The organism is Pseudomonas sp. Pseusp21 (genome assembly GCF_059492145.1).
Genome location: NZ_CP168520.1, coordinates 4,334,887 through 4,450,229, shown reverse-complemented (window position 1 = coordinate 4,450,229; position 115,343 = coordinate 4,334,887). Strand labels below are relative to the sequence as shown.

Genomic DNA, 115,343 nt, shown 5'->3' with positions numbered 1-115,343 from the left:
GTCTGCCGCTCGGCGCGCTGGCCATCGACGCCGGCCCGGCCTCGGCCCAGCAGCAGGAAACCGAAGGCTGGCTGTTGCTGCAAAGCCGCAACAAGGCCGCGTCCCCCGATCCGCAGGCGGCCACGGCCACCGAGCGTGAGCTGGCGATGCAGCGCTGGTTGAAGAAGTACAAATATGAAATCCCCGATTTCTACGACCCGGATGCCGGGGGCAAGATCGAGACAAATAACTGATTCGAGGAGACACCATGGCGTCTGTCCCGGTCGGCCCAAGGGCCGCCGGGGACAACAATCAGTGCGCCGTAACCCGCTGCCGCAAGGCCGCCGAACTCGGAGACAAGGCCAGCGCCAACTGCGTGCGGTTATGCATGTGGGTCAGGCGCAACACCTGCGAAACGTAAAGCTTCACCGTGTTTTCGGTGATGCCCAGCTCACAGGCAATCTGATAATTGGTCTGTCCCTTGCCCACCAGGCGCGCCACGTCCAGTTGCCGTGGCGACAGCTGATTGAAGATCGCCGGGACCTCCAGTTCACCGGCCTCACGGGGCGCATCGTCACTGACGGGCGCCGGCGCGCGACGCACCTTGTCCAGATCCTGATAAAGATCATCGATGGACGACGACAGGTCCTGAAGTTTTTGATTCAGATGGCCCAGTTGCAGGGTTTTCTGCCGCTCCTGCAGCACCGCTTCCTGGCGTTGCAGGCCTTCGAGCAATTCATCCAGATTGACCGGTTTCTGGTAGTAGTCGGCAATCCCGGCGCGCAAGGCCTTGATCACGTCCTGCTTGTCGGCGCGGCCGGTGAGCATGATGGCTTCGAACGCCCGGTGTTTGCCGGCCAGCCGTTGCAGTTCCTGCACCAGTTGAATGCCGTCCATGTCCGGCATATGCAGATCGCACAGCACCAGACCGATAGCAGTGTCGCCCGTAAAACGCTCGATCGCCTCTTTGCTGGACTCGCACGGCACACAGCGGTAGCCGCTGCTCTCGAGAAATTCACAGAGTTCTTCGACGATCAGAGGCTGATCATCGACAACGATGACTTTTACCGCAGATGTAAGCTTGTTCACGTGCCACTCCATGCCCGGGCCAAAAACTGACCATTCCTGTACTGTCAGCCGCTGGCTGTATAACTCGTTATTTTGAAGGTAGACCCACTTTCCGACTATGTACATAAGACTAGTGGCGCTTGGCGACTAATGGATCCAAGGTAGTGCAAGCACAAATCCGATCAGCACAAACGGCGCAAATGGCAGCTTTTTTGACACGGATGGCGCCATATACCGAAGTCGGTGCCTAAGCCCTTGACTCATATGCAGCCAGACTCTTGGCGCAAGCAGAATCCAGATCAGGCTCGCCGCACCGGCGCCGATAAAAATCCCGAGCAGCGAGACGCCGTCCGTCGCAAGACCAAGAGCTGTCATTAGTTTCACATCACCGGCGCCCATTCGGCCCATGAAATACCCAGGCAACGTGAATGCCAGGGCCACGACACAGGCCCAGCCTCCCTGCCCGGCTTCGGCGCCCATCCAGGTGGTACCGAAAGACAGCAGATAGACCAGCGCGAGAGTCCCGACGCCCAGCGTCAAAACGTTGGCAATTCGTCGTTGCCGGGCATCCTGAGCCGCGCACGCGGTCAACCAGATCAGAAGGACAAGGCTTTGCATCCGGTAAAAACCGTCCGTTTTTGCTGAATGATTCTATGCTGATACTACGCAGTGACTGTCAGGGTAGACGCACGGATGAAAACCGGCTCTCGGAAGGCGCAAAAAGGCGCGGTGGCGATTGAATTCGCCTTGGTGTTCGTGATCTTTTTCGCGGTGTTTTATGGCCTCGTCAGCTACAGCTTGCCGTTCGTGCTGATGCAGACGTTCAACCAGGTCACCGCCGAAGCCATCCGCCGCGCCGTGGCGGTCGATCCCGCGGTTCCCAACTATGCAAGCGTGCTGGTCAGCACTGCGAATGCCGCGTTGACCCAGCAATTGTCGGTGCTGCCGTCGTCGCTGAACGTGGTGGTCGGCACGGACACGTCAACGGTCTACGACCCGGCCCAGGGCACGCTCACCGTCAGCGTCAATTACCCGGTGAGCAAGCTCAATCAGGTCATCCCCTTTCTGGTGTTGCCGGGCGTCGGCGCTGTCCCCAGCCTGCCCGCCAACCTGACCGCCATTTCGAGCCTGAAATTTTGACTCCGGGTGACAACCTGCTCGGCCGCCTGCTCAAGCGAAGTATGGTCGCCAGCGATATTCCGGACGTACTCGGGACCCCGTTGACGGGCCTGCACATCCACCTCGACAGCGACGGCGGCGTGTTGCAAATGGCCGGCCCGCTGCGCCTGCTGCTGGCGCAACAGACGCCCCGCGACAAACCGTTGCCGTTGCACGACTATCTGCTGGCGCACAGCACGCTGGCGATCGAGGGCCGCCCGCAAGACTGGCAAGGCCAACTGCTGGATCTGGATTTCCCCGGCCTTGGCGACCAGACCTTGCACCTGCGCGGCTGGGTCCAGCCGCTGGGCGATGGCTGGCTGCTGCAACTGATCGACATTGCCGACCTGTTGTCCGAACGCCAGCAAGCGCATCAGCGCGAGGCGTGCCACATGCTCGCCGAGCAGATCAGCAAACAGGTGCGCAGCTGCAGCCTGGGACGGTTGCCGATGCTCGTCAGCGAACAATTGCAGGTGATCGCCCAGCGCTGGCAGATCCCGTGCCTGGCACTCGCCCTGCTCGATGAGCAGGAACAGGGCTGGCAGATCCATCAGCAGTTCCACGCCCATGACGCCCCGGCGCTGTGGCATGACGGCCAGCGTCTGGGCACGCCACTCGACAGCCTCAATGGCACCGGCCCGCAGCGCCTGGGTGCGCACTACGGCCAGTACGAACACTCAAGGGTCCAGGGCCTGTTCGGCAATGCCGAAGGTTTTGCCGTGCCCTACAGCGATGATCGGGGCGTGATGGCGTGGCTGCTCTGCGGTTTTTACGCGGTGGACAAGACCGCGCCGTATCTGGCCGATCGCGACTGGCTGATGCTGGCGGGCGCCCTGGCCGGGCCCCTGCTCGGTCGTTTACGCGAGCAGCAGCATCAACTGCAACTGGAACGGCTGGAGTCGTTGCAGACAATGCTTGGCACAGGCTGGTGGGAAATCAGCCATAGCGAGCAGATTCAACTGGCCCCGACGCTGGCCGCCATCCTGCAACAGGACAGCTCGACGCTGACGCTCGAGGCTTGGCTGAGCCTGATCCATCCCGCCGATCGCGAAGAAGTCCGCAGCCGGCTGCAAGCCCTGCAGATGCAAGGGGAAATCCTCGACCTGTGCGTGCGCCTGCAGCCTCGCGATGCCAGCCAGACGCCAGCGTGGTATCGCCTTCAGGGTCAGGTCACCGGCACCGGCGAGCACCGGCGGCTGGTGGGTTTCATGCTCGACATCAGCGACATCAAGAACCAGCAGCAACTGGCCGCTGCGGCCCATGCGCGGCTGGACAACCTGATCGCCAGTTCGCCGGCGGTGATTTATGTCCAGCACTACGCCGAAGGCGCCTTGCTGCCAGCGTTTTTCAGCGCCAGCCTGCAACCGTTGCTGGGCTGGAGCCTGGAGGACTGTGACGCCAGTGCGCTGGCAGAGCGGATTCATCCGGAAGACCGCGCCCTGTATTTCGAGCGAACCCGGCAACTGCTGCGCGAAGGCTCGGCGCGCGCCCGCTATCGCATGCGCGACAGTCATGGTGATTACCATTGGCTGCTCGACGAAGCCCGGCTGTTGCGCAACGACCTCGGCCTGCCGGTGGAAGCTGTCGGCTTGTGGCTGGACGTCACCGAAGCGACGCTGGCCGCCGAGCAGGTCAGACAGAGTGAGGAACGCTACCGGATTCTGGTGGAGGACTCGCCGGCGATGATCTGCCGCTACCGCCCGGATCTGATCCTGACGTTCGGCAACCGGCCGCTGGCGACCTATCTGGAATGCGCCCCCGAAGCCCTGGCCGGGGTCGATCTGGGCAGCTGGATGTCCGACGTTCAGCGCGCGGCCTTCGTTGAGCGCCTGGCGCAGCTGACTCCGCAATCCCCCGTCAGCACCGCCGAAATCAACCTGCAATTACCGGGGCGCGAACATGCGTGGTGGGTGTGGTCGGATCGCGGCGTGTTCGATGAGCACGGAAAATTGATCGAAGTACAAGCCGTTGGCCGTGACAACACCGAAGTGCGCCGCTCTCAACAGCAGCTCACGCAAAGCGCAAAAATGGCCACCCTTGGCGAAATGGCCACTGGCCTGGCCCACGAAATCAATCAGCCGCTGAACGTCATGCGCATGGCCATCGTCAACGTACGGAAGCGCCTGAGCAACGGCGATGCGCAGATCGATTACCTGACCGACAAACTCAATCGCATCGACGCCCAGGTGCAGCGCGCCGCGAAAGTGGTGGACCACATGCGGGTGTTCGGTCGCCGCTCCGAGATCGAGCAGCAGCTGTTCAACCCGGCCAGCGCCATCGAAGGCACGCTGTCGCTGCTGGCCGAAGGCATGCGCGGCAAAGGCGTGGATCTGCGCATCAGTGAAACCGCATTCGAGGTTCAGGTGCGCGGGTACGTCGATCAGCTTGAACAGGTGTTGATCAACCTGATGGTCAACGCCCGGGATGCGCTGCTGGGCAAACGCGAGTCCGATTCAGCATTCAAGCCGTGGATTTCGATCTACGCCGAACGCGACGAGCAGCACGTGCGACTGTGGGTCGAAGACAACGGCGGCGGTATCGACCCGCGTCTGCTGGAGCGGATTTTCGAACCGTTCTTCACCACCAAACCGGTGGGCGTCGGCACCGGCCTGGGGTTGTCGGTGAGTTACGGGATCATCGAGAACATGGGCGGCCACCTCAGTGTGCGCAACTCGGCGGACGGTGCACGGTTCTGCATCGAACTGCCGATCGCCCCTGACGACTAGATCACCAGATAGGCCTTGCCGGTCTGGCCACAGGTCATGTTGGCGCCGACATCCACATCCATCAGGTTGATCCCCAGCCCCTTAAGCAAATTGTTCAGCAGCGGATCCAGCAGCGGACTCACCAGATTGGTGATCACCGGTTGCAGGATCGTCGTGACATCACTGATCAGGCTGGCGACGCCGGTGACAATCGCCCCCAGCGGGTTGCTGCCTTGGGGTTTGTAGACGATCAGATTGATCCCGGCGAGGGTGCTTGCCAGGCTGTTGACTATGTTGGTTGAGGGCGCGGCAGCAATCACGCTTGGCGGCAGTTTCAGGTTGGGCGGTGTGGCGAACGGATTACCGCTGGAAAACACCAGGTTCTGGGTGTTCTGCGCCACGCTGGTGTTGACCATGATCGCAATGCCGCCGGCGCCATATGGCACATGAGTACTCGGGTCACAGCTGCCGATCCCCAGAATCTTGTGGCAGGTCACCGTACCCAGATCCACCAGCGGCAAGGGTGTAACGGTGGGTTGGGCGGCAGAAGAGAAGGCGTTGGTCGGGTCGATCCTGCCCAGTTTGAGATCGGCAATCGAGGTCATGGTGCGGGCCGTCAGGCTTTTGGTGCCGGCGTTGCCGGTCGGACAACTGTAATCGGTGACATAACTGACGGCACCACCGGCGTCCAGGCTGATGTCGATCTGCGGCGAGGGCAACAGCTTCGGGTCCAGTTGCTCACAACCGGCACCGAGCAGGCAGCCGGCAGAATTCAGTGTGGCGACCAGATTGAGGCTCAACAGTGCATTGAGGGTCGGTGTCAGCGTGCCAACCAGTCCGAGTACCGCATTGGCCAACCCGGTCACCCCGGACAACACCGGCAGATTTACCGAAAGCAGCGTGCGAATCTGCGCGGTGCGCACATAAATCCGGTTCGGCCCGGTGGGATTGGCCCTGGCCAGTGCCGGATCGCCAATGGCGGAAAACTGCGGCGGCTCGATGACTTTGACCCGCACCGTGACATTCGCCAGCCCCAGCACGCTGATCGGCAGGGTCGCGGCCACCGCACTTTTGCTGTTGGCCAGTTGAATCACGCCCTGGACCAGTTGCAGCAACTGCAGATTGGCATCCAGCCCGGCGGCCGTGGTGCCGGTCTGCAATTGCAGGATGTCGCCGAGCTTGACCGGCGCGGCATTGATCGCCGCCACTTGCAGTTGGCCCAGCGCGGTAATCACTTCAGCGGTGGCGCCGTTGAGCTGGACCGCCGTAATCGCGGCCTGGATCAGTTGCGTCACCGTGGCCTGGGTATTGAGCAACTGGCTGTAATTGCCGGCAGCCACGTTGAGGTTGATCGCCAGTTGATTCAGGTAGCCAAGCAGGTTGATGTCAGTGTTGAGCAGGCTTTCCCAGCCCAAGGCTGTCAGGTTGACGTTACCGCCAAGCAGCCCGGAAAACAGTGGATTGAGGATGTTCGATTGCGCGGTGCTGATGCTGGTCAGGTTACTGCGGATGTTCAACTGAGCGACGGTCGGCTTGGGTTTGGCCGCCACCGCCGAAGCGTAAAGCACGGTGTTGAGACTGACGGGTGTGCCACTGAACAACGCCTGCACACCGCCGGCGAAACTGGTGGTGACGGTACGGTTGGCCGCGACCTTGACCGCCTCTGATTGCGTGGCGTCCACCGTAAAAGTGCGCAGACCGGTGGCGGCTGTCGCCAACTTTCCGCAATCGATTACGAGCACGTTGTTGGCATTGGCGACAAACCCGTTGCGTGTCGCGCTTTGCCCGGCGTAACTGGCGGCGGTGAGCCCCGGCAGGCAATTGCCGCCACGGCTGACGGCTTCGAGGGCGGCGGTGTCCACCAGGCGCTGCAGTTTGCGTTGTTCCATGTACAAGCGGCCGCTGTCCACGACCAGCAGCATCAGGACCAGCGCCAGGCTGAGGGTGGCGGCCGCCATCAGGCCGATGGCTCCCCGCTGCCGGGCTGGCCCCCTGCACTGCGAATGACGCGACATGGCGCACTCCTTTGCCGGCGCACGGCCGGGCGCAACCTCCATGGATGGGTATGAGTGTAGACAGGCGCAGGCAACACTGCTGGCAACGCGCCATTTTCACCCGCCCATAAAAAACGGGAGCCATTTGGCTCCCGTACTTTTTCAACAGACTCAACGCGGTGGATAGTTGGACAGAATCCGCGCCACGGTTTCACGGATGGCATTGCTGCGATCCGCCGGGTTCGGCGTGCGGCTGAGTATTTGCTCGTCGCTGCCGCGCCACACCAGTTTGCCGTCCTTGCCGTCGAGCAGATCGACCTGAATGGTCGCCACCTTGTAGGTGATGTTGCGGGTTTCGTTGTACATCGGCGCGCCCCAGTAACCGTTCCACGGGCCACCCCAACCGCCGCCGTAGTTGGTGGTCACCTGTTGCTGGCGGTCCTCGACGATCAGGTAGGTCTGCACATTCAAATCACCTCGGGCGCCCGAGGCGGCAGGGCGCAGGCCCCGCTGATCCAGTTGGTCGGCGACGGCCTGGCGGATGCGTTGTTCGGTCAGATCACTCTTGATCCGTGGATCGTCGGGGCGGTATTGCAGGGCGGGATCTTTCCAGCTCCAGCTGCGGTAAGCGGCAAAGTCGCGGCTGGCGTCGAAATCATGATTGACCTGGTTCGAGGCGCAGGCACTGAGCAGTGCGGCCACGGCCAGTAAAACAAGACGGCGGAACATGGTTTTTCTCCGGTGGAAGACATGAACCTGAGGGCGCCTTCATTTGCAGAAGGCTAACCGGGAGGATACGCCGACATGGCCTTTTCGACAGCCTCCCGAATCGCATCGGTGCGATCACTTTGCGTGCCCTGGGTGCCGGTTTCGGCGCTGGCGCTCCAGACCGGCTGACCACTGCCGGCGTCGAACAGATCGACCCGCACCACCACGACCTGTTCCTGATAGGACCGAACGATCGGCACCGTGTTGTACATCCCGTAACCGCGGCCGTAACGGTCATAACCGCCGTATCCGCCGCCGTAGTAACCGTAATCGTCCTGCACCTGACGCAGGCGGGTTTCCAGGCTCAGGTTGGCACTGACCAGCAGATCGGCCGGGCGGTTGTCATGCAGCGGGCGCAGACCGCGCTGGTCCAGCGCACTGCTGACGGCTTCGGCCACTTGCGCCGAATCCGCCCAGGCCGTGCCCGGTGGGAGTTGACCGTTGAGCCATGCCCAGCTGCGATAGCGCCCGTAATCCCGTGGCGGCGCAGGATAAGCGCTGCGGTCGAAGGTGGTCGCCGCTTGCGGTGGGGCCGGCGGCAACGGTCGCGACTGCGCCACATAAGGGTTGCTGCCCTGGCAGGCGGCCAACCCCAGACAGATCAGCAGTAACCCTGAATGACCTTTCATATCTCGCTCCGATCAGATCGGCCGGCAGATCCAGTGCAAGTAGCGCCCAAGCCCGGCGAAGCTTGGGTGACGACGGTGGGCGAGCTCCATCTCGAGCAAATCAATCAACTCGGCGCGGGCCTGGAATTCCATCGGCATGTAATCGTGGAAAACCCGCACCCCGCTCTGGGTTTCGACCTGCCACAACCCGGCGAGTTGCGTCGCCAGTTCCCGTGGATCGAGTGGCTGCTGCGGGGTCAGGCTCTGCTTTTCGCCGGCCAGGTCGTTCCTGCGCATTTTCTTGAAATGGCCTTTGAGCAGGTTCCGGTAAATCAGCGCATCGCGATTGTAGAACGCCAGCGACAGCCAGCCGCCAGGCTTGGTCAACTGATGCAGCACCGGCAGAATCGCGTGGGGCTCGGCCAGCCATTCCAGCACCGCATGGCACAGCACCAGATCGTAGGGTTCAGTGAGCTGGCCGAGCAGTTCCTGCCAGGGCGCCTGAATGAACGTCGCGCTTTGCCCGGCTTCGGCAAAGCGCTGGCGGGCGCCTTCGAGCATCGGTTCGGCCGGCTCGGTGAAGGTCACCTGGTGCCCGCGCTCGGCCAGCCACAGCGACATGTGGCCCAGGCCGCCACCGATATCCAGCACCCGCAACGGACGATCCGGTAAGGCTTCGGCGAGGTCGGCCTGCAACACGGCGAGGCGGATCGCGCCTTTGGCGCCACCGTAGATTTTTTCGGCGAAACGGGTCGCCAGCTGATCGAAATGACGGTCGCTCATCAGCTGAACCGCCGTTCGCTGTCGGCGAGTTTGCTGCGCACCACTTCATTCATGTCCAGCCCCAGTTCGCTGCACAGCAGCAACAGATAAAGGACGATGTCACCGACTTCCTGCCCGGCGTGGGCGAGTTTGTCCGCCGGCAATTGGCGGGACTGGTCTTCGGTCAGCCACTGGAAGATTTCCACCAGCTCGGACATTTCCACGCTGGCGGCCATGGCCAGGTTTTTCGGGCTGTGAAATTGCCGCCAGTCATTGCGGTCGCGAATGGCGTGCAGGCGTTCGGTCAGTTCAACAAGGTTCATCGGGCTCTCCTGAAGGCGTATAGCTTCGGGGGGATGCGGAGCGAAGGCAAGCGCCAGTCGCCCGTTAAAACCCTCTATGCTTGCAGGGAACTCGACCGCACCGGCTGCGGCCCAAGGCTCAGCTCTTTCATCAGGAAACAGACATGCAGGTAGAAAGCTTTTTCGAATGGCTGGGCCAGGCGCTCGGCTCGATCATCCGCTTCATCGTCGATGGCCTCAGCGGCCTGTTCAATCTGCTGGGCAACGCCGGGGGCAACTTTGTCGACGGGCTGTCGAAGGCGCTGGGCATGGACACGTCGATCATCAGCATCATCGCGCTGATCGTCGGCCTGATGCTGTTGTGGTCGGCGATCCGCGCATTCATGAATGCCTCGATCATCGCCGGGATCATCTGGTTGCTGCTGGGATTGTGGCTGCTGAGCTGGATCATTCACTGACGCCTCCCGTTACAATGCCGCTCCCCAAGGAGCCCGCATGTCCAACCTGATCGCCGACTGGCGCGACCGCCCGACCCATCACCGGGTCTGGGCCCTCGCCGCCCCCATGATCCTCTCCAACATTTCCGTGCCGCTGGTGGCGCTGGTCGACAGCACCGTCATAGGTCACCTGCCCCACGCTCATCAACTGGGCGCTGTGGCGGTTGGCGCCAGCCTGTACACCTTTCTGGCCTGGGCCATGGGTTTTCTGCGCATGGGCACCACCGGTTTCGCCGCCCAGGCCGCCGGGCGCAGCGACGGCGCGGCCTTGCGGCAGATATTGCTTCAAGGCCTGCTGCTGGCGATGGGGCTGGCGCTGCTGCTCGGAGCGCTGGGCGTACCACTGAGCGGGGTCGCGCTGCACTTCATGCAACCGTCGGCGGAGCTGGATCAGCTGACCCGTGACTTCTTCCACACCCGCCTGTTCGGGCTGCCGGCGGCGCTGGCCAGTTATGCGCTGGTCGGCTGGTTCCTCGGCACCCAGAACGCCCGGGCGCCGCTGGCGATTCTGCTGAGCACCAACCTGATCAACATCGTGCTCAACCTGTGGTTCGTCATCGGCCTGGACTGGGGCGTGGTCGGTTCGGCCCGCGCATCGGTAATCGCCGAATGGAGCGGCGCCCTGCTCGGCCTGTGGATGACTCGCAGAGCCTTGCGCGCCTATCCCGGTCACATCGCCTGGGCTGCTCTGAAAGTCTGGCAGAGCTGGCGTCCGCTGCTGGCGGTCAACCGCGACATTTTCATCCGCAGCCTGGCTCTGCAATCGGTGTTTTTCCTGATCACCGTGCAGGGCGCGCGACTCGGCGATGCCACGGTCGCGGCCAATGCGCTGCTGCTCAACGGCCTGCTGCTGACCGCCCACGCACTGGACGGACTGGCCCACGCCGTCGAAGCCCTGTGCGGCCACGCCATCGGCGCCCGTGATCGTCTGGCCCTGCGCCGTTCGCTGGTGGTTGCCGGCGGCTGGTCGTTGCTGGCGAGCCTGGGCTTTGCCGCGCTGTTTCTGTTGGCCGGCCACCTGTTCATCGAAATGCAGACCGACATCCAGAGCGTGCGCGAAACCGCGTTCATTTACCTGCCCTACCTGGCCGTGCTGCCGTTGATCGCGGTCTGGAGCTACTTGCTCGACGGCCTGTTCATCGGCGCCACCCGCGCCCGGGAAATGCGCAACGGCATGCTGGCGACCGTGATCCTGCTGCTGCCTGTCGCTTGGGCGCTGCAAGGTCTGGGCAATCACGGCCTGTGGATTTCGTTCCTGTTGTTCATGGTGCTGCGCAGCCTGACTCTCGGGGGACTGGCGTGGTGGCTGCGACGCACCGATGGCTGGTTCAACGGTGCCGCTCACTGAAGCGATGCTTCATGACGGATCGTTCAGCCAGCGCCGACGCAACAGTTCGAGTCGTTCTCGCGGAGTCAAACCTTGCGGCAGCGGCATCAGCTCGGCACGCGGATGCAGCAAACGCAGCCACAACCAGTCGTCCAGCAGCGTCTGCTCGCTGAAGCCCAGCGCCAGACCTTGTTCCTGAAAGGCTGATATCAGCCGAAAGTTGTTTCCCGTCGCCTGACTCCAGCGCCAGACATGCTGATCCAGCAGGCAACGATGCAATCGTTCTCGCTGTTGACGGGTCAGGCTTTGCTCGATGCGCAGGGGCTCCACGGCCAGTCCCGGATTGCGTAGTTGCTGCCAGCCCTGACTGCCAGCAGCCAGATCGGCCCACGTGCCGCCGAACCAGCGCAGCCATCCGATCGGCCCGAGCCAGCAGCTCAGTTGCCGGGCATCGCAGGCATCGAAAAAGTAACTGGCGGTCTGCCGATTGTAGAAATTGAGCAGCGCCCGGTGATTGAGGCCGATGGACACGGTCAGCATCCGCTGCAAGTGTTCGCGCAGTGTCTGCGCCGAGACCTCGCTGCCCAGCAGCAGCCCTTGCCAGGTCATGGGATCGGTGTGGCAGAGCGCCGATAGCGCCGGGCAATCACGCAGGTCGATCAGCCATGGGCCTTGCTCACTGACCGGTTGAAACTCGGTACCGTCAAACAGCTGCAGGCTGTGCACACTGGAGAATCCCTGGCGTAACACCTTCACTGCCTGGGGTGCCTGTGCGATGTCCAGCAACAACCACTGCGCATGTTGCCCGGGGGCCGCGACGCTCATCTTCCGTCGCTCGTTTTGAGCCCGGCGACCAATCGACAGCTGCACAGTGACGCCGCGCAATGGCGATAACTGCCGCCCCCCGGTATCAGGCACAGCAACAACAAAGGCTCGGCCGCTTTCAACCATTGAGGCAGGCCCGCGCTTTCCAGACGCTCGGGCAGTGCTGACGGTGGATCATCCTCGATGGCTTCGGTGAGTGCCGGAACCTGCAGGACGCCACTGATCACGGGTTGCTCTGGGTCACCTTCCAGAAAGCTCACCACCACCTCCACCCCGTCCTTGAATGATGCCATCGGCGTATCGGCCAACGCCGGAGCCAGCGGCAACCAGCAGTGGCTGGGGCGGGCACCTTCGCCCTGATAAAGCCAGTCGAACTGAACGGCCACCGGCCGCACGGCATCAGGTTGCTCTTCCTCGACCGACACTACCCACGCACGCTGCGGGCTGCACATGCGCGCCCCCTGGTAGTCAATGGATGACTTGGGCACCGACAACTGGTCAGCGGCAAAAATCCTGTTGCTGTAGGGCGGCTCGAGTGACTGATCGGCCCGATGCTCGATTCGGCTCACCAGCCAGTGCGCATTGACGTCTGCCAGGGGCTGGCCGGAAATCGTCAACCAGTGACCACTGCGCAGGGTTGGCGAATCGGAATGCCCCTGCGCCGTACGTGTGCGCCGCGAGCATTCTGCGTTCAGCCGCACATGTTCGCCCAGTTGCCAGCGGCTCACTGTCGGCGACGGCTCTCCATCCTCGCTCTCGCATCGCAGGTTTCCGGCGCGTGGCAGTAGGGCCGGGTCATCCCCGAACACCAGGCAATGCCCCCGGCTCCCATGTTCGAAGTGATAGTGAATGCGTGCCTGCCCACACAACCGTTGCACCAGTTGCAGATCCGACTCGCCGTACTGGGTGCAGAATGTCCGGGGCGGATACACACCTTGCAGATCGAACCGGCGCCAGTTGCCACTGATGCCGTGCTCTCTGAGTACCTGATCAAGAATCTGCGGTACCGAGCGGTCACTGAAGATGCGTTGGCTGTAGCGCAGGCCCAGACAGCTCAACCGCGGCCCCAGCCGCGCCCGGCACAACCGGGCGCCGCGTCCTTGCTCATGCTGGACAAGGCTGTGCAACTGTCCGTGAACACCATTGCCACAAGGCCCGAAACACAGGTGCGCCGATCGATACATCAGTCCGGCCAGGTCCAGGTGCGGATCATCGACCAGCACATCGACTTCGAACGCAAAAGGCTCGCTGATGGCTTCGCAACCCGTAAATGCCAAGACTTCAAGCGAGTCGGACAGGCCCGCTACATCGAGACGAAACGACGGCTCGTCGGCTGGATCGAACATGGGGGGATTCTCTACAGGGGGGCGGGCGGGGATTCTCGCCGAGACCCATGGCCGAGTAGAGAGCCGAACTACAAATTCGGAAATGACCTACGCGAAAAGCAGACGACGTCACTTTGCTGGCCTGGAAGCAGGCCGTTTCGCGAAGAGAAAAAGAAGCGTCTCACCCGGTTATCTGAAACGTCCACGGTGGGCGGAACAATTTCAGACAACCAGATGAAAGCGGAACCTGGCCTCAGGAAGACAGGTAGGAAGAGCGGGTCAGACCCAGGCGCAACGCATCGAGGAACTGAGTGCGCTCGCTGGCGCTGATGCGGGCACTGGCGCACTTGTCGCGGTAGTGGGTCATCAGCTCTTCCGGCGACAGGTGCACGTAACGCAGCATGTCTTCGATGGTGTCGTGGGTTTCAATGCCGGCGTGATACACGCTGCCATCGGCGTTCTGATAGATGTTCACCGAGTCGGTGTCACCGAACAGGTTGTGCATGTCGCCGAGAATTTCCTGATAGGCGCCGACCAGGAACACCCCCAGCAGGTAATCTTCACCTTCGTTCAGCGCATGCACCGGCAGGCTGGTCTCGATGCTCTGCTCGTCGACATACTGGTTGATCTTGCCGTCGGAGTCGCAGGTCAGGTCTTGCAGAACGGCACGACGCAGCGGCTCCTCATCGAGACGGTGCAGCGGGATGATCGGCAGCACCTGATCGATCGCCCAGGTGTCCGGAAGGCTCTGGAACACCGAGAAGTTGCAGATGTACTTGTCGGCCAGCTTGTCGTTGAGTTCGTCCAGCACCTGACGGTGCGAACGCTGACGCGCTTTCAGCGAGTTGTGCAGGCGACGGCACACCGCGAAGTAGCACTGTTCAGCCAGGGCTTTCTCGGCCAGGGTCAGTTTGCCGTCGGCGTACTGGGCGGCCACGTCGCTCATATAGTGGGTGGCGCGCCAGTAGGTTTCGGTGACCATTTCGATGTCGGTCGGGCCGAGCAGGTCAACCAGCCACTGCACGGTTTCCGGCAGGGCTTCCTTGTTCTCGATCAGCGGGATTTCGTCGTTGTGTTTCTCGACGTCGGTGACCTGCACCACCAGCATCGCGTGGTGCGCGGTCAGCGAACGACCGCTTTCGGAGAAGATGTGCGGATGCGGCAGGGCCTGCGCATCGCAGAACTCCTTGAGCATGCCGACCACGACACCGGCGTAGTCGTCCATGTCGTAGTTGATCGAACTGGCGTTGCGCGAGTGGGTACCGTCGTAGTCCACACCCAGACCGCCGCCGACGTCGATGTGATCGACCGGCAGACCGAGGTTGCGCAGCTCGCCGTAGTAACGGATCGCTTCCTTGAAACCGTGCTGGTAGTCGGCCAGGTTGGCGATCTGCGAACCCATGTGGAAGTGCAGCAGACGGATGCCCTGATCCAGGCCCGCCGCGCGGAAACGCTCGACCACCGATAGCAGTTGCGCCGCCGACAGACCGAACTTGGACTTCTCGCCACCGGTGTCCGCCCACTTCGACGACGCCAGCGACGACAGACGCACGCGCAGGCCAACCTGTGGCTTGACCTTGAGCGAGGCGGCTTCTTCGATCACCAGACCGACTTCGGATTCTTTCTCGATCACGATGAATACATTGTGGCCGAGCTTCTGACCCATCAGCGCCAGACGGATGAACTCGCGGTCCTTGTAACCGTTGCAGACGATGGTGCCGCCCTTCGGCGCCAGTGCCAGCACCGCCAGCAGCTCAGGCTTGGAGCCGGCTTCCAGACCGATGGAAACGTTCTGGGTGGCGATGATGTTCTCGATCACCGCTTCCTGCTGGTTGACCTTGATCGGGTACAGCGCGGTGTATTTGCTCTGGTATTCCAGACGCTCGATGTTCGCATCGAAAGCGCCGGTCAGCTGACGGACGCGGTCTTGCAGGATGTCGGGAAAACGCACCAGCAGCGGCAGGGACAAGCCACTCTTGCGCAGTTGGTCGACTTGTTCGAACAGATCGATAGGCGAGCTGCTCGGGCCGTTCGGACGAACTTCGACGCGACCGGCGTCATTGATCGCGAAATACCCGGCCCCCCAATGGCGAATCCCGTAAACACTGCGGCTGTCCGCAACTGTCCATTGGCTGCCATCGTCTTTGCGTGTGCGTCGTACGGACATCGAAGTCCCCTATAAAGAAGTCATAGTGCGTCGCCTGATCGCAGGCCGGCGCAGTCTAAAGAATGAAAATGACGGTTCGTCAGCGCGGCGGTAGACCGCGCTGACAGCGTTGAGTTTAGAAACCGGTCATGAACAGGCTCTGTGAAAACCATGGAAACGACGTCAGGCCCAGGGACTCTGGAGCTGAATCAAGCCGCCGGTGGGTTTCACAGAGGCTGCTAGCCGCCGGACTTCTTCGCTTTGAAGCCGTGCTTGACCAACTCGGCCAGGAGCAGCTCGACATGGTCGCCCTGGATCTCGATGATCCCGTCTTTCAACGCACCGCCGGTGCCGCAACGCTTCTTCAACGTTGTCGCCAGCTCCTTGAGTGCGTCTTCGGCCAGAGGCACGCCGGTGATAGTGGTCACCGTTTTGCCGCCACGCCCCTTGCTCTCGCGGCGCACACGGGCAATGCCGTCGCCGGCGGGGATCACGGTTTGCTTGCAGATACAGGCGTCCACCGGCTTGCTGCATTCCGGGCAATGACGACCTGCGTCGGTGGAAAATACCAGGCCGCCCAGGGCGGCGAAGGATGCGGCTTTTTTGGCCACCGGCAATCCTCTCGGGAGGACAAAGACTGATCGCAGCCTTGGGCAAGGCTATCGACCGCGAAGCCCCACTCAGGCAGGGGCAGCGCTACTGCACCGGTTCTTCAATAAAAGCAGGCCGGTGCAGCTTGAAAAGGTCGCGCAGTGTAACGGCAAAAACGCCGATTGCTAAGTGCCAATCGGCGCCAATTTATGTGTTCTTTGCGACGTTGCTTTGCTGAGCCTTCAGATAACGTTTCAAGGCTGCCAGAGAGTCCGGGCAATAAGGCTTTTGCCGGATTTCCTGCATGACCTGTTCGACCGGAATGAAACGCGCTTCGAGCACCTCTTCCGGCTGCAGGATCAACGGGCCATCCCACACTGCCGAAAACGCCGAACACCACAGGCGATTGCCGGTGTCTTCGAAGTAGAAATGGTCGTGGGCCGTCAGCTCTACGCCACTCACGCCCAGCTCTTCTTCCAGCTCACGGGCCGCCGACTCGGCGTAGGTCTCGTCTGCCTGCACCATGCCGCCCGCCGCCACGTCCCAGTAACCGGGATAAATGGCTTTGCTCAACGTGCGCCGATGCACGCAGAGTTCACCGGCGGAGTTGAACAGCATGATGTAGGTACCACGGCCGATCAGTCCGCGTTCTCGCAGGTCAGAACGCACCAGGGCGCCGAGCAGGTTGTCCTGCTCGTCCACCCAGGCGATCTGTTCGGCATCCGAGGCGGCGCGGTGGGCCGCCTCTCTGGCGCTCTCGTCCATGACTCAGCCCTGATTGAGCAGTTGACGCAAATCGATCACGGCGGCGTTGGCCCGGGAAATGTAGTTGGCCATGACCAGCGAGTGGTTGGCCAGCACACCGAAACCGCTGCCATTGAGGATCATCGGGCTCCAGATCGGCTCCTGGGAGGCTTCCAGTTCGCGGATGATCTGACGCACGCTGACGGTCGCGTTCTTCTTCGCCAGCACGTCGGCGAAATCGACTTCGATCGCGCGCAGCAAGTGCGACAGCGCCCAGGCCTGGCCACGGGCTTCGTAGAACACGTTGTCGATCTGCATCCATGGGGTCTCGACGACTTCCTCATCGACCTGCGGCACTTCACCCACCGCCGGCACTTCGGTTTTCAGCGCGGTGTTGAGCTTGACCCGGCCAACGCTGGCCGACAAGCGTTGCGACAGCGACCCGAGACGGGTGCCGACATCACCCAGCCAGTTGTTCAGGTTGTCGGCGCGGGCGTAGAACAGCGCGTTTTTCTGGGTCGGGTCGGACAGGCGCGCCTGATAACGGCTCAGGGAGTTGATGCCTTCCTGATATTCCGACTCGCTGGACGGCAGGATCCAACTCTTGTTGTCGAAGTTGAAGCGCGGCTCGGCCTTGGCCAGGTCGGCGTCTTCAGCCGATTGCGACTGCGAGCGGGCGAAGTCCTTGCGCAGGGCGCGGGTCAGGTCGCGGACCTGCACCAGCACGCCGTATTCCCAGCTCGGCATGTTGTCCATCCACAGGCCAGGCGGGAAACGGTCGTTGGAAATGTAGCCACCTGGCTTGTCGAGCAAAGTGCCGGCAACGGTTTTCAGGGTTTCGACGGTGGTGTAGCCGACCACCATCTGCTTGCCCTCTTTCTCGGCGGCAACCTGAGCATTCTGCGCCACGGGAAACAATGCCGGCTCCTGGCTCCAGTACCAACCCAGGCCAATGGTCACCAACAGGTAAATGGCAACCAGCGTGGCCAGCGCCCGGCTGAACAACAGCCCGCCGACATAGCTGCGGGCGGCCGACTTGGGCTCGGCGGCACGTTCAGGCGCGCTGCCCGCGCGGTTCTTCCAGTCCAGCATGGCGATATCCTTTCAATCTTGGGTTCAACGGTTCGACCACAACCATACAACAACGTGCCTCGACCGGGCACCCGTCAATATTGACAGGCGCTGCCTCGCCACCCGACACAAGGCCGGGACAGACCGCCCTAAGGGATTCCCCGATAGCGAATTCATCGCCATTGCGCCGCCGATACCCGCAACGGGACAGCACAAAGACCCTGCCATCCCTTCCCCGCTCTCCAGTAAATTCATGGTTGCGCAGATTGGCAAATGCCCGGTAGATGGGGACTTCCCGGACGATCAGGTTCAAATTGAAACCCGGCAGTCAGAAACTGAATGATGTTGTACCGCAGATTATTGACGTACGACACTCATGTAAGGGAAAAGAGGTGCTAGCATAGAGCCACCAGTCGATCTCAGCATGCACCCTAACTAGTAGTCAGGATATGACCGAGCCAGAAGACCCCAGCCGTGAGCGCCTCAAGCACCACTTTGCCCAGCGGGTAATTCATCAGGCACGTCAGATTCTTGAGATATGGCAGCGCCTGCAACGCAGTGAGTGGTCCACTGCCGATCTCGCCGAACTGAGCGAGGCCAATCTGCGCCTGCTGCGTTTTGCCGAGCGTTTCGAACAGCCCGAACACACGCAGCTGGCCCGCCACATCAGCCAGTCGCTGGAAGCGGTGGACGCCAATCGCGGACGCCTGAGCAGCGGCCTGATCACCGATCTCAACCGTTTGATGCAGCGTCTGTCGCGCACCGGGCTGCGCCATGGCGATCAGCTCGATCAGACCTTCCTGCCGCCCTTGCGCAAACCGATCTACGTGATGCTGCAGGATCACGACCGCGCCGAGCGGCTGGCCAAGCAGCTGGAGTTTTTCGGTCTGAGCGCTCAGGCGCTGGACAGTGTGTCGGCGTTTCGCTCCTCGATGGTCGAGCGCCTGCCGGCCGCGATTGTCATGGACGTGGATTTCAGCGGTGCCGGCGTCGGTCTGAAGCTTGCCGCCGAAGCCCAGCAAGGTCTGGAAGAACCGCTGCCGCTGCTGTTCTTCAGCCTGCACGAAACCGACACCCCGACCCGCCTCGCGGCGGTGCGCGCCGGTGGCCAGGAATTCCTCACCGGCACCCTCGAAGCGTCGAGCCTGCTGGAGAAAATCGAAGTCCTGACCTGCGTCGCCCAGTACGAACCCTATAAAGTGCTGATCATCGACGACTCCCGCGCCCAGGCCCTGCACACCGAACGCCTGCTCAACAGCGCCGGGATCGTCACCCGCACCCTGATCGAACCGATTCAGGCGATGGCCGAGCTGGCGGACTTCCAGCCGGACCTGATCATCCTCGACATGTACATGCCGGCCTGCACCGGCACCGAGCTGGCCAAGGTCATCCGCCACAACGACCGTTATGTGAGCGTGCCGATCATTTATCTGTCGGCCGAGGACGATCTGGACAAACAGCTCGACGCCATGAGCGAAGGTGGCGACGACTTCCTGACCAAGCCGATCAAGCCGCGCCATCTGATCACCACCGTGCGCAACCGCGCCGCCCGCGCGCGCAACCTGAAGGCACGGATGGTCCGCGACAGCCTCACCGGCCTGTACAACCACACGCACATTCTGCAATTGCTCGAAGACTGCTCGTTCCGCGCCCGCCGCGAGAACAAGCCGCTGAGCTTTGCGATGCTCGACATCGACCACTTCAAACGGGTCAACGACAGCCACGGCCACCCCATGGGCGACCGGGTGATCAAGAGCCTGGCGCTGTTCCTCAAGCAGCGTCTGCGCAAGACCGACTTCATCGGCCGTTACGGCGGCGAAGAATTCGCCATCGTCATGCCCGACACCGATATCGAAGCCGCGCACAGAGTGCTCGACGAAATCCGCCAGCGCTTTGCCGAGATTCACTACCCGGCCCAGCCGCAGGATCTGTGGTGCACCTTCAGCGCCGGGGTGGTGGAGATGCGCGACGACTCCGACAGCCTGATGATGGCCAGCCAGGCCGACGAGGCGCTGTACCGCGCCAAGGGCGAAGGGCGCAATCGGGTGCAGACCGCTCGCGACTCAAAGCAAAGTGCCACTTTTTCATCGGAATCGCCCCAATCGGTCATAACCCTGTAACAGAACCGCAATAAATTCAGGCGCTTACCATTCTGCCGTTGGTAGCCGTCATGCGCCTGAAGTTGCTCACCAATCTCAATACTCTGTTGCTGGTCGCCGTCTGCGTGGCCCTCGGCGCCACGCTGTGGTGGTCGCAAAAAGCCCTGGAACGCCCGTATCTGTTGATGGAGCGTTACCTGGGGCTGTCGCAGCAATTTCAGAATGACGTGGCACGCAACGTCGGGGATTACCTCGCCAGCGGCGACGCCCTGCGCCTGAGCAGCGCCAGCCAGGCCATCGATCAGTTGCAGAAAGAACTCGACGAGCTGCCGCCCGCGCTGGCCGACACCTTGCGCCCGAGCCTCACCGGCCTCGATGAATTCAGCAAGACCGACCTGCTGGCCGCCGGCAAACTGGCCGGCGATCCGCAGGCCCTGCTGTTGCAGGCCGAACGCGAATTGAGCGCCAGCCTAGATCAGCTCAGCACCTACGCCGGCGGCAACGCGACCTACCTGACGCCCCTGCTCGTTGCCTCTCAACATCTGGGCAAACTGTCGCTGGCCCGGGACAAACTGGTCAGCAGCGGACGCAGTGAACTGGCCGCCGATGTCGAGCGCGAAGTCAGCAACATCCGCGCCCAGGCCCAGACGATCGATGCCCTGCCCTTGCTCGGCGTGGTCGCCAGCAGTGAGTCCGGCAGCGATGACTTCGCCGCGCTGATGGGCATCGAAAGCACCGAAAAAGCCGCCGCCGAAGACGCCGGCGTCGGTCTCAAACGCGAACTCAACAGTTTGCTCGGCCGTTACCCGGCGGAGCTCGCACGCACCCGCGAGCAGATCCAGAAACGCACCGACCTGAGCACCGCAACCCACCAGAAAATCGCCGCCGTGCAACAAGCCATCGCCGGCCTCGAACCGGTGGTACGCGCCCAGCACGGGCAGATCCAGGGCGAAGTACGGCTGATGCAAGGCGTGATGATCGGTCTGATTCTGCTGATCGCACTGCTGATCGATACTCTGCAGCGGCGCCTGGCCCGCACTTTGACCAACCTTGCCCCGGCGCTGTCGACCTGGGCCGAAGGCGACTTTAGTCGCGACATTCATCTGGGCAAGACCAACCGCGAATTGCACGACATCGAAGCCTCGCTCAATCGCCTGCGCGCCTATCTGGTGGATCTGGTCGGGACCATTCGCGGCAATGCCGAGCAAGTGGCCGGCAGCAGCCGCACCCTCGCCGAGCTGAGCAATGACTTGCACAGCGGTGCCGAACATCAGGCCGGCGATACGGCGCTGATCCGTGATTCCCTCGGCGAACTGGAAGCGACCATCCAGCAAGTGGCCGGCGATGCGCGCCAGGCCGCCGACGCCAGCCGTCATGCCGGACTGGCCGTCGAACACGGACAACAAGTGATTGGCCAAAGCCTCACCGGCCTGCACGCGCTGGTTGGCGAAGTGCAGGGCAATGCGCAAATGATCGAACACCTGGCCGAAGAGTCGGCGACCATCGGCGGCGTGCTGACGGTGATCCGCTCGATTGCCGACCAGACCAACCTGCTGGCGCTCAACGCGGCGATCGAAGCCGCCCGCGCCGGGGAAATGGGCCGTGGGTTTGCCGTGGTGGCCGAGGAAGTGCGCTCGCTGGCGCAACGCACCGCCGGCGCCACCGCCGAAATCCAGACCCTGATCGCCGGCCTGCAAACTGCAGCGAGACAATCGGTCGAGGGCATGCGCGCCCAGGTAGAACATGCCGAGGCCACCGCCAATCAGGCGCAATCGGCGGATGGTGCGCTGGACAGGATTGTCGGCGCGATCCAGACCATCTCCGACACTGCGATCCGCATTGCCGAGATCACCGCGCAACAGAGCGGCGCGGTCAGCGAGATCCGCGATCACAGCGAGCGGATTCACCAATTGGGCGGGGACAATCTGCTGCGTATTGGCCAGGGTCGCGAGCAAGGCGAGAACCTGCTGTTGCTGGGCGGCCAGTTGCACACCGCTGTGCAGGCGTTCCGCGTGTGACACACAGCGCAGGGCCAAGTCCGCTATCATTCCCGCACCTTTGATTCGCGAGATTGTCATGCGCCGTCTGCTCTGCCTGCTGTTTTTCGTCTTCGCCCTGCCGGCCGGCGCCGCCGGTCTGTTCGACAGCAAACCCAGCGCCACGCTGGGCTCAGTCAACAACAGCGCGGATTTCCTGCCGGTGCGCGAAGCCTTTCAACTGAGCCTGGTCGAGAGCACACCGCAATCGGTCAAATTGCGCTTCGTCGCCTCCGAAGGCTATTACCTCTACCGGCATCGCTTCCAGTTTCGTGCCGAGCCTGCAGAGGTGAAACTCGGCGCCGCACAACTGCCGCAAGGCGAACAGAAACACGACGAGTATTTCGGCGACGTCGAGGTCTACCACGGCATTCTCGATGTAGAACTGCCGCGCAATGATTCCCGAGCGTTCACGCTGGCCGTCACCTATCAGGGCTGTGCCGACAAGGGCTTGTGCTATCCACCGGAAACCGAACGCCTGAGCATCGAGGGCAACGCAGCGCCAAGTGGTGCGTCCGCGCCGGTAGCAGGCTGGGACTGGCGTGATCTGGCGCTGTTTTTCCTGGCGGGCCTGGGCCTGACCTTCACGCCTTGTGTATTGCCGATGCTGCCGATCCTGTCCGGTGTGGTGTTGCGCGGGCAGGTCGGCGGTTTGCGTGGCTTCAATCTGTCCCTGGCTTATGTGCTGCCGATGGCCGCGTGCTTCGCGCTGCTGGGGGCCTTGATGGGGCTGTTCGGCGCGCAACTGAATCTGCAGGCACGGCTGCAATCGGCGTGGGTGCTGGTGCCGTTCGCGATGTTCTTTGCTGTGTTCGCGCTGGCGATGTTCGGCGTATTCGAGCTGAAACTGCCGCACTTCATCAGCAGCCGCCTCGACCGGATCGCCGGGCGCACTGAAGGCGGCTCGCTGTGGGGCGCGGCGGTGTTGGGTGTGGTGTCGAGTTTGCTGGTATCGCCGTGCGTTTCCGCCCCGCTGGCCGGCGCGCTGCTTTATATAAGCGCCAGTGGCGATGCACTGGGCGGCGGCCTGAAGCTGTTCATGCTCGGCCTGGGCATGGGCGCGCCGCTGCTGTTGGTGGCTACCGGTGGCGCGGCGTGGCTGCCGAAAAGCGGGCCGTGGATGATGTACGTGAAGAACGGCATCGGCGTGTTGCTGCTCGGGCTGGCCATCGGTTTGCTCAGCCGGGTGTTGCCGGGGCAAATCACGTTGCTGCTGATCGGCTTGCTGGCCGGCGGCGTCGGTCTGTTCCTCGGCGCTCTGGAATTCGTCTACAAACCGCCGCGCAAACGCCTCGGCCAGTTGCTGGGCCTGTTCCTGCTGTTTTATGCGCTGGCCTGCTGGTACGGCGCGTTCAGCGGGCAGACCGACCCGCTGAATCCAATAGCCCCGGCACGCCTCGCCGACAGCGGCTCGACCGCGCAAAACAGCGGTTCGTGGCAGACCGTCAGCACCCCGGCGGAACTGGATCGGGTACTGCTCGAAGCGAAAACCGCCGGCACCCCGCTGCTGCTCGACTGGTACGCCGACTGGTGCATCAGCTGCAAAGTCATCGAACACGAAGTACTCAATGACGCCACAGTCGTGGATCGGCTCAAGGGCTATCGGCTGATCCGCTTCGACATCACCGCCAGCAACGCCGAACAGCGCACCCTGCTCGACCGCTACAGCCTGTTCGGCCCACCGGCGCTGATGTTCTTCGGCAAGGACGGGGCAGAACGTCGCGATGTGCGGGTGATCGGTGAGATCAACGCCGGCGACTTCGCCGAACGTGTCGCTAAAGTGAATGACCGGATTTAATCAGTCAGTCACATATTTTGCGCAAACATCGGACATCGTGCTGGCTATTGCAGAGAACTGGACAGTCACAAAGTCTTTGCGGCATAGTCGCCGGGTTCTGACGAAGGCTCACCCATAACAAGGAACACGCAGATGGCAACGCTACTGGTGCTGCACGGCCCCAACCTGAACCTGCTCGGCACCCGGGAACCCGGGACCTACGGGTCGACCACCCTGGCGCAGATCAATCAGGATCTGGAACGCCGCGCCCGTGAAGCCGGCCATCATCTGCTGTATCTGCAAAGCAATGCCGAGTACGAATTGATCGATCGCATCCACGCCGCACGCGGCGAGGGCGTGGACTTCATTCTGATCAACCCGGCAGCATTTACACACACAAGTGTCGCATTACGTGACGCGCTGCTGGGAGTGAGCATCCCATTCATCGAAGTGCATTTGTCCAACGTGCACAAACGCGAACCTTTCCGCCATCACTCTTACTTCTCCGATGTAGCGGTAGGAGTGATCTGCGGCCTTGGCGCCAGCGGTTATCGACTGGCCCTGGAGGCTGCACTAGAGCAGCTTGAACACCAAGCTATACGCCCCTGACCGACCCTTGGGAGTTGATGATTCATGGATATCCGTAAAGTTAAGAAACTGATCGAATTGCTGGAAGAGTCCGGCATCGACGAGCTCGAGATCAAGGAAGGCGAAGAGTCCGTACGCATCAGCCGTCACAGCAAGACCCCGGCGCAGCAGTATTACGCACCGGCTCCGATGCAGGCTCCGGCCGCTGCACCTGCCGCCGCTGCCGCTCCGGTTGCTGCTGCCGCAGCTCCAGCTGCCGCTGCTGCTCCAGCGCTGAACGGCACCGTTGCCCGTTCGCCGATGGTCGGCACCTTCTATCGCAAATCTTCGCCAACCTCGCCGTCCTTCGTTGAAGTCGGCCAGACCGTGAAGAAAGGCGACACCCTGTGCATCGTCGAAGCCATGAAGATGATGAACCACATCGAAGCTGAAACCAGCGGTGTGATCGAGTCCATCCTCGTCGAAGACGGCCAGCCGGTTGAGTACGACCAACCGCTGTTCACCATCGTTTGAACTGCGGAGAGCCTTTGATGACTGCGAAGTTGGAAAAAGTTCTGATCGCTAACCGCGGTGAGATCGCCCTGCGGATTCTGCGTGCCTGCAAAGAGATGGGCATCAAGACCGTCGCCGTTTACTCCAAGGCCGACAAAGAGCTGATGCACCTGGGTCTGGCAGACGAATCCGTCTGCATCGGCCCGGCTTCTGCCGCGCACTCCTACCTGCACATCCCGGCAATCATTGCGGCCGCTGAAGTGACTGGCGCTACCGCCATTCACCCAGGCTACGGTTTCCTCGCGGAAAACGCCGACTTTGCCGAGCAGGTCGAGAACTCCGGCTTCGCCTTCATCGGTCCGAAAGCCGAAACCATTCGCCTGATGGGCGACAAGGTATCGGCCAAGCACGCGATGATCGAAGCGGGCGTGCCAACCGTTCCAGGTTCCGACGGCCCGCTGCCGGAAGACGAGGAAACGGCGCTGCGCATCGGTCGTGAAGTCGGCTATCCGGTGATCATCAAGGCCGCCGGCGGCGGTGGTGGTCGCGGCATGCGCGTGGTGCACAAGGAAGAAGACCTGATCGCCTCGGCGAAACTGACCCGCTCCGAAGCTGGCGCGGCGTTCGGCAACCCGATGGTCTATCTGGAAAAATTCCTGACCAACCCGCGTCACGTCGAAGTGCAGGTTCTGTCCGACGGCCAAGGCAACGCCATCCATCTGGGCGACCGCGATTGCTCGCTGCAACGCCGTCACCAGAAGGTTCTCGAGGAAGCGCCTGCACCGGGCATCGACGAGAACGCGCGCAAGGAAGTCCTGGCTCGCTGCGTCAAGGCGTGCATCGACATCGGCTACCGTGGCGCCGGCACCTTCGAGTTCCTGTACGAGAACGGTCGTTTCTACTTCATCGAAATGAACACCCGTGTTCAGGTGGAGCACCCGGTTTCGGAAATGGTCACCGGTATCGACATCGTCAAGGAGATGCTCAGCATCGCCGCTGGCAACAAGCTGTCGTATACCCAGGATGATGTGGTGATCCGCGGTCACTCGCTGGAATGTAGGATCAACGCCGAAGACCCGAAAACCTTCATGCCGAGCCCGGGTACGGTCAAGCATTTCCACGCACCAGGCGGCAACGGCGTTCGCGTCGATTCGCACCTGTACAGCGGTTATGCCGTTCCGCCGAACTACGACTCGCTGATCGGCAAGCTGATCACTTACGGCGCGACCCGCGACGAAGCCATGGCCCGCATGCGCAATGCCCTGGACGAAATCGTGGTCGACGGGATCAAGACCAACATCCCGCTGCACCGTGATCTGACCCGCGACGAAGGCTTCTGCAAAGGGGGCGTGAACATTCACTACCTCGAGCACAAGCTGGCTGGCGAGAAGCACTAAGCTTCAGCCCGCACCAGACAAGGCCGCCTTCGGGCGGCTTTGTTGTTTCCGAAGGTTTCATCTGCTCACACATTCCCCGCTCCCACAAAACCGTCGCGCTCGCGTAAACTTGCGCGCTTCTCGCAGGCCGCTAGGCTGCAATCAATCTTTTTCACAGGTGCCCGCCATGCCTTGGCTGCAAGTAAGACTCGCCATCAGCCCGGAACAAGCCGAAACCTACGAAGACGCTTTCCTTGAAGTGGGCGCCGTTTCGGTGACCTTCATGGACGCCGAAGATCAGCCGATCTTCGAACCGGAACTCAATACCACCCCGCTGTGGGCGCACACCCACCTGCTGGCCCTGTTCGAGGGCGGCACCGAAGCCGCCCCGGTACTGGCCCACCTGGAACTGCTGACCGGCAGCCCGCTGCCCGAGCACCACAGCGAAGTGATCGAAGACCAGGACTGGGAACGCAGCTGGATGGATGGTTTCCAGCCGATGCGCTTCGGCCAGCGCCTGTGGATCGTGCCGAGCTGGCACGCCGCACCGGAGCCGGACGCGGTCAACCTGCTGCTGGACCCGGGCCTGGCGTTCGGTACCGGTACCCACCCGACCACCGCCCTGTGCCTGGAATGGCTGGACGGCCAGGACCTGAAAGACTGCAACGTGCTGGATTTCGGCTGCGGCTCGGGGATTCTGGCGATTGCCGCCCTGCTGCTCGGCGCGAAAGAAGCGGTCGGCACCGACATTGACGTGCAGGCACTCGAAGCCTCCCGCGACAACGCCGGGCGCAACAACATCGCGGACGAACTGTTCCCGCTGTACCTGCCGGAAGACCTGCCGCAGGTCAAAGCCGACGTACTGGTGGCCAACATTCTGGCCGGTCCGCTGGTTTCCCTGGCGCCGCAACTGTCCGGTCTGGTCAAATCCGGCGGGCGCCTGGCACTGTCCGGGATCCTCGCCGAACAAGGTGACGAAGTCGCTGCCGCCTACGCGCAGGACTTCGATCTCGACCCGATCGCCAATCGCGATGGCTGGGTGCGCATCACCGGCCGTCGGCGCTAGAATGACCGCCTGCTCAATCCGGACCGCCGCATGACCGACAGCTTCGTCACCCAGTGCCCGCATTGCCAAACCAGTTTCCGCGTCAGCCATGCTCAGCTGAGCGTGGCCCGCGGGGTGGTTCGTTGCGGCTCCTGCCTGCAAGTGTTCAATGCCGCCAAGCAACTGCTGGAGCAACACGCAGGCAAGGAAGCGGTCACGCCGGTGGCGCCGTTAATCAGCGAGCCGGCGCCCGTCGACGCACCGGCCATCGTCGAAACGCCCGAGCCGCGTGCCATCAGCCAGAAGCAATGGAGCGCCGCCGAGCTGGATCTGGACAGCCTGGATCTGGACGAAGAACTGGCCCGCCTCGAGCAACGGGAAATCCAGCCGACCACCGAGCTTGGCCGCCCACGCGAGGACGCCCTGAGCGCCCGCCGCGACAGCCACGAACCGGAAGATACGTCGTGGCCGGACAGCCTGTTCAGCGAACCGGCAGATGAGCGCTCCCCCGAAGTCGAAGATGAACCCGACGCCGTCGAGCCTGAACCCGTCCGACCGGAACGCACCGAACCCTCGCTGTCGCTGGAGCCGGTGGATCTCGACGACGAACCGCCGATCCCGCAACTGCGCCTGCACGATCCGATCGACCCGAATGCCCGCCGCGAACGTCTGTCAGCCAGCGATGACGTCGACGACGAACTGCCACTGATCGAACCTGCGCGCAAAAAACGCGAACGTGTCGAGTCCAGTGCTCGCGCCGAAGCCTTGCAGGATCTGACCGATGATCCGCTGCAACTGGACTGGCAAAAACGCCGCTCGCCCTGGGGCCGTCGCCTGCTCTGGCTGTTGCTCATCGTGCTGGCCGCCGCCGGCCTGGGCGGACAATACATCGCCTATCACTTCGACGAACTGGCGCGCCAGGATCAATACCGGCCGTGGTTCCAGCAACTCTGCCCGCAAGTCGGCTGCACGGTGCCGTCCAAGGTCGATATCGCCAAGATCAAGAGCAGCAACCTGGTGGTGCGCAGCCACCCGGAATTCAGCGGTGCGCTGGTGGTGGACGCGATCATTTATAACCGCGCGCCGTTCTCGCAGCCGTTTCCGCTGCTGGAGCTGCGCTTCGCTGACCTCAACGGTCACCTGATCGCCAGTCGTCGCTTCAAACCCGGCGAATACCTCAACGGCGACCTCGAAGGCATGGCGGAAATGCCGCCGCAGACCCCGATCCATATCGCTCTGGACATCCTTGACCCAGGCCCGAAAGCGGTGAACTACAGCCTGAGTTTCCACTCACCCGAGTGAAGCGCTTCACCGCTCCCGGATTGACGGCAATTTTCTGACTGCACACCGCACAACCAAACCGGCGGTAATAACAGAATAACTGTTCAGATTTTGTTCAATTCAGCCTTTATCCAGTCATCGAGAGCGGGTATCATGCCAACCCTTTTTCGAACTCTCATGATCCGGCCCCACTTCAGGGAAGTCCTATGTCGGCGGTACGCATCGGCCCATATACATTGCAGAACGGCTTGATCCTCGCCCCGATGGCGGGTGTCACCGACCAGCCCTTTCGTCAGCTGTGCAAGCGTCTGGGCGCAGGGCTTGTAGTCTCGGAAATGGTCACCAGTGACATGAGCCTGTGGAACACCCGCAAGTCGCGCATGCGCATGATCCACGAAGGTGATCCCGAGCCACGCTCGGTGCAGATCGCCGGTGGCGATGCGCAGATGCTGGCGGATGCGGCCCGGGCCAACGTCGAGCTGGGCGCACAGATTATTGATATCAACATGGGTTGCCCGGCGAAGAAGGTCTGCAACAAGGCCGCCGGCTCCGCGCTGTTGAAGGATGAGGCACTGGTTACCGAGATCCTGCATGCCGTCGTGGCGGCGGTTGATGTGCCGGTGACCCTGAAGATCCGCACTGGATGGGATCGCGACAACAAGAACGGCCTGACCGTGGCGAAGATCGCCGAACAGGCCGGGATCACGGCGCTGGCGGTGCATGGCCGCACCCGCGCCGACCTGTACACCGGCGAAGCCGAGTACGACACCATTGCCGCGATCAAGCAGGCGGTGTCGATTCCGGTCTTTGCCAACGGCGACATCGTATCGCCGGAAAAGGCCCGCTACGTGCTCGACGCGACCGGTGCCGATGGCCTGTTGATCGGCCGGGCTGCCCAGGGGCGGCCATGGATTTTTCGCGAGATCGAACACTTCCTGCGTACCGGCGAAAAACTGCCGGCGCCGGAGCTGATCGAGGTGGAACGCATTCTGCTTGAGCATCTGGCCGCCCTTCACGCCTTCTATGGGGACGTGATGGGTGTGCGAATTGCCCGCAAGCATGTGGGCTGGTATCTCGCAACCTTGCCGGGCGCCAGGGAATTTCGCGCCCACTTCAATCGTTTGGATGGTACGGAAACACAATGCGCCAACGTTCGGGAGTTCTTCGCCGAACGTTACAAGAGCCTGACAGGGGACGGAGAAGGGGTGGCCGCATGACGATGATGACCGAGACTTTAGTGAGTGGAACAACACCCGTGAGCGACAACGTGAATTTGAAACAGCACCTCAATACCCCGAGCGAAGAAGGCCAGACCCTTCGCGGGAGTGTCGAGAAGGCGCTGCACAATTATTTCGCCCACCTTGAGGGCGCGTCCGTCACGGACGTGTACAACCTGGTGCTCTCCGAAGTCGAGGCTCCCCTGCTCGAAAGCGTGATGAACTACGTCAAGGGCAACCAGACCAAGGCCAGCGAGCTGCTCGGACTGAACCGCGGCACGCTGCGCAAGAAACTCAAGCAGTACGATCTGCTGTAAGCATTCAATCAAACCAGAAAGGCGCCCGCGTAAAACCGGTCGCCTTTTTTGCTGACTTCCCTTGCTTTTGATGGAAATTGAGATGACCGACCAGACTACCCGCCTGCCGATCCGCCGCGCCTTGATCAGTGTTTCCGACAAGACCGGGATCCTCGAATTCGCCAGGGAGCTGGAAGCCCTGGGCGTGGAAATCCTTTCCACCGGCGGGACCTTCAAACTGCTGCAGGACAACGGCGTGGCCGCAGTGGAAGTCGCGGATTACACCGGTTTCGCAGAGATGATGGACGGTCGGGTGAAAACCCTGCACCCGAAAATCCACGGCGGGATCCTCGGTCGTCGCGGTATCGACGACGCGATCATGAACGAGCACGGCATCAAGCCGATCGATCTGGTGGCGGTCAACCTGTACCCGTTCGAAGCCACCATCAGCAAGCCGGGCTGCGACCTGCCGACCGCCATCGAGAACATCGACATCGGCGGCCCGACCATGGTCCGTTCGGCGGCGAAAAACCACAAAGACGTGGCCATCGTGGTGAATGCCAGCGACTACGCCAACGTCCTGGAAAACCTCAAGGCCGGTGGCCTGACCTACGCTCAGCGTTTCGACCTGATGCTCAAGGCGTTCGAACACACCGCCGCCTACGACGGCATGATCGCCAACTACATGGGCACCGTGAACCAGGCTGCCGAAACCCTGAGCACTGAAGGTCGCAGCGAATTCCCGCGCACCTTCAACAGCCAGTTCATCAAGGCTCAGGAAATGCGTTACGGCGAGAACCCGCACCAGAGCGCGGCGTTCTACGTTGAAGCCAAGCCTGCCGAAGTCGGCATCGCCACCGCCACCCAGTTGCAAGGCAAGGAACTGTCGTACAACAACGTGGCCGACACCGACGCCGCGCTGGAATGCGTGAAGAGCTTCGTCAAACCGGCCTGCGTGATCGTCAAGCACGCCAACCCGTGCGGCGTGGCCGTGAGCCCGGACGCCGAAGGCGGCATCCGTCAGGCCTACGAACTGGCCTACGCCACTGACACCGAATCGGCGTTCGGCGGCATCATCGCCTTCAACCGTGAACTGGATGCCGAGACCGCCAAGGCGATCGTCGAGCGTCAGTTCGTTGAAGTGATCATCGCACCAAGCGTCAGCGAAGAAGCCCGCGCCATCGTTGCTGCCAAAGCCAACGTACGCCTGCTGGCCTGCGGCGAGTGGTCGGCCGATCGCGTTCCGGCCTGGGACTACAAGCGCGTCAACGGCGGGCTGCTGGTACAGAGCCGCGACATCGGCATGATCGGCGCCGACGACCTGAAAGTGGTGACCAAGCGCGCCCCGACCGAACAGGAAGTCCACGACCTGATCTTCGCCTGGAAAGTGGCCAAGTTCGTCAAATCCAACGCCATCGTCTACGCCAAGAACCGTCAGACCATCGGTGTCGGCGCCGGCCAGATGAGCCGCGTGAATTCGGCGCGTATCGCCGCGATCAAGGCTGAGCACGCCGGTCTGCAAGTGGCTGGTTCGGTGATGGCGTCGGACGCGTTCTTCCCGTTCCGCGACGGTCTGGACAATGCGGCCAAGGTCGGTATCACGGCGGTGATCCAGCCAGGTGGCTCGATGCGTGATGCTGAAGTGATTGCTGCTGCTGACGAAGCCGGCATCGCGATGGTGTTCACGGGAATGCGTCATTTCCGTCACTGATACACGGCAGCTACAAGCCTCAAGCTGCAAGCTGCAAGAAAGAGCAGTCAGGTATCGCTCCTTCTTGCAGTTGCAGCCTCATTAATTCAGAGCCATAAGCTGTAATCGAGAGTCACACACTCGCTCTTGCTTGCAGCTTGTAGCTTGCAGCTTTCTCCGAAGGAGTCTCTCTTTGAACGTTTTGATCATTGGCAGCGGTGGCCGCGAACACGCCCTGGCCTGGAAAGTGGCTCAGGATCCGCGAGTGCAGAAGGTTTTCGTCGCACCGGGCAACGCCGGCACCGCGATTGAAGCCAAGTGCGAGAACGTCGCCATCGATGTGCTGGCCCTCGAGCAGCTCGCTGACTTCGCCGAGAAAAACGTTTCCCTGACTATCGTCGGTCCGGAAGTGCCATTGGTGGCCGGCGTCGTCGACCTGTTCCGCTCCCGTGGCCTGGACTGCTTCGGTCCGACCGCCGGCGCCGCGCAGCTGGAAGGCTCGAAAGCCTTCACCAAGGATTTCCTGGCACGCCACAAGATCCCGACCGCCGACTACCAGAACTTCACCGAGATCGAGCCGGCCCTGGCTTATCTGCGTGAAAAAGGCGCACCGATCGTGATCAAGGCCGACGGCCTGGCCGCCGGTAAAGGCGTGATTGTTGCCATGACCCTGGCCGAAGCCGAAGACGCCGTGCGCGACATGCTCGCCGGCAATTCCTTTGGCGACGCCGGTTCACGCGTTGTCATCGAAGAATTCCTCGACGGCGAAGAAGCCAGCTTCATCGTCATGGTCGACGGCAAGAACGTTCTACCGATGGCCACCAGCCAGGACCACAAACGCGTCGGCGACGGCGACAGCGGTCCGAACACCGGCGGCATGGGTGCTTACTCCCCTGCACCGGTGGTCACCGCCGACGTGCACCAGCGTGTGATGGACCAGGTGATCTGGCCGACCGTGCGCGGCATGGCCGACGAAGGCAACGTCTACACCGGTTTCCTGTACGCCGGTCTGATGATCGACAAGGCCGGCAATCCGAAGGTCATCGAGTTCAACTGCCGCTTCGGCGACCCGGAAACCCAACCGGTGATGCTGCGTCTGCAATCGAGCCTGGTATTGTTGGTCGAAGCCGCCCTGGCTCAGGCGCTGGACAAGGTTGAAGCGCAGTGGGATCCACGTCCGAGCGTCGGCATCGTGCTGGCCGCCGGCGGTTACCCGGGCGACTACGCCAAGGGCGCGCCGATCAACGGTCTGGACGCCGCCGCCGCACTGGAAGGCAAGGTCTTCCACGCCGGTACTGCGCTCAAGGACGGCAACGTCGTGACGGCCGGCGGTCGGGTGCTGTGCGCCACCGCCATGGGTGCCAGCGTCGGCGCCGCCCAGGAGCAGGCCTACAAACTGGCCAAGGCCATCGACTGGGAAGGCTGCTTCTACCGCACCGACATTGGCTACCGCGCCATTGCCCGTGAACGCGGTGAGTCTCAGTAATAAGCTACGCTGTGTTTCCGGCAGGGGCTCATCGCCCTTGCCGGACTGTTCCGACGCTGCGCATCGTTATATTCTGGCATCAACCTACGAAGGGATTTCGCCGTGCGCTGGCTCAGGATTGCCATAGGTTTCACCGTCACGCTGTTGACCTTGCTCTGCATGCTCCCGGCCCAGGCCGCGCAAGGCAGTGGCTGGTCGGTATTGCTTGACGATCAGGGCAACCTCCAGCTGAGCGACATCCGCTCCGCCCGCTACACCAATCAATTCAGCCCTATCGAGCTTGACCGCCTCACCGCGGCCGAACCCGATGGCGCCTTGTGGCTGCGCTTCAGGCTGGCGCCCGGCAAGCACGAACAAGTGCTGCGGATCTTCGCCCCCGACCTGTCGCACCTCAATCTGTATGTCCTCGACGGCGATCGCCTGATCGAGCAGCGCGACACCGGCACCACCCAGCCCCAGGTGGAACGACCGCTGCCCAGCAGCGATTTCATGCTGCCGCTGCCGCAAAGCGACAAACCCCTCGACGTCTACCTGCGACTGGTCTCCGATCACCAGTTGCGCCCGTACATCACCCTGCAATCGGCAGTGATGGCCGCGGCCAATCACAACCAGACGCTGATCTACGGCCTGCTGTTCGGCTGCCTTGCAATGCTGATCCTGCACAACCTGATCCGCTACGCCTACACCCGCTCGCGCAGCAGCCTGTGGCTGGCCATCTGTGAAGTGCTGCTGGGCCTGAGCCTGTTGCTGCTGCTCAACCTCGCCGGTCCGTGGCTGCCGAACTGGCACGCGATCCAGACCCCCGGCGCCTACCTGGCCCTGCTGCTGACCGCACCGGCCGGCCTGATGTTCGCCTACCGCTTTTTCGCCCCGCTCGGCCCGCATCCGCTGAACAAGCTGCTGATCGGCGACATTCTGTTCATCGTGATCTGCAGCCTGTTGCTGTTGTTCGTCAACACCCTGCCGCTGAACATCATTACCTATGCACTCGTCGCCCTGGCCGGCCTGAGCATGTTGCTGGTGGGTTCCTATCACTGGCAGAAAGGCTACCGCCCTGCCCGGCTGTTCGTCGCGGCGATGGTGGTGTTCAACATCGGCACGCTGATCATCCTCCCGGCCTTGCTGGGGCTGACCCTGGTGGCGCCGCAAGGCCTGATCATGACCCTGATGGGTTTCATCTGCATCAGTGGCCTGCTGATGAGCATCGCCCTCGGCGAACGTCAGCGCAGCATTACCGAAAGCCGTTTCAGCATCAGCCGTGACCTCGCCGCGAGCAACGCCGAGATCAATGCCAAGGCCGAATTCCTGGCCAAGATCAGCCACGAAATCCGCACGCCGATGAACGGCGTACTGGGCATGACCGAACTGCTGCTCGGCACGCCGCTGTCGGTCAAGCAACGCGACTACGTGCAGACCATCCACAGCGCCGGCAACGAATTGCTGACCCTGATCAACGAGATCCTCGACATCTCGCGGCTCGAGTCCGGGCAGATCGAACTGGACGATGTGCAGTTCGACCTCAACGCGCTGATCGACGATTGCCTGAGCATCTACCGCGCCAAGGCCGAACAGCAGAACGTCGAGCTGATCAGTTTCATCCAGCCGCAAGTGCCACGGGTCATCAGTGGTGATCCGACGCGCCTGCGTCAGACGTTGCTGAGCCTGCTGGAAAACGCCCTGAAGAAAACCGAGGAAGGCGAAGTACTGGTGGTGGTCGCCCTCGACGAACGCAGCGCCGGCCCACGCCTGCGCATTGCCGTGCAGGACAGCGGCCAGCCGATGGATCAGGAAGAGCGCGACGCGCTGATGCACGCCGAGTTGCACAGCAAGCATTTCCTGTCGGCCAACCGTCTGGGCGGCAACCTCGGGCTGGTGATCGCCCGCCAATTGATCCGTCTGATGCAGGGCGAGTTCGGCATCAAGAGCGGCGCCAGCCAGGGCAGTACGTTGTGGCTGACCCTGCCGCTGGACCCGGATCGCCTGGAGCACCCGACCTCGGACCTCGACAGCCCGCTGCAAGGCGCACGCGTGCTGGTGGTCGACGACAACGACACCTGCCGCAAGGTGCTGGTGCAGCAATGCAGCGCCTGGGGCCTGAACGTCAGCGCCGTGCCGTCGGGCAAGGAAGCGCTGGCCCTGCTGCGCACCAAGGCGCACCTGCGCGACTATTTCGACGTGGTTCTGCTGGACCAGAACATGCCCGGCATGACCGGCATGCAACTGGCCGCCAAGATCAAGGAAGACCCGAGCCTGAACCACGACATCCTGCTGATCATGCTCACCGGCATCAGCAATGCGCCAAGCAAGATCATTGCGCGCAATTCGGGGATCAAGCGCATCCTCGCCAAACCGGTGGCCGGCTACACGCTCAAGACCACGCTCGCCGACGAGCTCAACCAGCGCAACCGTGGCCAGGTGGTGTTCCAGCCGCAGCCGGCCAGCCCCGCAGCGCCGGTCAAGGTGCCGAGCGACTTCCGCATTCTGGTGGCCGAAGACAACACGATTTCCACCAAGGTCATCCGCGGCATGCTCGGCAAACTCAATCTGCAACCGGATACCGCCAGCAATGGCGAAGAAGCCTTGCAGGCGATGAAAGCCCAGCGCTACGACCTCGTGTTGATGGACTGCGAAATGCCGATCCTCGACGGCTTCTCCGCCACCCAGCAACTGCGGGCCTGGGAAGTCGGCAATCAGCGCATCCGCACGCCGATCGTGGCGCTGACCGCGCACATCCTCGCCGAACACAAGGAGCGCGCGCGCCAGGCCGGGATGGACGGGCACATGGCCAAACCGGTGGAGCTGTCGCAACTGCGTGAGCTGATCGAGCACTGGGTGGCCCAGCGTGATCAGCAGAACCGAGCGACGACGCAACCGTCGTGAGCCGACAGACACGATAGCGCCTGTTAGACTCCCCCGACTTTCCCCGCCAGCGAGCCCGCGCCATGCTCCACGTGTTATTCAGTGTTTACCTGAAGATGCTGGTGCTCTACAGCCCGTTCTTCGTGTTGTCCTGCTTCATCAGCCTGACCCGCGGTTATTCGCGCAAGGAACAACGCCGCCTGGCCTGGAAAGTGGCGGTTGCCACGCTGGTCTCGAGCGTGTTGCTGTATCTGTTCGGGCGGGTGATTTTCGATGTGTTCGGCATCACGGTGGACGCCTTCCGCATCGGCGCCGGCAGCGTACTGTTCATTTCGGCGCTGGGCATGGCGCAGGGCAAGTCGGCCGTGCAGACCGACAACGTGCAGCAGGACGTGACGATTGTTCCGCTGACCATTCCGCTGACCGTCGGCCCCGGCACCATCGGTGCGCTATTGGTGATGGGCGTCAGCCAGCCACACTGGGACGACAAGCTGTTCGCGATCATGAGCATCGCCCTCGCCAGCTTTACCGTGGGTGTCGTGCTTTATCTGTCGAACCGCATCGAGCGGATTCTCGGTGATCAAGGCTTGCAGATCGTCAGCCGACTGATGGGGCTGTTCGTGTGCGCACTGGCAGCGCAGATCATTTTTACCGGGGTCAAAGGCTATCTGGTGCCTTGAACCCTGAAACGAAAAGACCGCCGACGGTAACGTCGGCGGTCTTTTTTCGTCAGTGCTCCCAATCCATCAACCGACAGGCTCGACGGTTTTCTTGCTTGCCTGATCGATCAAGCCTTTCAGCGTCACACTATCGCCTCCATCCTTGCGCGCCTTGAGCCAGCGCACCAGTGTCGACACCTGGCACGGACGCAGGCCTGTGACCTCCAGCACGGCATCACCACGCAAAGCCAGATCCTGCGCATCCGCATGGCGTACCAACACGCAATGTCCACTGTCCGGGTCGATCACAATCAGATGATCCTCGACTATCGCCACCTCCAGCCTCTGTGGATCGTCCAGCGTCAGGATCAAGCGGCTCATGACCTGCGGGCGGACACCCAGCGGATAACGACAGTCAACCACCAATGAGTCGAGTTTGCGCATGAGCGCCTCGGCCAGTACCCATTTCATCGAGCCACGCCCCACCCGCAGGACGAGCGTACGCACGTCGTCCGGAATCAGCGGCAGAGGATCGTACGCATCCACCTGCCCTTCGAGTACCAGCACGTCGCCCGTGCGCTCGACATAATCCAGTGGTTTGATCTGGCGCATGCTCGGATAGCCCTGAACGACTCGCTCCAGCGGCTCATGCAACACCAGATCGGTATGCCGTCGGGCGCCCAGCAGCTCGAAATCCACCGGGAGATCCACGGCAGGGATCCGGATCACCCGCGCACTGTCAGCGATATACCACTGCAAACTGGCATCCTGGGTCGCGAGCGAAATGAACGGGCGGTGGTCTTCGGTTTCCAGCAAGGCCTGCAGGTCGCTGATCAAATGCTCGCCATGGGCTGCCAGCCAATCGTGCTGTACTCCGCTGATCAATGGTGGCTCCAGGTACTGCAGTTGCAGCACCACCCCTTCCTGCGTTGTGCCCAAAAGGCCAGCACCGACAATCCGCACGTCGGTAAATCGCCACGCCGTCCATTGGCGCTCCGGCCTGGGCAGCATCCGGGCGTGCAACAATTGCGTCCCCTCTGCGAACGCCTGCTCAAGTTGCTGCGTATTGATAAAGGTCTGGCGCCAGATCTCGCCACCCTCGGGTTCGAACAACCATGCCGACTGATTGTCCGGCGTCATACCGAGCAACCGAATCTGCGTCTGTGGCGCGTCACACAACAACACCCGGTTATCCACGTACCAGGCATGCAACCGCGCATCGCCGGTAGCGTTGGCAACCCCGACAATCGAGAATTGCTCGACAGCGTGCTGCCGGGCTACGGCTTCGAGCGCCAGCCACCAATGCCTGCGCCCCTTGAGCCATGGCTCGGCCAGACCCGCAAAACGCACGTTACCGTCAGTGCCGATTTCGAACGACAATCCGTCCTCGGTCCGTGCCTGATAACCGTTGTGCTCAGCCGTCACCTGCTTCAGGCGCTCGGGCTGCACCCAATCGTGCGACCATTGGCCCTGTCCCTGCGTCATGGTCAACTGAACCCGACACAACTTCTGGAATCGGCGGTCGTAGATGACAAATACATCGCTGTCATCGGCCAGCGGCAGCAACATCAATTCCTTCAGATTCTGGATCGAGTCCGGCCATCCGCGGTCACGGTGACGGCGCGGTACCGGGCGTACGATCAGATTGTCGCGGGTGCGAACCCAAGCCATGTCCCGGGCGTTCTCTTCAATCTTCCAGCAAATCGAAACGTAAGACGCGAGCTGCCAGTCGACCGTGGCATACCCTCTGTCAGTCAGAACCGGTTTGTGTTCCACCCAATCACCGAGCAACGGCGCCCAGTCAGTCAAAGCCTTTCGGTCATCGAGCAAGGCCTCGAAAGTCGGCTCGAGTCCACGGGTGATCGAGCTCAGCCACAGTTCACCCTTGTGGATCAGATAGTTCAGGCGCTCGATTGTGCCGTCCTGACGGGCATACTCCTGCACCACATGGACAACCCCCTGTTCATCGGCCTCCACACTGCGAATTGTGCTGAGACCCTCGAACCGGAACATCAAGCGATAGCGGTGGCTGAGCAGCCCTGTGTCGGCATTGACCTGGCAAATGTCGTATTCATTCGGATCATGGAAGAACACCGTGTCGCCGGTCACCAGCGACAGCTGTTTGTCTTCGCTGAAGAACTCATCGTTGCGGATATACAGAATCCGGTCCTCCACGGCGTCGTACCAGGCATTGGTATAACGGGGTGCTTCGATGTTCTCGAATGGAATCAGGTAATCGCGGATCGGCGTATAACGCAACGCCAGTCGATGAGCTCGCGCCAGTGCATGCAGATGATCCTGCAGGATCTGGTCGTCCAGCCCTTTGGGCGCCTGTTCCTCGAGCAATTGCAACTCAAGCTGTTTGGTGCCTGCGATTCTGAAGATTCGGCCATTTTCGATCATCAGGGATATTTCCGGCGTGTTGACCGCCGTGACCTTGAACTGGCAACCCTTGATACTGAACTGCCCGTCGCTGCCGAACACAATATCCTTCTCGACGGCCCACGGTGCGGCAATGATCCAGCGGTCCTTCTGATTACCCAATGACGTCAGCTCGACATTGACACCAGGGTTGAGCACCAGTGTGCATGTGTTTCCTCCACCCTGAATCCGGTAGCTGATCTGCTCATGCCAGGTTTTCGGAATCACCGGCACGATCAACTTTCGCGCCTGGGCGTCGAGTGTGACGCTGATCTGGGTCGGCCGGTAATCGGGATACATCCGATGGACGATGTAGTGGCTGGGAAACGAATAGAACGAAAAAAGAAAGAGCCACTGACCGTCCGCTTTTTTCTTTTCCAGACGCCGGGCAATATCAAAGCCCTTGTCGTGGCGCTGCGATGCAAATGGCAGGATCTGATACTCGTATCGGTAGCAGGTCATTGGCGTACACGGCAGGACAATGGCTTGCCCGGCCGGTGGTGCGAACTTCATTTCGGTCGGGTAGCCCAGTTCATTGCTCAGATGAATGGCTCGTGAGTAGTCGACCTCGAATTCCGGCACGCCGAAATGATCGCGCAATGGATACAGGCGGGTGCTGTCGAGCGAGAGCTTTCCGGTGCCCAGATCCACTGCATTGAAAATCAGAGACGGTCGTGGCAACCAGGCACCTTGCTCGCCGCTGTAGCGATATCCAGCCCCGTGATGAGCGTCCTCAAGCTCCGCAAAAAACAGTCCGACCGCTTTCGCTTCTTCGGCGATCGTTGCGAAGTTCTGCGCCAGCGCCGCCACGCCCACCGCCAGGCCACCCAGGATCACCCCCGCGCCCCCCAGCACCGCTGCCGCCGTTCCTGCTCCGGCAAGTGCGGCACCCAGTCCCGCACCGGTCAGGGCCAGGCTGCTGGCGTCAAAGGCCAACTGAGTAGAATAGGTAACCGTTTCGACATCGTTGCGGGCCGTCGCCACCTGATAAATATCGAATCCGACATTGGCCAGGCCCAGCACGGCACCGATACCCTCGTTGGCCACATGTCCGGCCACGGTACCGAAGGTGCTGCCGCTCAATGGCTCGAGAGCTTCGCCGACCACCTTTGCACTGGTGCGGGCGATCAGTTTTTCATCGCGCAACGCGGCTTGCACCAGGCTAATCAGACCTGCCACATCAACTGCGTTGCCATGCACCAGTTGCGCGTAATTGACGTAGGCGTGCCACTGCACAGCAGTGGTCATTGTGCGGTCTGCGCCTTCGCGCCCGCGCAATGCACTCATCAACGACTGCACCGCAAAACCGGCATTCAGCGTATGTACTGCCGCAGCCTCGGTGGCGTCTGCCCCGATGTCCACCCTACGTTTGCCACCGAGCGCCGAGAACAGTTCCGTCAGATAGTTCCTGATCCGCAGCAGGCGATCATCCTGGCTGAGGACCGTGGCGACCACCTCGCCACTTTTCGGATCAATCATACTCACCCGATAGCTGCCCTCTGACGTCACTTCCAGCGAGTCGAACAACGGCACCAGAGGCGACACCGAGTCATGGCCCTCCTGCAAGCGTGAAGTGACGTCGGCAATCTGCTCGGCCCACCAGTCATTGTCCGCAGACAGCAAAGCTTTGCCCAGGCGCGGATTTTCCACCAGAGATTGGCCGTGAGCACTGTTCAGCCGCTGGCGGATGGATCTGAATGGCGTGTCCGGTAACGGCTCCTCCTTGAACAACTGATTCACCTTGGTGCCATTCGACAGGTCCACATCGGCAACTTTCTCACCCTGCACATCGAACAGATCGAACAACGGTCGGTCTGGTTTCCCGTACAGCGCGTAATGACGGGCTATGCCTGCAAGCCTGAAAAACCGATTCAGGGCCGTTTTGAAGGTCACCTGGTTGTCAAATTCGAACAGGCCGAAGTTCGGATCGTAGAAGTGGTAAATGTGTGCCACACCGTTGAAACTCCGCGCCACCAGCATCGAGTGGTTGTCCGAGTTGAGCATCAGGGTTCGGGTACCGGCGGACTCCTCGAGGGTAGCGACCACCCTGTCCATATCGACCCGCCCGAGCGCCGTGCCCACCTCTGCGACTTTCACCCCACGCAATTCCTCCAGCGCCCCCAGAAAGGCCCTCGAATCTGAGTGCTCCGGCTGCAGCACCGCCAGGTAAAACCGCTCGCGCAATTGTCGGGTCGAGCCCTCGCCCTGGGTGAGGGCAGCACTCATCGCCAATGCCAGTGGAAAACAGCGCCCCGCAGCCCTGTCACCCGGCCCGTGCATCAACAAATCCTGAGGCACCAGTTTTACGGTGCCAGCGTCGAACTGATCGAGCACCTGCTCCACCTTCAACTGGACCTGTTCGCGATGTTCCTGAATGGCCAGCCGTTGGATCTGTGCCACCTGACGCCCCCAGTCGGCCAGCGTCACAGCCTTGGCCAACGCGTCCTTCTTCAGACTCAGCGCATTGACCGAAAGCAACGAAAAGCCATCGTCGACACTCGCCATGGCCGTTACAAAGGCTGGCGCCAGGCGCCGATAGAGTTGCTGTTCGATCGCCGCATAGCGCCCGGACGTCCCACGCTCACTCAGGCTGTTGGTCAAATTGTCCATTGCACCGCTCAGTGCAGAAAAACTTTGATCATCCAGCGATTCGGCTCCCAGCAAAGCGCCTATCGTCAAACGCTGCAACGGACTGAGGTGCGCAAGCTGCCAGGTCCCCTTGCCAAGACCGATCAACAGTTCATCCAGCGCGAGCCCCTGAGTAGACTGAGTGCTCAAGGATGCGGGGGGCCGGAGGCGAATGTCCTGATTGCGGATGGCCTGACGATGCTCGAAGTTGAGCGGCAGCCTGTCGGCGAACACAACCTTGCCGTCCTGGCAGCTCATCATCGCCTTGGAAAAAGACTGTCCAAGGCGCTCGGCCATGCGTTGCAACAAGTCGGTATTGAGCACATGACGCCCCTCGATAACTGGCCAGCCCAGCTCGAATTCGAGGGTCGTGTGTTTCAGCAACTCGTCGATGTCGCCTGCATAGCGGGTTTTGTATTGGCCGTCATGCCAACGTTGTTTTTCATTTTTTACCCACTGATCGAGATCGCTTTCGTTGTCTTTCCAGGAGTGATCCTGTTCCTCCTCGCTCGAACGAGTGACCACACCTCCCGGTTCGATGCCCACCTCATTATGTAAAGCGGCGGCCTCACTGGGCGTGAAATGAGCCCGCTCATAGTCCTGCATACCCCGGCGCATAGCCCCTGGACCGGTCAGGAAAATCGTTACCTCTTTTTTCGGACGGATACCGTCGCTGTGATACTCGGCGATAGAGACCGCCAACCGATACATTGCCGACTCTTGCATGTTAGGCAATGCGCTTAAAGGCCCGAGTCGGCGCTCGATCTCGACAATCGCCAGCTCGTAGTTGGCATCGGTGTCTCCTGGTGCTGAACCTTTGGCCGCTGCGGCCATGTCTACCGAGTCGATCACTGCATAGTTAAAGCCCAGGCACTCCTTCACTGACTGCAGCATCGGCGCACCCGGATGAGCCATCAGATAAGCGTTGGTCACTGAACCCATTTCAGCCACGGCACGCAGCATGTAGGGGCGTGCCAACAGGTCGCTCGGTGCCTGGAAGACTTGACTCAAATCCGGCGCGCTTTTGGCAAAAGACTCCAGCGCTGCACGATGTTCCTCGGGGATGTAGTGGCCATAATTCTTGTAACGACTGCGCAATGCCTGACGTCCGGGCATCCAGTGTGGGTTGTGATCCAACAGCAGTTGAGTGATGCCAAGCTCGGCATTCGTGCCGAGCTTGCTGATATCCACCCCCCCCAACACCTTCAACAACGGCGGAAGATTGTCGACGTCCGAATATATTCCGCCTTCTGGCTCCAGTACCTCTAGCCGCACAACATCGGAACCGGCGGCCAGATTGCCGCGCAAGCGCATTTCCCGATCGTAAATGTCTTGCAATTGCATAGGTTGCGAGGCGCCGGCCAAATCGCGCAACTGCAAATCGCCACCTGCCACCGCCTGCAGGCTCTGCAAATTGCGCTCTTTAAGAGATTGCAGATCCTTTTCCTGCTGACCATACGCTTTGCTCAACAATTGCACCCTGGCAGTGTCGGCAGACATACCGCTTTCAACGGCCTCATTGACATGAGCAAACATTTGCTGTTTCAGAACAATGGCTCGAGTTACATATGCCTCTCCGAGCCTCTCTTCCGTGGTGCTGTCAACTCCACCATGCTGCATTGCATGCACTTTGGCGGCTTCGACAATAAGGCGAGTAGTCTGATGGACAAGCATTGCATCACTGTCATACCAGAGATTGATTTTATACCCCTGCCCGACCAGTACTTGCTTCCAGAGATTAATGTAATCGCGTTGAATCTCGCCAATGCCTCCACCCAACCACACAAAGTGCAAAATCTTCGGCACTTGCGTCGCCGGTGCATTAACTTTCTCGACACTGGAAAGAATATTAGACTGAAAGTTTGCAAGCTTTTCTTTTATTTGTGAAAGTGTCAGGGGCGAATCCGAATCGGAATGGTTTGCCTCCTCTTGCTCCGTTTCGCGGCGCACGCGGTGCTTTTCCAGATCCTCCAGATCCTCCAGAGCCTGTTTGAACAGCGCCAGCGGATTTCGCAGCCGCGATGATTCAAGCAAAGCGCTGCAGGCAAAATAATAACGAATGGCAACATCATATTGCCGGGTGTTTTTGTACGGCAGCAGTGCTTGTTCAAGATCACTCAACTTGAACAAATTGACAAAATCCAAATATCCAACACTTGCAGCTTTAACTTTCGAATCTTGCATAAACAACCTTCCTTGAAATATTCAATGACCTGCACAAAAAAACCATCGAACACAGAAAAACCTCGCCAGAAACATCCAGCTCATGGCAAATAAAAATCAATCCTCACAACTTCAGAACGGAAAACTAGTACAAAAAAATCTCACAAACAAACAGGAAGCCATTCAAAGAATTTCTACAGAAATATCCAACAACACCCATAGAGAAAATTTAACAATCATCAAGTACGAACACCTGCAACCCAGACAAAAACAGACAGGGCCGCGAACTTTTATTCGAGGCCCTGTTATTTATATCTATAAGCGGCTGCAACAACTGGCAACCACACCGTGATCAACTGACCGGCTTCTCACCATACCAACGCGGCGTATACACCCACTCTCCGCCCTCGGCGCGAGGGAAGGTGCAGGTGGTGGACGAACCAATCAGCACCATCGTACGCATGTCCACCTGCTCCGGTGTCAATGCGCCAAGGGTCGTCACCCGCAGCGTCTGCCCCGGACGACCAATATCACGGCCCAGCACCACCGGTGTTTGCGGCACACGGTGTTGCGCGACAATTTCCAGCGCGCGCCCCAACTGCCAGGGACGGGCACGGGAGATCGGGTTGTAGAACGCCAATGCCAGATCCGCTTCGGCGGCCAGATCCAGACGTTTTTCGATGATCGACCACGGTTTGAGGTTGTCCGACAGCGACATCACGCAGAAGTCGTGGCCCAGGGGTGCACCGGCCTGAGCAGCGGTAGCAAGTGAAGCGGATACACCCGGCAGGATTTCCAGATCGACGCTGTGCCACGCCGGATCCGTCGACTCGTGCAACGCTTCGAGCACCGCCGCCGCCATGGCGAACACGCCCGGATCGCCGGACGAAACCACAATCACCGAACGACCCTGAGCGGCCAGCCTGAAGGCGTGACGGGCACGCTGCATTTCTTCGCGGTTGTCGGTGCAATGCTGCACCTGATCGTCGCGGAACGGGCCGGCCATGCGCACGTAGGTTTCATAACCCAGAACATCGGTGGCGCGGGCCAGTTCGGCTTTCACCGCCGGCACCATCAGCTCTGCCGCGCCCGGGCCGAGGCCGATGACGGCCAGACGTCCGCGTGGACGGCCGACCTGCGAAACATCCAGCGGCTGTTCGGCCACGGCGATGGCAATGTCGCGGGATGTTGTGATGATTCGAGCGTCGGGGACTGCATCGCGAACCAGCTCACCGATGTCACTCACCGGCGCGACAAAGCGCAACGGCACAGCCAGTTCAAGCGCGGCTTCACGCAACGCCGGACTGGCCATCTGAGTATCAGCCGCCACCAGACAGGCCAGCGATTGAATCGCTACACCGGCCTGCTGCAACGCATCGCGAATCGCATCCGGCAGACCGGCCACATCGGCAGCGACCGCCACCGCCACACTGCGTGGATAAATCAGCAACTCACTGGCGCTCGCCGCGCGGGCATCGCTGCCCACATGAATCGAGCGCTGCGCCTGTGGATCTTCCGGCAGTTGCGCCTGCTCAAGCCACGGCGCGGCACCGTCGATGCGCACGCTGTGGCCGGCGAGCAGATCGGACACGAAGCGTTTGCCCTGCTCCAGATCGCCAAGGGCATAACCGCCGGGAGGATTGAGCAGGCAAGTGCCGAAACGCAACTCGCCGCTGGTGGTGATCGCCGCTGCCACTTCAAGTGCAGCCGCAATCTCGCGGGCCATGACATTCACCCCGCCCAGGCCACCGAGCAGCGGCACCACGGCGCTGCCGTCTTCTGCCACAGCGAGCACCGCTGGCTCCACGCCTTTCTCCAGCAACAGCGGCGCCAGGGTGCGGATGACAATGCCGGCCGCGCACAAGGCAATGATCGGCGTGTCCTGTTTATACAGCTCGCGCAGGGTTGCGCCGAACTCGCTGTAAGTCAGGTCGGCGCCTTCGACGCGCCCATTGAGCCCGTGAATCTTTGCGCCCGGATAGACCTGCTGAAGGCGACGGGCCGTGTCCAGCGCGCCCTGGCCGAGAATGACGATGGCCGGTGTGGAATGAGTCATCAGCCTTGCCACCGTTCGCCGGGCACAATGATCAGCGAGAAGTACGGCGACGACATCGGCTCGACCTCATCCAGTGGCACGATTTTCTGGTTGGCCATGGTCGCCCGCTCGACATACAGCGCACGCTCGGCCAGGCCCAGCTCTGCCAACACGTCGCGCACTTTTGGAAAGTTGCGCCCCAGCTTCATGATCACCGCAGCGTCGGCATCGGCCAGACGGCGCTTGAGTTCATCGTGAGGCAGCACGCCGGACAGCACCGACAGGCTCTGATTGCGATACACCAGCGGTGCGCCCAGCACCGAAGCGCCGCCGAGCATCGAGCAGACGCCCGGCACCACTTCGGCTTCATAGCGGCCGGCGAGACGATCGTGCAGGTACATGTAGGAGCCGTAGAAGAACGGATCACCCTCGCAGATCACCGCCACGTCGCGGCCGGCATCCAGATGCGCGGCCACTTCCTCGGCGGCGTCATCGTAGAAGTCGCTGATCACCTGCTCGTAGGACAGCGGCGCCGGCAGCACTTCGGTGGTCACCGGGTACACCAGCGGCAGCAGGTTCTGCGCGTCCTGCAGGTGCGCTTCGATGATGCCGAAGGCGTTGCCCTTCTTGCCCTTGGCCACGAAGTACGCCACCACTGGCGACTCGCGCAGCAGGCGCAGGGCCTTGACGGTAATCAGTTCCGGATCACCGGGGCCGACGCCCAGGCCAATCAAACGTCCTTTAGCCTGCATCATTCGATCTCCGTGGCGAGGGCATTGACCGCAGCGGCGGCCATGGCGCTGCCGCCGAGGCGGCCCTGCATGATCACGAACGGCACGCCACGGCTGTTGGCAGCCAGCTCGGCCTTGGATTCGGCGGCGCCAACGAAGCCCACCGGGAAGCCGAGGATCAGCGCCGGTTTCGGGGCGCCGGCGTCGAGCATTTCCAGCAGATAGAACAGCGCGGTCGGCGCGTTGCCGATCACCACCACGCTGCCTTCCAGATGCGGACGCCACAGTTCCAGTGCCGCTGCCGAGCGAGTGTTGCCCAGCTCGCGCGCCAGCTCTGGCACGCTGTCATCGCGCAGGGTGCAGATCACTTGGTTGTTGGCCGGCAGGCGCGCACGGGTCACGCCCTCGGAAACCATCCGCGCATCGCACAGGATCGGCGCACCGGCGGCCAGCGCATCGCGCCCGGCCTTGCCGGCGCCTTCGGAGAATTGCAGCCCGTCGATGGCCTCGACCATGCCGCAGGCGTGGATCACCCGCACCGCGAGTTTTTCCAGGTCGGCCGGGATGCGAGCCAGATTGGCCTCGCTGCGAATGATCGCGAAGGAGTTGCGATAGATCTCCTGACCGTCGCGGATGTAATCAAGCATCAAGGGGGCTCCGTGAGCGGGCGGCGAGCAATTTCGCCGCCGCTTCGATAGTAAGGTTGTGAGCGTGCAGCGCGCCGAAACCCGGCAGGGCTGCATCGCGAAAATAGAGATCGTAGTGACCGGGGCCGACCGCCAGCAGAGTCACCGCAGCCCGATGCGCGGCGGCGCAGGAACGCGGGCAGCCGGACAGGTGCACATCCACGGCATGTGGCAACAGCGTCGCCAGCCGGCGGGCATCGTGTTTGGTGTCGGCCAGGCCTTTGCCGCAGCCTTTGGAGCCGGTGCAGGCGATCAGTTGCGCCAAGGGATCTTCGACATGGGTCAGCAGGTTCAGCTTGCTCAATTCGTCGAGCACTTGAACCGCATCGGCTTCCCGCACATCGGGCAACAACAGACTCTGCCAAGGGGTGAAACGCAGGGTGCCATCACCGAAGGTTCTGGCCAGTTGCGCGGCACCACGCAGCATGTCCGGATCAAGGCGGCCGAGCGCCGGTGCGGCACCGACATAGACCTGACCAGCCGATGGCTGAGGATGGATGCCGAGGTGCAAACCTTCCGGTCCGGCTTCGCGCTGCCAATCAGCGGCTGACTTCAGATTGATCCGCTGACCGAGCTTTTCCAGGAAAACCGGCGCCGGGCATTCATCCAGCAGATGGCGCATTCGCGTCTGCTCCGGACGGGCCAGTTCGAGGAACAACTCCAGCACCGCGACCACCAGCGCATGTCCGTGCGCAAGCGCCACAGCCGCCAGCGGTCGATCCGTCGGACAACCCGCCAGGCCGAACGCCAGCAGCGTGTCGCCGCGATCTTCGAATGCCGACAACCACAGGTCATGGGGATGTTCGAGCATCGCCAGCGCTTCACCGCCATCCAGTTGCACGGCGAACTTGGGGCTCAACTCATGGAAGCGCGGATGGCTTTGCAGGGTCTCGAGGATCTGCCCGGCCAATGGACGGGTATCGAAGCGCATCTGTCGGTCAATGCCGGCGGCGGGGCTGAGCATCAGGTTGCGCACATCGTCGCCCGCTGCGGTTCGCGGCCCGAGACCGGCGGCCAGCAGGCTGTCGATCAGCGCGGCGGACTGCTCGCCAATCCCGCGTATCTGCAGATTGCCCCGATTGGTCGCCTCGATCGCCCCGCCGGCAAACCCCTCGGCGGCATTGGCCACCGCATCGGCCTGATCGGCGGTGATCGAACCGCCATCGAGCTTGATCCGGCAGATACCGCCATCCAGCGCCTGGACGATACGCAGCAACCCCGGGCAGGCCGAGGGGCGTATGGCGTTGGACATCGGACGTTCGTTCAAGGGCTGGCAGCTCTGTGGGAAAGGCGCTTCGCGGGCGAAGGCGCGGTATTATGCCTGCTTTGTCCGACGGCATGAAAAGTCTGCCCGTCGGAACGGCGCGTTTGCGGACACTTTTTTGAGGGCTACAGATGTCACCCTGGCTGACAGTAGTAGGAATCGGTGAAGACGGCTTCAAGGGCCTGGGCAAGAATGCCCGGCGCGCCTTGATGGGCGCTTCGCGGATCATCGGCGGTCAGCGTCAACTGGAGCTGTTGCCGGTGTGCATCCGTGGCGAGCGCCAGTTGTGGCCGAGCCCGTTCTCCCTGGCCCCGGTTCTCGAGCGTCGCGGTGAAGCCGTGTGCGTGCTGGCCAGCGGTGATCCGATGTTCTACGGCGTTGGCGCAAGTCTGGCGCGGCAGGTGCCGGGGGCCGAAATGCTGATTTTGCCGGCGCCGTCTTCGTGCTCGCTGGCGGCCGCCCGACTAGGCTGGCCGTTGCAGGACGTCAGCGTGTTATCGCTGGTGGCTCGCCCTCTTGCGGCCCTCAATGCGCAACTGTTCAGCGGCGTGCGCCTGTTGCTGCTGAGCAATGACGGCCAGAGCCCGGCGGCGGTTGCCACGTTGCTGCGTGAACGCGGATTCGGCGCCAGTCGCCTGAGCGTCCTGGAGCATCTGGGCGGCAGCGCCGAACGCCGGATCGACAGCACCGCCAACGACTGGAACGATCCGCTCATTGCCGACCTCAACGTGATCGCCATCGAGTGCCTGGCCGATCCGCAGACACCACGCCTGTCGCGTCTCGCCGGCCTGCCGGACTCGGCCTTCGAGCACGACGGCCAACTGACCAAGCGCGACGTGCGCGCCATCACCCTCGCCCGTCTCGCCCCGACCCCGGGCGAACTGCTGTGGGACGTCGGCGCCGGCAGCGGTTCGATCGGCATCGAGTGGATGCGCGCTCACCCGAGCTGCCGCGCACTGGCCATCGAGGCTGACGACGGTCGCCAGCAATTGATCGAACACAACCGCGATGCGTTGGGCGTTCCTGGCCTGCAACTGATTCGCGGCAGCGCCCCGCAGGCGCTCGCCGGGCTGGAACGACCGGATGCGATTTTCATCGGCGGCGGCGTGACCCGCGAAGGGGTGCTCGACACCTGCTGGGAACACCTCAAACCCGGAGGCCGACTGGTGGCCAACGCCGTGACCCTGCAAAGTGAAATGACCTTGATGAGCTGGCGCGAACGCCACGGCGGCGAACTGACCCGCATCCACATCGCCCAGGCGCAACCGCTGGGCGAGTTCGACACCTGGCGCCAGGCCTTGCCGATCACCCTGCTCGATCTGGTCAAACCCCTCGATGCGTGACGAAACCGCTGAACAACCCGCGCCCCTGCGCAGCGGCCTGACTACCGGCAGCTGTGCCACGGCCACCAGCCTCGCCGCTGCCCGTCTGCTGCTCGGCGGCGTGGTGGCGGATGCCGTGCAGATCGTGTTGCCCAAGGGCAAGCAGGTGCAGATGCGTCTGGAGTTCTGCCGGCTGACCGAAGACGGCGCCGAAGCCGGAACCATCAAGGATGCGGGCGATGATCCGGACGTGACTCACGGCGCCCTGCTTTATTCGCGAGTGCGGCTGATGGCCGAGCCGGGAATCCGCTTCATTGCCGGCAAAGGCGTCGGCACCGTCACTCGGCCGGGGCTGGTGCTGGGCGTCGGCGAACCGGCGATCAACCCGGTGCCGCGCAAGATGATCAGCGATCACCTGACTTTGCTGGCCGAAGAAACCGGCTATCGCGGCGGCTTCGAGGTGACGGTCAATGTCGAGGGCGGCGAAGCCCTGGCGCTGAAAACCATGAACCCGCGTCTGGGCATTCTCGGCGGCCTGTCGATCCTCGGCACCAGCGGCATCGTCCGGCCGTTTTCCTGTGCGGCGTACATTGCCTCGATCCATCAAGGCATCGACGTGGCGAAAACCAACGGTTACCTGCACATCGCCGCCTGCACCGGCAACGCCAGTGAGGACACCATGCGCCAGGTCTACAACCTGCCGGAAATCGCCCTGATCGAAATGGGCGACTTCGTCGGCGCCGTGCTCAAGCACCTGCGCAAAGTACCTGTGGAGAAACTCAGCCTGTGCGGCGGCTTCGGCAAGATCAGCAAACTGGCGGCCGGGCACATGGACCTGCACTCGCGTCATTCGAGCATCGACCTGCCGCAACTGGCCGAGTGGGCGGCGGCAATTGGCGCCGACGACACCTTGCAGCTAGCCATACGCGGGGCGAATACCAGTCAGCAGGCGTTGGCGATGGCCCGTGCGGCGGGTGTTGCCCTGGGCGATGAAGTCTGCCGCCATGCTTTGGAATTCGCCCGTAGCGTGGTGCCGGCGCAGGTGCAGGTCGAGGTGTTTGCGATTGATCGTCAGGGCGGCATCGTTGGCCATGCGGGAGCCTTTGTATGAAGCGAATCTTGTTGCTCGGCGGCGTGACTGAAGCGCTGGCCATCGCGCGCACGTTGGGACCGGAGCACATCTACAGCCTGGCCGGCGTCGGCCGGGTGCCGACCGATCTGACGTGTCAGGTGCGCGTCGGCGGCTACGGTGGCGCCGAAGGTCTGGCGCAGTTCATTCGCGCTGAAGGCATCACACTTTTGCTCGACGCGACCCATCCGTACGCCGCGCAAATCAGCCGGAACGCCGCCACCGCCGCGCAACTCACCGGCATCCCCTGCTGGGCCCTGCGCCGCCCCGCGTGGCAACCAAAGCCGGGCGATGACTGGCGCGAAGTCGCCGATTGGGCCGAACTGTTCACCGCCCTCGAACCCTTCCGCCGCCCCCTGTTCACCCTTGGCCGCGAACCGCTGCAACACCTCGACGAAATCCCCGCGCACCAGTTCTGGACCCTGCGCGCCCTCGACGTCTACCCCGGCAACGAACGCTGCGAAGTCATCGGCGCCCGTGGACCGTTTCTACTGGAAGAAGAGCGGGCGCTGTTCGAACGCCGGCAGATCGACGTGCTGATCAGCAAGAACAGCGGCAGCACCGCAACCGAGCCGAAACTGGAAGTGGCGAGGGCGCTTGGGGTTCCGGTGATGGTGTTGAAGCGGCCGGTGTTGGCGAGGGTTGATCGGGAGTTTTGGACGGTTGCTGACGCCGTCTCGGCTCTTGAAAAACCTTGATCAGGACGGAGCTTTTTCCTCTCGCGATAGCTTCAGTTGTTGATGCAAGTCCCATGCAATGCAAATTCGAGCCGCTACACTCTCTTGAAAGATCGCTGCGACACCAAACCGCACGACGCTTTTTTACTTATCGGCCCTGATCAGGCTAAATAGCCGCGCCTGATCGCCCACCCTACGGACCTGTCCCATGAACCGACACCGGCTCGCATTTGCCTGGATCGCCTGCTTTGCAGTGCTGTTCAACATGCTCGCCATGCCGTTGACGGGAGCGATGGCGCAGGCGGCGCAGACGCCGGCCGAGCAGTTGCTGTGGAGCAGTTTCTGCACCGGCAGCGGGACGAAGATGGTGGCGATCGACATCGGCAGCCTCGATCAGAAAGCGCCGCAGAGCGGTGACCATCATTCGACCATGCAGCATTGCTGGTGCTGTTCCGGATCGGCGCCGGTGGTGGCGTTGCCGGGGCATTCGCCGCAGCTGTATTTCGCTCAATACGAAAGCAATCGCAGCGTGGCGCCCGCCTTGCTGCAAACCCCGACACCGCGCCAGCAATGGCCGAGCCTCAATCCCCGCGCCTCTCCTCTGGTCTGATTTGTTCCCGCATTTGACCTGCGTTTCAAATCGTTCTGGAGAACTGCCATGTTGAACAAACTCATCGTCATCGCTGCGCTGTTGCTGCCTGCGTGCTTCGCCCATGCCCACGAATACAAGGCCGGCGAGCTGGAAATCGCCCACCCGTGGTCGCAGGAACTGCCGCCGAACGCGCCGACCGTTGCCGCGTATTTCATCATTCACAACGCCGGCAAGACAGCTGACCGCCTGCTCAGCGTCGACTCCCCAATCGCCCCGACGGCCGAACTGCACGAGCACGTGATGCAGGGTGATCTGATGAAGATGCAACAGGTGTCGAACGTGGCCATTCCGGCCGGTGGAAACGTGACCTTCGCGCCGATGGCCTATCACGTGATGCTGATGAATCCGACCGACCGCAGTCTGCTGACCGACGGCAAACGCTTTCCCCTGACAATGCACTTTGAAAAGGCCGGTGACGTGACCGTCGAAGTCGCCGTGCAGAAGAAGCCACCGGAAGCCACGCAAGCCCACGCGCACGCCCAGTAACCGTTCCGGCAGACTCCGTCCATGCGCCCCCTGAGCGCCAGGACCTCCCTGCAACGCCGTCAGACTGAACACCTGACCCGCGGCAGCTGGATCGCCCTGTTCGCCATGTTGATGATTTTCATCGGCCCGCTGATTTCCCAGTCGATGCCGATGGATCAGCACGCCTCGACCTCCATGCCGATGAACATGGACATGTCGATGGACATGGCGGGGATGGATCACTCCGGGCACACCGCGCAACCCACCGCCGAACACTGTCCGCCGCAATCCTCGCACCATGTGCTATGGGAAAAATGCGGTTATTGCAGCCTGCTGTTCAACTGCCCGGCGCTGACCGGCGGCGGCAGCTTCGCCACCTTCAGTATTCCACTGGTCAACACCTTCACCCCACCCTCCCCGCGTCTGGGCCATGCCCGCCAGACCTTATTCCCCGGCGCCCGCACCCGCGCCCCGCCCGTCGCAGCGTAAACCCCCACCGCTGATTGCACACGGTTGAGAAGACAGCTTCAGGCTGCCGGCCGTGTCGTTTACGACTGTTTGATGGAAATTGTCATGTCCAGGTTTTCTGCTGTGCCACGCCCGGGTTCTGCCCCGGCGTCCTTTGCCCTGAACGAATCCCGCGTTCGTTTCAGGCACGCTACCGCCGTCCTTTGCGGCGTCCTGCTGTCCCCGCTGGTCCACGCCGACGAACACGCCGGCCATGCTGACGAACTGAGTCCGACGGTGATCACCGCCATCGCCCCGAGCTCGCCGCTGACCATCGTCACCAACCCGAAAGACCCGCGCCAACCGGTGCCGGCCAGCGACGGCGGCGACTACCTGAAGACCATTCCCGGCTTCGCCCTGGTGCGCAACGGCGGCACCAACGGTGATCCGGTGCTGCGCGGCATGTTCGGTTCGCGCCTGAACATCCTCACCAACGGCAGCATGATGCTCGGCGCCTGCCCCGGCCGGATGGACGCGCCGACCTCGTACATCTCGCCCGAGACCTACGACAAACTCACCGTGATCAAAGGCCCGCAAACCGTGCTCTACGGACCGGGCGCGTCGGCCGGCACGATCCTGTTCGACCGTGAACCGGAAAGCTTCGGCGAGCTCGGCACCCGCGTGAACGCCAGCGTGCTGGCCGGCTCCCACGGACGCTTCGACAAAGTCGTCGATGCAGCGGCCGGCGGCTCGCTCGGCTATGTGCGGGTGATCGGCAACACCGCGCATTCCGACGACTACCGCGACGGCAACAACGACAGCGTTGCCTCGCGCTATGACAAGTGGAACGGCGACGTGGCGGTGGGCTGGACCCCGGACGCCGACACCCTGATCGAACTCACCGCCGGCAAGGGCGACGGCGAAGCACGCTATGCCGGGCGCGGCATGGACGGCTCGCAATTCCTGCGTGAAAGCCTCGGTCTGCGTTTTGAGAAATCCAACATCAGCGACGTGCTGGAGAAGCTCGAAGCGCAGGTCTACTACAACTACGCCGACCACGTGATGGACAACTACACCCTGCGCACGCCGTCCGGCACCGGGATGATGGCGGGACCGATGGCGTCCAACGTCGACCGCCGTACCCTCGGCGCGCGGATCAAGGCGACCTGGCGCTGGGCCGATATCCAGCTGATCACCGGCCTCGATGCGCAGACCAATGAACACCGGCAGCGCAGCGGCATGGGCATCGATACCTACAAGGATCAGCCGTTCACCAAGGACGCCGACTTCCATAACTACGGCGTGTTCAGCGAAATGACCTGGTACGCCGACGATCGCGACCGACTGATTACCGGCGCCCGGGTCGACCGTGCCTCGGCCAGGGATTATCGCCAGACCACCGGCTCGGGAATGATGTCCCGGCCGAACCCGACCGCTGGCGATACCCGCGCCGACACCCTGCCGAGCGGTTTCATCCGTTTCGAGCACGACCTGGCCGACAGCCCGACCACGCTCTACGCTGGCCTCGGCCACGCGCAGCGGTTCCCGGATTACTGGGAGCTGTTTTCGCCCAAGTCCGGCCCGGCCGGTTCGCTCAATGCGTTCGATTCGATCAAGCCGGAAAAGACCACTCAGCTCGACTTCGGCGTGAACTACAAGGACGCCGACCTCGAAGCGTGGGCCTCGGGCTACTTCGGCGTGGTGCGCGACTACATCCTGTTCGACTACACCCCGACGATGATGGGCATGAGCACTTCCCGCGCCGAGAACATCGACGCGCGGATCATGGGCGGTGAACTCGGTGCCGCTTACAAACTCACCGACAACTGGAAAGCCGATGCGACCCTGGCCTACGCCTGGGGCAAGAACAGCAGCGACGGCAAGGCCCTGCCGCAGATGCCGCCGCTGGATGCGCGCTTCGGCCTGACCTACAGCGAAGACAACTGGAGCGCCGGCGCACTGTGGAGGGTGGTCGCCGCGCAAAACCGTATCGACCAGAACAAGGGCAACGTGGTCGGCAAGGATTACGACAAGAGTTCAGGCTTCGGCGTGTTCTCGCTCAACGGTGCCTACCGGATCAACAAACACTGGAAGGTCAGTACCGGCGTCGACAACCTGTTCGGCAAGGCTTACGCCGAACACCTGAACCTGGCGGGCAACGCCGGGTTCGGCTACCCGGCCAACGACCCGCAAGCGATCAATGAACCGGGGCGCACGCTCTGGACCAAGGTGGACATGAGTTTCTAACCCTCAAGGGCGCTCGCTCCCTTCAGGGAGCGGGCGGCAACAGACAACGAGAAGATCCAAGCCAAGCGGAGCACACGTGATGAAACAGCCCAAACCGAATTTCTACAACCTGGCCTGGCGTTGGCATTTTTATGCCGGATTGTTCGTCGCCCCATTCATGGTGATGCTGGCCCTGACCGGCATCATTTACCTGTTCAAGCCGCAACTCGATTCGCTGATGTACAGCAGCCTGCTGAACGTCCCGGCCGGGCATCACACGGTGCCGGCCGACGACTTGCTGCAAAAGGTCAAAAGCGCTTATCCACAGGGCCAGGTCACTCAGTACCTGCCACCGGCGAATGCCGAGCGCAGCGCGCAGTTTGTCGTGGTCAATGCCGGCCATGAGCTGAACGTGTTCGTCGATCCGTACCACGGCGACATCCTCGGCGAGCAGGATGCCAGGCAGAACCTGCAAGCCATCGCCCGGGCGATCCATGGCGAACTGATGATCGGCACCGTCGGTGACCGACTGATCGAAATGGCCGCCGGCTGGGGCGTGGTGCTGGTGGTGTCCGGGGTTTTCCTGTGGTGGCCGCGAGGTCAGGCCGCGGGGATTCTGTGGCCACGTTTGAGCAGTCGCGGCCGCGTGCTGTGGCGTGACCTGCATGCCGTTACCGGATTCTGGGGCGCGGCATTGCTGCTGGTGATGCTGCTCAGCGGCATGACCTGGACCGGTTTCTGGGGCAAGCAGTACGCCCAGGTATGGAACGTGTTCCCGGCGGCGATGTGGGACAACGTGCCGACTTCCGATGTCGAGGCCGGCAGCCTCAACAACGCCGCGCGCCAGACCGTACCGTGGGCGATGGAAAACACCCCGATGCCGATGTCCGGCGACCACGCCGAACACATGGCCCACGGCGGCATGCAACACGGCCCCGCTGCACCGACCATCCGCCTGCAGGACGTGCAGAACATCGCGATCGAGCGCAAGGTCGAGCCGGGCTACAGCATCACAATGCCGACCACCGCCACCGGCGTGTTCACCATCGCCGTGTTCGCCGACGACCCACGCAACGACGCGACCCTGCACATCGATCAGTACACCGGCAAAGTCCTCGCCGATGTGCGCTTCGAGCAATACGGCGCTGTTGCCCGGGCTACCGAGATCGGCGTGATGCTCCACGAAGGCAAGATGTTCGGCACCTTCAACCAGATCATCGTGTTGCTGATCTGCCTGATGATTCTGCTCAGCGCCGTCAGCGGTGTGGTGATCTGGTGGAAGCGTCGGCCCCAGGGCAAATTCGGCGTGCCGCCGCTGCGCCACGATCTGCCGAAATGGAAAACCGGGGTGGCGATCATGCTGGTGCTGGCGGTGGTGTTTCCGCTGGTAGGGGCTTCGCTGGTAGTGGTGTGGTTGCTGGATCGGCTGCTGTTGTCGCGTCTGGGCCGGCAAACTGAATCTGCCTCAACTTCATCATGAAACAGGCGAGATGCGCGGTTTAGACAGATCTTTAAACTGCCGGGGCTTAAACTCCGGCATTTTTTAGTGTTACTGTATAACGCAAATTTGCTGCTCTGCCCGCGGCCATGCATTGTCATGAGCCGGCGGGCTTTTCTTTTGAAGAAGTGATTCACCGCCCCGATGAACAAGTACCTCTTGTCCAGCCTCTGTCTGTTCGCCCTGAACAACAGCGCCCACGCCGACAACGCCCCGCTGACGCTGCCCACCGGCACCATCACCGCCCCGGCCAATGAAGACCAGACCGTCAGCCTGACCACGCCGACCAGCGCCGGCTCGCGCCTGAACCTCACGGCCATGGAAACCCCGGCCAGTGTCGAAAGCCTGAGCGGTGAACAGGTCCGCGCCCGTGGCGATCGCAGCGTGCAGGACGCGGTGTCGCGCAGCACCGGCATCAGCCGCACCGGCACGCCAGGCGATGGCGGCACTTCGTTGCAGGCCCGGGGTTTTACCGGGCAGAGTTCGGTGATGCAGTTGTATGACGGCAACCGCATGTACACCGGCATGGGCACGGTGACGTTCCCGGTCGACACCTGGTCGGTGGAGCGCGTCGATGTGCTGCGCGGCCCGGCCTCGGTGCTGTACGGCGAAGGTGCAACGGGCGCGGTGGTCAACGTGATTCCGAAGAAGCCGTTCGAAGGCGAAATCGAAAACCATGTGCGGGTCGGCTACGGCTCGCTCGACCGCCAGCAACAGGCGTTCGACAGCGGCGGCTCGCTGACCGATACCCTGAGCTACCGCCTCAACCTCAACCGCCTGCGCGGCAACGGCTGGGTCGATCGCGGCGACTCATCCAGCGACTTCATCAGCGCCGCCCTGCGCTGGCAGGCGACCGACGACCTGACCTTCACCCTCGCCCACGATTACGGCGATCAGCGCCCGCAAAACTACTTCGGTACGCCACTGATCAACGGCCAGTTGCAAGACAGCCTGCGCAACAAGAACTACAACGTGCGCGACGACAAGCAGCACTACAACGATCAATGGACGCGCCTGACCACGGATTGGCAGATCAACGAGGCGGTCAGCGCCAGCAACGAGCTGTACTACCTCAAGGCCCAACGCCGCTGGCAGAACGCAGAGAACTACAACTTCGACGCTGACCGTCAGCAACTCAGCCGCAGCGGTTACTTCGGTATCGGCCATAAACAGGAACAGCTCGGCGACCGCCAGACCTTCACCTTCAAGCACTCGCTGTTCGGCCTCGACAGCCAGACCGTGACCGGCGTCGACTACAACCGTATTCGCTTCCAGCTCGACAGCAACTCGCCGTTCAACGACGTATTGCCGAACGGCCAGCCGCTGGATCGCTATCACCCGCAAACCGGTTATTTCGAGAGCGCCGATCCGTATCGCGATCAGTTCGACAGCACCACCAGACAGATGTCGCTGTTCGCCGAAAACCGCACGCAACTGAGCGAGCGCTGGTCGCTGGTGACCGGCGTACGTCGCGATTACGTGCATGTGGATCGCACCAATCTGGTCGATGGCAGCCAAAGCGACAAGACCCTGACCGGCAACAACTGGAAGGCCGGGCTGGTGTTCGCGCTGACCCAGGACACCTCGTTCTACGGCCAGGTCGCCACCAGCACCGATGGCATCGGCGGTCTGATTTCCCTGAGCCCGAGCCAGCAGCAATATGACCTGTCGACCGCGCGGCAGACCGAGATCGGCATGAAGCAACTGTTCTGGAATCAGCGTGGCGAGTTCACGTTGGCGGCGTATCGCATCGTGAAGAAGAAACTGCTGACCGACGATCCGGGCAACCCGACGCTCAAGCAGCAGGTCGGCCAGCAATCGTCGAACGGCCTGGAAGCCAGCCTCGATCTGCAACTGCCGCACGCCTGGCAACTGCAAGCCAACGCCGCCATCGTCAAACCCAAGTACGACGATTTTGAAGAAGTGGTCGACGGCGTGCCGGTGTCGCGCAACGGCAATCGCCCGGTGGACGTGCCACGCCGCACTGCCAATCTGTGGCTGAGCAAGGCGCTGACCGATGACCTGAAAGCCGGTGCCGGTGTGCGCTACGTCGATGCGCGCTACGCCGACATGGCCAACCGCAACGAGCTGCCGAGCTACACCGTGGTCGATGCAACGCTGTCGTGGAAAGCCCTGCGCAACACCACGCTGGGGTTGCAGGTGAACAATCTGTTTGACCGGACATATGCGCAAAGCCAATACAATGAGGGCCAGCAGTGGATTCTGGGTGAGCCTCGTTCGTTCTTTGTCACGGCTGACTACACCTTCTAGAACAGGAACGAAATGACCTCACTGTCCCTCACCGATCTCGCCTGGACACCTTTGGGCCACGGCCACTGTCATCACCAGTTCCAGCTGCGTGACGCCTCGCTGCAAGTGGCCGCCGGTGAGTTCGTCGGGCTGATCGGGCCCAACGGCAGCGGCAAGACCAGCCTGTTGCGCTGCGCCTACCGCTTCAGTCAGCCGGAAACCGGTGAGGTCAAACTCGACCACCATAACGTCTGGAAGCAATCCTCACGCTGGTGTGCGCAACGCATCGCCGTGGTGCTGCAGGAATTCCCCGACGCCTTCGGCCTGACCGTCGAAGAAGTGGTCGCCATGGGCCGCACGCCGCACAAGGGCCTGTTCGACGGCGACACGCTGGACGATCGCAATCTCGCCACCCAGGCCCTCAAATCCGTCGGCCTCGACGGCTTCGAAGATCACGCGTTCGCCACACTGTCCGGCGGTGAAAAACAGCGGGTGATTCTCGCCCGGGCCCTGACCCAGCAACCGCAACTGCTGATCCTCGACGAGCCGACCAACCACCTCGACCCGCGCTATCAGCTGGAACTGCTGCAACTGGTCAAGCGTTTGCAGATCGGCACGTTGGCGAGCATCCACGACCTGAACCTGGCTGCCGCGTTCTGCGACCGTTTGTATGTGATCAACCACGGTCGCATCGTAGCCAGCGGCACGCCGCAAGAAGTCCTCACTGTTGAATTGCTGCGCGACGTGTTCGGCGTCGAAGCATTGATCGATCCACACCCCCTCCACGGCTACCCGCGAATCACCTGGATAACCCGACCATGACTGTGCGCTCCCTGCTTTGCCTCGCCCTGTTGCTGGGCACCACCCACGCCTTCGCCGAGGCCACGAAGTACCCGCTGACGATCCAGAGCTGCAACCGTGAAGTGACCTTCAAGCAAGCACCGAAACACGCGGTCAGTCACGACATCAACATGACCCAGATGATGCTCGCCCTCGGCCTCAAGTCGAAGATGGCCGGCTACAGCGGCGTCAGTGGCTGGAAGTCGGTGACACCTGAATTGCAGTCGCTGCTCGATGGCCTGCCGGAACTGGCGGCCAAGTACCCGTCGGTGGAAACGTTGCTCAACGCCAACGTCGATTTCTTCTTCGCCGGCTGGGATTACGGCATGCGCGTCGGCGGCGATCTCACGCCGCAGACCCTGCAACCGCTGGGCATCAATGTGTATGAACTGACCGAGTCCTGCGCCTTCGTGATGAAGCGCCCGGCCGCCACGCTGGACGACACTTACAACGACCTGCGCAACCTCGGAAAGATTTTCGACGTGCAGGATCGCGCCAACGCGCTGATCGCCGACATGCAAAGTCAGGTCGCCGCCGTTCGCAAAGACCTGCCCGCCGAGAAACCACGGGTGTTCCTGTACGACAGCGGCGAAGACCGCGCCATGACCTCCGGCCGCCTCGGCATGCCGCAAGCGCTGATCGACGCCGCCGGCGGGCGCAACGTTCTCGATGACGTCGAAGCGAGCTGGACCCGGGTCAACTGGGAAACCGTGGTGGAGCGTAATCCACAGGTGATCGTCATCGTCGACTACAGCGAAATCACCGCCGAGCAGAAGATTGAATTCCTGCTGAAGAACAAGGCGCTGCAATCGGTGGACGCGATCAAGAACCAGCGCTTCATCGTCATCCCCTACGTGCAGGCCACGCCGGGGATCGACAACGTGCTGGCGGTGGAAACCCTGGCCAAAGGTTTCCACGGCGAATGATCGATCGTCGCTATGCGCTGCTGCTGATCGCCCTCGGTGCCGTGCTGCTGGTGTCGTGCGTGGTGTCGCTGGGCTTCGGCCCGGCGCGAGTACCGGTGGACGTGGTGTGGCGAATTCTGCTGCACAAACTGTTCGGCCTCGGCGTACCGGACTGGAGCGCCGGCCAGGAACACATCGTCTGGCTGATTCGTGTGCCGCGCATGTTGCTCGGTGCATTGGTGGGTGCCGGGCTGGCGCTGATCGGCGCGGTACTGCAAGCGGTGACGCGCAATCCGCTGGCCGATCCGCACCTGCTCGGCGTCACCTCCGGCGCCACCCTCGGCGCGGTGATCGTGGTGCTGCACGTCGGCGAAATCGTCGGCCTGCTGACCTTGCCGATTGCGGCGTTCATCGGCGCGTTGTCGAGCATGTTTCTGGTGCTGGGCATCGCCAACCGGCAGGGTCGGCTGGACAGTGATCGTCTGCTGCTGTGCGGCGTGGCCGTTTCGTTCGTGATGATGGCGATCGCCAACCTGCTGTTGTTCATGGGCGATCACCGCGCCAGTTCAGCGGTGATGTTCTGGATGCTCGGCGGCCTCGGTCTGGCGCGCTGGGAGTTGTTGGCGGTGCCGGCGCTCAGTGTGTTGCTCGGACTGATTCTGCTGATCGGCATGGCCCGCCCGCTGAACGCCTTGATGGCCGGCGAGCAGACCGCCGTCACCCTCGGCCTGAATGCCCGGGCGGTGCGCCTGCGGGTGTTCGTGATCGCTTCGCTCATGACCGGAGTGCTGGTGTCGATCAGTGGCTCCATCGGTTTTGTCGGGCTGATGGTGCCGCACATTGCCCGGCGCATGATCGGTGCCGAGCATCGGCGTCTGCTGCCGGTGTGCCTGTTGCTCGGCAGCGTTTTCCTCGTCTGGGTGGATGTCGCCGCACGCACACTGATCGCCCCCGAAGACCTGCCCATCGGTGTTGCCACCGCGGCCCTCGGCGGACTGTTCTTCATCGCTCTGATGCGCCGCCGCTGACTCTGCAAGCGCGCGGCGACGCATTCACCGCGTCAACGGGTGCAGAGCATCAGAGTTCGTCTCTGGGCCGGACAACTCCCGGGTTCATTGGCTGTTGGCGTAAGGTTTTCCAACCGGTTCCCATACCTCCCGTCTGCTTCCAGTAATGTCCGGGCACCAGCACCCTGAACTCGCCCAGTTCCACCAGCTTTGAAATGAACTGGCCGGGACTCAGCTTGCTGACCCATCGACCCTTTTCAAACACCACCGGCTTCGTCAACAGCAGATGCCGCTCGGCATCCGAATAGACCGGCGTGTATTTGAGCAGTGCTCCGTCGGGGGTCGAATAGTAGTAATCCCGTATCGCAAAACCCTTGTTTTTCAGTTCATGGGTATGCGCATGAACCTGATCCGGCGAGGCGAAATTCGCGTGTACCGCATCAGGGTCAGGCACAAGCGTCGTGTTGGCCGACAAATGAAACTGATGAGCCGCCACAAGCTTGTAGCCATCAGGAAAACTCGGTACCGGATGAGTCCAACTGGTGTCGGCGTCCCTGGCGGTACGAAATATTCGCACCAGCGGACTTTGTTCATAGGCGGAATAAGCAACAGGCTCCAGCGGGACATGCCGATCGGCCCCGGCCTTCGCAAGGATTGCGCCTTCGTATCCGTTTTCGGTGTCAGGTTCGTCGTCCATACGTTCGCACGCATGGAGGGCAGCATCGTCGGCATGCTGAAAAACAGGCCCCAGTGCCGGCGCAGGGTTGGCTCGCCATCTCTCATCGACAGACACATCGACCATCCGTGGCCGCCAGTCATCGCCCACCGAACCATGACGCGACCAGTGCGCACTGGTTTCAATGACTTCCAGCTTACCGGCTCGGGACATGCGTCGAACGTAATCGGAAAAAATGAAAGTCCCCTTGGCGATGTCACGCTCATCCTGCGCAGCCTGATCCGCCGATGCAAACATGTTGGGCCGTAGTTCGATCTGTCCGTGTCTGTCGTAAAACATCCCAGGCTCAAAAGCATCAAGCGTCAGTTTCAATAGCGCGCCGTCGGTACAGGATATGTAAATGCTTTTGTAACCCTGGTGGGTAAAGGCCTGCACGCGTGCGTGGTACATATCGTTCGGTGAAATAAAGAAATGCCTGATGTCATCATCCCGCGCGCCTATGGGTGGATAGGCTGCACGAATATAAACGGCCTCCAGAGAAAATCCTGCGAGCAACCGTCCTTGTACAAATACCCGATCCAGTGCCAGCGACGAGCGTTGTACCTCGATTGGCAGAGTGGCAATGAACGAGCCATCCCCTGAGCGCAGAATGAATCCAAAGGTCTGGTCACGTCTGCTTGCCTCTGATTCATGGGTGTATCGGGCAGCGTCGTCCGCCTGGATAAACAAAGGACTGCACACCGGGTCACTCGCGGCCTTGTGATAGTCCGACGGGGGGAGCAGATCGGTGGAAAACGGAACCCAACGCATCACCAGACGAGGAAGCCCCCACAGGTCACCGCCGACAATGACCCGCAAATTGCCTGCCTTGGCCAGGGAATCGATCCAGACACCGGGCTTCAATTCACCCGTGTGGATGAACTGTCTGATTTTTTTTCCATCCAGATCGGCAGGCAATCCCTTGTAGTCTGTCAGCACATTGGCCACACCGGCGCGAATGCGGTCGAGGAGCCCGGACCGGTAGCAGATCACCGAACCGTCAGGGCTCAACAGGTACTCATCGAGTGCGGTCGGCGAGGCTCTGGTGAACGCCGTATACAGCGTGTCGACCGACAACATGTTCAAGTAAACCTGTTTTTCGACCGACGACAACAAAACCGGCATGCCCCTGGCAACACGTGATCGGTAGCGCGCCATGACCCGGCAGCCAGAGGGAAACAATCCGGTCTTCTCGCTTTGGTCCGGGTAAATCTCCGCGATATCGAAGTCCTCCCGCGAGACCTCAAGCGGCGCAGTAGCCATATACAGGCCATCGGACCTTTTCAGAATCAGGCCACCAAAGGGCTTGATCGCCGAACCGGTTATGAGGGATCGCATATAGACCACCGCATCGTCAGGGCTTTGAAATACCGGACTGAGCCAGCGGCGCTCAAGATTCATCCTGGGTTTCCAGGTTGTATTGACCCTCCCTGCCCTGTCCCAACACGCACTCGTGCGCAGGACATAGAGTTCGCCGCTGTTGGCAACGAGCCGGACAAACTCTTCGGGGAGCATCCTGCGTCGCGCCAGCTTCTGGTTGATTGCAGCCAGACTGAGTTCGGGATCACTACTTTTGAACAGTCGACTGGCGTCGCTGCGCTCATACCTCAGCAAGGCGCCGTCCTGCGTCGACATATACAAAGCCCCCTGGATCGGATCCACCACTGGACGGCGATTGGGATCGTAAGTCGCAAGGGAAAGGTCTTGCGGCGGGATGAAGTACTGCGCCAGCCAGGAAAGAGAGCGGCTCGACGGATGTTTCACCCGCTGACGCGAATAAAACAATGCGTGGCGACCGAAGCCCTCCGGGAACTGGAACCACGGCGCTCCACTTCGCCAGGCGAACATGCTTGCCAGCTGGAAGACGTTGTCTTTGTGCTCATCGACGGGAAACAACTCCGTGGCGACGTACTCCTCACGATCCACGTGTTTGAGGATAAAGCCGAACCACGCCCGCTCAGTGTCATACAAACGTGCTTCACGGGCATATCGATACACGCTGGCGTCATCTGCGGACGCACACACTGCGCCGAAGGCGACGGTCCCGGGGCGTTTCCATGCCTGGGGTACATCGGGCGAACGCCAGGCAGGCGTTATGTCGCCTCTCGGCCCCCACAGGTCACTGTCGAGCAAGACAGTCAACCGACCGGCTGATGCCTGCAATCGAATGAACGCTTCCGGCAGGATGGCTCTGGTTTCCAGCGCTTTCGCCAGGGGACCCGGATTCCCGGTGGTGCCCAGACGTTGTTGAAAATCCCTGGCATCCTGCGTGGTAGAGGGTTCGAACCTGACAAGACCATCCTGCCCCGCAGAAACATAGAGAGGGATATCCTCCATGAAAACCTGCCTGCTTTCGTCGACACTGACCATTTGCAGGCTCATGGCGAAACTGTTTCGTGTCCACTTTGCTGGCTGGGCATCTGTCGGGTGGTCCATCGGCTCACCCTCAAAGGGCAAATGGCTCGGTACAACGGGGCGGGCATCGCTATCGATAGGGTTGCCGGGAGTGTCCTGCGACGTTCCTGGAACCGAGGCGACATCGACGGAGTCGAGTTCTGAAAGTGCCACATGGGACACGTAACGGGCATGCAGCAGATGGCTATCGGGAAGAACCGGACGCCCCTTGTTATCCTTGGGATACAAGTCGCCTCGGCTGAGCGTGGCGATGTCACCTTCAAGCGGTTCGGTCACCACAAAACGACGATTGTCGCGTTGCAGGACATAACCCGCATATTGCCGGTCACGCCGCGGGTCAATCTGCTCGTGGGCATATCGAACGGCATCATCGGCGGTTAAAAACTCCTGGCTCAGCACCGGCCAGGGAAAGTTTGCGAATGGTTTCCAGTCGACATCCACCAAACCGAGTCGCGCCCATAGTGCGCTTCCGCGCAACACCTGCAGACGCCCGGCCAGCATGACTACCGAAACGTATTCACGGGGAAGTAGCGCCCCGTTACGAAGTCTGGCCTGCAGGCCTGCGTCGTGAATCGTCCCGTCAGAGCTCTCGACACTCATTCCTGCTTCGATCCGACTGCCACTGAAGGTGTATTTCAGCATCGAGGCATCCAATGCCAGCATGTACAGCGACAGTGACTGGCCCGGCGCAGACAACTGTTGCCACCGGGTGTTGCAAGCAATGGCAAGGGCCATTTCCTGCGGCGTGAAAAAATTCTCGTAGAGCCAGTGTTGAGTGGGAGGAAACATTCCAGGGTCCGGGCGAGAGCCATAGTAAAAGCCCTCCAGCACATAGCCGCGGGGTAACCTCGGTTGACCGTCGCTCCCGGCAGGAAACAACCTGTGCGGATCCCATGCCGCCAATCCGGCGGGCCTTGCATGAGTCGCTACATAGTGTTTGCCCGAATGGCTTCGAAGTACGAGCCCGCTGGTCTTGGCATCCCTGGACTTGAGCGCGGCAAGAACAGCGCGTTCTGCATTGGCGCAAACGCGGGTCATGAGCGGCAGCTCCGTCACCTCTCCTCCGGAAAAAGCCTTCCCGGCTTTCCAGTCAGACGGCACGCGACCGACGGAGTAGCCCCAGTCTGCATTCGAAACAATGACCCTCAGATCACCTACGGCAGCAAACTTGTTGATGGTACTGACGATGTCATATGTCCCCACCGGATTGCCGGGCGGCGAACCGGCCTGGCGCCAAAGGGAGTAGCTCCACTCTTCTTTCGAACCGCTGGGCGAATATTTAAGCAGAACGCCATCGGGCCCGGACAGGTAAGCGCTGGGAAAAAAACCTCGCGCTGCAACATCAGCCACAAAGTCCAGATAGGAAAAAAAATTGATGAACAGCCTCAGGTGGAATTCATCCACCCCGGGATTGGCGTTGCGTACCTCCTTATAAAGGGGTGCATGGTTATGCAGATTTGCAACACATCGATAACCTTGCGGCTGTACGTAACTTCCCCTCGCGTCGACTTCGATAATGGTGCCGAAATCAAAACGGTCGACACTGCCAGATACCGGTTCTGTAGCGACAAACAGGCCATCCGGCCTGAGCATGATTACGCTGCCATATTCCCTGTCCGGCTTGACTGGAATCTGCGTGTGAGCCCAGTAAGCGGCGTCTTCTTCCGTCACAAAAGCCGGGCTCAACCGCGGCAGGCGGGGCTTCCCAAAGGCACTTGCTGCGCGGCCGGTCCGGCCAGGTACTTCATTCATGATCAAATCCTGCGGTTAAGAATCGACATATCGAATGAATGAGTGTTGGCGCAGCCGCGCTTCGATCCGCAGTACATGTTTATCGTTTATGTATCCATCTGTACCGCACTCGCACAAGAGAGCAGCACCATTTGTGCGCAGACACTTCGCACTCACGATGCTCACCTGCCTGTTTTTGGTGCAGCTTGCGCCTCCCGCCTGGGGCATCCCCCTCGGGACACCGTCATTCCCCGCTTGGGCACAGCCCTTGCAAAACAGCCTTCAGTCGTTCGCATCTGCCAACCATAAAAAACTTTAACGTTCATGGAGATCGCACAATGAAGCGTCGCAGTTTGATCAAGGCTTTCACACTCACGGCATCCATTGCCGCGATGGGCATGACCTGGACCGTACAGGCCGCCGAGACCATCAAGGTCGGGATTCTGCATTCGTTGTCCGGCACCATGGCGATCTCCGAAACATCGCTCAAGGACATGGCGTTGATGACCATCGACGAGATCAACGCCAAGGGCGGGGTGAACGGCAAGATGCTGGAACCGGTGGTGGTCGACCCGGCGTCGAACTGGCCGCTGTTCGCGGAAAAGGGCCGGCAGTTGCTGACCCAGGACAAGGTTGCGGTGGTGTTCGGTTGCTGGACCTCGGTGTCGCGCAAATCGGTGCTGCCGGTGTTCGAAGAGCTCAACGGCCTGCTGTTCTACCCGGTGCAATACGAAGGCGAAGAGATGTCGCCGAACGTGTTCTACACCGGCGCCGCGCCGAACCAGCAAGCGATCCCGGCGGTTGAATACCTGATGAGTGAAGAAGGCGGCAGCGCCAAGCGCTACTTCCTGCTCGGCACCGACTACGTCTACCCGCGCACCACCAACAAGATCCTGCGTTCGTTCCTGCATTCCAAAGGCGTCGCGGACAAAGACATCGAAGAGGTCTACACCCCGTTCGGCCACAGCGACTATCAAACCATCGTCGCCAACATCAAAAAATTCTCGGCCGGCGGCAAGACCGCTGTGATCTCGACCGTCAACGGCGACTCCAACGTGCCGTTCTACAAAGAGTTGGCCAACCAGGGCCTGAAGGCCACCGACGTACCGGTGGTGGCGTTCTCGGTAGGCGAAGAAGAACTGCGCGGCATCGACACCAAGCCGCTGGTGGGCAACCTCGCGGCATGGAACTACTTCGAGTCGGTGGAGAACCCAGTGAACAAGAAGTTCGTCGATGACTGGAAAGCCTACGCGAAGAAACACAACCTGCCGGGCGCCGACAAGGCCGTGACCAACGACCCGATGGAAGCCACTTACGTCGGCATCCACATGTGGGCGCAGGCGGCGGAGAAAGCCAAATCCACCGACGTCGACAAGGTCCGCGAAGCCCTCGGCGGCCAGACCTTCGCCGCGCCGTCCGGCTACACCCTGACCATGGACAAGACCAATCACCACCTGCACAAACCGGTGATGATCGGCGAGATCCAGAGCGATGGTCAGTTCAACGTGGTGTGGCAGACCGAAGGGCCGATCCGTGCGCAGCCGTGGAGCCCCTTCATTCCGGGTAATGACAAGAAGCCGGAGTATGCGGTGAAGAGCAACTGAGTTAACCCGCTCAACCTGATCGTTCCCACGTCGAGGCGTCGAACCGTCTGCGTGGGAATGCCTCAATGGACGCTCTGCGTCCGCTTTTGGGACGCGGAGCGTCCCGGACTGCATTCCCACGCGGAGCGTGGGAACGATCACTACGCAAGGCCATTTCATATGCTCACTGCCCTTATCCGTTTGATCCTGGCCGTCGCACTTTTGCTGCCGATGGCCACCCATGCAGGCGACGCCGAAGACTTCGTCGCCGCCAATCCCACGCAACAGGCCAAACTGCTGGAAGCCTGGGCCGCGCAGCCCGATCCGGCGCGTGTCGAACTGATCAACGCCCTGCAACAAGGCGAGTTGACCGTCGACGGCCAACCCAAGACCCTGCGCCTGAACAACCGCCTGCGGGGTCTGATCGACACCGCACTGGCCAGCCACCAATTGCTCGCCGCCGACGCCAAAACCCGTCTGACTGCCGCGCAGCAATTGCAGAAAAGCGCCAAACCGGCGCAGCTGAAATTCCTCGACCGGCAACTGGCTGGCGAAACCGATGAAAGCGTCCACGCCGCCCTGAGCCTGGCGCTGGCCAATCTGCAACTGGTCGACACCGACCCGGCGGTGCGCCTCGCGGCAGTGCGTCTGCTCGGTGAAACCGGCGACCCGCTGGCCCGTACCCGCCTTGAAGGCCTGCTCGAACCCGGCGTCGAAACCGATGCCAACGTGCGCACCGCCGCCGAAACCAGCCTCGCCCAGGTCAAGCGCAAACTGCTGGTTGGCGAACTGCTCGGCCAGGCGTTCAGTGGCATGTCCCTCGGTTCGATTCTGCTGCTTGCCGCGCTCGGCCTGGCGATCACCTTCGGTCTGCTCGGTGTAATCAACATGGCCCACGGCGAGATGCTGATGCTCGGCGCCTACTCGACCTACGTCGTGCAGTTGATGTTCCAGCGCTACGCGCCGAATGCCATCGAGTTCTATCCGCTGATCGCGCTGCCGGTGGCGTTCTTCGTCACCGCCGCCATCGGCATGGCCCTGGAGCGCACGGTGATCCGTCACCTCTACGGTCGACCACTGGAAACCCTGCTCGCCACCTGGGGCATCAGCCTGATGCTGATTCAACTGGTGCGTCTGGTGTTCGGTGCGCAGAACGTTGAAGTGGCGAACCCGGCATGGCTGTCCGGCGGGATTCAGGTGTTGCCGAATCTGGTGCTGCCGTACAACCGCATCGTGATCATTGCCTTTGCATTGTTCGTGGTGCTGCTGACCTGGCTGCTGCTGAACAAGACCCGCCTCGGTCTGAACGTGCGTGCCGTCACCCAGAACCGCAACATGGCCGCCTGCTGCGGCGTACCCACCGGGCGCGTCGACATGCTCGCCTTCGGCCTCGGCTCGGGCATCGCCGGGCTCGGTGGCGTGGCCCTGAGCCAGATCGGCAACGTCGGCCCGGACCTCGGCCAGAGCTACATCATCGACTCGTTCCTGGTGGTGGTGCTCGGCGGCGTCGGCCAACTGGCCGGCAGCGTGTTCGCCGCATTCGGCCTGGGCATCGCCAACAAGATTCTCGAACCGCAGATCGGTGCGGTACTCGGCAAGATCCTGATCCTCGCGCTGATCATTCTGTTCATCCAGAAACGTCCGCAAGGCCTCTTCGCACTGAAAGGACGGGTGATCGACTGATGAACCAGCCTCTACTAGTCACGGCCACACAAAAGGCCGGCCCGAAAGTCACCCTCGCCATCGGGGCGGTGGTGCTCGCCTTGCTGATCGCTCTGCCGCTGCTGTCGCTGTTGCCGGCGCACAGTGCACTGCACGTTTCTGCTTACACCCTGACGCTGGTCGGCAAGATTCTCTGCTACGCCATCGTCGCCCTGGCACTGGATCTGGTCTGGGGTTACGCCGGTCTCCTGTCTCTGGGCCACGGTCTGTTCTTTGCACTCGGCGGTTATGCGATGGGCATGTACCTGATGCGTCAGGCCGCCGGTGATGGTCTGCCGGCGTTCATGACCTTCCTGTCGTGGACCGAGTTGCCGTGGTACTGGAGCGGCACCGGCAACTTCCTTTGGGCGATGTGCCTGGTGGTGTTGGCGCCGGGGTTGCTGGCGTTGGTGTTCGGTTTCTTCGCCTTCCGCTCGCGGATCAAGGGCGTGTATTTCTCGATCATGACCCAGGCCCTGACCTTCGCCGGGATGCTGCTGTTTTTCCGCAACGAGACCGGCTTCGGCGGCAACAACGGCTTCACCAATTTCCGCACGATCCTCGGTTTCGGTATCACCGAACCGGGCACTCGCGCGGTGCTGTTTCTGGCGACGGTGCTGTTGCTGGTGGCGAGCCTGTTCATCGGCTGGCGGCTGGCCCGCAGCAAGTTCGGCCGGGTGCTGACCGCGTTGCGCGATGCGGAAAATCGCCTGATGTTCTGCGGCTACGATCCGCGCGGTTTCAAGCTGTTCGTCTGGGTCTTGAGCGCGGTGTTGTGTGGTCTGGCCGGTGCGTTGTACGTGCCGCAGGTTGGGATCATCAACCCGAGCGAAATGTCGCCGACCAACTCGATCGAAGCCGCCGTGTGGGTGGCCCTTGGCGGGCGCGGCACCCTGATCGGCCCGCTGCTCGGCGCCGGCGTGGTCAACGGCATGAAGAGCTGGTTCACCGTGGCCTTCCCCGAATACTGGCTGTTCTTCCTCGGCGCGCTGTTCATCGTCGTGACGTTGTACCTGCCCAAGGGTGTGATCGGTCTGCTGAAGAAACGAGGTGAATCATGAGAGTCACGGCAAGCGCTGAATTCATGCTGGAACCGGCCTTTTTCCCGGTGGAACCGAACAAGGACGAAGGCACCAGCCGCGACTCGATCGGCCTCGGGCAACGCGTCGGTCCGGGCCTCGACACCCGCCACGGCACGATCCTGACCCTGGAAGACATCAGCGTCAGCTTCGACGGCTTCCGCGCGCTGAACAATCTGAACCTGTACATCGGTGTCGGCGAACTGCGCTGCATCATCGGCCCCAACGGCGCGGGCAAAACCACGCTGATGGACGTGATCACCGGCAAGACCCGCCCAAGCCACGGCAAAGCGTGGTTCGGTGAAACCCTCGACCTGACGCAGATGAGCGAAGTGCAGATCGCCCAAGCCGGCATCGGTCGCAAGTTCCAGAAACCGACGGTGTTCGAAGCGTTGAGTGTGTTCGAGAACCTGGAGCTGGCGCAGAAGACCGACAAGTCGGTGTGGGCCAGCCTGCGGGCGAAGTTGAGCGGCGAGCAGAAAGACCGGATCAGCGAAGTGCTCGACACCATTCGCCTGACCACCTCGGTCAATCGCCCGGCGGGGCTGCTGTCCCACGGACAGAAACAATTCCTGGAAATCGGCATGTTGCTGATGCAAGACCCGCAACTGCTGCTGCTCGATGAACCGGTGGCCGGCATGACCGACGCCGAAACCGAGTTCACCGCCGAGCTGTTCAAGTCGCTGGCAGGCAAGCATTCGCTGATGGTGGTGGAACACGACATGGGGTTCGTCGGCTCGATTGCCGACCACGTCACCGTGTTGCATCAGGGCAGCGTGCTGGCCGAGGGATCGCTGGAACAGGTGCAGGACAACGAGCGCGTGATCGAGGTTTACCTCGGCCGTTAACCTGCGAACAAACACCCAACACCAGATCGTTCCCACGTCGAGGCGTCGAACCGTCCGCGTGGGAATGCCGCCATGGACGCTCCGCGTCCGCCGTTATGTGACGCGGAGCGTCACGGGATGCATTCCCACGCACAGCGTGGGAACGATCACCGGGGAGAATTGAACATGCTGCAAGTCGACAAGCTGCACCAGTACTACGGCGGTAGCCACATCCTGCGCGGCCTGAGCTTTGACGTGAAGGTCGGCGAAGTGACCTGCCTGCTCGGGCGTAACGGTGTGGGCAAGACCACGCTGCTCAAATGCCTGATGGGCCTGCTGCCGGCCAAGGAAGGCGCGGTGAACTGGGAAGGCCAACCGATCACCACGTTCAAGCCGCATCAACGGGTGCACGCGGGGATTGCCTACGTGCCGCAGGGCCGGGAGATTTTCGGCCGGCTGACCGTGGAAGAGAACCTGCTGATGGGGCTGTCGCGTTTTCCCGGCAGCGAAGCCAAAGAGGTGCCGGCGTTCATCTACGAGCTGTTCCCGGTGCTGCTGCAAATGAAACAGCGGCGCGGCGGCGACCTGTCCGGCGGACAGCAACAGCAGCTCGCCATCGGCCGCGCACTGGCCAGCCGTCCGCGTCTGCTGATCCTCGACGAGCCCACCGAAGGCATTCAGCCGTCGGTGATCAAGGAAATCGGCGCAGTGATCAAGAAGCTCGCCGCCCGTGGCGACATGGCGATTCTGCTGGTGGAGCAGTTCTACGATTTCGCCGCCGAACTGGCCGATCAATACCTGGTGATGTCCCGGGGAGAGATCGTGCAGCAGGGCCGTGGCGAAAATATGGAAGCCGAAGGTGTACGCGGGCTGGTGACTATTTGAGGTTACGGTCTAATCTGTAGCGTCCTAACGATAATCAGAAAACATGAACTTACCTGTTGCGACTGCCCTGTTTACCCCGAGCTGGCACGCCGAGCTTGAGCTGGCCTACGCCCGCTTCGGCGATTGCACGCGGCCGACCCGCCGCCGGCACCTCGGCCCGTTGCGGGTGCAAAAACATCTGTACGCCGAAGGGCCCGAGGTCTGCCAGCACATCATCGTCCACCCGCCGGGCGGGATTGCCGGCGGTGACCGGCTCGACATCAGCGCCCGCGTCGCACAAGGCGCCTGGGCACAGATCACCAGCCCCGGCGCGGCCAAGTGGTATCGCGCGGCGGGGCCCGCTTATCAGTCGCTGAACCTGCATGTCGCTGATGGCGCGACACTGGAATGGCTGCCCCAGGAAACCATCGTCTACAGCGCCGCCCAGGCGGAACTCTCGACCTCGATTGAGCTTGAAGGCGATGCGCGGCTGTTCTACTGGGACGTGGTAGCCCTCGGGCGGCCGGCCAGTGGCGAGCGTTTCGACCTCGGGCATTTCCAGGCACATCTGGATATTCGCCGTGATGGCCGGTTGTTGTGGCATGAGCGCCAGCGCATCGTCGGCGATGACGGCTTGCTCGATTCGCCGATCGGACTGGATGGCAATCCGGTGTTTGCGACGTTGCTGGTCACCGGCGAAATCGATGCCGAACTGCTGGAGCGCTGCCGCTCGCTGGGCCACGACGTGCGCGGAGATCTGACGCAGTTGCCCGGTCTTTTGGTCGCCCGTTGCCTGGCCAGCGAAGCGTTGCTGGCGCGGGCCTGGATGATTGATCTGTGGCGATTGCTCAGACCTGCGCTGCTCGGCCGCGAAGCCCTGCCCCCCCGAATCTGGAACACCTGATTTTCTTCAACTGCCGACAATGGATTTCAAACGATGGACCTGACCCCACGCGAAAAAGACAAGCTGCTGATCTTCACCGCCGGCCTCGTGGCCGAGCGGCGACTGGCCCGTGGCGTGAAGCTCAACTACCCGGAAGCCATGGCCTACATCTCGGCGGCGCTGCTCGAAGGCGCCCGTGACGGCCAGACCGTGGCCGAGCTGATGCACTACGGCACCACCCTGCTGACCCGCGATCAGGTGATGGAAGGCATCCCGGAAATGATCCCGGAGATCCAGGTCGAGGCGACGTTTCCCGACGGCACCAAACTGGTCACCGTCCACCAACCGATCGTCTGAGGCCGTGCCATGACCTACACCATCCGCGATGCCCTGCACGCCGACCTGCCGGCGATCCGCGACATCTACAACGACGCCGTGCTCAACACCACGGCGATCTGGAATGAGTCCGCCGTCGACCTCGGCAACCGTCAGGCCTGGTTCAGCGCCCGTCAGGCTCAGGGTTATCCGATACTGGTGATCGTCGACGCCGACAACACCACCCTCGGCTACGCTTCGTTCGGTGACTGGCGGCCGTTCGATGGTTTCCGCCACACCGTCGAGCACTCGGTCTACGTGCGCAGCGACCAGCGCGGCAACGGCCTCGGCCCGCAACTGATGACCGCGCTGATCGAACGCGCGAAAACCTGCGACAAGCACGTCATGGTCGCCGCCATCGAAAGCGGCAACGCCGCGTCGATCCGCCTGCACGAGCGCGCCGGTTTCATCACCACCGGGCAGATGCCGCAAGTCGGTACCAAGTTCGGCCGCTGGCTCGATCTGACCTTCATGCAACTGACCCTCAATCCTGGCGCGGAGCCGCCGACCGCCAACAAGGAGTGACACCGATGAACCCCGCCCAACTGCGACGCGTCAACGCTGAAAGTTTTGCGCACTATCGTCAGGGCCTGATCGACCTGCTGCTCGACGCCGTGGGGTATGGCGCCAGCGTCGGCTTCATGGCCGACCTTGATGCCACGCAGGCCCGCGCCTATTTCGACGATGTGCAGGACAACCTGAACAAGGGCAACGTGTTGCTGTGGGTGGTGGTCAAGGACGAACAGGTGCAGGCCAGCGTCCAGTTGAGCCTGTGCCAGAAAGCCAACGGCCTGAACCGTGCCGAGGTGCAGAAACTGCTGGTGCGTGAACACGCCCGGCGGCGCGGCCTCGGCCAGCAGTTGATGCAAGCGCTGGAACAGACCGCGCGTCAGTACAAGCGCGGCATGCTTTACCTCGATACCGAGGCCGGCTCCCCCGCCGAAGATTTCTACAAGGCTCTGGGCTACACCCGCGCCGGGGAAATTCCCGATTACGCCTGCGACCCGAACGGCACCTATCGCCCGACGGCCCTCTATTACAAAGTCCTGCAAGGAGCGAACTGATGATTCCCGGCGAATACCGGATCCATCCCGGCGATATCGAACTCAATGTCGGTCGCCGCACCGTCAGCCTGAAAGTGGCGAACAGCGGAGACCGGCCGATCCAGGTCGGCTCGCACTACCATTTTTTCGAGACCAACGATGCCCTGACTTTCGACCGCGACGCCAGCCGTGGCATGCGCCTGAACATTCCGGCGGGCACCGCCGTGCGCTTCGAGCCGGGGCAGAGCCGCGAGGTGGAACTGGTGGATTACGCCGGGCACCGGCGGGTGTTCGGGTTTGCCGGGCGGGTCATGGGTGACCTCTGAAAGCAGCTCAGAGCTGCAAGCCGCGAGCTGCAAGTAAAAGGCAGTTTCGTGGCGCTCACACTTTTGCTTTTACTTGAAGCTCGCAGCTTGAAGCTTGCAGCTCAGTTCCGAGGAACGAGGAAATGAAACTAAGCCGTCAAGCCTACGCCGACATGTTCGGCCCCACCGTCGGCGACAAGGTGCGCCTGGCCGACACCGAGCTGTGGATCGAGGTCGAACAGGACTTCACCACCTACGGCGAAGAAGTGAAATTCGGCGGCGGCAAAGTGATCCGCGACGGCCAGGGCCAGAGCCAGTTGCTGGCGGCCGAAGTGGTCGACACCGTCATTACCAACGCGCTGATCATCGACCACTGGGGCATCGTCAAGGCTGACGTCGGCCTCAAGGACGGACGCATCGCTGCCATCGGCAAGGCCGGCAACCCGGACGTGCAGCCCGGCGTGACCATCGCCATCGGCGCCAGCAGCGAAGTGATTGCCGGCGAAGGCATGATCCTCACCGCCGGCGGCATCGACACCCACATCCACTTCATCTGCCCGCAGCAGATCGAAGAAGCGCTGATGAGCGGCGTCACCACCATGATCGGCGGCGGCACGGGGCCGGCCACCGGCACCAATGCCACGACCTGCACTTCGGGGCCGTGGCACCTGGCGCGAATGCTTCAGGCAGCGGATGCGTTCCCGATGAACATCGGCCTCACCGGCAAGGGCAACGCCAGCCTGCCGGAGCCTCTGATCGAACAGGTCAAGGCCGGCGCCATCGGCCTCAAGCTGCATGAAGACTGGGGCACCACCCCGGCGAGCATCGACAACTGCCTGAGCGTCGCCGACCAGTACGACGTGCAGGTGGCGATCCACACTGACACCCTCAACGAGTCCGGTTTCGTCGAAACCACCCTCGGCGCGTTCAAGGGTCGCACCATCCACACTTACCACACCGAAGGTGCCGGTGGCGGCCATGCGCCGGACATCATCAAGGCCTGCGGTTTCGCCAACGTGCTGCCGAGCTCGACCAACCCGACCCGGCCGTTCACCCGCAACACCATCGACGAACACCTCGACATGCTGATGGTCTGCCACCACCTCGACCCGAGCATTGCCGAAGACGTGGCGTTCGCCGAAAGCCGCATCCGCCGCGAAACCATTGCCGCCGAAGACATCCTGCATGACCTCGGCGCGTTCTCGATGATCAGCTCCGACAGCCAGGCCATGGGCCGCGTCGGCGAAGTCATCACGCGCACCTGGCAGACCGCCGACAAGATGAAAAAGCAGCGCGGCCCGCTGCCTCAGGACGGCGAAGGCAACGACAACTTCCGCGCCAAACGCTACATCGCCAAGTACACGATCAACCCGGCAATCACCCATGGCATCAGCCATGAAGTGGGTTCGGTGGAAGTCGGCAAATGGGCCGATCTGGTGCTCTGGCGTCCGGCATTTTTCGGCGTGAAGCCAACGTTGATCCTCAAGGGCGGCGCCATCGCCGCGAGCCTGATGGGTGACGCCAACGCCTCGATCCCGACCCCGCAGCCGGTGCACTACCGCCCGATGTTTGCCAGTTACGGTGGCTCGTTGCACGCCACCAGCCTGACCTTCATCAGCCAGGCAGCGCAGGAATCCGGATTGCCCGAAGCGTTGGGTTTGAAGAAGAAAATCGCTGTGGTCAAAGGTTGCCGCGACGTGCAGAAAACCGACCTGATCCACAACGACTACCTGCCCAACATCGACGTCGACCCGCAGACCTATCAGGTCAAGGCCGACGGCGTGTTGCTCTGGTGTGAACCGGCGGAAACCCTGCCGATGGCGCAGCGTTACTTTCTGTTCTGAGACAAAGCCCCGGTCGTCGAAGCGTTCGACGACCGGGGCTGGCAGTGCCTCAGCGGATTGAGGTGTCCATCAAATAACGCGAAGGGCCGGGCTGCTCGTCGTCGAGCGCGACCACCACCGGCTCACCGGTTTCCAGGCGCGACAGGGCAATCAGTTGCTGATTGCGCTCAATGCTGCGTTCAACTTCAAGCATCTGTACCGCCTCCTGGTAAGCCGTGCTGGTCACGTCGTCATATTGATCCTCAAGGCGTTGCAGCTTTTCATCTGCGCTGCGCCTGAGCGCGCCGAGTTCGTCCGGGTACTTCTCGTTCAAGTACTGCACCCAGTAATCGCGGCTGATCAGTTCTTCATAGAAGCGCTCGCCTTTTTCCGCCTTCACGACCGCATCACGCGCGGTCGCCAGCTCCTCCCCTCTGAGCGGTCGGGCGAAGCGCATATGGCCGGGTTGCCCCGGCAATTGCAGGCCATCCTGCCAGCCGGAGGTCAGGCCGATCCGATACTGCAAACGCACTTCCGCAGGATCCGCATCACGGCCCATGCTGCGCGCGGCCAGCTTTTCCACCTCGCCCAGGCGGAACAGCTGACGCGACAGGTCGAGTAAGGCACGCCCCTTGACCGCCAGGCCCGGAGGCAGGTAGCGCAAGGCGTTGTACTCGAACACCTTGACCTCGATTTCACTGAACGCCAGGGTGCGTCCATCGACGCAGGTCGTGTGCGTGGTGGCCATGGAAAACAGCGTATCGCGCAGTTCCTGACTGTTATTGGCCGCCTCGACAACCTCCCACACCCGGCGTGTCAGATCAGCGCGAAACACCCGGAACTCCTCGGTGTCCGGCATCCGCGAAAGCAGATGGAAGAACGCTCCGTTATCAGGCTCCGCTGCCAGCCGCTGCCACATGGCCCGACAGCGTACGGCATCCTCTTGCGGAAGGTTTTCAATCCACGGCGTCGCTTGCAGTTCGAGGACACTTTCGGCGAGTGTCGGCACCACTTCATCCGGTTCCAGATCACTTTCGCTTCCCGTGTCTTCACCCTCACTCTCGGTGGTGCTGTCCATGTCATCGATCATTCGATCGATCTCGGCATACGTCAGACCCAGCACATCGTCACGTCCATGGGCATCGGCGTATTCACGCAGACGGATCAGGCTTTGCTGCGAGATTTCGAAGTTATCCGACAGATTGCTGCCGGCAATCAGTGCAGCATGGGTGCCGTCATACAACCCGGACGGAATCGAGGTTATTTCATTGCTGCTCAAGTCGACCGCCTGCAAACGCGGGGCTCGCAGCAGCCCCTCCGGCCACACAGTCAGCAGGTTGTCACGCAGGTCCAGCCGTTCCAGTCGCTGCAGACGGTCAACGCGCAGGGTACGCAGGCCGTTATGGCTGAGATCCAGCCACCGCAGTTGCGGCAGGCCCTCGAGCGTTTGATCCAGCGCTTCGGAATCCACGAGACCGGTGAGCGACAGTTCCAGTCGTTCCAGTTGCAGCATGTGCCCGACAGGCTCAGGGATAGCCGGCAAGTGATTGCCGCTCAGATTGAGCCTGCGCAATTGTGTGAAGGCCCGAAGGAAAGCATTGGAGCCATTGGTGGTGAGCTTGACTCCCGAGAGGTTCAGGGTGCCCACCGCCGCGAATGTTTGGTCCAGTGCGGGCAGGTCGCCCACCTGCAGACCGTCAAGATTGAGTTCTCGGTCAGACATGCCATTCCAGTCGACGGTACTTTCACGCCAGCATTCCATGATGCGCCGGGCGGCGAGCTGGCGGGTGCGCGACGACACGACCCAATCCATGCCTCGGGTTTCATGGGTGAACAGCCAATCGTTCAGCCGCCGCGTCAGCGCCTCGAATGCCTGCTCCCATGCATTGATCCGTGCACCGATCTGCACCTCGGTCAGCCCTGCGCCCCGCATCCGCTCAATCGTCTGCTGTGTCTGCGCCTCTTCGAACGACGGGCACAGGCGCTGGATGCGCGAGCCCCACCCGCCGGGCCCCACGTCTGCCGGACTCGGCGCAAGCGGCAGTAACCGCCGGGCGATCACCGAGCCACTTTCGGCGGGCGGCGTACGATGGCGCGGCTCCTCCAGTGCAAAGCGTTGCAACGCCCCCGGCAACAGGCCTCTGGCGTCTTCGATACGCTGACGCGCGGTTGCCAGCGCCACTTCGGCCTGCGCATTCAGCGGGGTCCCGGCGAGGCTGGTATCGAGCAACAAGTCATCACGCCCCAGCAACACCTGCGGCAACGAGGTCAACCGGCTGTCGCTGAGATCCAGCCAGGTCAGGTCCGGCAGCAACTCCGCCCCCACCGGCCATTCGCGCAGGGCCGTTGCACTCAGGTCCAGGGCCTTCAGGCGATTCATACCGCGCACGTCAATACTGCTCAGCGGGTTGCCATGCAGGTTCAGGGTTTCGAGTGCCGGCAGATCGCTTGAATCGAGCGGCAGTTCCGCCAGACCACAATGGCTCAGATCGAGGGTATCGACCCCGCGAAAGGTCCGAATGAAACGGCGCAACTGCTCGACCGGGGCCTGCAATCCGGGCAGCTGCAGACTTCTGACATGGTTGAACCCGTCAGCCGAGAGCGTCGGCATGCTGTCCAGCGGCGAGCCTGGAATATCCAGCACCGTGGCGTCATTGGGCAGGCTGACATACAAGTTGTAGAACACGCTTTCGGTGCGCGCGCCGTAGCGCTGGAACAACCCGCTGCGCCAACTGGCCTTGAGCGCCTCGGCCACCGCCGCGCGGGCAGCGCCACCGTTGGCAGCCGTTGGATCGGAACCGATCCACTCCTCAAGCCGGTCAAGTTCACTGAACTGCTCGCTCAAGGTTTCGATCGCGGCGAACCGGCTGCCGACATCCGTCCATTGCGCCTTGAACCCCGTATTCAAGACATCCAGAAGACTCCTTTCCATGCCGACAAAACGCTTGAGCTCACCGCGACAATAGTCTGCGACCATTTCGTCCAGATCGATGAGGTGCCGAGGCTGACTCCGAACGAATTCGTAGATCGGCTTGAACACCCGGCGCGGGAACTTCGACCAGTCCAGTGACAGCCCGGACAACAATCGTTGATGGCCTTCATAGATCTCCATTGGCAGGGTTTCGATCGCGGTCGATCGCAGGTTCAGGCGCTCCAGTCGAGGCAACTCCAGAACACCTCTCGGCCATTGGTGCATTTGCGGACTGCCGAGTTCGAGCCTGCGCAATTGACGCATGCCGCCGACGTCGAGGGTCATGGGCACCACCGGGTTCATGCCCCCGGAGGTACAGCGCAGCTCCAGCTCTTCAAGCCGGGTCAGCTCCCGAAGTCGCGACGCCACCTGTCCGGTAATCGGTGTGGAGAGTTTCAGTCGGGTCATCTGGCGCAGCGTCTTCAACGTCGCGAGCACTTTGTCGAACTCCGCAATGCTCGAGGTCAGGGACAGTTTCTCGACATTGGGAAACGCCGAAAGCGTATCGCTGACCACCGGCGCGTGCAGCGTCAGCTCTCTGACATGCGTAAAGTCTGCGGTCAATGACGGCAGCGGCACTTCACCGATCAACGTCAGGCGAGCCGCCAGCGGATCATGTTCGGCCAACGGCGCATTTCGCCAGCACTCCTTGATGTTCTGCACCACGCTGACGAACTCGTCAGGGGTCGTGCGCAGACGCAGGTTCTGCGACGTCAGCCATTGCTCAAGGGTTGTTTCCAGCTCTCGCCACTCGCTCAACCGGTTGTTGAGCAAATGAAAGATCTGCTGATCGCTCTTGCCCAGACGCCATTGTTCAAGAATGAAGCCGCGAGCCTGCACGTCGGTCAACTGCGGGTAGACGCTCTGGACATGAGCCGTCAACGCCGGACTGGGCCCTGGCCCATCACCGCTGGCGGGATAGCCAAGCAGTTTGGAAGCAATGCGTTGCGGCGGCTTGAACCATGGTTGTCCGGCGCTGCGTGCACGCAGAATCCGGGCCGATTCACTGCGCTCGGTGAACGCCCGTTCGATGATCGCAGCTTGCAGATCGACGCTCTGCCCGACATTCGGCAGCCCCAATGCATGACGCGCCTGATCGGGCAAGGCGTGCATCAGCGAGGCGTAAAAGTTGTCGCCCCGATGGGGAATACTGTTGAGCGGTTCGCCACGCTCATTGGCCGCCTGCCAGGCATCTGCGTACTTGACCAGATACTTGCGTGTGCTGGCCGTTTCGCTGCCGATGGCATCCAGCATCGGACCGTTGATACTGCCTTCACGTATTTCCAGACGCAGGTCATCGGACCAGCCTGGCAAGCGGCCCAGCGTCTGCAAGGCCAGATGGCGGCTGTCAGGCGAGGCCATGGTTTCACTGCGCAACCCGGCCAGTCCCCGGTTCAGGCGCTCTGCCTGGCCATACCAGCGACCGAGCTCCTGCACGTGCAACGGAACCGGCGCTGCGCTGTCCAGACGTACCAGTTCTGCGGCATTGGCGTGGCCCACCGCGGCCATCGCCGCACGATCGCTCAGCCCCGGAATCACTCGTTGCAGCTTTGCCGCCCGGGAATCGACAGGCTCGATCCCCTTGAGAAGACGGTCGAACAGCGCGGGCTGTTGCGCGCTGGCAAAATCGGCAATCTGAATGGACAACTCCTTCGCCCTTGCTGCCCGAACGCGCGCGGGCTCGCCACCCAACAGACGAACCGTCTCCGCCTCGTCCAGTGTCGCGAGTATTCGGGTCGGCAACGCACCGTTCAGCACTTCGGCCCGGCTGACCCGGATCGGCGCCTTGCCGCCGCGCTGCGTCCCGTAACGGATGGCACGCCCCGAGAGATCAGAACTGTCGTAGATCTGCAGCTGGCGCCCGAATGGCCAGCGGGGCATGTCGGGAAGCAGCGGCAACAGGTGCATGAATCGACTGTCCACCGCCTGCTTCCCTGTGGCCTGTTCGACAATCAATCCGGCATCGCGCTCGGCGTTGAACAATTGCATGGCGTGCGCCAGTTCCGGCGGCGGCAAGGCGTTGTCCAGGTGCATCTTGCGCAACGCGTTGTCGCTGATACCGGCGACATCGGCCATCGCCAGTAATTGCTCGTCAGCAAACGCGTCAGTGCTGTGGCCGATGCGCCGCAACAGCGTCAACCGGTCCCAGTCCTGCGGGCGCTCCAGGGTATGTCGCCAGGCGCCGGCGCCGTTGTGCGTCAGGAGCGGCTGGTAGGCTTGCGAATCGTCCGGATGCTGAATGCGCCAGGCTTTGCGCGACTCATCGTAAGTCTGCTGATAGGTTTTGCCGTCGAGGCGGATGTAGTTTTTTTCTCCCGCCGCGTACTGCCCCAGCGCATTCGGTGCAACATTCGTTTGCAGTGCGACCGGGCTTTCGTAGCCATTCAGATCAGATTTCCACAAACGGGTCGTACCGTCGGGCATTTCCACCTGGTGCAGGTTCTCGATGACCGGTGTCGATCTGGCGGCAGTCAGCCGAGCGAGGCCTTTCCCGGCACCCGCCATCAAGGCAATCAACGCAATGTTTTGCGCGACATCGATCAGATGGGCCTTGGCGGCCTTGCGATCACCTTCACTCCACTCGTTAGCGCATTCAAGGGTTTCTTCGAGCAGTTGCGCGGCCATCACCACCATCATCACTTCACCCAGCACCGGCACGAACATCGAGACGCCCATCAGCACCAGCATGCCGATGTTCAACAACGCGGCGAGTTTTTCCGAACGCACCCTGGCGTCGACATCCGCCGTAGGCACCGCGTGGCTGCGGGCATCGGCGAGCAAACGGTCGCGATGCTGCTCGAACTGGTAACGCCACAGGTCGATATTGTCCGGCCAGAGCCCTCCCTTGCGGGGAAGGGCAACCGGGTTCAGATAGGGATCGGTGTTCGGCACCTGTGCGACCGGCGGTGCGGGCGGTAATTCGCGAACTCCGGTCAGCGCCGCGTTGATCGGGTTGAGCGCCTTGAGCAGTTCGTTGAGCAGCGATCCGTAGGGCGCCACCCTTTGTGTGAGCGTACGGTCCGGTGTGTCGTCGGTGAATTGGCCGAAGTAGTGCGGTCGGTCGGCATACGCGACGAACTGGCTGAAAAACCGTTGGTAGCTATTGGGTTCTGCAGGATGAGCCTGAGTGGCGTCGGATGCGGTGAACCGCTGCTTGAACATCGCTGCGATTTCCCGCCCCTTGTAGCGTTTGAGCGGATGGTAGGGATCGCCCGGGATGTACAGGATAGAGTCGTCACTGGAACGATATTTCTCGCAGATCGTGAACATCACGCAGCCGGTCATGCGGCGGCCCATCAGGCCCAGATCGCGAAACCAGATCTGCCGATGGCCCTGGCGCGGCGCCAGTTCACCGTTCAGGATCGAACGAATCGAAGCGTAGTCCTCGTGTCCGATATCACCTTTGACCAACGCCAGTTCGGCCGCCGCGTGCAGAGCGCTTTTATGCGCGTCGATGAATTTGTCGCGCAGCACCTGTTCGGCCACCGCGTCCCGGGGGTGCAGGAAATCCTTGAGGTAAGCCTGATATTTCGCGCCGATGTCCAGGGAACGGCACAGACTAGTGAACTGCTCGACCGTCAGCGGTGTGCTCAATGGCGCAAGCGTGCCGGGTGTCGGGGTTTCACTGCGAAATCCCGACGTTTCATGGAAGGCGCCACTTTTACATTCACGGTCTTCGAAGTTGTGCAGCGCCGCTTGCAGCAAAGGCAGTTTCAAGACTTCGAAGAAGCCGATGTCGATGGCAAAAATCCCCACCTCCACCGGTTTGTTCAGCACCAGCCAGGTCTTGTTGACGTCCAGCGTCACGTTGAACCGGTCCTTGAGGGCCTTGGTGAGCAGCGGCGCGGCGAAACTGTCGATGTCCTGGAAGGTCGACATGGCCTTATCCAGGGATGTCTGGGCGGCAAGGCTGGCGGTTACGGCATCCCCTACAGCCTTGCGTTGATCGCGGGATGCACGTCGATACCAGTCCGGCGTGGCGGAATCGGCATTTTTCAGGGCCTCGCGCTGGTTTGGCGATGCATTGATCAACCACTGCGGGCTGGACTGCTCAAGAAAATCAGCGTGCAGGCTTTGCGTCACGACCGGCACCCGCGGCGTTGCTGCGGTGTCCGGCGAAGGTGGGGCGACAGGCAATTCGGACATGGTTTCGCTCCTTGAAATGGAGCAAAAGCAGACCATGACGACAATTTGCGACTGCGGTACATAAATCTCGCAACACAGCGTCTTGTCAGCGGAAATTACAAGCCCGAGCGGCGCTTTCATTCCCGCGCAAAGAGACTAATATTCGAACGCCCCGCCTTGAATTTCCAGGAACCCGGACATGCGTTTATCCGAATTTATCCGGCAACATGCAGATCGCATTGTCGAGGAGTGGGAACAGTTCGCCAGGACCATCACCCCGGCAGCCGAGACCATGGACAGGGCAGCGCTGCGCGATCATGCCAGAGAGATTCTGCTGGCCGCCGCCCGCGACATGGACACCGCACAGACCGCCAGCGAGCAGATCGCCAAAGCCAAGGGCGAAGGCCTGGAGAAAACCCCGAGCCTGGACGAGGCCGGTGCCAGCCACGGTGAGTTGCGCCACACAGTGGGCTTCGACCTTGTGCAGATGACGTCCGAGTTCCGCCATTTGCGCGCCTGTGTGATCCGCCTCTGGGTCGACAGTCTGGAATCGCCGGACATGGCGTACTTCCAGGACATGATCCGTTTCAACGAAGCCATTGATGAAGCCCTGGCCGAATCGACGGCTGCCTACGCCGAGCAGGTCGATCATTCCCGGGACATCTTTCTCGCGATACTCGGCCATGACCTGCGCGCGCCTTTGCAAGCGGTGACCATGTCGATCGAACTGCTGATGCGCAAGACCGCGTTACAGGACGATGCCCTTCAGTGCGCCCTCAACATCAAGCAGGGTTCGCGGCACATGGCGGCGATGGTCAGCGACCTGCTGGAACTGGTGCGCAGCCGCCTGGGCAAGAGCCTGCCGATCGAACCGGCGCCGATGGACCTGGCCGACGCGGCCCGCGCGGCCATCGCCGAAGCCTGCGCCGGCAATCCGGAAAGTGATCCGACACTGAAAACCGAGGGTGACACCCGTGGCAACTGGGACGCCGGACGGATCGATCAACTGCTGCAGAATCTGATCGGCAATGCCTTGCAGCATGGGTCTGATCCGCGCGAAGTGATCGTGACGTTGAAGGGAGAAGCCAGGCACGTGCTGCTGACCGTGCACAACTGCGGCAACCCCATTCCCGCAGAAGCCATCGGCACGATTTTCGATCCATTGGTGCGCAGTGCCGACGAAGAACTCGGCCAGCCGTCGACCAGCCTCGGTCTGGGCCTGTTCATCATCAAGGAAGTGGTGACCGCCCACGGCGGGGCGATCGAAGTCAGTTCAAGCGAAGCCGACGGTACGCTGTTCAGCGTGACGCTGCCCAGACAGGTTTGAAACGCTACTCGACCACCAGCCGCGCCAGACGCTGACGGAGCATGCGGTTCTCGGATCGCAACTCCTGCACTTCTTCCAGCAGGTCCAGCGCCAGGGCGACGCCTTCCCATTCCAGCTCCAGGTCGCGCCGCAGCTTGGCGGCGCGTTTGGCCAGGGTCAGTTCGTAGTCGGTGAAGCGCCATTCCCTGGGCTGCGCGCCCTGAGGTTCGAGGATGCCGTGCTCGACGATTTCGATCACGTAGACGTCCGACAGGTCGGCCGCCTCACAGAATTCTGCCATGTCCAGTTGAACGATCAGGGGGCTGCTCATGATGGGCTACTCCGTCGTCAGTATCAGAAGTTCTCGCGCGGGTTGAAGGCGGCCTTCTTCGCCAGTTCCTGCCACAGCGCCTTGACGTCATCGCCGTTGGCTTTGGGCATCACGGCCTTTAGCTGGACGAACAGATAACCGCGCTCGCCCGCCTTGTTCTGCAGACCGTGGCCCTTGGCACGCATGCGCTGGCCGTTCTGGCTGCCGGCCGGGACCTTGAGGTTGATCTTGCCGGTGAGGGTCGGCACGGCCACTTCGGCGCCCAGCGCCAGCTCCCAGGGAGCGAGCGGCAAGGTGATGATCAGATTTTCGCCTTCAACGTCGAATTTCGGGTGTGGCGCGAAACGGATGGTCAGGTACAGATCGCCATTGGCGCCGCCACCGATGCCCGGTGCGCCCTGGCCCTTGAGGCGGATACGCTCGCCGTCGGCCACGCCGGCCGGGATCTTCACGTTCAGGCTCTTGCTGGTGTTGCTGACGTGCTGGCCCGAGCCGTTGTATTGCGGCACCTGGAAGCTGATCTTTTTCGATTCGTTCGAAAGCGTCTCTTCCAGAAAGATCGGCAGTTCCAGTTCCACGTCTTGCCCTCGCCGTCCGGCGCTGCGGGATTGCCGGCCAGCGCCGCCACCGAAACCGGGGCCGCGATTGCCGAAGATCGAACTGAAGAAGTCCGAGAAGTCGCCGGTGTCGCCACTGCCGCCACGGCTTTGCCAGCCCGGCGGGCCCTGAAACGGCTGACCGTGCTGGCCATAACGACGCAGTTCGTCGTATTCGGCGCGCTTGTCGGCGCTTTTCAGCGCTTCATAGGCTTCCGAGGCGTCCTTGAACTTGGCCTCGGCGTCCTTTTCCTTGCTGACATCGGGGTGGTATTTGCGCGCCAGCTTGCGATAGGCAGCCTTGATTGCCTTGTCGTCAGCCGTCGGCTCCACGCCGAGTATCTTGTAATAGTCTTTGAAGTCCATCGAAGGAATCACCATCCGTTATCGATTTCGCGCCGATGCCAGCATGCGCCTATTCGCGCGTGCCGGGTTGACCGATCTCAAGGTTGTGACCGGGTGGCGCAGCAGAAGTTTATCGGCAGTGGACGGCGGTTCTTGCGACCGCCGGTATGTCTGCCGGCCCATGCCAGCAAGTTTGGGGCAAAGCGCCGAGTTTCAAGCAAGCTTAGTCGTGAAATAGCAGATGACCGGCCTTCGAATCTGTCGCGCACTGACATACACTGCGCGGCCGTTTTTTGACCGGAACCGAAAGACCATGAAAGACGCCTCTCCAGCCCGTGCCTGCGGCATCGACTTCGGCACGTCCAACTCCACCGTCGGCTGGCTGCGCCCCGGCATGGAAACGATGATCGCGCTGGAAGACGACAAGATCACCCTGCCGTCGGTGGTCTTTTTCAACATCGAAGAGCGCCGTCCGGTATACGGCCGTCTGGCGCTGCACGAGTACCTGGAAGGCTACGAAGGCCGGCTGATGCGCTCGCTCAAGAGCCTGCTGGGTTCCAAGCTGATCAAACACGACACCAGCGTCCTCGGCACCGCGATGCCGTTCAAGGACTTGCTCGGGCTGTTCATCGGCCAGCTCAAGAGCCGCGCCGAAGCGACCGCCGGTCGTGAGTTCGAGCAAGTGGTGCTGGGCCGTCCGGTGTTCTTCGTCGACGACGATCCGCTGGCCGACCAGGAAGCCGAGGACACCTTGGTGGAAGTGGCACGCAAGCTCGGCTTCAAGGACGTTTCGTTCCAGTACGAACCGATTGCCGCAGCGTTCGACTATGAGTCGACCATCGAAAAAGAAGAACTGGTACTGATCGTCGACATCGGCGGTGGTACGTCGGACTTCTCGCTGGTGCGCCTGTCGCCCGAGCGTCGCGGTGTGGATAACCGTCACGACGACATCCTCGCCACCGGCGGCGTGCACATCGGCGGGACCGACTTCGACAAACAGTTGAGTCTGCAAGGCCTGATGCCGCTGTTCGGCTACGGCAGCCGCATGAAGAGCGGCGCGTTCATGCCAACCAGCCACCACATGAACCTGGCGACCTGGCACACCATCAACTCGGTGTACTCGCAGAAATCGACCCTGGCCCTGGGCAGCATGCGTTACGACATCGAGGACACCGGCGGCATCGATCGTCTGTTCAAGCTGATCGAACAGCGCGCCGGGCACTGGCTGGCGATGGAAGTGGAAGAAACCAAGATCCACCTGACCCACAACGACAGTCGCCATGTGCCGCTGGATCGCATTGAGTCGGGCCTGAGCGTGGAACTGACCCGGGCGCTGTTCGAGTCGGCCATCGAGTCGCAGCTCGAGCGCGTGCGCGCCAGCGTCACCCAATTGTTGGCCGACGCCAATGTGGCGGTGGGTCAGGTCGATACGGTGTTCTTCACCGGTGGTTCCAGCGGCATTCCGGCACTGCGCAACAGCGTCTCGGCGATGCTGCCGAACGCGCGGCATGTTGAAGGCAACATCTTCGGCAGCATTGGTAGCGGTCTGGCGATTGAAGCCATGAAGCGCTACGGCGTTTAACGCCAGCCTCAAGTTGCAAGCTTCAAGCTACAAGTAAAAGCAAAGGCAAGAGCGACCACCGCTCTTGCCTTTTTCTTGCGGCTTGCAGCTCAAAACTCGCAGCTGCTTTTAAACCATCCCGCCCAGCTTCAGCTCACTCTTCAGATACGCGTAATAAATCGGCCCCGCCACCACCCCCGGCAGGCCGAACGCGGCCTCGAACACCAGCATCGCCAGCAGCAACTCCCAGGACTTGGCACTGATCTGCCCGCCGACGATGCGCGCGTTGAGAAAGTATTCGAGCTTGTGGATAAAGATCAGGTAACCCAGCGCCGCAATCGCCACCCAGATCGACAGCGACAGGCCGACGATAGTGATCAGCGTGTTCGACATCAGATTGCCGATCACCGGCAGCAGACCGAGCAGGAAGGTCAGCACGATCAGGGTCTTGGTCAGCGGCAGCTTGATCCCGAACAGCGGCAGGACCACCGCCAGGAAAATCCCGGTGAAGAAGGTGTTGAGCAGGGAAATCTTGATCTGCGCGAACACGATATTGCGAAACGCCTGGACCAGCAGATGCAGACGGTCGAACAGGGCGGCCGCCAGCGGCTTGCGCTTGGTGACGTCCGGCACGCGCTGCAAGGCGATGATCGCGCCCAGCACCATGCCGATCAGCAGCGTCACGAACATGTGCGCCGCGTCCTTGCCCACCAGTTGCAGTTCGGACAAATGCTTGCTCGCCCATTCACCGATGGCCACCCGGAACTCGGCGGCACTGGCCGGCAGGTAGCTATCGATAAATGGCGGCAGTTGCCCGCGGGCGCGATCAACCACACCCATGAATTTGTCGAGGGAAGCGCCGGGGTTTTCCGCCTCGTGCAACAGGAAACTGATAGCCCCGGCAAAGATCAGCGCCAGCACACTCACCACCAGCGTGCCCAGCAGCGCCACCGCCAGCCACCGCGCACGCCGGCCTTCGATCAGCCGTTGCAGTTGCGGGGTGAGCATGTTGACCAGTTCAAACACCAGCAACCCGGCCAGCAGACTGGGCAGCAAACGCAATGGCAACACCAGCAACAGACCGCCGAAAATGATGATGCAACTGACCCAGAACACAACATGACGCTCAGAAAACGTTGGCATACAGCCTCAAAACGAACGGCGTAAAAGGATTGGCAGTCTGCCAGCGATCCTTGGGGAGCACTAGGGATATGCGGTGTTTGTAGGTTTGGGGCTCGGCTTGAGAACCACCCCTCACCCTAGCCCTCCCGAAACGTCGGACCGCCCGTAGGGAGAGGGAACTGACCGAGTAGATTTAGAGAACTCCCGTAACCTGAAAGACCTGGTCGATTCCGGATTCAGCGCCGCACGTTCAGGTCGGCGCAAAAACCAGCCAATCGGTCCCCTCTCCCTCTGGGAGAGGGTTAGGGTGAGGGCCTGGATCCCAAGCCGGACACATCGGCCAGTCACCACTCAAACCCGCTTTATTTTTTCTTCAGACAATCACTCATGAACGTCTTGCGCGCATCACCCGTCAGCGCCTTGGTGGCCGCATCGGCGTTGCAGGTTTTCATTTTCTGTTGCTGCGGGGTCAGGGCCTTGGCGTCGTTGGCCGCTGGGGCTGCCTTGAGGCAGGTGCTCATGAAGGCTTTGCGCTCGTCGCCCTTGAGGCTCTTGGCCGTGGCGTCGGCGTTGCAGGTGGTCATCTTGTTCTGTTGCGCCGTGGCGGCGAAACCCTGGGAGCACAGCAGCAGACCGATCATCAACAAAGGGACACGCAACATCTTCATGGAGTTTTCTCCTTGGCGCCGCCTCGATGGAGGTGGCCTCTGCTGGAGTGTAGTCAAAGCTTGTTACACCTTCCTGGCCTCAAGATGGCTGCGCCGATACTGCTCCGGGGTACATCCGGCCTGCCGGGCAAACATGGCGATGAAGGCCGAGCCGCTGCTGTAGCCGAGATCGAAAGCGATTTCCTGCACGCTGCGCGCAGACTCCAGCGCCTCGATGGCCGCGAGATAACGCAGCCGCTGACGCCATTCGCCGAAACTCATCCCCAGCTCCCGCACGAATTGCCGAGCCAGGGTGCGCTCACTGACATGCACCTGCGCCGCCCAGTGCGCCAGCGGCTGATTGTTGCCGGGCTCGGCCTGCAGGGTTTCGAGAATGGTCAGCAAACCGGGGCTGCTGGCGTAAGGCAAATAGCATTGGTGCACCGGCGCCTGGCGCAGTTGATCCACCAACACCTGGGCCAGGCGCTGGTCGGCTTCGAACGCGGGGATCTTCACATCACGGGCGGCGAAGTCCTTGAGGATCGCCTTGAGAATGTCGCTGATCGCGAGAGTGCAGGCCTGCGCCGGCAAATCGGAACAGACCTCCGGCGCCAGGCACACCGCCCGATAATTGACCGGCTGATGACTGTAGAAACTGTGCTCGACCTGCGGCGGCACCCACACCGCGTACTGCGGCGGCGACATGAAGCGGCTGCCATCGACATCCATATGCAGCACGCCGTGGGCCGCGTATTCCAACGTGCCCCACGGATGGCGATGCGGCGCGGCGTATTCGTGGGCATTGAAATCGGCATAGCGGAAATACACTGCCGACGGCAGTTCGCTGAAATCCAGCAGATCGATGTGTTTACTGTTCATGCTGTCCGGAATCAGGGGCGGGTTGTCCGGTTCGCAGTATAGGCCTGCATCCAGACAGGGGATAATCGCCGTTCATCAACGTACTGGTTTCTCCTCCCATGCAATACGCGTTTCCCCTGCTGGCGATTTTCATCTGGGCCGGCAACACCGTGATCAACAAGCTCGCGGTCGGTGCGATCTTTCCCGCCGAGATCGGCTTTTACCGCTGGCTGCTCGCCGGCCTGCTGTTTACCCCGTTCATGCTCAAGAAGGTGATCGCGCACTGGCCGCAGATCCGCCCGAATCTGGGCAAGATTTTCATCCTCGGCGTGCTCGGCATGGCGGTCTATCAGAGCCTGGCCTACTTCGCCGCGACCCTGACCAGCGCCACCAACATGGGCATCATCCTGTCCCTGATGCCGCTGATGTCGCTGGCCATGGCGATCATCAGCCTCGGCCAGCGCCTGACCGCCGGTGCGCTGGTCGGTGCGGTGCTGTCGTTCGCCGGTGTGCTGGTGGTGGTGTCGTCCGGCAGCCTCGGCGCGTTGCTGCAACACGGGGTGAACCTGGGTGACGCGATGATGCTGGTCGCCACCCTCGCCTACGCGATCTATAGCACCCTGCTGAAAAAGTGGCAGCTGCGCCTGCCGCCGCTGGTGTTGCTGTATTTGCAGGTGCTGGTGGCGGTGGTGGTGCTGTTTCCGCTGTACGCCGTGTCGCCGAAAACCGGCCTGACCTTGCAGAACATTCCGCTGGTGCTGTACGCGTGCCTGCTGGCCTCGATGCTCGCGCCGCTGGCCTGGATGCAGGCCGTGCAGCGCCTGGGGCCGAGCCGGACCACGCTGTTCTTTAACCTGCTGCCGTTGATCACCGCGCTGATTGCTGCGGTGGTATTGAAGGAACAACTGGCGATGTATCACCTGGTCGGTGGTTTGCTGACGCTGGGCGGGGTGATTCTTTCCGAGCGTTGGACCACCGTCCTCGGTCGCTCCCGCACTCCAAGCGCAGCCTAGACTCCTGCGGCTTTCAACCGTGCCGCATGCTCGACAAACAGCCGCACCGGATCCGCGCCTTTGCCGACCAGTCCCAGTGACTGGTTGACGATGTCGAAGTGATCCATCGGGTAGTCATCGCCGATGACCGTGCCCAGGTGCGAGCTGTAGCGTCCGACCATGCCGTCGCACTGCCCCGGCTCGCGCACGAAGGTTTTGGCGAACAACCGGCAACTGCGGTTGGTGCCGTCGAACAGGTTGCCACCGCGATCGGTCTTGCCCGGCTGCAACGTGCCGGACCACGAGTAATAACGCACCCCGTTGACCTCTTCCGGCCCGTGCCCGCCCCAGGTTTGCGGCAGGCCCTGTGGATAACGCTGGTTGAACAGCGCCACGCCTTCGGTGGTCAGCGAGTTGTGCGAGGCGTGGATATCCACCGGCAGTTTCGGCCCGTGGTAGCCGGTTTCCAGCAGCGCCATCAGCCAGCCGACAAAACGCAACAGTGCCTCGAGGATTCGGCCCTTGGCGCTGTCCGCCGGATAATGTTTCGCCAGATAGTCGGCCAGTTCCGAACCGTGATTGGGGCCGGCCACCGACGTCACCGACGCCACCAGATCCGGACGCTTGGCCGCCGCGTAACGCGCCGTCAGCGAGCCCTGGCTATGGCCGAACAGATTGACCTTGGCCGCGCCGGTCTCACGCAGGATTTCATCGATGCGCGCCAGCAACTGCTCGCCGCGCACTTCGGTGGAATTGAGCGGCGACACCTGCACCGCAATCACCGTCGCCCCACCCCGGCGCAACGCTTTGATGATCCCGTACCAGTAGGGGTACAGCACCAGACGGATGAAACCGAGCATTCCCGGCACCAGCACCAGTGGGTAACGTGTGGCCGAATCTTGCGACATGGGCAAACATCCTTGTGGTCGGTGAGTGGATGCAGGGCGTGCAAAACGCCCGCCAAGCATCCTCCTCGATGATGACAACTCCACGACCAGCCTACTTCAGCCCCACCACCCCCGCCACAATCAGCCCCACCGACAGTAACTTCACCAGCGTCAAGCTCTCGCCCAGCAGGGCGAAACCGAGAAACACCGTGCCGAGCGAGCCGATGGCGGTCCAGATCGGGTAGGCGATGCTCACCGGCAACTCGCGCATCGCCAGGGTCAGGAAGTACACCCCGCCCACCGCCGCGACCACAGTGATCAGCGATGGCCAGAGCCGGGTGAAACCCTCGGCGTACTTCATGCCCATGGCGAAGGTGACCTCAAACCCGGCCGCAATCAGCAGAAACAGCCAGGCCACCTAGAACTCCCGGGCCAGGTCGAGCAGGCGCTGCTCGGCCTCGGCCACCGACACCGCGAAGGTGCGCTCGGCGGATTCCTCGCCCTCGGCGGCGACCACCGTGACATCGTTGATGCCGATGAAGCCCAGCGCGGTGCGCAGCCATGGATCGGCGTGGTTCAGCGCCTCCAGCTCTCCGCCCGGGCCGAAACCGAAACCGCCGCGACTGGTGACGATCAGCGCCTTCTTACCGTGCAACAGCGGCGTGTACTGGGCGATGCCGTTGTCCAGGGTGTGGTCGAACGTCAGGCCCAACCGCACGATCTGATCGACCCAGGCCTTGAGGCCGCTGGGTACGTTGAAGTTGTACATCGGCGTGGAAATCAGCAGCAGGTCGTGATCGAACAGCTCGCCCACCAGTTGATCGCTGAGCGCCAGATCGGCTTGCATCGTCAGCGGCCGAGCCTCGGGTTCCGGGTAGAACGCCGCCGCGACAAACGCTTCATTCACCGCCGGAATCAATGCCCGCCCGACTTCACGGCGGGTAACCTGCGCCTGTGGATGACGAACTTGCCAGGCGCTGAGAAAGGTTTCTGCCAGACGCCGCGAATGAGAACGCTCACCGCGTGGGCTGGCATGGATCGCAAGAATCTTGCTCATCTGAATCTCCTTGGGACTAGACTTGAGTGACGGTGTGGCGCCAGATTGCAGGCATCACCTCATCGCCTCAAATGAGCAAAAATCAGTCGGGATGAATTGATTTCATCCGTGGAGTTTCCATGTTTGCTGCCTTGCCCCTGACCGCCCTGCGCGCGTTCGAATCCGCCTCGCGCCTGTTGAGTTTCAAGGCGGCCGCCGAAGAACTGGCGGTGACGCCGACGGCGATTTCCCACCAGATCCGCGCGCTGGAGGACTGGCTCGGCGTGGCGCTGTTCGAACGCCTGCCGCGTCAGGTGCGCCTGACCGAGGGCGGCGAGCGGCTGTTTCGCAGCCTGCACGGCGCGTTTCTGGAAGTGGCGCAAAGCGTCGACACCCTGCGCCCACAACGCAGCGGCAGCAGCCTGACGCTGTCGACCACCGCCGCGTTTGCTGCGCTGTGGCTGGTGCCGCGACTGGGGCGGTTTTACGCCAGGCACCCGAACATCAATGTGCGCCTGGATACGCATTGCGAAGTGATCGATCTGCATCAGGACGCCAGTGTCGACCTGGTATTGCGCTACAGCCTCGACGATTACCCGAACCTCTACGGGTTGTGCCTGTTCGATGAATCGTTCGGCGTGTACGGCTCGCCGGAACAGGTGGCGCTGGCCGCCCGTCGCACCCCGGCGCTGATCAGCGTGCATTGGCACAATTCGAAGCTCTACGCTCACGGCTGGGAGGCGTGGTGCGCGCAGTCGGGCGAGAACTGGTTGAATCAGCAACCGGCCGTCCGCGAATACGACGAAGAACATTACGCCCTGCAAGCGGCCATTGCCGGACAGGGGCTGGTGCTGGCGAGCAATATTCTGGTGTCGCAGAGCGTCGCCAGTGGTCTGCTGGTGCCGTACAAGGGTGAAGTGCAGGTGGATGGCGCCGGTTACAGCGCACTTTGCGTACCGGGCCGTGAACGGCATCCACCGGTGAAGGCGTTTTTTGCCTGGCTGCGCGAGGAGGCATTGCTTTCGGGACATGCCCCGCGCTGAATCCGACAAAACTTTTTGCCGCGTTCATCACTCACAACCTGGTAACGATCACGTCAGCAGAACGTGACGCCAATCGGATTAGCCTCCAGGAGACTGAAATGAGTGATCTGCATTTGTCTGATGTTCAAACCCTGCGCGAGCGCGCACGTCAGCACGTGGAAAACGGCGCGGTGACCGAAAGCTACAGCGCCAACCGTGAAGAAGTGCTGCGCCTGCTCAACGAGTCGCTGGCCACTGAACTGGTCTGCGTCTTGCGCTACAAGCGCCACTACTTCATGGCCAACGGCCTGAAAGCCAACGTCGCCGCCAACGAGTTCCTGGAACATGCCACCCAGGAAGCCGAACACGCCGACCGTCTCGCCGAACGCATCGTGCAACTGGGCGGCGAGCCCGAGTTCAACCCGGACTTGCTGTCGAAGATGTCCCACGCGCAATACGTGGCCGGCAACACCTTGAAGGAAATGGTCTACGAGGACCTGGTGGCCGAGCGGATCGCCATCGACAGCTACCGCGAGATCATCCAGTACATCGGTGAAAAGGACCCGACCACCCGCCGGATCTTCGAAGACATCCTGGCTCAGGAAGAAGAGCATGCCGATGACATGGCGGACATCCTGAAAGACCTCTAATCCCCGCTACCCCCGCTGACCGATCGTTCCCACGCTCTGCGTGGGAATGCATCCCGGGACGCTCCGCGTCCCAAGAGCGTCCATGGCGGCGTTCCCACGCAGACGGTTCGACATGGGAACGATCGGGTTGCTGCGATTACTTGGTGGGTTTGACGGTCACCGGCGCCTTGCCCGCCTTCATCTGCTCCAGCAACGGCGCGCACTGATTCGGCTCGCCACCGCTCGGCGCCACCAGCGCCAACAGCCCCGCCGCCGGCGCGGCGATCACGCCCAACGCCACCATCCCCGCCCCGCGCAACATCAACGGCACCGCTTTCACCCCGGCATCCGGCTTGATGAACTTGCCACGCACGTACAGTGGCGAGCGCAGGGAAATCAGACGCCAGCCCTTGGATTCCGGCGTCACCGTCAGGTCCAGTTGCTCGGTGGCCATGTTCGCCGTGCCATCGATGTAGATGATTGCGTTCTCGGTATCGAACACAAACAGCCGCGTGCTCGCCAGGCCAGTCTTGATGTCGAAGTCCGCCGCCGCGCAGTTGATCTTCACTTCCTTGTCGCCAAAGATCTTGCCGACCACGTAGTTGCCGACGTTCAGGCCTGCCAGCTCCATCAACTCGCGACTGATCGCGCCGTCGTTGATCAGCATCTTCAGGTTGCCGTTGGCACCGCCCAACAGCTTCGCCACCGAGTTGCCGCGACCGGCAATGTCGGCATCGCCGTTGAGTTCACCGAAACTGGTCTTCATCGGTTCGAAGGTCGGGAACAGCTGTTTGAGCTTGAACTTGCGCGCGGTCAATTTGGCCCGGCCTTCCAGTGGCTCGGTACGACCGTTGAGACGAATCTGCGCGTCGAGATTGCCGCCGGCCACGCCGAAGCGCAGTGGCTCCAGACTCAGTTCGCCGTCGTTGAGTTTCAGGTGGGTATAGAGGTCGGTGAACGGCAGTTCTTCGCTGTGGACGATGCGTTTGCCGGTGAATTCGACGTCGGCGTCCATGTCGCGCCAGCGCTCGGTCTTGAATTCTTCCACCGGCAACACCTTGTCCGCCGGCTGTTTGCTCTCGCCGCCACGGGCCTTCTGCTTGGCATTGGAGTCGGCACCGATCAGCGGCGCGAGGTCAGCGAACAGCAATTGATTGGACAGCAGCGCGCCACTCAGCTTCGGCCGTGGCTGGCTGGCGACGTAAGCCAGATCGCCATGGATGTCGCTGCTACCGATCTTGCCGTTGAACTGTTCGTAGCGGAACTGCGCGCCGCCCGGCTCATGCAGCTTGGCGATCAAATGGCCGTCGGTGGCATAAGGCGGGGTGTCCGGCAGGGTTACGCCGGTCAGCGGATACAGATTGCCGAGGCTGGCGCCCGCCAGTTTCAGGCGCAGGTCGAGGGCGCCGAGATTCAGCGGATCGGTCAGGGTGCCGGCGAGTTCGACGCTGGTATCGCCGATCTTCACCTGGGCCTGCAACGGGAACGGTTTGCTCGCGTCCTGCAGCGCCAGCAGACCGCCGATCTTGCCCTGGCCGGCAAGTTTCTGGCCGTGGTACTGGCCGGTGACTTTCAGGCCGAAGGCGTAATCCTGCGGTGCCCCGCCCTTGTCCTGTGCGGTTTTCGCGGCTTTGTCACCGACGATATCGCTGAACGGAATCGGCTTGCCCAGCGGATCGATCAGCAAGTCGAGGTTGGTCCTGAGGGTCTGGTCATCCAGGGTGACGTGGCCCTTGTCGAAACCGATGGCGCCGATGTCGACCACCCAGTTCGAGGGCTCGGCGTTCGGGTCCTTGGGATCGAACTTGAAGGTCCAGTTGGCGCGACCGTCGGCCAGGCGCTGCAATTGTGCGTTCGGCTCAGTCAGGTCGATCCGCGGGATCGTCACCCGTTGCGCCAGCAAGGCCAGCGGTGAAATGCGCAGCTCGACCCGTTTGAGGGTGACCATCTGCGGCTGCTTCGACCAGTCCGGATTGCCCAGCGTCAGGTCTTCGGCCACTACATGCGGCCACGGCACCCAGGCGCGCCAGCCGCCCTCGTCGATTTCGCGCCGCCAGACCACCGACAGGTTGCCGTTGATGGCGAACGGTCGGTGCAATTCTTCCGAGACTTTGGCATTGAGCGGCGGCTTGATCCGGTTCCAGTCGAAAAACACGATGACCAACACCAGCACCGCCAGAAGCAGCACAAGGGTGGCGAAGGTCCAGGCGAAGATTTTACGGGTGCGCGTCATGCACAAAGCTCCTGAAGACGACTGCATCCATTGGCACGACGCAGCTGAAACGGCAGGCCATGATGGCCCTCATGAAATCTGTGACTGACAAACAGCCCGCAGGTTTAATCCAAAGCCCCAGCGAGGGGAAAAAACGGTCGCCATTCTGACCGATCGGTTGATTTGGCGTTACCGGCCCCGCACATTTGCGGGGCGCAAGTGGGTGGAAAATACCCACCGCAGTGCAAAACCGCCCGCCTGAAACGCCCGAGCTAGAGCCTCCCAATGGAACAATCAATTCTGTTGATTATTACCATTGTGTTTATGAACTTTTATATCGACTTATCGAGAGTAGCATTAGCTTCGTACCCACTTTATCGCCCTCCCAAGGAGCAACCCATCATGAAACGCCAACTTCTGTTCAGTCTTACCCTCTCGATGCTGGCCAGCACCGCTTTCGCTCTGCCAGCTGCCGATCAAGCGACTCCGCAAGTCAAAACCAGCCACTCGGTGTTCAGCCAGACCGTTGCTGCTGATGGCTCCGACCGCACTCCACAAGGCCAGACCCTGGCTGAAAACGGTCGTAACCGTCTGGAAGAAAAAGGCCTGGTTCAAGATGGCTATGACAAAACCCCACAAGGTCAAACCGTAGCTGAAGGCGGCCGCGATCGTCTGGAAGAGAAAGGTCTGGTTCAAGACGGTTCGGATCGCACTCCACAAGGTCAAACCCTGGCATCTGACGGCGGCGACCGTACCCCACAAGGTCAGACTCTGGCTTCTGACGGCGGCGACCGCACTCCCCAAGGCCAGACCCTGGCATCGGACGGTGGTGACCGCACTCCACAAGGTCAAACTCTGGCCGAAGGTGGTGGTGACCGTGTGATCGAACGCAACAGCGCTTTGAGCTAAGCCCATGGCGGCCTGGAAAAAAAGCCCAATCCCCGGATTGGGCTTTTGACTTTTCAGCAGCCTGTATAAAGAAGTCGCGATTTCCCGCTTTCATCCCCCCTGCCGTTCGACGCCGACAAAGCCGATTTGCTAGAGTGCGGCGCTTGTCTTGCCTAAGAACACTCCCTTGCGATGCTGCCCCGCGCCGAACAGAAACAACAGACCCGCAACGCCCTGATGGACGCTGCCCGCCACCTGATGGAAAGCGGCCGAGGATTCGGCAGCCTGAGCCTGCGTGAAGTGACGAAAACCGCCGGCATCGTGCCCACCGGTTTCTACCGGCATTTCGCCGACATGGACGAACTCGGCCTGGTGCTGGTCAGTGAAGTCGGCCAGACCTTCCGCGAAACCATCCGCCTGGTACGCCACAACGAATTTGTCATGGGCGGCATCATCGATGCGTCGGTGCGAATCTTTCTCGATGTGGTCAGCGCCAACCGTTCGCAATTCCTGTTTCTGGCCCGCGAGCAGTACGGCGGATCGCTGCCGGTGCGTCAGGCCATCGGCCGCTTGCGTGAAGACATCAGCTCCGACCTGGCGGCGGACCTGGCCCTGATGCCCAAGCTTCAGCATCTGAATCGCGATGGCCTGAGCGTGATGGCCGACCTGATCGTCAAATCGGTGTTCGCCACCCTGCCGGACATCATCGACCCGCCGGCCGAAGCCCTGCCGGAGCATCTGACGCCCCAGGCGAAGATCACCCAGCAGTTGCGCTTTATCTTCATCGGGCTGAAGCACTGGCAAGGGCTCGGCAGTACCGAGTGAGAAAGCAAAAAATCGCAGCCTTGAGCTGCGATTTTTTTGCGCCGCAAATTGGTGCATGTAAAAAACTTCATGCACCAAAACATCTCACAATCCTGCAACATCTTGAAACATCCACTAGGCTCCGACAGGGTTTTCCTACGCTTCGTCCGATTGGCAAGCCCCTTGCTCTAGCCTGAGCATTGTCCATTGCTGGAAGCTTTCCGATGCTGGTGATTCATCGCAGAATCGACCCTCAACCCGTCTGGGCCGCCGAGTTGCACCTGACCTTCGAAGCCAGGAGCAAAAGCCGCCTGCGCTGTTTCAGTGCCGAAGGCGAGGACGTCGGACTGTTTCTGGAGCGCGGTCAGCCGCCGCTGTATGACGGCGAGTGCCTGCAAGCCGAAGATGGCCGGATCGTCCGGGTCTGCGCCCGCCCCGAACAATTGCTGCACGTCACCTGCGCCAATGCTTTCGAACTGACCCGCGCCGCCTATCACCTGGGCAACCGCCATGTTGCGCTGCAAGTCGGTGACGGCTGGCTGCGGCTGCTTGACGATTACGTGCTCAAGGCGATGCTCGAACAGCTCGGCGCCGCCGTGGAATCGATCGAGGCCCCGTTCCAGCCGGAACACGGCGCCTACGGCGGCGGCCATCACCATTCGCGGCACGGTGACGAAGACTTCAACTACGCGCCGAAACTCCATCAGTTCGGCGTCCGTCTGTGAACCCGGCCTGGGCGCTGCTGCGCCTGGCCAGTCCGCAATTGCCGATTGGCGGCTACAGCTATTCCCAGGGCCTGGAAATGGCTGTGGATAACGGCCGCGTCGACAGCCCGGACAGCGCCCGCCGCTGGATCAGCGATCAATTGCTGCTCAACCTCGCGCGGTTCGAGGCGCCCATGTTGCTCGCCCATTGCCAGGCCGCCGCGGACGAACACTGGGATGAATTGCGCAAGCTCTGCGAGAGCCATCGCGCCAGCCGCGAAACCCGCGAACTGCATCTGGAGAGCCGGCAGATGGGCTACTCGTTGCAGCAATTGCTCAACGGCTTGCCCGAACTCGATCAGCCCGCGCGGGACTTTCTCGAACATTGCGCCGAGCCGCACCTGGCCCTGTGCTGGGCCTTGGCGGCTCGCGCCTGGCAGATCAGCCCGCAGGACGCCCTCGCCGCGTGGCTGTGGAGCTGGCTGGAAAACCAGCTCGCGGTGCTGATGAAAACCTTGCCGCTGGGCCAGCAAGCCGCCCAGCGCCTGACCAGCGAACTGCTGCCGCTGCTGCAACAGGCGCAGCAGGACGCCACCCGAATCAACCCCGAACACCTCGGCAGCGCCGCGTTCGGTCTGTCCCTGGCGTGCATGGCCCATGAGCGCCAGTACAGCCGCCTGTTCCGTTCCTAGGGCCTTTTATCTGGAGAATCACATGAACACACAACCCCTGCGCGTCGGCATCGGCGGCCCGGTCGGTTCCGGCAAGACCGCGTTGACCCTGGCCCTGTGCCTGGCCCTGCGCGAGCGCTACAACCTGGCTGTAGTCACGAACGACATCTATACCCGCGAAGACGCCGACTTTCTGGTGCGCAACGAAGCCCTGGCGCCGGAACGCATCATCGGCGTGGAAACCGGCGGCTGCCCGCACACGGCGATCCGCGAAGACGCTTCGATCAACCTCGAAGCGGTGGATCAACTGAACCGCCGCTTTCCCGGGCTGGACCTGATTCTGGTGGAGTCCGGCGGCGACAACCTTTCCGCAACCTTCAGCCCGGAACTGTCCGACCTGACCATCTACGTGATCGACGTTTCCGCCGGCGACAAGCTGCCGCGCAAGGGCGGGCCCGGCATTTGCAAATCCGACCTGCTGGTGATCAACAAGATCGACCTTGCGCCGCTGGTCGGCGCCTCGCTGGAGATGATGAACAGCGACACCCAACGCATGCGCAACGGCAAGCCGTTCGTGTTCAGCAACCAGAAAACCGGTCAGGGCCTGGAAGACATCATCGCCTTCATCGAACGCCAGGGCCTGCTGACCGCAGCCTGATTCACTGATCAACAAGGAAGCTTATCCATGACACTCAAACGCATTCTCGGCGCTGTCGCGCTGCTGCTGACTCCGGCCCTGGCCTTCGCCCACCCTGGCCACGGCGACTCTGGCCTGGTGGCCGGCATCAGCCACCCGATCGGCGGTCTCGACCATTTGCTGGCAATGCTGGCCGTCGGCCTGTGGGCCGCGCAGCAGCAAGGCGCCGCACGCTGGGCGCTGCCGTGCACCTTTGTCGGCACCATGCTGATCGGCGGCCTGCTCGGTTTTGAAGGACTGGAATTGCCGGCGCTGGAAAGCGGGATTGCCGCCTCGGTGCTGGCGCTGGGTCTGGCGGTGGCATTGGCGGTGCGTCCGCCGCTGGTGATGGCGGTGGCGGCGACGGCGCTGTTTGCGTTGTTCCACGGCGTGGCCCACGGCCTCGAGTTGCCGGACATGTCGAGCCCTTGGGCGTATGCCGCCGGTTTCGTGGTCGCGACCGCGGCGCTGCACGCAGCGGGTTATGCGGTCGTGCGTTTTCTGCCTCAGGCGGCCGCGCCGCTGGTTCGACTGGCCGGAGCCGCTTCGGCGGTGACGGGCGCGTGGTTGTTGGCCGGCTGAACTGCACCTCTGATCGTTCCCGCGCATGGCGCGGGAACGATCGATCGCCACTCTCTGCTACCATGTCGCGCAATCGCCCCTGCCGTGACGACGTCCGCCCATGCCCCACGCTTCCCGCTCCACCTCCCTGCCTGAACTGACCGCCCTGTTCGGCGAAGTGCAACAGCACTTTCTGAACGTGATCGTGCCCCTCTGGCAAGGACCGGGCTGGAACGCCGACATGGCGTTGCCTTACGAGGCGCTGGACGGCGCACATCAGCCGCTGCCACCGCAGCGCTATCGGGCCATGGCCTGCGCACGGCAGCTGTACCTGTTTTCCAGCCTGATCGGGGTTGTGGATAACGCCGAAGTCCGCGCGGCTGCACTGTTCCGTTCCCTGCAACGGCACTTCCACGATGCCGAGCACGGCGGCTGGTTCTACAGCATCGATCCACAGGGCAAACCGCTGGATCAGCGCAAGGACCTCTACACCCACGCCTTCATCCTGTTTGCCTGCGCCCACTACTGGGAAAAATCCCGCGAGCCCCTGGTCGAATCGACCCTGAACGCCGCGCTGGAAGTCATCGGCCGACGCTTCGCCACCGGTGACGGCCTCTACGAAGCCTGCCTCGACCGCGACTGGATCACGCTGGAAACCGGCCCGCTGCAAAACCCGCTGATGCACTTGGCCGAGGCCTTCCTGGCCACGCTGGCCGTGCGCGAAGATCCCCAGACCCAGCAGGCGCTGAGCGAGTTATGCACAGCCATGCACAAGCACTTCATCGAACCGCAACAGGGCGTACTGATGGAAAAACCGCTGGGGGCTGTGGATAACTGGTTTGAGCCGGGGCATCAGTTCGAATGGTATTTCCTGCTCGAATCCTCACCGCTGCTGCGCGGGTCGAAGCTGCACGCGGCAGTGGATCGTGCGTTTGCCTTCACCGAACAACAGGGCGTCGAGGCCGACACCGGTGCGGTGCTGGCCATGCTTGATCCGCAAGGACACGGGAAGGATTCGACCCAGCGCATCTGGGCCCAGGCCGAGTACCTGCGCGCCCTGACCTTGCGTCCGGGCAGTGAAAGCGCGGTGCTGCGCCAGTTGCAGGCGCTGCAACAGCGCTTCCTGCACGCCGGCGGCTGGCACGAATGCCGTGACGATCAGGGCGAGGTCAGCCGCAAGGACATGCCGTCGACTACGCCGTATCACCTGGCGACCTGCTATCGCGGCATTGCCGACTATCTGAGCTGACATCCGTGGCGAGGGAGCAGGCTCCCTCGCCGCAAACATCAGGCAATCCACTTCCGGTCGCCAGTGAAGCTGATGGTCAGCCAGCGCGCCGCATCCGGTTTGCCCAGCTTCGCGGAAATCTCCTCACGTAGCACGTCCAGCTGACCGACGCTCTGCAGCCGGTAGTCTGCTGGCAACACCACATGAATCTCGATAAACCGCGCCCGCCCGTGCTTCTGCACGTAGGACACGTAGTCGTCGAAACCATGCTCGACCTTGGCCGCGTCCATCACCTGGCGGACCTGATCGTCCAGCGTGTCCGGCGCAATGCCGAGCACGTCCCGCAGCGCCGGGCCGAGGATCTTGAAGGCCGGCGGCAGCATGGTCAGGGCCAGCACGATGAGAATCAGCGGGTCGACGAACTTCGCCCACTCGCCATAACCCTGGGACTGGAGCAACAGCGCCGCAAGGAAACTGATCAACAGGCCCACGGACAGCATCGCGTCCACCAGCCAGCTGATGTTGTCGAACTGGATCAGGCTCGACTTGAGCTTGCGATTGCGGTGCCGGACGTAGAAGAAGTAGGCGAACTCGACAACGGTGAACACCGCCGCGTAGATGATCACCAGCCCCAGTTCGATCTCACGACCGCCATTGATGATGCCGAACACACCGTTGAGAAACGCGTAGATCGCGATCAGCAACAGGAAACTGCCCTCGATCAGCAGCACCATCGGCTCCAGGTGCCAGAAGCCGAACTGGAAGCGCTGGTTGCTTTGCTTGGCGATCAGCTTCGCGGTGATCAGCATCAGGACTTTGATGAAGGTGGCAATCAGCGAAAAAAAGCCATCGAACAGGATGGACTGGGAACCCGAAACAAAACCGGTGACGATCCCGGCGATCGACACGGCCAACATCAGGATGGTCGATTGTTTGAGCAGCGACTGCTCACCTCGGTTACTCACTTTGACTCCTCGAAAACCTTGAAAACCGCAGGGTGCGGTGGGGTTGTTGAGGAGTGAGTCTACCTTACTGCCAGATTTTGGCCGATTTGCCCTCTTTGCCAGCCCACTGACAAAGAGGGCAAAACCGTATCAAGCCTTGTTGCGCTCGATGGCAAAACCGGCCCAGGTCTGGCTCACCGGCATCAGTTCCAGGCTGTTGATGTTGATGTGCGCCGGCGCGTTCAGCACCCAGAAAATGGTCTCGGCGATGTCCTGCGGCTGGATCGGCTCGGCACCGGCGTAGGTGGCGTCGTAACGCGCCTGATCGCCGGCGAAACGCACCAGCGAGAACTCGCTCTCGCACAGGCCCGGCTCGATGTTGCTGACGCGCACACCGGTGCCCTGCAGGTCGCAGCGCAGGTTCAGCGAGAACTGTTTGACGAAGGCCTTGGTCGCGCCATAAACGTGGCTGCCCGGGTACGGATAGTTACCGGCGATGGAGCCGAGGTTGATGATGCCGGCGCCACGACCGTGGGCGATCAGCCGAGGCAGCAACAGGCGAGTGCTGTACATCAGGCCTTTGACGTTGGTGTCGACCATGGTGTCCCAGTCGTCGAGGTCGCACTTCGGCGCAGGGTCCACGCCCAGCGCCAGCCCGGCGTTGTTGATCAGGCCACGCAGTTTGGCGAACGATGGCGGCAGGTTGGCAATCGCCTCCTCCATCGCCTTGCGATCACGCACGTCCAGCACCAGGCCATGCACTTCGGTTTGCTTCGACAGTTCGGCGCACAGCGCGTTGAGGCGTTCTTCACGACGACCGGTCAGCACCAGTTTCCAGCCGGCCTCGGCAAAACGACGGGCACAGGCTTCACCAAAACCGGAGGTCGCGCCGGTGATAAACAGGGTGTTGGACATCGTGTTCTCCTTGCTTCGGCCGCCGGGGCAGCCATTGGAATAGAAAATCAGCGGGCAGCATGCCCGGCCCTGCTTTAACCGGCAACCACCGAATCCTGCTCATTAATTGATCAATGGCCGCTACGCCATATGCGCCGTGGCCTGGAGCCATGTGCACGCACGTTATCCACAAGCCCTTCCACAGTTTCCGGGGGCAAGTGGAAAAGCGCAAAGCCGCGCCACACAAGGCTTTGCGAGCGATTCAGAAAGTTTTTTGCTTGACCCTGAACAACCAGTTGTGCCGGGCAGGGCATTTTGCACGACCGGCCGGTCATGGCCATGATTGCGCGAGGCCAGCAATTACGGCCCTCAGCCGAGTCTTTCCAGAGTTTAATCACAGACTTATCCACAGGATTAACCACAACGATCTGCACCTTTTTGTACCCCTATAAAAAGGTTGACAAACAGGCCTTCCCCTCAGCAAAAACATACTGATCAAAAAACAATCACACCTCTGCAAGCCACGGTTTAAAAGGCTTTCAGCGAGCTACACCCACGTTATTCACAGCCAGTTCCACAGCAAACGGGGACAAGTCAAAACTGTGGAAAAACAGCCATTTGCAGCGTCTATATGTCGCGCTTTGGCAGGTTGGCGATTTTGTTTTCCACAATTTCCCGAACGTGTCTGTCTTCGGTGAACAGTCGGGCGCAAAAAAGCCCCGACACTCACGCATCGGGGCTTGTGGACAACTTCAAACGATCAGTGACCGCCGAGGTAAGCGTTACGCACCTCCTCGTTCACCAGCAGCTCCTGGCCGGTTCCCGTCAGGCGGATCTCGCCATTGACCATCACGTATGCCCGGTCGGACAGCTTCAACGCATGGTTGGCGTTCTGTTCGACGAGGAAAATGGTCATGCCGGTTTTCGCCAGTTCCCGCAGGGTGGCGAAGATCTGTTTGACCACGATCGGCGCCAGCCCCAGGCTCGGCTCATCCAGCAGCAACAGCTTGGGCCGGCTCATCAACGCCCGGGCGATGGCGAGCATCTGCTGCTCGCCGCCGGACATGGTCATGGCCCGCTGATTACGGCGCTCCTCGAGCCGCGGGAACAGCTCGAACATGCGCTGCATGTCTTCCTTGGCGTACTTGTCGCCGATCGGAATGGTGCCCATCAGCAGGTTTTCCTCGACGGTCATGTCGGGGAACACACGCCGCCCTTCCGGCGATTGCGCGATGCCGTTGGAGGCGATGTAGTGCGATGACTTGTGGGTAATGTCCACGCCCTGATACAGGATCTGCCCGCCCGCCGCCCGAGGCTGGCCGAAGATCGACATCAGCAGCGTGGATTTGCCGGCACCGTTGGAGCCGATCAGGCTGACGGTTTCCCCTTCGTTGATCTGCAGCGAAACACCTTTGAGGGCCTGGATCGGGCCGTAGAACACGTCCAGATCCTTGAGTTCGAGGATGGGTTGCGTCATACGACTTCCTCTTCGTCGGCGCCCAGGTAAGCGGCGATCACTTTCGGATCGTTACGAATGGCATCCGGTCCGCCCTCGGCGATGACGATGCCGTGGTCCAGCACCACGATGTGATCGGAAATGCTCATTACCATGCCCATGTCGTGTTCGATCAGCACCACGGTCAGATCGTGCTCGTCGCGCAGCAGCCGGATCATCGCGCTCAGCGCTTCGGTTTCCTGAGGGTTGAGGCCGGCGGCCGGTTCGTCGAGGCAGATGATCTGCGGCCGCGTGCACATGGCCCGGGCGATCTCCAGACGCCGTTGCTGGCCGTAGGAAAGCTCACCGGCCAGACGGTTGGCGCAGTCCACCAGATCCACCACTTCCAGCCAGTAGAACGCGCAGTCCAGCGCATCACTTTCGGCCTTGCGATAGCCCTTGGTGTTGAGGATGCCGGCCAGCATGTTGCGGTTGACCCACATGTGCTGGGCCACCAGCAGGTTCTCCAGCACCGACATCTCCTTGAACAGGCGAATGTTCTGGAACGTCCGGGCCAGGCCCGCGCGGTTCACCAGATGGGTGCCGCCGAACATCTTGTAATACAGGCGACTGGCAAAGTTTTTCGGCGAGACGAAGTCGGTCGGCTTGAACGATTCGCCCAGCAGCTGGATGACGTTGGTCTGCTGGCCGCGCACGTTGAGTTCGATCTTGCCGCCGGAGGCTTTATAGAAACCGGTCAGGCAGTTGAACACCGTGGTCTTGCCGGCGCCGTTGGGGCCGATCAGGGCGAAGATCGAGTTGCGTTTGACCTTCAGGCTGACATCGCTCAAGGCCTTGATGCCACCGAAGTGCATCATCAGTTTTTCAACAGAGAGTACGACTTCACTCATGGCGCAGTCCTCTCATAGTGAATGGCACCTTTGCGTGGAGTGACCCCGGTGCGGCTGATGCGGATCAGCCCGCGAGGTCGCCAGATCATCATCAACACCATCAGGATGCCGAACAGCAGCACGCGGTATTCGGCGAAGCCGCGCAGCAGTTCCGGAGCAACCGTCAGCACGAACGCTGCAATCACCACACCGATGGTCGAGCCCATGCCACCGAGCACAACGATGGCGAGGATCAATGCCGATTCGAAGAAGGTGAACGAGGTCGGGTTGACGAAACCTTGATAGGTGGCGAAGAACACACCCGCCAGACCCGCCGTGGACGCACCGATAGTGAACGCCGAGAGCTTGACCAGCACGTGGTTGAGGCCCATCGAGCGGCAGGCGATCTCGTCTTCACGCAGGGCTTCCCAGGCGCGGCCGACCGGCATCTTCACCAGGCGATGCTTGATGTACAGCACGGCCAGTACCACCAGGAACAGCACCGCATAGATGAAGTAGTACTTCACGTCCGGGTTGTAGGCGATGCCGAAGAACTCGTGGAACGGCACCCCGCCATCCTTCGCCCGCTTGCCGAATTCCAGACCGAAGAAGGTCGGCAATGGCGCCGGCATGCCGTTCGGGCCGCCAGTCAGGGACAGCCAGTTGTTGAGCACCAGACGGATGATTTCACCGAAGCCCAGGGTCACGATCGCCAGGTAGTCGCCGTGCAGGCGCAGTACCGGGAAACCGAGGATGCAACCGGCAAGGCCAGCGGTGATCGCCGCCAGTGGCAGCACGGTCCAGAAGCCCAGGCCGAGGTACTGATAACCGAGCGCCAGACCGTAGGCGCCGATGGCGTAGAACGCCACGTAACCCAGGTCGAGCAGGCCGGCCAGACCGACCACGATGTTCAGGCCAAGACCCAGCAGCACGTAGATCAGTCCGAGGATGACCACGCCCAGCAGGTAGGAGTTGGAGAAGAACGGCAACGCCACGGCGATGGCGATCATCAGCGGGATGATCCAGCGCAGGCGCGATTTGTAGTCCGGGGCCAGCACATGTACGCCGGAACCGGTGCTCTCGAATCCGTCGAGAATGCGCAGGCCTTTCGGGGTTTGCAGGAACAGACTGAGGGCAAAGCGGCCGGCCATGACGATGGCAATGATCCATGCCACGCGGGTCGGTTCGAGGTTGAAGCTGTAGCCGTCGAGTACGACGCCGACGATCGGCCCGAACACAATCAGGGCGATTAGACCGGCGAGAATCGCCTCAACCAGGCTTTTTTTGACATCAATGGATTTTGCAGTGGTTGAAGACATCGCTTACACCTTCGACACAAGAGGACGGCCCAGCAGGCCCTGAGGCCGGAAGACCAGAACAAGTACGAGCAGCGAGAAGCTGAACACGTCTTTGTAGTCGGAGTTGACCAGGCCCGAGAACAGCGACTCGGAGATCCCGAGGATGATCCCGCCGAGCATGGCGCCAGGCAGCGAACCGATCCCGCCCAGTACTGCCGCGGTAAATGCCTTGATGCCGATGATGAAGCCGGCATAGAAGTCGAAGGTGCCGTAGTTCATGGTGATCAGCACGCCGGCCAACGCCGCCATGGCCGCACCGATGATGAACACGTAAGAAATCACCCGGTCGGTGTTGATGCCGAGGATCGAAGCCATCTTGCGGTCCTGCTGGGTCGCACGGCACATGCGCCCGAGCTTGGTGTACTTGATGACGTAGGTCAGCAGGCCCATGCCGACGAATGCGGCCACCAGGATGAAGACTTTGGTGTAGGTCAGTTGCACGAAGCCGGTACCGACTTCGACACGCCATGCTCCGGTCAGCAGGGTGGGAACGCCCTGTTGTTTGGCGCCTTGGGCGATCTGTGCGTAGTTCTGCAGAATCAGAGAGATGCCGATGGCGCTGATCAACGGTGCCAGTCGGGTGGAGTTGCGCAGGGGTTTGTAAGCGACTCGCTCGATGACCCAGCCATACACCGCCGTGATCACGATGGTGAATACCAGGGTGCCGAGCATCAGCAGCGGGAAGGATTCAATACCGAAGTAAGCCAGCAGAGCCAGACTGATTGCCGCCAGGTAAGCAGAAATCATGTAAACCTCGCCGTGGGCGAAGTTGATCATGCCGATGATGCCGTAGACCATTGTGTAGCCGATGGCGATCAGGCCATAGACCGACCCGAGGGTCAGGCCGTTGACCAGTTGCTGCAGGAAAATACCATCCATAACGCAATCTCACGCAGTGAGAACCTGCACACCCTGAGGCGCGCGGTTCTTCTAGGAAAAATACAGATTTACGTCGGAGCAATGTCAGACAGGAAACCGCAGCCCCCTTGTGGGAGCTGGCTTGCCAGCGATAGCGGTAGAACATTCAACAAAGTTGTCGACTGTCAGGCCGTCATCGCGGGCAAGCCCGCTCCCACAGGGAATGTGGCGTCCGGTTGATCAGGTGCCGTTACTTCTGCTTTTCCAGCTGGTGATATTTGCCGTCCTTGTCCCACTGGTAGACCACGTAGTCGGAGACCTTAAGGTCGCCTTTGGAGTCCCAGGTCTTCTCGCCCATGACGGTCTTGACCGGGTTCTTCTTCAGCCAGGCAGCGGCCTCCTCGCCCTTGTTCGACTTGGCGCCGTTGAAGGCGGCGGCCAGGGTCTGAACCGATGCATAGGCGTACAGGGTGTAGCCTTCAGGCTCGGTGCCAGCCTTGCGGAATGCATCTACCACGGTCTTGCTGTCTGGCAGCAGGCGTGGGTCGGCACCGAAGGTCATCAGCACGCCGTCGACGAATTGCGGGCCGCCGGCGGTGGTCACCAGTTCGTCGGTCACGATGCCGTCATCGGACATGAACTTGACGTCTTTCAGGCCTTGTTCACGCAGTTGGCGAACCAGCGGGCCGGCTTCCGGGTGCAGGCCACCGAAGTAGACGACATCGGCGCCGGCGCCACGGATCTTGGTGACGATGGTGCTGAAGTCTTTTTCGCCACGGGTCAGGCCTTCGTACAACACTGGCTTCACGCCGCGTTTTTCCAGCTGAGCCTTGGTCGCGTCGGCCAGGCCCTGACCGTAGGTGTCCTTGTCGTGCAGCACGACGACTTTCTTGCCCTTGAGCACGTCGACGATGTAGTCGCCGGCGACGATGCCTTGCTGGTCGTCACGGCCGCACATACGGAACATGGCGCTCAGGCCGCGCTCGGTCACTTGCGGGTTGGTGGAACCCGGGGTGATCGCGATGATGCCGGCTTCGTCGTAGATCTCGGACGCAGGAATGGTGGAGGACGAGCAGAAGTGGCCGACCACACCGGCGACTTTCTGGTTGGTGAGGTCCTTGGCGACCGTCACCGCCTGTTTCGGCTCGCAAGCGTCATCGCCCTTGACCAGGACGATCTTCTCCCCGTTGACGCCGCCCGCCGCGTTGACCGCGTCGGCCGCCGCTTGTGCCCCTTTCATGTATTGCTCGCCAAATGCCGCGTTGGCGCCCGTCATCGGACCCGCCACACCGATTTTCACATCAGCTTGTGCAAACGCAGAAACACCCAGCGCAGTAGCCACTGCGAGGGCCAGAAAGCCTTTCTTGTAAAACGTCTGGGACATGAGGTGGTGCTCCAAGGTTTTTTTTAGTTGGCACTGCGACTTCACTTGAATGCTCAGAGCAAGGGCCGTGCCATCGGTTTTTTATTCTTCAAAAAGTCGCTGCTTTCTTGTTATTTCGACTGTTTCGTTCCCATTTTCATTGGGCGTGCAACCGTCTAAACCGCGGAAGGTGAAACCAATTATTTTTTCAGGCGCAACCCGCACGCGCCATCATTGCAACCGCGGCGCCAAACGACGTGCAACCAGCCTGTAACAGCCCGCGTCACCGAACTGCACACTGCTGGTGCGGGACTGCTACAACCCGCACCATTACAGGCTAGTCGCTACATCGAAAAGCGCCGCTTCCGGCAACATATTTCAACACTCAGATGACGATCCGCAGGCACTGGCCCGCGTGATACAGCGAGAACCCGGCCTCGTACAGACAACTGCGCAAGCCCACCCCTGCCAGCGGCTGCATCGGTGCGAAGGGAATCGGCAATGCCTGAGGATTTCCGTTACACAGGTAATCGGCGAAGGCCTTGCCGACCACGGTGCCGGTAGTCACCCCACGGCCGTTGTAACCGGTGACGGCCACCAGTCCCGGCGCCGGTTCGAACAGGCGCATCAAATGATCAGGGGTGAACGCGATGCGCCCGGTCCAGGTGCATTCCCATTCAACTGGCTTGAGATTGGGGAAGTAATGTTGCTGCACCCGGTCGGCCCAGGCCTTGAGGAACCAGGTCGGTTTCTGATTGCCGTTGCCGAGGCTGCCCAGCAGCAGACGGCCGTCCTTGTCGCGGCGGATGCTGCTCAGCACCTGGCGGGTATCCCACGAGCCCTGCCCGCCCGGGAGAATTTCCTGGGCGGCGTCTTCGGTGAGCGGCACCGAAGCGACCTGATAGTAGTAACCGGGAAAGAAGTTGCGCTTGAGTTCGGTCCAGTCGCCTTCGGTGTAGGCGTTGGAAGCGATCACCACTTGTTCGGCCAGCACCGAACCCTGCTCGGTCTGCACCGACCATTTCTGCCCTTGCCGTTCAAGACGCGCGACCGGGGAGTGATCGAACATCTGCCCGCCAAGGCTCATTACAGCATTGGCCAGCCCGGTGACGTAGGCCATCGGATTGAGCGTACCGGCGCGCCGGTCGAGCAGCGCGGCGGCGATCTTCTGTGTACCGGTCGCCTGCTCACAGGCCTTGCCAGTCAGCAGTTCGACCGGCGCACCCCGGCGCTTCCATTGTTCTTCGCGACTGCGCAGATCCGCCTCACCCTTGGCGTTATGTGCCATGTGCAGGGTGCCTTCGCGGCGCAATTGGCAATCGATGTTGTATTTATCCACAAGGCTGAACACCAGCGCCGGCGCCGCACCGAGCATGCGGTTGAGCTGACTGCCGACCGCCTCGCCGAATCCCGCCTCGATCTCGTCCGGTGGAATCCACATCCCGGCGTTGACCAGCCCGACGTTGCGCCCGGAGCCGCCATGCCCGGCGCGATGGGCTTCGAGCACGCAGACACTTTTGCCTTTCTCCAGCAGGTGCAGCGCCGCCGACAGTCCGGTGAACCCGGCGCCGATCACGCAGACATCAACCTTGACCTCGCCCCTGAGCGCCGTGTTATCCGGGCGTTGCGGCGTAAGCTTTTCCCACAGACATTCTTCGCGTAACGGCATTGCCAGACTCCAACAGAAACCTGCCAAACACACCTAAGAGATCGTTCCCACGCTCTGCGTGGGAACGCAGTCAGGGACGCTCTGCGTCCCGAAAGCGAACGCGGAGCGTTCGGTGCAGCATTCCCACGCAGAGCGTGGGAACGATCAATAGCTTTGAGAAAACTGTCAGTCGAAGGTAATGCCCTGCGCCAGCGGCAATTCCAGCGAGTAGTTCACGGTATTGGTCTGCCGACGCATGTACGCGCGCCACGCATCCGAGCCCGACTCACGACCGCCGCCCGTTTCTTTCTCACCGCCGAACGCGCCGCCGATTTCCGCGCCGCTCGGGCCGATGTTGACGTTGGCGATGCCGCAGTCGCTGCCGACCGCCGACATGAATTTCTCGGCCTCGCGCACATCGGTGGTGAAGATGCACGACGACAACCCTTGCGGCACGGCATTGTTCAGGCGCAGCGCCTCTTCGAAATCGCTGTAACCGACCACGTACAGGATCGGCGCGAAGGTCTCGCTGCACACCACGTCGCTCTGCTCCGGCATTTCAACGATGGCCGGCGACACGTAATAGGCATTCGGGAATTGATCTTCGAGCTGGCGCTTGCCGCCGAACACCCGGCCGCCCTCGCTCAGCGCCTGCTCCAGCGCATCCTGCATGTTTTCGAAGCTGTGCTTGTCGATCAGCGGGCCGATCAGGTTACCTTCCAGCGGGTGACCGATACGGACTTTGGAGTACGCGGCTTTGAGGCGGGTGACGATTTCTTCCTTCACCGACTCATGGGCAATCAGGCGACGCAAGGTAGTGCAACGCTGACCGGCGGTGCCGACGGCGCTGAACAGAATGGCGCGCACGGCCATGTCCAGATCGGCGCTCGGGCCGAGGATCATTGCGTTGTTGCCGCCCAGTTCGAGAATGCTGCGGGCGAAACGCGCGGCGACTTTCGGCGCCACTTCGCGGCCCATGCGGGTGCTGCCGGTGGCGCTGATCAGCGCGACACGCGGGTCATCCACCAGCGCTTCGCCGGCATCACGACCACCGATGATCATCTGGCTCAGGTGCGCCGGGGCATCGCTGAAATTCTTCAGTACGCGTTCGAACAGCGCCTGACAGGCCAGCGCGGTCAGCGGGGTTTTCTCCGACGGCTTCCATACCACCGGGTTTCCGCAGACCAGCGCCAGCGTGGTGTTCCATGCCCATACCGCGACCGGGAAGTTGAACGCACTGATCACGCCGACCACGCCCAGCGGGTGCCAGGTTTCACGCATGTGGTGGCCCGGACGCTCGGAGGCGATGGTCAAGCCGTACAACTGGCGGGACAGGCCGACGGCGAAGTCACAGATGTCGATCATCTCCTGCACTTCACCCAAGCCTTCCTGAGTAATCTTGCCGGCCTCCCAGGAAACCAGTTCGCCGAGCTCGGTCTTGTATTCACGCAGCACTTCGCCGAACTGACGCACCAGTTCGCCACGACGCGGGGCCGGCACCTTGCGCCAATGTTCGAACGCATGATCTGCGCGACTGATGTGCTGCTCGACTTCGGCCGGGCCTTCCCAGTTCACGGCGCCGATGCGGCTGCCGTCGATGGGCGAATGCACCGGCACTTTGCCGTTCTGGTACAGGGCCGGGTTCACACCTAGACGATCAAGCAATGCGGCAACCATGGGTCACTCCTCAAGCAAAAAACTGAATGTGTGCGGGCGCGTTTTCACGACCGGGCAGACCTTTAGTTGTAGCGTCAGGAAGGCTGTGCAACAAACGACCTTTACGCGAGATATCATTCCGTTTATTCATGCTGCGCAGAAAGACAAGAAAAGGAACGCCCATGCTGAACAAACGCCACTTGCCGTCGATCACCGCGTTGCAGTGCTTCGAGGCTGTGACCCGGCACCTGAGTTTCACCCGGGCCGCCGAGGAACTGAACCTGACCCAGAGCGCTGTCAGCAAGCAGGTGGCGCAGCTCGAAGAATTGTTACAGCACTTGTTGTTTCGCCGGGTGCGCCGCCGTTTGCAGATGACCCCGGCCGGCGATCTGTATCTGGTGGAAGTCAGAAAAATCCTGACCCAGGTCGAGATGTCGACCCATTACCTGCGTTCCTACGGCGGCGAAACCGAAGTCCTGCGGGTCTCCACGCCCTCGACCTTCGGCGCTCGCTGGCTGGTGCCGCGCCTCAAGGGCTGGCGTCTGCGTCATCCGTCGATCCATCTGGACCTGTGCAACGAGCAGGAGGCCGATGACTTGCTGCAAGGGCGCAGCGACCTGGCGTTCTATTTCGGCCAGGGTTCACGCCCCGGCACCGAATGCCT

92 protein-coding genes and 1 pseudogene (2 of these 93 only partly in view) are annotated in these 115,343 nt (G+C 61.7%); 55 read left to right on the top strand and 38 right to left on the bottom strand.

The genetic code is table 11. The features are described 5' to 3' along the window. Positions 1–233, top strand: the 3' portion of a protein-coding gene (locus ACEN93_RS20170; protein WP_039772498.1) for a DUF3613 domain-containing protein. The gene continues 40 nt to the left of window position 1, outside the view; the window shows 233 of its 273 coding nt (coding positions 41–273); the start codon falls outside the window, past its left edge; the stop codon is at positions 231–233. Between the two features lie 58 nt (positions 234–291). On the opposite strand, the gene ACEN93_RS20165 is transcribed toward ACEN93_RS20170, so the two are convergent. Continuing rightward, positions 292–1,068, bottom strand: a complete 777-nt coding sequence (locus ACEN93_RS20165; protein ID WP_495610429.1) for a response regulator transcription factor — start codon at positions 1,066–1,068, stop codon at positions 292–294. A gap of 126 nt (positions 1,069–1,194) precedes the next feature. Next, positions 1,195–1,665: an A24 family peptidase gene (locus ACEN93_RS20160; RefSeq protein WP_103387220.1), complete on the bottom strand. Its 471-nt coding sequence runs from the start codon at positions 1,663–1,665 to the stop codon at positions 1,195–1,197. Between the two features lie 75 nt (positions 1,666–1,740). Here ACEN93_RS20160 and ACEN93_RS20155 point away from each other — a divergent pair, with 75 nt between their 5' ends. After that, positions 1,741–2,187 (top strand): TadE/TadG family type IV pilus assembly protein, encoded by a 447-nt coding sequence (locus ACEN93_RS20155; RefSeq protein WP_074689697.1) that lies wholly within the window; start codon positions 1,741–1,743, stop codon positions 2,185–2,187. Then, positions 2,184–4,931, top strand: a complete 2,748-nt coding sequence (locus ACEN93_RS20150) for a PAS domain-containing sensor histidine kinase (RefSeq protein ID WP_495610428.1) — start codon at positions 2,184–2,186, stop codon at positions 4,929–4,931. The genes ACEN93_RS20155 and ACEN93_RS20150 overlap by 4 nt, the downstream gene beginning before the upstream one ends. Here the strand turns inward: ACEN93_RS20150 and ACEN93_RS20145 are convergent. From ACEN93_RS20145 to ACEN93_RS20125, 5 genes are all read right to left on the bottom strand, one after another. Continuing rightward, positions 4,928–6,925, bottom strand: a complete 1,998-nt coding sequence (locus ACEN93_RS20145) for a pilus assembly protein TadG-related protein (protein WP_495610427.1) — start codon at positions 6,923–6,925, stop codon at positions 4,928–4,930. The two genes, ACEN93_RS20150 and ACEN93_RS20145, sit on opposite strands and share 4 nt — an antisense overlap. A gap of 150 nt (positions 6,926–7,075) precedes the next feature. After that, complete coding sequence (locus tag ACEN93_RS20140; RefSeq protein ID WP_085667760.1) at positions 7,076–7,633, bottom strand: DUF4136 domain-containing protein; 558 nt, start codon at positions 7,631–7,633, stop codon at positions 7,076–7,078. A 53-nt stretch (positions 7,634–7,686) separates the two neighbouring features. Further along, positions 7,687–8,301, bottom strand: coding sequence for a DUF4136 domain-containing protein (locus ACEN93_RS20135; RefSeq protein WP_495610426.1), 615 nt, complete (start codon positions 8,299–8,301; stop codon positions 7,687–7,689). A gap of 12 nt (positions 8,302–8,313) precedes the next feature. Next, entirely contained in the window at positions 8,314–9,063 is a 750-nt protein-coding gene (locus tag ACEN93_RS20130) for a methyltransferase (protein ID WP_039772509.1), read from the bottom strand. After that, positions 9,063–9,365, bottom strand: coding sequence for a MazG-like family protein (locus tag ACEN93_RS20125; RefSeq protein WP_007951009.1), 303 nt, complete (start codon positions 9,363–9,365; stop codon positions 9,063–9,065). The genes ACEN93_RS20130 and ACEN93_RS20125 overlap by 1 nt, the downstream gene beginning before the upstream one ends. Before the next feature lie 143 nt (positions 9,366–9,508). On the opposite strand from ACEN93_RS20125, the gene ACEN93_RS20120 reads away from it, so the two are divergent. Continuing rightward, positions 9,509–9,802, top strand: coding sequence for a hypothetical protein (locus ACEN93_RS20120; RefSeq protein WP_007951010.1), 294 nt, complete (start codon positions 9,509–9,511; stop codon positions 9,800–9,802). 37 nt (positions 9,803–9,839) lie between these two features. Beyond that, positions 9,840–11,189 carry an MATE family efflux transporter gene (locus tag ACEN93_RS20115; protein ID WP_103387223.1) on the top strand — a complete coding sequence of 450 codons (1,350 nt, stop codon included), beginning with the start codon at positions 9,840–9,842 and terminating at the stop codon, positions 11,187–11,189. A gap of 9 nt (positions 11,190–11,198) precedes the next feature. On the opposite strand, the gene ACEN93_RS20110 is transcribed toward ACEN93_RS20115, so the two are convergent. From ACEN93_RS20110 to ACEN93_RS20085, 6 genes are all read right to left on the bottom strand, one after another. Continuing rightward, positions 11,199–11,993 carry a DUF4123 domain-containing protein gene (locus tag ACEN93_RS20110; RefSeq protein ID WP_039772951.1) on the bottom strand — a complete coding sequence of 265 codons (795 nt, stop codon included), beginning with the start codon at positions 11,991–11,993 and terminating at the stop codon, positions 11,199–11,201. Then, positions 11,990–13,339, bottom strand: coding sequence for a type VI secretion system Vgr family protein (locus tag ACEN93_RS20105; protein ID WP_495610425.1), 1,350 nt, complete (start codon positions 13,337–13,339; stop codon positions 11,990–11,992). Before ACEN93_RS20105 ends, ACEN93_RS20110 begins: the two co-directional genes overlap by 4 nt. Positions 13,340–13,571: 232 nt before the next feature. Further along, positions 13,572–15,485 carry an arginine decarboxylase gene (gene speA, locus ACEN93_RS20100; protein WP_039772053.1) on the bottom strand — a complete coding sequence of 638 codons (1,914 nt, stop codon included), beginning with the start codon at positions 15,483–15,485 and terminating at the stop codon, positions 13,572–13,574. A gap of 218 nt (positions 15,486–15,703) precedes the next feature. Then, positions 15,704–16,075, bottom strand: coding sequence for a translation initiation factor Sui1 (locus ACEN93_RS20095; protein WP_007951016.1), 372 nt, complete (start codon positions 16,073–16,075; stop codon positions 15,704–15,706). A gap of 187 nt (positions 16,076–16,262) precedes the next feature. Beyond that, positions 16,263–16,820, bottom strand: a complete 558-nt coding sequence (locus ACEN93_RS20090) for an NUDIX hydrolase (protein ID WP_039772051.1) — start codon at positions 16,818–16,820, stop codon at positions 16,263–16,265. Between the two features lie 3 nt (positions 16,821–16,823). Further along, positions 16,824–17,891: a DUF2333 family protein gene (locus tag ACEN93_RS20085; protein ID WP_039772049.1), complete on the bottom strand. Its 1,068-nt coding sequence runs from the start codon at positions 17,889–17,891 to the stop codon at positions 16,824–16,826. A gap of 428 nt (positions 17,892–18,319) precedes the next feature. Here ACEN93_RS20085 and gcbA point away from each other — a divergent pair, with 428 nt between their 5' ends. From gcbA to ACEN93_RS20015, 14 genes and pseudogenes are all read left to right on the top strand, one after another. Beyond that, positions 18,320–19,990 carry a diguanylate cyclase GcbA gene (gene gcbA, locus ACEN93_RS20080; RefSeq protein WP_210709663.1) on the top strand — a complete coding sequence of 557 codons (1,671 nt, stop codon included), beginning with the start codon at positions 18,320–18,322 and terminating at the stop codon, positions 19,988–19,990. Between the two features lie 1,490 nt (positions 19,991–21,480). Beyond that, positions 21,481–21,987, top strand: a pseudogene (locus ACEN93_RS20075) (methyl-accepting chemotaxis protein); the annotation flags it as partial. A gap of 58 nt (positions 21,988–22,045) precedes the next feature. Further along, positions 22,046–23,803 carry a protein-disulfide reductase DsbD gene (locus ACEN93_RS20070; protein ID WP_495610424.1) on the top strand — a complete coding sequence of 586 codons (1,758 nt, stop codon included), beginning with the start codon at positions 22,046–22,048 and terminating at the stop codon, positions 23,801–23,803. 132 nt (positions 23,804–23,935) lie between these two features. Then, positions 23,936–24,391 carry a type II 3-dehydroquinate dehydratase gene (aroQ, locus tag ACEN93_RS20065; RefSeq protein ID WP_064593231.1) on the top strand — a complete coding sequence of 152 codons (456 nt, stop codon included), beginning with the start codon at positions 23,936–23,938 and terminating at the stop codon, positions 24,389–24,391. A gap of 24 nt (positions 24,392–24,415) precedes the next feature. Beyond that, a complete protein-coding gene (gene accB, locus ACEN93_RS20060) occupies positions 24,416–24,883 on the top strand; it encodes an acetyl-CoA carboxylase biotin carboxyl carrier protein (protein WP_007951023.1) in 468 nt (155 codons plus the stop codon). 17 nt (positions 24,884–24,900) lie between these two features. Continuing rightward, entirely contained in the window at positions 24,901–26,259 is a 1,359-nt protein-coding gene (gene accC / locus ACEN93_RS20055) for an acetyl-CoA carboxylase biotin carboxylase subunit (protein ID WP_011332264.1), read from the top strand. Between the two features lie 166 nt (positions 26,260–26,425). Beyond that, complete coding sequence (gene prmA, locus ACEN93_RS20050) at positions 26,426–27,304, top strand: 50S ribosomal protein L11 methyltransferase (protein WP_007951025.1); 879 nt, start codon at positions 26,426–26,428, stop codon at positions 27,302–27,304. A 30-nt stretch (positions 27,305–27,334) separates the two neighbouring features. Further along, positions 27,335–28,585 (top strand): DUF3426 domain-containing protein, encoded by a 1,251-nt coding sequence (locus ACEN93_RS20045; protein WP_085667755.1) that lies wholly within the window; start codon positions 27,335–27,337, stop codon positions 28,583–28,585. 185 nt (positions 28,586–28,770) lie between these two features. Continuing rightward, positions 28,771–29,781, top strand: coding sequence for a tRNA dihydrouridine synthase DusB (gene dusB / locus ACEN93_RS20040; protein ID WP_007951027.1), 1,011 nt, complete (start codon positions 28,771–28,773; stop codon positions 29,779–29,781). Continuing rightward, positions 29,778–30,098, top strand: coding sequence for a DNA-binding transcriptional regulator Fis (gene fis, locus ACEN93_RS20035; RefSeq protein WP_002555375.1), 321 nt, complete (start codon positions 29,778–29,780; stop codon positions 30,096–30,098). The genes dusB and fis overlap by 4 nt, the downstream gene beginning before the upstream one ends. 82 nt (positions 30,099–30,180) lie before the next feature. Beyond that, positions 30,181–31,788 (top strand): bifunctional phosphoribosylaminoimidazolecarboxamide formyltransferase/IMP cyclohydrolase, encoded by a 1,608-nt coding sequence (purH, locus tag ACEN93_RS20030; protein ID WP_039772035.1) that lies wholly within the window; start codon positions 30,181–30,183, stop codon positions 31,786–31,788. 172 nt (positions 31,789–31,960) lie between these two features. Further along, a complete protein-coding gene (gene purD / locus ACEN93_RS20025; RefSeq protein ID WP_007951030.1) occupies positions 31,961–33,253 on the top strand; it encodes a phosphoribosylamine--glycine ligase in 1,293 nt (430 codons plus the stop codon). Between the two features lie 102 nt (positions 33,254–33,355). Beyond that, complete coding sequence (locus tag ACEN93_RS20020; RefSeq protein WP_039772033.1) at positions 33,356–36,133, top strand: hybrid sensor histidine kinase/response regulator; 2,778 nt, start codon at positions 33,356–33,358, stop codon at positions 36,131–36,133. 62 nt (positions 36,134–36,195) lie between these two features. Next, positions 36,196–36,792, top strand: coding sequence for a MarC family protein (locus ACEN93_RS20015; protein WP_007951032.1), 597 nt, complete (start codon positions 36,196–36,198; stop codon positions 36,790–36,792). A gap of 66 nt (positions 36,793–36,858) precedes the next feature. On the opposite strand, the gene ACEN93_RS20010 is transcribed toward ACEN93_RS20015, so the two are convergent. From ACEN93_RS20010 to cobG, 5 genes are all read right to left on the bottom strand, one after another. Continuing rightward, positions 36,859–44,004 (bottom strand): TcdA/TcdB pore-forming domain-containing protein, encoded by a 7,146-nt coding sequence (locus tag ACEN93_RS20010; RefSeq protein WP_495610423.1) that lies wholly within the window; start codon positions 44,002–44,004, stop codon positions 36,859–36,861. 331 nt (positions 44,005–44,335) lie between these two features. Then, the gene (gene cobJ, locus ACEN93_RS20005; protein ID WP_495610422.1) at positions 44,336–46,039 is read right to left on the bottom strand and encodes a precorrin-3B C(17)-methyltransferase; all 1,704 of its coding nucleotides are present in this window, start codon (positions 46,037–46,039) and stop codon (positions 44,336–44,338) included. Then, entirely contained in the window at positions 46,039–46,773 is a 735-nt protein-coding gene (locus ACEN93_RS20000; RefSeq protein ID WP_414881328.1) for a precorrin-2 C(20)-methyltransferase, read from the bottom strand. The genes cobJ and ACEN93_RS20000 overlap by 1 nt, the downstream gene beginning before the upstream one ends. Next, on the bottom strand, positions 46,770–47,396 hold the full coding sequence (locus tag ACEN93_RS19995; RefSeq protein WP_011332253.1) for a precorrin-8X methylmutase: 627 nt from the start codon (positions 47,394–47,396) through the stop codon (positions 46,770–46,772). The genes ACEN93_RS20000 and ACEN93_RS19995 overlap by 4 nt, the downstream gene beginning before the upstream one ends. Then, positions 47,389–48,687, bottom strand: a complete 1,299-nt coding sequence (gene cobG, locus ACEN93_RS19990; protein ID WP_285412980.1) for a precorrin-3B synthase — start codon at positions 48,685–48,687, stop codon at positions 47,389–47,391. The genes ACEN93_RS19995 and cobG overlap by 8 nt, the downstream gene beginning before the upstream one ends. Before the next feature lie 143 nt (positions 48,688–48,830). Between cobG and cbiE the strand changes: the two genes are divergently transcribed. The 12 genes from cbiE to ACEN93_RS19930 all read left to right on the top strand — a co-directional run bounded on the left by cbiE (position 48,831) and on the right by ACEN93_RS19930 (position 62,138). Next, positions 48,831–50,042, top strand: a complete 1,212-nt coding sequence (cbiE, locus tag ACEN93_RS19985) for a precorrin-6y C5,15-methyltransferase (decarboxylating) subunit CbiE (RefSeq protein ID WP_074689679.1) — start codon at positions 48,831–48,833, stop codon at positions 50,040–50,042. Then, entirely contained in the window at positions 50,035–51,132 is a 1,098-nt protein-coding gene (locus ACEN93_RS19980) for a cobalt-precorrin-5B (C(1))-methyltransferase (protein WP_414881330.1), read from the top strand. The genes cbiE and ACEN93_RS19980 overlap by 8 nt, the downstream gene beginning before the upstream one ends. Continuing rightward, positions 51,129–51,848 carry a cobalt-precorrin-6A reductase gene (locus ACEN93_RS19975; RefSeq protein ID WP_495610421.1) on the top strand — a complete coding sequence of 240 codons (720 nt, stop codon included), beginning with the start codon at positions 51,129–51,131 and terminating at the stop codon, positions 51,846–51,848. The genes ACEN93_RS19980 and ACEN93_RS19975 overlap by 4 nt, the downstream gene beginning before the upstream one ends. Positions 51,849–52,035: 187 nt before the next feature. Next, positions 52,036–52,437 (top strand): DUF2946 domain-containing protein, encoded by a 402-nt coding sequence (locus ACEN93_RS19970; protein WP_495610420.1) that lies wholly within the window; start codon positions 52,036–52,038, stop codon positions 52,435–52,437. A 48-nt stretch (positions 52,438–52,485) separates the two neighbouring features. Continuing rightward, positions 52,486–52,965, top strand: coding sequence for a copper chaperone PCu(A)C (locus tag ACEN93_RS19965; RefSeq protein ID WP_103386781.1), 480 nt, complete (start codon positions 52,486–52,488; stop codon positions 52,963–52,965). 21 nt (positions 52,966–52,986) lie between these two features. Beyond that, positions 52,987–53,433 carry a DUF2946 domain-containing protein gene (locus tag ACEN93_RS19960; RefSeq protein ID WP_495610419.1) on the top strand — a complete coding sequence of 149 codons (447 nt, stop codon included), beginning with the start codon at positions 52,987–52,989 and terminating at the stop codon, positions 53,431–53,433. Between the two features lie 84 nt (positions 53,434–53,517). Then, positions 53,518–55,638 (top strand): TonB-dependent copper receptor, encoded by a 2,121-nt coding sequence (locus ACEN93_RS19955; RefSeq protein ID WP_495610418.1) that lies wholly within the window; start codon positions 53,518–53,520, stop codon positions 55,636–55,638. 79 nt (positions 55,639–55,717) lie between these two features. Next, the gene (locus tag ACEN93_RS19950) at positions 55,718–57,097 is read left to right on the top strand and encodes a PepSY-associated TM helix domain-containing protein (RefSeq protein ID WP_414881334.1); all 1,380 of its coding nucleotides are present in this window, start codon (positions 55,718–55,720) and stop codon (positions 57,095–57,097) included. Between the two features lie 162 nt (positions 57,098–57,259). Further along, positions 57,260–59,386 (top strand): TonB-dependent receptor, encoded by a 2,127-nt coding sequence (locus tag ACEN93_RS19945; protein ID WP_495610417.1) that lies wholly within the window; start codon positions 57,260–57,262, stop codon positions 59,384–59,386. Between the two features lie 12 nt (positions 59,387–59,398). Beyond that, positions 59,399–60,187 carry an ABC transporter ATP-binding protein gene (locus ACEN93_RS19940; RefSeq protein ID WP_495610416.1) on the top strand — a complete coding sequence of 263 codons (789 nt, stop codon included), beginning with the start codon at positions 59,399–59,401 and terminating at the stop codon, positions 60,185–60,187. Next, the gene (locus ACEN93_RS19935; protein ID WP_495610415.1) at positions 60,184–61,131 is read left to right on the top strand and encodes an ABC transporter substrate-binding protein; all 948 of its coding nucleotides are present in this window, start codon (positions 60,184–60,186) and stop codon (positions 61,129–61,131) included. Before ACEN93_RS19940 ends, ACEN93_RS19935 begins: the two co-directional genes overlap by 4 nt. Then, the gene (locus ACEN93_RS19930) at positions 61,128–62,138 is read left to right on the top strand and encodes a FecCD family ABC transporter permease (protein ID WP_103386775.1); all 1,011 of its coding nucleotides are present in this window, start codon (positions 61,128–61,130) and stop codon (positions 62,136–62,138) included. Before ACEN93_RS19935 ends, ACEN93_RS19930 begins: the two co-directional genes overlap by 4 nt. Positions 62,139–62,187: 49 nt before the next feature. Here ACEN93_RS19930 and ACEN93_RS19925 read toward each other — a convergent pair whose 3' ends face one another. Beyond that, positions 62,188–66,999 (bottom strand): DUF4329 domain-containing protein, encoded by a 4,812-nt coding sequence (locus ACEN93_RS19925; RefSeq protein ID WP_495610414.1) that lies wholly within the window; start codon positions 66,997–66,999, stop codon positions 62,188–62,190. Positions 67,000–67,316: 317 nt separating this feature from the next. Between ACEN93_RS19925 and urtA the strand changes: the two genes are divergently transcribed. The 11 genes from urtA to ureC all read left to right on the top strand — a co-directional run bounded on the left by urtA (position 67,317) and on the right by ureC (position 77,482). Beyond that, positions 67,317–68,582, top strand: a complete 1,266-nt coding sequence (gene urtA / locus ACEN93_RS19920) for an urea ABC transporter substrate-binding protein (protein ID WP_011332239.1) — start codon at positions 67,317–67,319, stop codon at positions 68,580–68,582. Between the two features lie 159 nt (positions 68,583–68,741). Beyond that, positions 68,742–70,244 (top strand): urea ABC transporter permease subunit UrtB, encoded by a 1,503-nt coding sequence (gene urtB / locus ACEN93_RS19915; protein WP_163973933.1) that lies wholly within the window; start codon positions 68,742–68,744, stop codon positions 70,242–70,244. After that, on the top strand, positions 70,244–71,323 hold the full coding sequence (gene urtC, locus ACEN93_RS19910) for an urea ABC transporter permease subunit UrtC (RefSeq protein ID WP_074689667.1): 1,080 nt from the start codon (positions 70,244–70,246) through the stop codon (positions 71,321–71,323). Before urtB ends, urtC begins: the two co-directional genes overlap by 1 nt. Next, positions 71,320–72,189 (top strand): urea ABC transporter ATP-binding protein UrtD, encoded by an 870-nt coding sequence (gene urtD, locus ACEN93_RS19905; RefSeq protein ID WP_007950599.1) that lies wholly within the window; start codon positions 71,320–71,322, stop codon positions 72,187–72,189. The genes urtC and urtD overlap by 4 nt, the downstream gene beginning before the upstream one ends. A 165-nt stretch (positions 72,190–72,354) precedes the next feature. Then, complete coding sequence (urtE, locus tag ACEN93_RS19900) at positions 72,355–73,053, top strand: urea ABC transporter ATP-binding subunit UrtE (protein ID WP_039766753.1); 699 nt, start codon at positions 72,355–72,357, stop codon at positions 73,051–73,053. Positions 73,054–73,096: 43 nt separating this feature from the next. Then, entirely contained in the window at positions 73,097–73,936 is an 840-nt protein-coding gene (locus ACEN93_RS19895; protein ID WP_495610413.1) for an urease accessory protein UreD, read from the top strand. A 33-nt stretch (positions 73,937–73,969) separates the two neighbouring features. Further along, complete coding sequence (gene ureA / locus ACEN93_RS19890; protein WP_039766748.1) at positions 73,970–74,272, top strand: urease subunit gamma; 303 nt, start codon at positions 73,970–73,972, stop codon at positions 74,270–74,272. Positions 74,273–74,281: 9 nt separating this feature from the next. After that, positions 74,282–74,815, top strand: coding sequence for a GNAT family N-acetyltransferase (locus ACEN93_RS19885; protein ID WP_039766747.1), 534 nt, complete (start codon positions 74,282–74,284; stop codon positions 74,813–74,815). A 5-nt stretch (positions 74,816–74,820) separates the two neighbouring features. Continuing rightward, positions 74,821–75,354, top strand: a complete 534-nt coding sequence (locus ACEN93_RS19880) for a GNAT family N-acetyltransferase (RefSeq protein ID WP_039766745.1) — start codon at positions 74,821–74,823, stop codon at positions 75,352–75,354. Further along, positions 75,354–75,659, top strand: coding sequence for an urease subunit beta (locus ACEN93_RS19875; RefSeq protein WP_074689664.1), 306 nt, complete (start codon positions 75,354–75,356; stop codon positions 75,657–75,659). The genes ACEN93_RS19880 and ACEN93_RS19875 overlap by 1 nt, the downstream gene beginning before the upstream one ends. A 122-nt stretch (positions 75,660–75,781) precedes the next feature. Next, positions 75,782–77,482: an urease subunit alpha gene (ureC, locus tag ACEN93_RS19870; RefSeq protein ID WP_103386770.1), complete on the top strand. Its 1,701-nt coding sequence runs from the start codon at positions 75,782–75,784 to the stop codon at positions 77,480–77,482. A 49-nt stretch (positions 77,483–77,531) separates the two neighbouring features. Here ureC and ACEN93_RS19865 read toward each other — a convergent pair whose 3' ends face one another. Then, entirely contained in the window at positions 77,532–84,578 is a 7,047-nt protein-coding gene (locus ACEN93_RS19865; RefSeq protein ID WP_495610412.1) for an NEL-type E3 ubiquitin ligase domain-containing protein, read from the bottom strand. A gap of 178 nt (positions 84,579–84,756) precedes the next feature. Here ACEN93_RS19865 and ACEN93_RS19860 point away from each other — a divergent pair, with 178 nt between their 5' ends. After that, complete coding sequence (locus ACEN93_RS19860; protein ID WP_039766737.1) at positions 84,757–85,884, top strand: sensor histidine kinase; 1,128 nt, start codon at positions 84,757–84,759, stop codon at positions 85,882–85,884. Between the two features lie 4 nt (positions 85,885–85,888). Here the strand turns inward: ACEN93_RS19860 and ACEN93_RS19855 are convergent, their stop codons facing one another. Further along, complete coding sequence (locus ACEN93_RS19855) at positions 85,889–86,194, bottom strand: chaperone modulator CbpM (protein ID WP_074689662.1); 306 nt, start codon at positions 86,192–86,194, stop codon at positions 85,889–85,891. 23 nt (positions 86,195–86,217) lie between these two features. Then, entirely contained in the window at positions 86,218–87,156 is a 939-nt protein-coding gene (locus tag ACEN93_RS19850; RefSeq protein ID WP_039766790.1) for a DnaJ C-terminal domain-containing protein, read from the bottom strand. Positions 87,157–87,448: 292 nt separating this feature from the next. Here ACEN93_RS19850 and ACEN93_RS19845 point away from each other — a divergent pair, with 292 nt between their 5' ends. Next, on the top strand, positions 87,449–88,717 hold the full coding sequence (locus ACEN93_RS19845; protein ID WP_074689661.1) for an Hsp70 family protein: 1,269 nt from the start codon (positions 87,449–87,451) through the stop codon (positions 88,715–88,717). A 108-nt stretch (positions 88,718–88,825) separates the two neighbouring features. Here the strand turns inward: ACEN93_RS19845 and ACEN93_RS19840 are convergent, their stop codons facing one another. The 3 genes from ACEN93_RS19840 to ACEN93_RS19830 form a co-directional block, all read right to left on the bottom strand. After that, complete coding sequence (locus ACEN93_RS19840; protein ID WP_039766732.1) at positions 88,826–89,839, bottom strand: AI-2E family transporter; 1,014 nt, start codon at positions 89,837–89,839, stop codon at positions 88,826–88,828. Positions 89,840–90,180: 341 nt separating this feature from the next. After that, positions 90,181–90,486, bottom strand: a complete 306-nt coding sequence (locus ACEN93_RS19835) for a PsiF family protein (RefSeq protein ID WP_011332224.1) — start codon at positions 90,484–90,486, stop codon at positions 90,181–90,183. A gap of 63 nt (positions 90,487–90,549) precedes the next feature. Further along, the gene (locus ACEN93_RS19830) at positions 90,550–91,344 is read right to left on the bottom strand and encodes an AraC family transcriptional regulator (protein ID WP_074689660.1); all 795 of its coding nucleotides are present in this window, start codon (positions 91,342–91,344) and stop codon (positions 90,550–90,552) included. Between the two features lie 98 nt (positions 91,345–91,442). On the opposite strand from ACEN93_RS19830, the gene ACEN93_RS19825 reads away from it, so the two are divergent. Then, positions 91,443–92,336: a DMT family transporter gene (locus ACEN93_RS19825; RefSeq protein ID WP_074689659.1), complete on the top strand. Its 894-nt coding sequence runs from the start codon at positions 91,443–91,445 to the stop codon at positions 92,334–92,336. On the opposite strand, the gene ACEN93_RS19820 is transcribed toward ACEN93_RS19825, so the two are convergent. The 3 genes from ACEN93_RS19820 to ACEN93_RS19810 form a co-directional block, all read right to left on the bottom strand. Further along, complete coding sequence (locus ACEN93_RS19820) at positions 92,333–93,223, bottom strand: esterase/lipase family protein (protein WP_085611041.1); 891 nt, start codon at positions 93,221–93,223, stop codon at positions 92,333–92,335. The genes ACEN93_RS19825 and ACEN93_RS19820 overlap by 4 nt on opposite strands. Before the next feature lie 91 nt (positions 93,224–93,314). Continuing rightward, a complete protein-coding gene (locus tag ACEN93_RS19815) occupies positions 93,315–93,620 on the bottom strand; it encodes a DMT family transporter (RefSeq protein ID WP_011332220.1) in 306 nt (101 codons plus the stop codon). Next, the gene (locus ACEN93_RS19810) at positions 93,621–94,259 is read right to left on the bottom strand and encodes an FMN-dependent NADH-azoreductase (protein WP_103386766.1); all 639 of its coding nucleotides are present in this window, start codon (positions 94,257–94,259) and stop codon (positions 93,621–93,623) included. Between the two features lie 119 nt (positions 94,260–94,378). On the opposite strand from ACEN93_RS19810, the gene ACEN93_RS19805 reads away from it, so the two are divergent. Then, positions 94,379–95,281 (top strand): LysR substrate-binding domain-containing protein, encoded by a 903-nt coding sequence (locus ACEN93_RS19805; protein ID WP_495610411.1) that lies wholly within the window; start codon positions 94,379–94,381, stop codon positions 95,279–95,281. 98 nt (positions 95,282–95,379) lie between these two features. Continuing rightward, positions 95,380–95,910, top strand: a complete 531-nt coding sequence (locus ACEN93_RS19800) for a ferritin-like domain-containing protein (protein WP_039766721.1) — start codon at positions 95,380–95,382, stop codon at positions 95,908–95,910. Positions 95,911–96,046: 136 nt separating this feature from the next. Here ACEN93_RS19800 and ACEN93_RS19795 read toward each other — a convergent pair whose 3' ends face one another. After that, positions 96,047–98,122 (bottom strand): AsmA family protein, encoded by a 2,076-nt coding sequence (locus tag ACEN93_RS19795; protein WP_074689654.1) that lies wholly within the window; start codon positions 98,120–98,122, stop codon positions 96,047–96,049. Between the two features lie 381 nt (positions 98,123–98,503). On the opposite strand from ACEN93_RS19795, the gene ACEN93_RS19790 reads away from it, so the two are divergent. From ACEN93_RS19790 to ACEN93_RS19760, 7 genes are all read left to right on the top strand, one after another. Next, positions 98,504–99,010 carry a hypothetical protein gene (locus tag ACEN93_RS19790; RefSeq protein ID WP_039766719.1) on the top strand — a complete coding sequence of 169 codons (507 nt, stop codon included), beginning with the start codon at positions 98,504–98,506 and terminating at the stop codon, positions 99,008–99,010. 171 nt (positions 99,011–99,181) lie between these two features. Then, positions 99,182–99,814 (top strand): TetR family transcriptional regulator, encoded by a 633-nt coding sequence (locus tag ACEN93_RS19785; protein ID WP_039766718.1) that lies wholly within the window; start codon positions 99,182–99,184, stop codon positions 99,812–99,814. A 203-nt stretch (positions 99,815–100,017) separates the two neighbouring features. Beyond that, positions 100,018–100,518, top strand: a complete 501-nt coding sequence (ureE, locus tag ACEN93_RS19780; protein ID WP_007950631.1) for an urease accessory protein UreE — start codon at positions 100,018–100,020, stop codon at positions 100,516–100,518. Beyond that, positions 100,515–101,189 (top strand): urease accessory protein UreF, encoded by a 675-nt coding sequence (locus ACEN93_RS19775; protein WP_039766717.1) that lies wholly within the window; start codon positions 100,515–100,517, stop codon positions 101,187–101,189. Before ureE ends, ACEN93_RS19775 begins: the two co-directional genes overlap by 4 nt. Before the next feature lie 22 nt (positions 101,190–101,211). Beyond that, entirely contained in the window at positions 101,212–101,826 is a 615-nt protein-coding gene (ureG, locus tag ACEN93_RS19770; protein WP_007950645.1) for an urease accessory protein UreG, read from the top strand. A 27-nt stretch (positions 101,827–101,853) separates the two neighbouring features. Continuing rightward, positions 101,854–102,426, top strand: a complete 573-nt coding sequence (locus tag ACEN93_RS19765; protein ID WP_074689651.1) for a HupE/UreJ family protein — start codon at positions 101,854–101,856, stop codon at positions 102,424–102,426. Positions 102,427–102,526: 100 nt separating this feature from the next. Beyond that, positions 102,527–103,654 carry an AGE family epimerase/isomerase gene (locus ACEN93_RS19760; protein ID WP_495610410.1) on the top strand — a complete coding sequence of 376 codons (1,128 nt, stop codon included), beginning with the start codon at positions 102,527–102,529 and terminating at the stop codon, positions 103,652–103,654. Positions 103,655–103,692: 38 nt separating this feature from the next. On the opposite strand, the gene ACEN93_RS19755 is transcribed toward ACEN93_RS19760, so the two are convergent. From ACEN93_RS19755 to amaB, 9 genes are all read right to left on the bottom strand, one after another. Continuing rightward, positions 103,693–104,598 (bottom strand): cation diffusion facilitator family transporter, encoded by a 906-nt coding sequence (locus ACEN93_RS19755; RefSeq protein ID WP_495610409.1) that lies wholly within the window; start codon positions 104,596–104,598, stop codon positions 103,693–103,695. Positions 104,599–104,727: 129 nt separating this feature from the next. After that, on the bottom strand, positions 104,728–105,492 hold the full coding sequence (locus tag ACEN93_RS19750) for an SDR family oxidoreductase (protein ID WP_011332209.1): 765 nt from the start codon (positions 105,490–105,492) through the stop codon (positions 104,728–104,730). A gap of 739 nt (positions 105,493–106,231) precedes the next feature. Then, positions 106,232–106,948, bottom strand: coding sequence for an ABC transporter ATP-binding protein (locus ACEN93_RS19745; protein WP_011332208.1), 717 nt, complete (start codon positions 106,946–106,948; stop codon positions 106,232–106,234). After that, positions 106,945–107,817 carry an ATP-binding cassette domain-containing protein gene (locus ACEN93_RS19740; protein WP_007950657.1) on the bottom strand — a complete coding sequence of 291 codons (873 nt, stop codon included), beginning with the start codon at positions 107,815–107,817 and terminating at the stop codon, positions 106,945–106,947. The genes ACEN93_RS19745 and ACEN93_RS19740 overlap by 4 nt, the downstream gene beginning before the upstream one ends. Continuing rightward, positions 107,814–109,115 carry a high-affinity branched-chain amino acid ABC transporter permease LivM gene (gene livM, locus ACEN93_RS19735; RefSeq protein WP_064593135.1) on the bottom strand — a complete coding sequence of 434 codons (1,302 nt, stop codon included), beginning with the start codon at positions 109,113–109,115 and terminating at the stop codon, positions 107,814–107,816. Before livM ends, ACEN93_RS19740 begins: the two co-directional genes overlap by 4 nt. A gap of 3 nt (positions 109,116–109,118) precedes the next feature. Next, complete coding sequence (locus tag ACEN93_RS19730; protein ID WP_039766704.1) at positions 109,119–110,033, bottom strand: ABC transporter permease subunit; 915 nt, start codon at positions 110,031–110,033, stop codon at positions 109,119–109,121. 229 nt (positions 110,034–110,262) lie between these two features. Next, positions 110,263–111,396 carry an ABC transporter substrate-binding protein gene (locus ACEN93_RS19725; protein WP_039766703.1) on the bottom strand — a complete coding sequence of 378 codons (1,134 nt, stop codon included), beginning with the start codon at positions 111,394–111,396 and terminating at the stop codon, positions 110,263–110,265. Between the two features lie 364 nt (positions 111,397–111,760). Further along, entirely contained in the window at positions 111,761–113,044 is a 1,284-nt protein-coding gene (gene amaA / locus ACEN93_RS19720) for an L-pipecolate oxidase (protein WP_103386761.1), read from the bottom strand. Between the two features lie 165 nt (positions 113,045–113,209). Continuing rightward, positions 113,210–114,700, bottom strand: coding sequence for an L-piperidine-6-carboxylate dehydrogenase (gene amaB / locus ACEN93_RS19715; protein ID WP_495610408.1), 1,491 nt, complete (start codon positions 114,698–114,700; stop codon positions 113,210–113,212). Between the two features lie 161 nt (positions 114,701–114,861). On the opposite strand from amaB, the gene ACEN93_RS19710 reads away from it, so the two are divergent. After that, positions 114,862–115,343, top strand: partial view of a LysR family transcriptional regulator gene (locus tag ACEN93_RS19710; RefSeq protein ID WP_074689648.1) — the 5' portion only. It continues 424 nt past the right edge of the window; only the first 482 of its 906 coding nucleotides appear in the window; it begins with the start codon at positions 114,862–114,864; the stop codon falls past the right edge of the window.

What these genes read in the sequence shown, in the direction of transcription:
- ACEN93_RS19965 (WP_103386781.1), top strand. Translation starts at nt 52,486, where the DNA reads ATGTTGAACAAACTCATCGTCATCGCTGCGCTGTTGCTGCCTGCGTGC.
- ACEN93_RS19935 (WP_495610415.1), top strand. Translation starts at nt 60,184, where the DNA reads ATGACTGTGCGCTCCCTGCTTTGCCTCGCCCTGTTGCTGGGCACCACC.
- ACEN93_RS20160 (WP_103387220.1), bottom strand. Translation starts at nt 1,665, where the DNA reads ATGCAAAGCCTTGTCCTTCTGATCTGGTTGACCGCGTGCGCGGCTCAG.
- ACEN93_RS19765 (WP_074689651.1), top strand. Translation starts at nt 101,854, where the DNA reads ATGACACTCAAACGCATTCTCGGCGCTGTCGCGCTGCTGCTGACTCCG.
- ACEN93_RS20120 (WP_007951010.1), top strand. Translation starts at nt 9,509, where the DNA reads ATGCAGGTAGAAAGCTTTTTCGAATGGCTGGGCCAGGCGCTCGGCTCG.
- aroQ (WP_064593231.1), top strand. Translation starts at nt 23,936, where the DNA reads ATGGCAACGCTACTGGTGCTGCACGGCCCCAACCTGAACCTGCTCGGC.
- urtC (WP_074689667.1), top strand. Translation starts at nt 70,244, where the DNA reads ATGAACCAGCCTCTACTAGTCACGGCCACACAAAAGGCCGGCCCGAAA.
- accC (WP_011332264.1), top strand. Translation starts at nt 24,901, where the DNA reads ATGACTGCGAAGTTGGAAAAAGTTCTGATCGCTAACCGCGGTGAGATC.
- ACEN93_RS19840 (WP_039766732.1), bottom strand. Translation starts at nt 89,839, where the DNA reads ATGCCAACGTTTTCTGAGCGTCATGTTGTGTTCTGGGTCAGTTGCATC.
- purH (WP_039772035.1), top strand. Translation starts at nt 30,181, where the DNA reads ATGACCGACCAGACTACCCGCCTGCCGATCCGCCGCGCCTTGATCAGT.
- ACEN93_RS19740 (WP_007950657.1), bottom strand. Translation starts at nt 107,817, where the DNA reads ATGAGTGAAGTCGTACTCTCTGTTGAAAAACTGATGATGCACTTCGGT.
- ACEN93_RS19835 (WP_011332224.1), bottom strand. Translation starts at nt 90,486, where the DNA reads ATGAAGATGTTGCGTGTCCCTTTGTTGATGATCGGTCTGCTGCTGTGC.
- ACEN93_RS20000 (WP_414881328.1), bottom strand. Translation starts at nt 46,773, where the DNA reads ATGATGCAGGCTAAAGGACGTTTGATTGGCCTGGGCGTCGGCCCCGGT.
- ACEN93_RS19745 (WP_011332208.1), bottom strand. Translation starts at nt 106,948, where the DNA reads ATGACGCAACCCATCCTCGAACTCAAGGATCTGGACGTGTTCTACGGC.
- ACEN93_RS20090 (WP_039772051.1), bottom strand. Translation starts at nt 16,820, where the DNA reads ATGGACGAGAGCGCCAGAGAGGCGGCCCACCGCGCCGCCTCGGATGCC.
- ACEN93_RS20125 (WP_007951009.1), bottom strand. Translation starts at nt 9,365, where the DNA reads ATGAACCTTGTTGAACTGACCGAACGCCTGCACGCCATTCGCGACCGC.
- ACEN93_RS19980 (WP_414881330.1), top strand. Translation starts at nt 50,035, where the DNA reads ATGCGTGACGAAACCGCTGAACAACCCGCGCCCCTGCGCAGCGGCCTG.
- ACEN93_RS19970 (WP_495610420.1), top strand. Translation starts at nt 52,036, where the DNA reads ATGAACCGACACCGGCTCGCATTTGCCTGGATCGCCTGCTTTGCAGTG.
- urtE (WP_039766753.1), top strand. Translation starts at nt 72,355, where the DNA reads ATGCTGCAAGTCGACAAGCTGCACCAGTACTACGGCGGTAGCCACATC.
- ACEN93_RS19810 (WP_103386766.1), bottom strand. Translation starts at nt 94,259, where the DNA reads ATGAGCAAGATTCTTGCGATCCATGCCAGCCCACGCGGTGAGCGTTCT.
- prmA (WP_007951025.1), top strand. Translation starts at nt 26,426, where the DNA reads ATGCCTTGGCTGCAAGTAAGACTCGCCATCAGCCCGGAACAAGCCGAA.
- livM (WP_064593135.1), bottom strand. Translation starts at nt 109,115, where the DNA reads ATGTCTTCAACCACTGCAAAATCCATTGATGTCAAAAAAAGCCTGGTT.
- ACEN93_RS19825 (WP_074689659.1), top strand. Translation starts at nt 91,443, where the DNA reads ATGCAATACGCGTTTCCCCTGCTGGCGATTTTCATCTGGGCCGGCAAC.
- ACEN93_RS19845 (WP_074689661.1), top strand. Translation starts at nt 87,449, where the DNA reads ATGAAAGACGCCTCTCCAGCCCGTGCCTGCGGCATCGACTTCGGCACG.
- ACEN93_RS19945 (WP_495610417.1), top strand. Translation starts at nt 57,260, where the DNA reads ATGAACAAGTACCTCTTGTCCAGCCTCTGTCTGTTCGCCCTGAACAAC.
- ACEN93_RS19995 (WP_011332253.1), bottom strand. Translation starts at nt 47,396, where the DNA reads ATGCTTGATTACATCCGCGACGGTCAGGAGATCTATCGCAACTCCTTC.
- urtB (WP_163973933.1), top strand. Translation starts at nt 68,742, where the DNA reads ATGCTCACTGCCCTTATCCGTTTGATCCTGGCCGTCGCACTTTTGCTG.
- ACEN93_RS19830 (WP_074689660.1), bottom strand. Translation starts at nt 91,344, where the DNA reads ATGAACAGTAAACACATCGATCTGCTGGATTTCAGCGAACTGCCGTCG.
- ACEN93_RS19805 (WP_495610411.1), top strand. Translation starts at nt 94,379, where the DNA reads ATGTTTGCTGCCTTGCCCCTGACCGCCCTGCGCGCGTTCGAATCCGCC.
- cobG (WP_285412980.1), bottom strand. Translation starts at nt 48,687, where the DNA reads ATGTCCAACGCCATACGCCCCTCGGCCTGCCCGGGGTTGCTGCGTATC.
- ureC (WP_103386770.1), top strand. Translation starts at nt 75,782, where the DNA reads ATGAAACTAAGCCGTCAAGCCTACGCCGACATGTTCGGCCCCACCGTC.
- ACEN93_RS19885 (WP_039766747.1), top strand. Translation starts at nt 74,282, where the DNA reads ATGACCTACACCATCCGCGATGCCCTGCACGCCGACCTGCCGGCGATC.
- ACEN93_RS19975 (WP_495610421.1), top strand. Translation starts at nt 51,129, where the DNA reads ATGAAGCGAATCTTGTTGCTCGGCGGCGTGACTGAAGCGCTGGCCATC.
- ACEN93_RS20010 (WP_495610423.1), bottom strand. Translation starts at nt 44,004, where the DNA reads ATGCAAGATTCGAAAGTTAAAGCTGCAAGTGTTGGATATTTGGATTTT.
- ACEN93_RS20110 (WP_039772951.1), bottom strand. Translation starts at nt 11,993, where the DNA reads ATGAGCGTCGCGGCCCCCGGGCAACATGCGCAGTGGTTGTTGCTGGAC.
- ACEN93_RS20070 (WP_495610424.1), top strand. Translation starts at nt 22,046, where the DNA reads ATGCGCCGTCTGCTCTGCCTGCTGTTTTTCGTCTTCGCCCTGCCGGCC.
- ACEN93_RS19955 (WP_495610418.1), top strand. Translation starts at nt 53,518, where the DNA reads ATGTCCAGGTTTTCTGCTGTGCCACGCCCGGGTTCTGCCCCGGCGTCC.
- dusB (WP_007951027.1), top strand. Translation starts at nt 28,771, where the DNA reads ATGTCGGCGGTACGCATCGGCCCATATACATTGCAGAACGGCTTGATC.
- ACEN93_RS19925 (WP_495610414.1), bottom strand. Translation starts at nt 66,999, where the DNA reads ATGAATGAAGTACCTGGCCGGACCGGCCGCGCAGCAAGTGCCTTTGGG.
- ACEN93_RS20045 (WP_085667755.1), top strand. Translation starts at nt 27,335, where the DNA reads ATGACCGACAGCTTCGTCACCCAGTGCCCGCATTGCCAAACCAGTTTC.
- ACEN93_RS19785 (WP_039766718.1), top strand. Translation starts at nt 99,182, where the DNA reads ATGCTGCCCCGCGCCGAACAGAAACAACAGACCCGCAACGCCCTGATG.
- gcbA (WP_210709663.1), top strand. Translation starts at nt 18,320, where the DNA reads ATGACCGAGCCAGAAGACCCCAGCCGTGAGCGCCTCAAGCACCACTTT.
- ACEN93_RS20105 (WP_495610425.1), bottom strand. Translation starts at nt 13,339, where the DNA reads ATGTTCGATCCAGCCGACGAGCCGTCGTTTCGTCTCGATGTAGCGGGC.
- ACEN93_RS19850 (WP_039766790.1), bottom strand. Translation starts at nt 87,156, where the DNA reads ATGGACTTCAAAGACTATTACAAGATACTCGGCGTGGAGCCGACGGCT.
- ACEN93_RS19960 (WP_495610419.1), top strand. Translation starts at nt 52,987, where the DNA reads ATGCGCCCCCTGAGCGCCAGGACCTCCCTGCAACGCCGTCAGACTGAA.
- accB (WP_007951023.1), top strand. Translation starts at nt 24,416, where the DNA reads ATGGATATCCGTAAAGTTAAGAAACTGATCGAATTGCTGGAAGAGTCC.
- ACEN93_RS19820 (WP_085611041.1), bottom strand. Translation starts at nt 93,223, where the DNA reads ATGTCGCAAGATTCGGCCACACGTTACCCACTGGTGCTGGTGCCGGGA.
- urtD (WP_007950599.1), top strand. Translation starts at nt 71,320, where the DNA reads ATGAGAGTCACGGCAAGCGCTGAATTCATGCTGGAACCGGCCTTTTTC.
- ureG (WP_007950645.1), top strand. Translation starts at nt 101,212, where the DNA reads ATGAACACACAACCCCTGCGCGTCGGCATCGGCGGCCCGGTCGGTTCC.
- ACEN93_RS19795 (WP_074689654.1), bottom strand. Translation starts at nt 98,122, where the DNA reads ATGACGCGCACCCGTAAAATCTTCGCCTGGACCTTCGCCACCCTTGTG.
- ACEN93_RS19860 (WP_039766737.1), top strand. Translation starts at nt 84,757, where the DNA reads ATGCGTTTATCCGAATTTATCCGGCAACATGCAGATCGCATTGTCGAG.
- ACEN93_RS19725 (WP_039766703.1), bottom strand. Translation starts at nt 111,396, where the DNA reads ATGTCCCAGACGTTTTACAAGAAAGGCTTTCTGGCCCTCGCAGTGGCT.
- ureE (WP_007950631.1), top strand. Translation starts at nt 100,018, where the DNA reads ATGCTGGTGATTCATCGCAGAATCGACCCTCAACCCGTCTGGGCCGCC.
- ACEN93_RS20140 (WP_085667760.1), bottom strand. Translation starts at nt 7,633, where the DNA reads ATGTTCCGCCGTCTTGTTTTACTGGCCGTGGCCGCACTGCTCAGTGCC.
- ACEN93_RS19865 (WP_495610412.1), bottom strand. Translation starts at nt 84,578, where the DNA reads ATGTCCGAATTGCCTGTCGCCCCACCTTCGCCGGACACCGCAGCAACG.
- ACEN93_RS19730 (WP_039766704.1), bottom strand. Translation starts at nt 110,033, where the DNA reads ATGGATGGTATTTTCCTGCAGCAACTGGTCAACGGCCTGACCCTCGGG.
- ACEN93_RS19800 (WP_039766721.1), top strand. Translation starts at nt 95,380, where the DNA reads ATGAGTGATCTGCATTTGTCTGATGTTCAAACCCTGCGCGAGCGCGCA.
- ACEN93_RS20135 (WP_495610426.1), bottom strand. Translation starts at nt 8,301, where the DNA reads ATGAAAGGTCATTCAGGGTTACTGCTGATCTGTCTGGGGTTGGCCGCC.
- urtA (WP_011332239.1), top strand. Translation starts at nt 67,317, where the DNA reads ATGAAGCGTCGCAGTTTGATCAAGGCTTTCACACTCACGGCATCCATT.
- ACEN93_RS19875 (WP_074689664.1), top strand. Translation starts at nt 75,354, where the DNA reads ATGATTCCCGGCGAATACCGGATCCATCCCGGCGATATCGAACTCAAT.
- amaA (WP_103386761.1), bottom strand. Translation starts at nt 113,044, where the DNA reads ATGCCGTTACGCGAAGAATGTCTGTGGGAAAAGCTTACGCCGCAACGC.
- ACEN93_RS19950 (WP_414881334.1), top strand. Translation starts at nt 55,718, where the DNA reads ATGAAACAGCCCAAACCGAATTTCTACAACCTGGCCTGGCGTTGGCAT.
- ACEN93_RS19930 (WP_103386775.1), top strand. Translation starts at nt 61,128, where the DNA reads ATGATCGATCGTCGCTATGCGCTGCTGCTGATCGCCCTCGGTGCCGTG.
- ACEN93_RS19940 (WP_495610416.1), top strand. Translation starts at nt 59,399, where the DNA reads ATGACCTCACTGTCCCTCACCGATCTCGCCTGGACACCTTTGGGCCAC.
- ACEN93_RS20155 (WP_074689697.1), top strand. Translation starts at nt 1,741, where the DNA reads ATGAAAACCGGCTCTCGGAAGGCGCAAAAAGGCGCGGTGGCGATTGAA.
- cbiE (WP_074689679.1), top strand. Translation starts at nt 48,831, where the DNA reads ATGTCACCCTGGCTGACAGTAGTAGGAATCGGTGAAGACGGCTTCAAG.
- ACEN93_RS19760 (WP_495610410.1), top strand. Translation starts at nt 102,527, where the DNA reads ATGCCCCACGCTTCCCGCTCCACCTCCCTGCCTGAACTGACCGCCCTG.
- ACEN93_RS20015 (WP_007951032.1), top strand. Translation starts at nt 36,196, where the DNA reads ATGCTCCACGTGTTATTCAGTGTTTACCTGAAGATGCTGGTGCTCTAC.
- ACEN93_RS19855 (WP_074689662.1), bottom strand. Translation starts at nt 86,194, where the DNA reads ATGAGCAGCCCCCTGATCGTTCAACTGGACATGGCAGAATTCTGTGAG.
- fis (WP_002555375.1), top strand. Translation starts at nt 29,778, where the DNA reads ATGACGATGATGACCGAGACTTTAGTGAGTGGAACAACACCCGTGAGC.
- ACEN93_RS19895 (WP_495610413.1), top strand. Translation starts at nt 73,097, where the DNA reads ATGAACTTACCTGTTGCGACTGCCCTGTTTACCCCGAGCTGGCACGCC.
- ACEN93_RS20130 (WP_039772509.1), bottom strand. Translation starts at nt 9,063, where the DNA reads ATGAGCGACCGTCATTTCGATCAGCTGGCGACCCGTTTCGCCGAAAAA.
- ACEN93_RS20085 (WP_039772049.1), bottom strand. Translation starts at nt 17,891, where the DNA reads ATGCTGGACTGGAAGAACCGCGCGGGCAGCGCGCCTGAACGTGCCGCC.
- ACEN93_RS19880 (WP_039766745.1), top strand. Translation starts at nt 74,821, where the DNA reads ATGAACCCCGCCCAACTGCGACGCGTCAACGCTGAAAGTTTTGCGCAC.
- ACEN93_RS19750 (WP_011332209.1), bottom strand. Translation starts at nt 105,492, where the DNA reads ATGTCCAACACCCTGTTTATCACCGGCGCGACCTCCGGTTTTGGTGAA.
- ACEN93_RS20115 (WP_103387223.1), top strand. Translation starts at nt 9,840, where the DNA reads ATGTCCAACCTGATCGCCGACTGGCGCGACCGCCCGACCCATCACCGG.
- ACEN93_RS19790 (WP_039766719.1), top strand. Translation starts at nt 98,504, where the DNA reads ATGAAACGCCAACTTCTGTTCAGTCTTACCCTCTCGATGCTGGCCAGC.
- ureA (WP_039766748.1), top strand. Translation starts at nt 73,970, where the DNA reads ATGGACCTGACCCCACGCGAAAAAGACAAGCTGCTGATCTTCACCGCC.
- ACEN93_RS20145 (WP_495610427.1), bottom strand. Translation starts at nt 6,925, where the DNA reads ATGTCGCGTCATTCGCAGTGCAGGGGGCCAGCCCGGCAGCGGGGAGCC.
- speA (WP_039772053.1), bottom strand. Translation starts at nt 15,485, where the DNA reads ATGTCCGTACGACGCACACGCAAAGACGATGGCAGCCAATGGACAGTT.
- amaB (WP_495610408.1), bottom strand. Translation starts at nt 114,700, where the DNA reads ATGGTTGCCGCATTGCTTGATCGTCTAGGTGTGAACCCGGCCCTGTAC.
- cobJ (WP_495610422.1), bottom strand. Translation starts at nt 46,039, where the DNA reads ATGACTCATTCCACACCGGCCATCGTCATTCTCGGCCAGGGCGCGCTG.